Genomic DNA, 114,067 nt, shown 5'->3' with positions numbered 1-114,067 from the left:
ACGTGAATGGCGACGGCTTCATTTCGGTTACCGACAGTGTCGACGATCGCGACGGCACCGACAGGGTCCGAAATGTAGAGGCCCTGCAATTCCTCGACCAGACGGTCACACTTACCGCTCCCACCGACATCCGTTGGTTGGGCGTCAGGCCCGCCGATGGAGCCTTGCCGGGATCGAACGTCGTAATCGCCAATCTGGCGACGGTGGACGTCGACAACTCACCTGTCACATGGTCGAAGGTCGGCGGCGACGCGAACATCCAGGTCTCCGCGGCCGGCGCAGTGTCGCGCACCGGCGGGTTTGGAACAAATGCGACCTATCTGGTCGATATCCGAGCGCTGGAAACCGGACCTGGCGGCGGGTCTTTCACCGAGACGTTCACCATTCGCACCGGCACGAACGGAGGTAATACGATCAACGGCGGCAACGCCACCGACATTATCTATGGCGCGGGCGGAAACGACACGCTCAACGGCGGCGTCGGAGACGATACGCTGTACGGCCAGGCCGGCAACGACACGCTCAACGGCGGTGCAGGAAATGATGATCTGGTTGGCGGCGGGAGCGGCGACGCCATAAACGGCGGCGCCGGCGATGACACCATCCGGTATGCGATCGGCGATGGTATCGATACCGTCAATGGCGGGGCCGATACGGACACGCTGGTGGTCACCGCCGCCGCTGGCAACACCACACATGTCCTGGACGTGGTGTTCAATGGCACGTCGATCACCCAGCTCGAAGGCGGCGCCGTCAGCAATGTCGAGGCGGTCACCGTCGATCTGCTGGGCGGCGTCGATGCGATCAGCTACACCGGAACAACCGCGGCGGTGACGGTCGATCTTACCGCCGGCACCGGCTCGGGCTTCGCCTCGATCGCCAATGTCGAAAATGTCATGGGCGGCAGCGGCAACGATGTGCTGATCGGTGTTGCAGGTGTGGCCAATGTACTCAACGGCGCCGGGGGCAGTGACACTTTCACCGTCCACGATGCCAGCGACACCGTCACGGAAGCGGGCGGCGTCGGTGGTGGCGTCGATATCGTACGATCGTTGGCGGCTGCATACACCATCAGTGACAACGACGTTGAGAACCTGACTTTGCTCGGCGCGGCCAATATAAACGGCACCGGTAACGCGTCCGCCAATGTCCTTACCGGCAATTCGGGCAACAACGTGCTGAACGGCATGGCCGGGGCCGACACCGTGCTCGCCGGCGACGGTAACGATACGATCAACCAGACCAGTACCCAGGGACGCGACTTCATCGATGGCGGCGGCGGCAGCGACACCTATCAGCTGACCGGCGTCGCGGGTGCGGAGACGTTCACCATCTTCACCCGTGCGGCGTGGGATGCCCTGGCCGGGAACAACGGCGCTTCGCTTCAGGCCGGCACCGAGATCGTCGTCACCCGCAACGGGACGAATTTCGCCTCGGTGATCGCTGAACTCGACAATATCGAGGAGATCAGCGTCAACGCGCTCAACGTCAGCGCCAATGACGGCAATGGCGTGCCGAACGGCGGCGTGAACGGCGGCGACACGATCAATGTCGTCGGCAACTTCAACGCGCCCGAGACGAGCCTGAGCTTCAGCACCATCACGGTGAACGGCGGCCGGGGCAACGACACGGTCAACATATCGGGGCTGACGTCGGATCACCGCATCGTGTTCAACGCCGGCGGCGGCAACGACAAGATGATCGGCGCGGTGCGTCCGCAAGACGTGCTGAACGGGTCGATCAGCCATGACGGAGCTCCGGCCGCCCAAGCCGGTCGGCTGCCCGATTGGGCCGATTTCGCCCGGGATGTCGTCGGCAGGTTCGGTGGTGAGAATGCGGCGCTGCCGGCGGTGGTGTCGCTTCGCGACACGAGGCAGGCGGAGCACGTCTTCGCGCGGTCGCCGGCCTTCGACTATCAGGACTTCGATAGCCTTGTCGATGCCCGGATGTCGGCGCTGTCGCTCCACCACTACGACTATCTGATCTAGCAAGATCAGATCGAGCGCCGGACGCCGTACCCCAGCGGCGTCCGGCGAGCGTTACCATCAACAGCTCGATCGGATCGTTTATGCGTCTGTTCTGGATGCCGGTGCCGAAGCCGCTCGAACAAGCGATGGTCGCGTGCCGCGCCCATTTCATCCTGGCCGCGGGTCTCAGCGCCGGGGTCAACATCCTCTATCTCGCGCCGACGATCTACATGATGCAGGTCTATGACCGCGTCGTCCCGACCGGCAGCACCATGACCTTGTTCTGGATCACGGTGGTCGTCGCGGTCGCGATCGCCACGCTGACGGCGCTCGACGCGGTCCGTTCGCGCGTCATGGTCCGCGCGTCGCTCAGGCTCAACCGGCTGCTCTCCGACGAGATCCTCAACCGGCTGATGGCGCGGTCGCGGGCGGAGGCGGGCGCGCCTTCGACCGGCCAGGCGATGCGCGAGTTCGACGGCCTGCGCCAGGTGCTGGGCGGTCCGGCGACGATCGCGCTGTTCGATGTGCCGTGGACGCCGCTCTACCTGATCGTCGCCTTCCTGATCCATCCGGTGCTGGGCCTGCTGGTCCTTGCCGGCGGCGCCGTGCTGATCGGGCTTGCGCTGACCAACGAACGGCGGGGCAAGGCGCGCGCCGGCGCCATCCACCAGGCCAATGCGGCCGCCTATGCCTCGCAGGAGGCGACCTTCCGCAATGCCGAGCTGGTCCGCGTATTGGGCATGCGCCGCGCGCTGGTCGCGAAGCATATCGATGAGCGCGCCGAAGGGCTGAGCGCCAATGCGACGTCGCAATTCTCCGGCGCGCGATACAATGCGCTGGTCAAGTTCGTCCGGATGTTCATGCAGTCGCTCGCGCTCGGCGCCGGCGCCTGGCTCGCGGTCAAGGGTGAGATTTCGGTGGGGGCCATCATCGCCGCCTCGGTGCTGCTCAGCCGCGCGCTGCAGCCGGTCGAGCAGCTCGTCGGCCACTGGCCGGCGATCATGCAATCGCGCCAGGCGCTGGCGACCGTGGGCGAGCTGTTCGACAGCACCTCGGGCAAGGACGCGCACCGGACCATGCTGCCCGAGCCCAAGGGCAATCTCGAGCTGGAGCGGGTCGTCGTGCGCGATCCGCAGGGCGCGGCGATCCTGAAGGGCGTGTCGCTGAAGCTCGTCCCGGGGCAGCTGCTCGGCGTGATCGGGCCCTCGGGCTCGGGCAAGAGCACGCTGGCGCGCGTCGCGGCGGGCGCGCTTCCCCCCGATCTCGGCGAGATCCGCATCGACGACGCCCGGTTCGAGGATTGGGATCCCGAGCTCCTGGCGCGATATGTCGGCTATCTGCCGCAGGATTGCGCGCTGCTGCCGGGAACGATCCGCGACAACATCTCGCGCTTCGCCTGCGCGCGCGGCGTGCCGGCGCCGATCGTCGACCTGGAGGTGGTCGAGGCGGCGAAGGCGGCGGGCGTGCACGAGCTGATCCTGCGCCTGCCCGGCGGGTACGACACCGGCATCGAAGGCGGCGGCCACCGCCTGTCGGCCGGCCAGGCGCAGCGCATCGCGCTGGCGCGCGCGCTCTACGCCAATCCGCTGATCGTCGTCCTCGACGAGCCCAATTCCGCGCTCGACGGCGAGGGCGAGGCGGCGCTGGTCCGCGCCGTCGCCGCCGCCAGGATGCGCGGCGCCGCGATCATGATCGTCGCCCACCGCGCCGCGATCCTGTCCAACGCCGATACGCTGCTGGTGCTGAACGAGGGCGCGGCCGCGCATCTCGGCCCGCGCGAGGAGGTGGTCGCCGCGCTGCGCAACGGCGAGGCGCGGCCCAACGTCGTGCCGATCAATGGGGGAGCGCGCCGATGACCGACATGGCCTGGAAACCGCCCGTCCATCCCGAGGGACGGCGCGACGAGGCCGAGGCGCGCGATTCGTCGCGCCGCGAATTGTGGATCGGCGGCGGGATCGCGGCGGCCTTCTTCGTGGGGCTGCTCGGCTGGGCCGCGCTCACGCCGATGGACGCCGGCGCCTATGCCCAGGGCGTCGTCGCCGTGTCCGGCAACCGCCAGGCGGTGCAGCACCGCGACGGCGGCATCGTCACCGCGCTCGACGTGGTCGAGGGGCAGCAGGTGACGAAGGGGCAGGCGCTCCTCACGATCTCGGCCTCGGACCTGATCGGCGTGGAGCGCGGGCTGACCGGGCAGGTGATCGCGCTGCTCGCCCAGCGCGCGCGCCTCGATGCGGAGCGCAGCGGCGCGGCGAGCGTCGCGACCCCCGCCGAATTCGACGCGCTCGACCCGAACGACCGCAGCTTTGCGGACGATGCGATGCGCGGGCAGCGGATGCTGTTCCAGGCGCGCCGCAACGCCGTGCGCACCGAGCGCGACGTGCTCGGCCAGCGCGTGCGCCAGCATTCGCAGCAGATCAGCGGCGTCAACCACCAGATGCGCGCCAACCAGGAGCAGCAGCGGCTGATCGGCGAGGAGCTCACGGGCTTGCGGCCGCTGGTCGCCAAGGGGTTCGTGTCGATCAACCGGGTGCGCAGCATCGAGCGCGCCGCGGCCGAGCTGAGCGGCAATTACGGCGCCTACCAGGCCGATGTCGCGCGCTCGTCGGAGGCGATCGGCGAGGCGCGCATGCAGATGATCTCGCTCGACAAGCAGATGATAGAGCAGGTCGCGACGCAGCTGCGCGACGTCCAGGTCCGCCTCGACGAGCTGCAGCCGAAGCTGGTCGCGGTGCGCGAGCAGCTCAACCGCTCGGTCGTCCGCGCGCCGGCGGGCGGGCGGGTCGTCGGGCTGAAGATCTTCACCGTCGGCGGGGTGGTGAGCCCCGGCGAGACGCTGATGGAGATCGTGCCGCAGGACCGCAGGCTGGTGATCGACGGCCGCGTGTCGCCCAACGACGCGGACGATCTCAGGATCGGCATGGAAACGCAGATCCGCTTCACCGCGCTGCAGGAACGCAACATGCCCATCCTGCACGGGCGCATCTCGAAGATCTCGGCGGACAGCGTCGAGGACGAGCGCACCGGAACCCAGTTCTTCCGCGTCGAGATCGCGGTTCCCGCGGGCGAGCTGGCCAAGCTCCGCAACATCCGCAGCGACGGCGGCCTGCGCGCCGGCCTGCCGGTCGAGATCATCATCCCCCTGCGCGAACGGAGCGCGCTGTCCTATCTGGTCAGCCCGATCGTCCAGAGCCTCTGGGTGGCGGGACGCGAGAATTAGAATCCGTCCTGTTCAGGCGGAGTCCTGTCGCCCCTGCGCAGGCAGGGGCCCATCCACCCGTCGGCGGGCGCCGTCCGGGGCACGTCGGGATAGGCCCCTGCCTGCGCAGGGGCGACGGAAGAGGAGAGAATCCAGGCTGAACAGGATGACCTAAAGGGGCTTGCGCTCGATTTCACATGGGCGCGACCACCTCACCCCGTTCGTGCTGAGCTTGTCGAAGCACCGTCCTTTCTTCCGGCGCGCAGAAGAAGGACGGCACTTCGGCCGGGGTGAGTTTGGACCCTAGGATGGAGTCGGAAGATTGGTTCACGCGAAGGCGCGAAGCCGCGAAGACGGTTTTTCACGCGGAGGCGCGGAGAACGCAGAGATGCCGGCGCCCTGCGCGAAGCGCATTCACCTCTCTACGCTGCGCCAAGCGAAAACCTCAGGAAGATGAGAGCCGCCAGCGCGGCAGGACCACATCTCTGCGTCTCCGCGCCTCCGCGTGAACCAATCTTTCCTTCTTCTTCTTCTTCTTCTTCTTCGCGCCTTAGCGCCTTCGCGTGAACCAATCTTCCGAATGTCGATTCGTCCTACAGCTCCAGCGCAAGCAGGGCGCCCTCCTCCGCGCCCGACAGCTGAAGATAGGCGGCGGAGAAGGCCGCGGCGGCGCTGAGCGCCTCGCGATCGGGGACTTCCAGGACATTGTCGCGCCAGCTGATCAGCTTCTCGTCGCGCAGCTGGCGCAGGGTGCGGTTGGTGTGCGCGGTGGTCATGGCGCAGGCGTCGCCCAGATCGGCCTGGGTGATCGGCAGCGCGCAACGGCCGTGCTTCATCAGGCCGACCGCGTCCAGGCGGGTGACGATCTCGCAGATCAGATGCGCGATGCGCGCGCGGGCGCCGCGCTGGCCGATGTTGATCATCCATTCGCGCTGGATCGCGGCGGCCGCCTGCGATTCCCACCACAGCCCGCGCGTGATGCGCGGCTGGCTGCGGTTGAGCATGCCGAGCGCGTCGCGCGATATGCCCGCCACCCGCGCGCCGGGCAGCAGCTCGATCGTGCTGTCGATCGCCGGCGCCATCAGCACGCTGAAATCGCAGACGTCTCCGGGCAGGTAGAAGGCGACGATCTGGCGGCGGCCGTCGGGCAGGGTCTTCTGCCGGCACGCCCAGCCGTCGAGCATCACCGCCAGCTTGGTCGCGGCGGCGCCCTGTTCCAGCAGAATGGTGCGCTGCTGGACGGTGCGCACGTCGAGCGACAGCGCCTTGGCGAGAACGTCGCGCTCCAGCCGGGACAGCGGCTGGTGATAATCGAGCTTGCGGGCCAGAAGCGGATCGGGCGCATGGGCATGGCCGGAATGCGGCGCGACCGGCCGCCTTTCGTGGAGCATGGCTTCGGAAGGCATGGGGCAGATACGATCCGCCCGGCCACAGGTTGCGCAAGGTGCGAAATTTCTGCCCGCCGCCTTCTGAACGCTTCGCCGCAAACGGGCCACGTCCCACGGCGCGCGCGATGTGAGCGCGATCAACCGCATTCGCGCCCACGGCCCTTGGCGCTCGTCCGCCGCGGGGCGAATTCGGCGTGATCCCGCATTAGGGTCCAAACCCAATTAGGACAGGGATCGTGATCGCCCGGAGAGGCCCGCTGGCAAGGAGCGCGGCGCAGACGCGTAGCTGGTGCTACGCGCAAGCAAGCGACGTAGCCAGCGGGCCTCTCCGGGCGACCGCTTCGCGGCGGGCGGCTTTTGGCGCACAGCGGCGTCGCGCGTCGGTCACGATGCTTGGCATCGCTCCCTCCTTGCTCCTAGCCGTGCGCCAAAATCCGCTCCGTCACGACCCTGTCCTAATTGGGTTTGGACCCTAGAGCGGCCGCCCCGGCGCCGCTTCGTCCGCACTGTGATCTCGATCACCACAGCGCGCGGATTTCCGCCGTGGCGGCTCCGTTCCGCCGCGCAACGCCATCGGTGCTCACCCGTTGATACCCCGTGACTTCCGCATGTCACGATCAAGACAGGAGAAGATCAAATGGCACTGCTTTCCAATCTGTTCGGCAGCGACAGCGAATCGGACTCGAGTTCCGATTTCCTGAGTGACCTGACCGCGGTCGCCTCGATCGATTTCGAGAATCAGAGCTATCGCCAGGAAACCGATGAAGACGGCAGCAGCGAGACGAGCTATGACAGCACGTCATTCGGCACCGATCTCGACGTCGGCAGCCTGATCGCCAGCATGACCGACAACATGTCCGAATCCGACTCGGATGGTCTGTTCGGATGACGCCAGACATGTCCCGGCCCGCCCCCATCGTTGCAGCGACGGGGGCGGGCCGGGAACGGTCCGCACATTCACGATCAAGGCCGCGTTCCTCGGGAGCGCGGTCTCGACGTGCATATGAACGCACGAAGACGCCGCTGGTTCACGTCGGGAAGGTCGGCTGATGGCGCGCACGCCTCGCACCGAGCGGCCGGTCGCGGCGCAGAGCGGCGCGACCGATATCGGAACCTACGGGATCACGCCCGCGGCGGCGATGGTGCCCGCCGCCCTGGCGCTGGGGGTGACGCCCGCGCTTGCCGCCGATGACGCCCCCGTTGCGGCGGGTGCGCCGGCTGGCGGAACGGCGCACGCCGCGCCCTTGGCCCCTGCCGTCGACGCGCAGGGCGGCTCGCCGTTCGCCGCGGCGTTGGGGCCGCCCGCCTTCCTGTTCGATGCGGCCGGCGCGATCACGTCGACGATGCGCGCGGCGGCAGCCGATTCCGGCCAGGCCGCAAGGCAGGCTGCCGAGCCGGCGGAGCAGCAGGACGCGCCCCCGGCCGCCGGCGGATCGGGAACGCCGCCGGGCCTCCTTCAGGTCGACCGGGCCGGCCCGCCGGCCGTGTCCGAGATCGAGGAAACGGCAGGCGCCGCGGGCGTGACCGCGCCCGGCGGCGTCGGCCTGCAATCCGGCCTGGATGCGGTGGACGCCCGCATCGAAGGCATGCGCGTGTCGATCGGCGAGCAGCTTGAACAGGTCGCCGTCCGCATCGACGCGATCGAGGCCGGGACCGGCGCGATCGTCGCGGAGGTCGAAGACGCCGTGTCCGACGCCGTCGATGGCGCGCTGGGCCGCGTTTCCGACGTGGAAGACGCCGTCGCCGATACGCTGGACGCCGCATCGGCGCGGATCGCCGATGTCGGCCAGGTCGCGAGTGGGCTCGCCGATTCGCTCCCCCAGATCGATCTGGGCCCGGTGGGCGGGGCCGATCCGGCCGGCGGCATCTCCACCCTGGTCGGCATGGTCAGCGCCGCCGACATGTTCGGCCTGCACGATATCGGCGCCGGCGGGGCGGGCGACGTCTTGTCGCCGATCGTCGGCGGCGCGAACGATTCCGGCCTGACCGATTTCGTCCCCGCGGACGTCCTGCTGGCGGTGCCGGACCACGACAACGCCTTCGGCCTGCTCGACGGGCTGATCGACGGCCATCACGGCTAGGGAGAGACAGGTGAGCGAACCCGCCAAGCCGCAGACCGCCGAACCCAAGCCCGGAGACCCGCCGGCCGACAAGGTCGCGCGCGCGCTCGATCCCGACAGCCCCGATTACAATCCGCGCGACGAATTCGCCGCGGCGATCCGCAGCACCAAGGGATTGCTGTGGGTCGCGGCCGGATTTTCGGGCGTGGTCAACCTGCTGTTCCTCGCCTCGCCGATCTACCTGATCCAGATCTACAACCGCGTCATTCCCAGCGGCAGCATGACGACGCTGATCGGCTTGAGCTTCGCGCTGCTGATCGCGCTGCTGACGATGGCGGTGCTCGACGCGGCGCGCGTGCGCATCCTGGTGCGCGCGGCGGCGCGGATCGACCGGCTGCTGTCGGGCCGCGTGTTCCAGGCGACGATCGATCTGTCGCTGCGCGTCGGGCGGCGGATGCGCAACGCGCAGACCTTGCGCGACCTCGATCAGTTCAGGAGCGCGCTCGCCGGGCAGGGCGCGCAGTTCTTCTTCGACGTGCCGTGGATGCCCTTGTTCCTGATCGCGCTGTTCCTGATCCATCCGGTGCTCGGCCTGGCCGGCGTGGTCGGCGCGCTCGCGCTGGTCGGGCTCGCCTTCCTGAACGACCGGGCGACGCGCGAAAGCACCAGGATCGCGGGCGAGGCGGCGACGCGCAGCTATCACTTCACCGACGCCATCGCGCGGCACGCCGATCCGGTGCATGCGATGGGCATGGATCTGGCGCTGGCGCGGCGCTGGCGGGTCGATCGCGACGCGATGATGGAAAAGCAGGCGATCGGCAGCGATCGCAACGCCGATTTCACCTCGGGCATCCGTTTCCTGCGCCTCGCCATGCAGGGCGCGATGCTCGGGCTTGGCGCGTGGCTGGCGGTGCGCGGGTCGATCCACCCCGCCGCGATCTTCGCCGCGAACATGATGCTCGGCCGCGCGCTCGCCCCGCTCGAGGTCGCGGTCGGCGGCTGGCGGCAGATCGCCACCGCGCTCACCGCCGGCCGCCGCGTCCAGCGCGCGCTGATCGAGGCGCCGGTGCGGCGCAAGCGCGTCGAGCCGCCCTTCGAAGGCGTCAACGTCACGGTGAAGGACGTGACTTTCGTTCCGGCGGGGGCGAAGCGCCCGGCGCTCAGGCATATCGACCTGACGATCGGCGCGGGCGAGGCGGTCGGCATCGTCGGGCCGAGCGGCGCGGGCAAGAGCTGCCTCGCCCGGCTGATGGTCGGCGCGGCGCTGCCGACCGAGGGCCGCGTGTCGATCGGCGGGCTGGGCGGGCGCCATTGGTCGCGGCCGATGCTCGCGCGCAACATCGGCTATCTGCCGCAGACCGTCGGCCTGTTCCCCGGCACGCTGCGCGACAATATCGCGCGCTTCTCCAAGTGCGACGACGCCGATGTGATCGACGCCGCGGTGCGGGCCAACGTCCATGAGATGATCCTCGACCTGCCCGAAGGCTATGAGACGCGGGTGGACGAGGGCGGATCGGGCCTGTCGGGCGGCCAGCGCCAGCGCATCGGGCTGGCGCGCGCGATGTTCGGCAAGCCCAAGCTCCTGGTCCTCGACGAGCCCAACGCGCATCTCGACGCCGATGGCGAGGAGGCGCTGGCCGAGGCGCTGAGGCAGCTGAAGCGCGAGGGATCGACCATCGTGCTGATCGCCCACCGCTTGAACCCGGTCGCGCATGTCGATCGGGTGGTGGTGCTGTCCAGGGGCGAGCTCCAGCTCGACGGACCGCGCGCCCGCATCTTCCGCAAGGTCCGGACCGAGCTGATCCAGTCGGTCGCGCCCGAACCGGTCGAGGGGTGATCGCATGAAGCTCGACTTCCTCTCATTGGGCGGCAGCGGCGACGGCAGGCCCGGCCTGCCCGCCTTCGACCTGTTCAAGTCCCCCAGAAGGGGCCCGCGCGCGCTCGACGACGCCAGCCGGATCATCCGCGTCGCGCTGATCGTCGCGGGGAGCTTCTTCGGGCTGTTCCTCCTGTTCGCGCTGCTCGCGCCGATCTCGGGCGCGGCGGTGGCGCAGGGCGAGGTCACCGCCGGCGGCACGCGCATCGTCATCCAGCCGCCTGTGGGCGGCGTGGTGTCCGAGCTGCTCGTCGGCGAGGGCGAGCATGTCGAGGCGGGGCAGCCGCTGGTGCGCATGAACGGCGTCCGCTCGACCGCCGCCGCCGAGCAGGCGCAGGCGCGGCGCGATGCGCTGCGCGCGCTGCAGGCGCGGCTGATCGCCGAGCGCGACGGGCTGGACCGCGTGGCTTTCCCGCCCGATCTCACCCGCCGCTCGGGCGATCCCGCGGCCGCCTCGGCGATGGCCAGCCAGTCGGCGATCTTCGCGCGCCGGCGGGAGACGGCCGGCGCCGACCGCGCGATCCAGTCGACCGAGCGCGCGACCGCCGAGGCGCAGCGCGTCGCCGCCGGGCGCCAGCTCGCGCTGATCCGCGACGAGCTTGCCGGCATCCGCTCGCTCTACCGGCGCGGCTATGCGCGGGTCACCCAGGTGCGCGCGCTCGAACGCGCCGCCGCCGAGCTCGAGGGCCAGCGCGCGACCGCCGCCGCCGCGGTCGCCCGCGCCGACCTCGCCTCCGCCCGCCTCGCCGACCAACAGGTCCTCGACATCGTCACCCAGCTCGGCAAGGTCGATGAGCAGCTCGCCCAGGCCGATCCGGCGCTGCGCGTCACCCGCTACGACGCCGAGCGCGACACGATGCGCGCGCCGATCGCCGGCCGCGTCTCTGGCGTGGCGCGGGTCGGACCGGGCAGCGTGATCGGCGCGGGCGAGACGATGATGGAGGTGGTGCCCGACGGGCGCGCGATGATCGTCGAGGCGCGCGTCGCGCCCGGCGACGCCGATGACGTGCGCGTCGGCATGCCCGCCACCCTGCGCTTCACTACGGTCAATCCGCGCGGCGATTCGACGATCGAGGGACGCGTCGCCGCCTTCTCGCCCGCGCGCGTGGCGGAGCAGAACGGGCCGGGCTATTTCCGCGCGCAGATCATCGTCGACCCCAACGCACTGGCCGGAAGCGGCCTGACGTTGAGGCCCGGCTTGCCGGTGATGGTCAATATCAAGACGCAGAGCCGGACGCTGTTCGACTATCTGTTCGCCCCATTGGAGGACGCGATGAGCACGGGCTTCCGCGAAGAATGAGGGCGGCACGGACATCATTGCGGTCGGGGCCAGGGAAGGGCATGTCCATTCGCATGAGCGACGAACAGGGCACCGCGCCGACGCATCAGCGCATTGCGCTTTCCACCGGAGTCGAGCTGGACGTGTGGACCGGCGGCGATCCGGCCGCGCCTGCGATGATCTTCCTCCACGGCTTTCCCGAATCGCACCGCACCTGGCGGCACCAGCTGGCCGATCTGGCGCGCGACCACTTCGTCGTCGCGCCCGATCAGCGTGGTTTCGCGCGATCGTCCAGGCCGGAGGGGGTGGAGAATTACACGCCCGACAAACCCGTCGGCGATCTGATCGCGCTGGCCGATCATCTCGGCATCGGGCGCTTCGTGCTGATCGGACATGACTGGGGCGGGGCGATAGCGTGGATGGCGGCGCTGCAGCATCCCGATCGGATTGAGAAGCTGATCATCGTCAACGCGCCGCATCCCTTCCTCTTCCAGAAGAGCCTGTTCGACGATCGGGAACAGCGCGCCGCAAGCCAGTATATCCGCGCCTTCCGTAATTCCGAGCTGGAGAAGCATATCGAGGCGATCGGGGTGGAGGCGTTCTTCGATACCACCTTCGTCAAGCACGCCGATCCGGCGCTGCTCGCGCCCGAAAAGGCGGCGTATCTCGACGAATGGTCGCAGCCGGGTGCGATGACGTCGATGTTCAACTGGTATCGAGCGAGCGCGGTGCAGGTGCCGGCGATGGATGAGGAGCCCGAGCGCCCCGCCTTTCTCTCCGCGCCCTTCCCGCCGACACGAATGCCGGTGCTGGTGATCTGGGGTATGAAGGACAGCGCGCTCTTGCCGGTGCAGCTCGAGGGGTTGGACGAAGTGGTGCCCGACCTGGCCGAGGTGCGCATCGAGGATGCCGGCCATTTCGTGCCGTGGGAAAAGCCAGAGGCGGTGACTCGCGCGATCCGGGAATGGCTGGGGCGGCCTATCCCGCGTTGACCTTCGCCGACTCGGGCAGGTCATAGCTTCTGTAGTCGCTGTCCTTGAGGCCGGGCCTGACCCAGGCCGCGTGCGCATGGGCGGTGGCGAGGATCTCCCAATCGCCATGCCCCGGCCAACTTTTGATGCGGACCACCTGATGGGCGATCGCCCGGTCGGGCTCCATCATCACCCAGGCGAGCGCGCGGTCGCTGGTCGCAGCGGCCGCCGCCTTCGCCATCGCGCTGCGGATGCGGTTCGCAGTCGCCTCGGGCAGATACTGCCAGACCACCGAATGCATCAGCACGCGGGTGACGCCTTCGGCTTGCGGCTCGGCCAGGCGCGCCTCGATCCACTCGGCTGCGTCCGCCTGGACCAGATCGACCGATTGCGCGCGCTGCATCGCGATGGCCGCACGCAGCCGGTCTGCCCGCGCCGGCGTCTCGGCCCAGACATAGGCGGCCAGGCGCGCCTCCACCGCCGGGTCCGTCGCGTCGAGCGACCGGACATCGCAGCCGCGCACCGAGGCGAATTCGAGCCGCGCCGGCTCGGGCGGCTCGCCGCGCCATTCGGGCGCGATGGTGATCGGCGAGTCGGCCGGACCGATCCGCACGCCGCCCAGATCGAAGGCGTAGCGGCCGATCAACAGGTTGAGCCCCGCGCTCGAACCGATCTCGAGCAGCTCGATTCGCGGCCCGTGCCGCCGCGCCGCTTCGAGCAAACCCAGGATCAGCGCGCCCGATCTGCCCGGCTCGTTGGTCTGGGGTGGCCCGTCCAGCCAGGGCATCAGCGCATCGTCATGCGCGACAAGGACATCCTGCAAGCCTGCCTCGATTGCATCTGGGTCATCGATATCGCCGCGAAAGATCGCCGCCAGCGTCTCGTCCCGGCCGGCCTGCACCAGGGCGTGGAGGCCGCCCATCAGACGCAGCGGCACCGCGTCGAGCGTCGGCTCGCCCGGCCAATCGAGCACGCGCGCGCCGGTGCGGCTGTCGCGGTTCAAACCCTTCGCCAGCGCGCCGCACATCGCCGCATAGATCGGCGCGGCCATGCGCCCGCAATAGAATTGCTGGATGGAAAATGCTTCGCGGTTCTCCGCTTCGGTCGCCATCGGCTGCTCCTTCGCGCGACCCCGCATTGCGCCCATGCGGCCGCGCAAGTAAAGCCCGCCAGCCATGTCGCGCCCGATCATCATCGCCGTGCCCAAGGGGCGCATCCTCGCCGAGGCGCTGCCGCTGCTCGCCGCGGTCGGGATCGAGCCCGAACCGGCCTTCGCCGATGAGGATTCGCGCGCGCTGCGCTTCGCGACGACCGATCCCGGCATCGAGCTGATCCGCGTGCGCGCGTTCGACGTCGCCACCTATGTCGCGCACGGCGCGGCGCAGCTGGGCATCGTCGGATCGGACGTGCTGCTGGAGTTCGATTATTCGGAGATCTACGCGCCGGTCGATCTCGGCATCGGCCATTGCCGCATCTCAATCGCCGAGCCCGCCGCGCTCGCCGCCGCCGACGATCCGCGCGGGTGGAGCCATGTCCGCGTCGCGACCAAATACCCCGAGCTCACTCGCCGCCATTTCGAGGCGCGGGGGGTGCAGGCCGAATGCGTCAAGCTGAATGGCGCGATGGAGCTGGCGCCGACCTTGGGCCTCGCTACGCGGATCGTCGATCTGGTGTCGTCGGGCCGGACGCTGAAGGACAATGGCCTGGTCGAGGTCGAGGTGATCGCCGAGGTGACCAGCCGCCTGATCGTCAATCGCGCCGCGTTCAAGACGCGCGCCGACCGCGTGGTGCCGCTGGTCGACGCGTTCCGGCGGGTTGTGGCCGGGCGTACGGCGGCATGAACGGTCCTGTGCGTCTCGACGCGGGCGATCCCGGCTTCGACGCCGCCTTCACCCAGCTGGTCAACGCGCGGCGCGAGGCGGACAGCGATGTCGCCCGCGACGTGCGGGCGATCGTCGCCTCGGTGCGTGACGAAGGCGATGCGGCGGTCGCTGCCTTCACGAAGAAGTTCGACGGCCACGATCTGAACGAGAGCGGCTGGAGAATCGAGCCGGGTGAATGCCAGGCGGCGCTTGACGGCCTCGCCTCCGACCTGCGCGCGGCGCTGGAGCTCGCGGCGGCGCGGATCGCCGCCTATCACGAGAAGCAGAAGCCCGCCGACAGCGACTTCACCGACGATGCCGGCATCCGCCTCGGCGCGCGCTGGCGCGGCGTGGATGCGGCCGGCGTCTATGTGCCGGGCGGCCGCGCCGCCTATCCCAGCTCGGTGTTGATGAACGCGATTCCGGCCAAAGTTGCGGGCGTCGAGCGACTGGTGATGGTGACGCCGACGCCGAAGGGCGAGGCAAACCCGCTAGTGCTCGCCGCCGCCGCGCTGGCGGGCGTGGATGAGGTGTGGCGCATCGGCGGCGCGCAGGCGATCGCTGCGCTTGCCTACGGCACCGGGAGGATCGCCGCCGTCGACGTCGTCACCGGCCCCGGCAACGCCTGGGTCGCCGAGGCGAAGCGGCAGCTCTACGGCGTGGTCGGCATCGACATGGTCGCCGGACCGTCCGAGATCGTCGTCATTGCGGACGGCAGGAACGATCCGCGCTGGATCGCGGCCGATCTCTTGAGCCAGGCCGAACATGATCCGACCAGCCAGTCGATCCTGTTCACCGACGATCTCGCTTTCGCCGATGCGGTCGCGGCGGCGGTGGAGGACGAGTTGGCGAGCCTCGCCACCGCCGATACGGCGCGCGCCAGCTGGCAGGCGAACGGCGCGATCTTCACGGTGCCGGTGCTGGAAGACGCGATCGCGCTGTGCGACCGGCTGGCGCCCGAGCATCTCGAACTCGCGGTGGATGATCCGCAGACGCTGTTCGATGGGGTGCGCCACGCCGGATCGGTGTTCCTGGGGCGGCACACGCCAGAGGCGGTCGGCGATTATGTCGCCGGCCCCAACCATGTCCTCCCCACCGGCCGCCGTGCGCGCTTCGCCTCCGGCCTGTCGGTGCTCGATTTCATGAAGCGCACCAGCTTCCTCGCGCTCGATAAGGCTGGGCTGGCGGCGGTCGGCCCGGCGGCGGTCACGCTTGCCGACGCGGAAGGGTTGCCCGCACATGCCCGATCGGTTGCGGTGCGGCTTGGCCAAGGCTAAGCGCCGTCGATGCCCAAGCCCAATGATCGTTCCAAGGCGCGTTCCGCCGCGCGGCTCGCCGCGGTTCAGGCGCTCTATCAGATGGAGATGGAGAAGACGCCGCTGCGCCAGTTGCTCGTCGAGTTCCACCAGCACCGGTTGGGCGGTGAGGTGGAGGGTGCTCAGCTTGCCGAGGCGGAAGCCGATTTCTTCGATGCGGTGGTCGCAGGGGTTGATGCGCGCGGCGCCGAGATCGATGCGCTGATCGGCGCCAAGCTCGCGCAGGGCTGGAGCCTCGACCGGCTCGACAAGCCGATGAAGGCGATCCTGCGCGCCGGAACCTGGGAGCTGATCGCACGCGCCGATGTGCCCAAAGCGGCGGCGATCAGTGAATATGTCGATGTGGCGAAGGCCTTCTACGAAGCGCGCGAGGCGGGATTCGTCAATGGCCTGCTCGACGCCATCGCCAGGGACGTGCGGGCTTGATCCTCCCCGCTCGCGGGGAGGGGGACCGTCCGTAGGACGGTGGAGGGGGGTCTCCACGGACGAAGCGCTAGCGGCCGGCCCCCTCCACCATGCTGCGCATGGTCCCCCTCCCCGCGAGCGGGGAGGAACGTGTTGACTCCGCCCGCGACGCCGCTAGGGCCGTCGGCGGGCCACGCCGTCCCAACGCGGCGCGTGCTCTCTGTAAGGAGAGACTATATGACTGACCTGCCCGCGCGGAAACCCGCGCGCCCGTTCTTTTCTTCCGGTCCCTGCGCCAAGCCGCCGGGCTGGGCCCCCGAAAAGTTCGCCACCGACAGCCTCGGCCGTTCGCACCGGTCGAAGATCGGCAAGGCGCGCCTCGCCTACTGCATCGATCTGATGCGCGTGCTGCTCAAGCTGCCCGACACGCACCGCATCGGCATCGTGCCGGGTTCGGACACCGGCGCGTTCGAGATGGCGATGTGGACTATGCTGGGCGCCCGCCCCGTCACCGCGCTCGCCTGGGAAAGCTTCGGCGAAGGCTGGGTGACCGATGCGGTCAAGCAGCTGAAGATCGATCCCACTGTCATCCGCGCCGATTACGGCCGGCTGCCCGATTTGGGCGCGGTCGACTGGTCGAACGATGTGTTGTTCACCTGGAACGGCACCACCTCGGGCGTGCGCGTGCCGAACGGTGACTGGATCGCCGACGACCGCGAAGGGCTGAGCTTCGCCGACGCGACCTCGGGCGTGTTCGCCTATGATCTGCCCTGGGACAAGATCGACGTCGCCACCTTCAGCTGGCAGAAGGTGCTGGGCGGGGAGGGCGGCCACGGCGTGCTGATCCTCGGCCCCCGCGCCGTCGAGCGGCTGGAGAGCTACACCCCCGCTTGGCCGCTGCCAAAGGTGTTCCGCCTGGTGTCGAAGGGCAAGCTCGCCGAGGGCGTGTTCAAGGGCGAGACGATCAACACCCCGTCGATGCTGGCGGTGGAGGATGCGATCTGGAGCCTCGAATGGGCGAAGTCGCTGGGTCCGGACGGGCTGATCGCGCGTAGCGACGCCAACGCCGCGGCGCTCGACCGTATCGTCGAGGCGCGCGACTGGCTGGGCCATCTCGCCGCCGATCCGGCGAGCCGGTCGAAGACCAGCGTCTGCCTGACGGTCGCGGGCGCGGACGAGGCGCTGATCAAGAAGATGGCCTCGCTGCTCGAAGCCGAGGGCGCGGCCTACGACATCGCCGGCTATCGCGACGCGCCGCCAAGCCTGCGCATCTGGTGCGGCGCCACGGTGGACACCGCCGATATCGAGGCGCTCGGCCCGTGGCTCGATTGGGCTCACGCGAGCGCGAAGGCTTAAGCCCTCTCCCCTTCAGGGGAGAGGGTTGGGAGAAGGGCAGTGTCCCAATCTCTCGATTATGCTCTTCCCGTTGCTTCCCCTCTCCCCGACCCTCTCCCCCGCAGGGGAGAGGGAGAAGAAGGACCAAGACATGCCCAAAGTCCTCATTTCCGACAAGATGGACCCCAAGGCCGCCGAGATCTTCCGCGCGCGCGGCATCGAGGTGGACGAGATCACCGGCAAGACGCCCGATGAGCTGAAGGCGATCATCGGCCAATATGACGGCCTCGCCATCCGTTCGGCGACCAAGGTGACCAAGGACATCCTGTCCGCCGCGACCAACCTCAAGGTGGTCGGACGCGCGGGGATCGGCGTCGACAACGTCGATATCCCGGCCGCGTCGGCGCAGGGCGTCGTCGTGATGAACACGCCGTTCGGCAACTCGATCACCACTGCCGAGCACGCCATCGCGCTGATGTTCGCGCTCGCCCGTCAGCTGCCCGAGGCCGACGCCTCCACCCAGGCGGGCAAGTGGGAGAAGAATCGCTTCATGGGGGTCGAGCTGACCTCGAAGACATTGGGGCTGATCGGCGCGGGCAATATCGGCTCGATCGTCGCCGATCGCGCGCGGGGCCTCCGGATGAAGGTGATCGCGTACGATCCCTTCCTCACGCCCGAGCGCGCGGTCGAGCTCGGGATCGAGAAGGTGACGCTGGACGATCTGCTCGCCCGCGCCGACTTCATCACGCTGCACACCCCACTGACCGACCAGACGCGCAACATCCTCAGCCGCGAGAATCTGGCCAAGACCAGGAAGGGCGTGCGTATCATCAATTGCGCGCGCGGCGGGCTGATCGATGAGGCGGCGCTGAAGGATGGGCTCGATTCGGGCCATATCGGGGGCGCCGCGCTCGACGTGTTCGTCACCGAGCCGGCGAAGGAATCGCCGCTGTTCGGCACGCCGGGCTTCGTTTCCACCCCGCATCTGGGCGCGTCGACGACGGAGGCGCAGGTCAACGTCGCGATCCAGGTCGCCGAGCAGATGGCCGACTTCCTCGTCTCGGGCGGCGTCACCAACGCGCTCAACATGCCGAGCCTCTCGGCCGAGGAAGCGCCCAAGCTCAAGCCGTACATGGCGCTCGCCGAGAAGCTCGGCAGCCTGGTCGGCCAGCTCGCGCACGACGCGCTGGGCGGAATCGCCATCGAGGTGGAGGGCGCCGCCGCGCAGCTCAACCTCAAGCCGATCTCGGGCGCGGTGCTCGCCGGGCTGATGCGGGTCCATTCGGACACGGTCAACATGGTCAACGCGCCATTCCTCGCCAAGGAACGGGGCCTCGACGTGCGCGAGGTGCGCCACGACCGAGAGGGCGACTATCACACGCTGGTGCGGGTGACGGTCGACACGCAGGAGGGGCCGAAGTCGGTCGCTGGCACGCTGTTCGGCAACGCCGCGCCGCGTCTGGTCGAGCTGTTCGGCATCAAGGTCGAAGCCGATCTGCAGGGCGATATGCTCTATGTCGTCAACGAAGATGCGCCGGGCTTCATCGGCCGGCTCGGCCAGACTTTGGGCGAAGCGGGCGTGAATATCGGCACCTTCCACCTCGGCCGCCGCAATGCCGGGGGAGAGGCGGTGCTGCTGCTCTCGGTCGACCAGCCGGTGCCCGAGCCGCTGCTCTGGCAGCTCTGCAACCTGCCCGGCGTCAAGAAAGTGAAGGCGCTGCGCTTTTAGGGGGAAGCGATCCCACCTAACCCCGTTTGCCCTGAGCTTGTCGAAGGGCCGTCCTGCCTCCTTCGCCGCCGGGCGAAGAAGGGCGGTGCTTCGACAGGCTCGGCACGAACGGGGAGAGGTTATTTCCATCCCGGCCGACTTTGCTTTAGCGGGACGACGATGATTCCCTCCGGCCTTCTCCCCACCGGCTTTCGCGACCGGCTTCCGCCCCATGCGGACGCCGCAGCGGCGGCCGTTGGGCGGATGCTCGAGGCCGCCTTCGCGCACGGGTATGAGCGCGTTTCTCCGGCACTCGCCGAATTCGCCGATGGGCTGGCCGGTCGGTTGAAGGCGGCGCGCGCGCAGGACCTGATGCGGATGACCGATCCGGCCTCGCAGCGCACGCTGGCGCTCAGGCCCGATCTCACCGCGCAGGTCGGCCGCATCGCCGCGACCCGCATGGCGCACCATCCGCGCCCATTGCGCCTGTCCTATGCCGGCCAGGTGGTGAAGCTCCGCGCCTCGCAGCTCCGCCCCGAACGCGAGTTGCTGCAGGTCGGCTGTGAACTGGTCGGGCTCGACAGCGTCGCGGCGGCGCGCGAGGTGGTCGCGGTGGCGATCGAGGCGCTCGAAGCCGCCGGCGTGCGCGGGCTGACAATCGATTTCACCCTGCCCGATCTGGTCGACACGCTCGCCGCCGGGCCGCTCCCGCTGGCGGAGGACGAGGTCGAGGCGGTGCGCGCGCGGCTCGACGCCAAGGATGCCGGCGGGCTGGACGGCGCCGGCGCGGCCTATCTGCCGCTGATCGAAGCGGCCGGTCCGTTCGCGGCGGCGGTGGAGCGGCTGCGCGCGTTCGACAGCGCGGCCGTGCTCGCCTCCAGGCTCGACGGATTGGAGGCGATCGCCGCGTCGATCGGCGGCCGTGCGACGCTGACGCTCGATCCGACCGAACGGCACGGCTTCGAATATCAGAGCTGGCTCGGCTTCTCGATCTTCGCCGATGGCGTCGCCGGTGAGATCGGCCGCGGCGGCAGCTATATGATCGTGCGTGACAGCGGCGAGGAGCCGGCGGTCGGCTTCTCGCTCTATATCGACCCGCTGGTCGATGCAGGGCTGGCGGCGGCGCCGAGACGGCGGCTGTTCGTCCCGCTCGGCGCCGACGCGCGCGTGGCCGAGCGGCTGCGCGCCGAAGGCTGGGTCACCGTATGCGGCCTGACGCCGGAAGACAGCGCCGAAAGGCAGATCTGCACCCATGTGCTGGTGGGTGACCGGCCCCAACCCTTGTAAGGACCGAATATGGCGAATGTGGCAGTGATCGGCGCCCAATGGGGTGACGAGGGGAAGGGCAAGATCGTCGATTGGCTCGCCGAGCGCGCCGATGTCGTCGTGCGCTTCCAGGGCGGCCACAATGCCGGGCACACGCTGGTGGTCGGCGAGAAGGTGTACAAGCTCTCGCTGCTGCCCTCGGGCATCGTCCGCGGCACGCCATCGGTGATCGGCAACGGTGTGGTGCTCGATCCATGGGCGCTGAAGGCGGAGGTCGAGAAGCTCGCCGGACAAGGCGTATCGGTCACCCCCGAGACCCTCCACATCGCCGACAATTGCGCGCTGATCCTGCCCTTCCACCGCGATCTCGACGCGCTGCGCGAGGACGCATCGGGCGCAGGCAAGATCGGCACCACGCGGCGCGGCATCGGCCCGGCCTATGAGGACAAGGTCGGCCGCCGCGCGATCCGGGTGTGCGATCTCGCGCATCTCGACCAGCTCGACGCGCAGCTCGATCGGCTGTGCGCGCACCATGATGCGCTCCGCGCCGGCTTCGGCGAACCGCCGATCGACCGCGCGCGGCTGCTCGGCGAGCTCGGGGAGATCGCCGATTTCGTGCTGCAGTTCGCCGCACCCGTGTGGAAGACGCTGAACGAGCAGCGCGCGCGGGGCCGTCGGATCCTGTTCGAAGGCGCGCAGGGCGTGCTGCTCGATATCGATCACGGCACCTATCCCTTCGTCACCTCGTCCAACACCATCGCCGGCACCGCGGCGGGCGGATCGGGGCTGGGGCCCGGCGCGGTCGGCTTCGTGCTGGGGATCGCCAAGGCCTACACCACCCGCGTCGGCTCCGGCCCTTTTCCGACCGAGCAGGACAATGAAACCGGCGAGCGGCTGGGCACGCGCGGCCACGAATTCGGCACGGTGACCGGACGCAAGCGGCGCTGCGGCTGGTTCGATTCGGTGCTGGTGCGCCAATCGGCGGCGGTCGGCGGGATCACCGGCATCGCGCTGACCAAGATCGACGTGCTCGACGGGTTCGAGGAGGTGAGGATCTGCACCGGCTACCGCCTGCGCGGCGATGAGCTGGACTATTATCCCGCCCATGCCGCCGATCAGGCCGAGGTCGAGCCGATCTACGAGACCATGCCCGGCTGGCGTGAATCGACCGCCGGCGCGCGCAGCTGGGCCGATCTGCCGGCGCAGGCGATCAAATATATCCGCCGGATCGAGGAACTGATCCAGTGCCCGGTCGCGCTGGTCTCGACCAGCCCGGAGCGCGAGGACACGATCCTGGTTCGGGATCCCTTCGCGGACTGATCCGATGACCGGCAAGGCCGCCACCAAGCTCTTGCCGCGCACCGAGGATGAAGGCGGCGCCCCGCCGCCCTCGCTCAGCGAATGGATGGCGATCATCGGGTTCGGCCTGGTGCAGTGGCCATGGCTGCTGCGCAGCCTGTCGGGCGGCAGCGGTGCCGAACGCAAGCGGCTGCTCGAACGGCTGGACCTGCCCGAACGCGCCCTGCCGGCCCTGGGCAGCTGGAAGGCCGATGCCGCGCTGCTCCACCATATCGTCGACGTGGTCGAGCGCGACCGGCCGCGGATAGCGGTCGAGCTGGGCGCGGGCGCCACCACCCTGGTCACCGCGCGCGCCTTGCAGATGCATGGCGGCGGGCAGCTGGTCAGCTTCGATCAGCATGGCGATTTCGTCGGCAAGACGCGCGCCTGGCTCGCCGAATATGGGCTGGATGCGGACATGCGCGGCGTCGCTATCGCGCGTGGGCGGACGGAGTGGCCGGGCTATTGGTATGTGTTGGACGACGTGCCCGATCGCATCGATCTGCTGACGATCGACGGGCCGCCCTGGACGATCCATCCGCTGGTGCGCGGCGGCGCGGACAGCCTGTTCGATCGGATCGGCCCGGGCGGGACCGTGCTGCTCGACGATGCGGCGCGTCCGGGCGAGCGCGTGATCGCGGCGCGCTGGGCAAAAAAATGGCCGGCGTTCGACTTCCGGCTGGACAAAGGCGGAACCAAGGGAACGCTGATCGGGACGCGGCGCCGTTGAACGCCGCGCCCCGCCAGCCGTCAACGCTCGGGGGGAGGGGCGCTTTCGGGGGTGGTCGTCGTCGTATCCGGAGTAGCCGGATCGGTCGCGCTGTCGGTTTCAGGCACGGTCGGCGTCGGCGCCTGCGGCACGTTGTCGGTGGTGTCCGGCGTGGGCGCCGGCGTCGTCGTGGTTTCGTCCTCGGTGTTGTTCTGAGGGGTGGTCTGCGGCGTCACCTGCGCGATGGCCACGGTGGACAGGCCGATAGCCGCAAGCAGTCCGATGGTTGCCGTTTTCATAGGGGTCGCTCCTCGTTAATGGCTTGAAACCAAGGCTTATGTGAGGGCGAAGGTTGCGAAAGGCGAATCCGTTCATCTTGCCGAAAGGGTCCTCCCGCCGTCAATTGTGGCGGAAACGGGGCAATCAGAGAAAGGATATCGCCAAGCAGGTGGCGATGCCGGTCACGATGTTCAGCGGAACGCCGATCTTGACGAAATCGGAGAAGCGATAGTCCCCGGCCGCATAGACGATGGTGTTGGTCTGATAGCCGACCGGCGTCGCGAAACAGGCCGACGCGCCGATCATCAGCGCGATGATCAGCGGTCGCGGGTCGACGCCCAGCTGCTCCGCCATGGCGATGGTGACGGGCGTCAGCAGCGCCGCCACGGCGTTGTTGCTGAGCAGCTCGGACAGGATCAGCGCGAAGAAATAGACGATGAACACCAGCGCCCAGGGTGGTGCGGAGGTCAGCACCGGCCCGGCCCAATAGACCATCAGCGAGACCGCGCCCGAACGCTCGAGCGCCAGCCCGACCGCCAGCATGGCGAAGATCAGCAGCAGCACGCTGCCGTCGATCGTCGCCCACGCCTCCTCGCCGTCGATGCAGCGCGTGACCAGGATGACGCCGATCGCGAGCACTGCGGCGACGCCGATGCTGACGATGTTGAGTGCGGCGAGGGTGACGACGCCGACCAGCGACAGGATGGCGATCCACGCCTTGTTGCGTCGGAAGGCGCGTGTGCGGGAGACATCGACGCCCAGGATGTGCGGATTGTCGCGCAGCCCGTCGATCTGCGCCGGACCGCCGACGACGAGCAACCTGTCCGCCCCGCGGATGCGGACATTGGCGAGATCCGGCCCCGCCTGGTGCCCCGGCCGGTCGATGCCGATGATGCGCGCGCGCAGCTTCTGCAGGAACGGAATGTCCGCCAGCCGCTGGCCGATCGAGGGATGGATGGGAGAGACCATCGCCTCCACCACGACATCGTCTTCGTCCGGCACGCCCGAACCGATGCCGATGCCGAAGCGGCCGGATTCGTGCAGCGTCATCAGCGTGGCGCCGTCGGTGCGCACCACCATCCGATCGCCGGCGGCCAGCGTCCAGCTTTCCAGCTCGGGGCCGCGCACGACGGTATTGCCGCGCCGAATGCCGACAAGCCGGGTCGAACGGTTGAACAGCTTGAATGCGGTGGGCGGCTCGCCGATCCGTTCTTCGTCGGGAAGGATGACGAGCTCGGTCAGGTAGTCGACCGCGTCGCTGCCGGCCGGGCCGCCCACCGGTTTGTCGGAGGGGAGAAGCCACCACAAGAGCGCCATGGTGACCATGCCCGATGCGGCCGTGACGAGGCCATAGGGCGTGATCTCGAAGATACCGAAGCGCTGCAGGCCCTGTTCGCGCGCGATGCCGTCGACGACAAGGTTGGTCGATGTGCCGATCAGCGTCAGCGTGCCGCCCAGCACCGCGGCGATCGAGAGGGGCATCAGCAGCTTCTTGGGGCTGATGCCGGTGGTTTCGGCCAGCTTGAACATGATCGGCATGAGGATCACGACGACCGGCGTGTTGTTGAGGAAGGCGGAAGCGACCAGCGCGCCCAGCAGCACCTCGGCGATGGCGAGGCGCGGATGCTTGTCGGCGCGGGCCATGATGAGCTCGCCCACCCGGTTCATCACGCCGGTGCGGATCAGCGCGCCCGACAGCACGAACATGGCGCCGATGACGATCGGCGCGGAATTGGAGAAGACCGAATACATCCCCTCCGCATCGAGGATACCGAGCGCGAGATAGGCGCAGGCGCCGAGGATCGCGACCACTGTCGCCGGATAGCGCTCCAGCGCGAAACCGATGAAGATGATGCCCAGGATGACCAGGCTGATGATCGCCTGGTTGGTTTCGACAAAGGCGCGCAGGATGTCGATCATGTCCGTCGTCCCGACGCTGGCCTCGATCGGCAAGCGCGACCTGGCATGTGCCGCAAACACAGCAGCCCCTGCCTGCGCAGGGGCGAAGGAAGTGAGATCATTCGCCGCACTGGGCGCGGTGGAGCAGCTTCTGATCGGCCAGCACGAGCGCCATCATCGCCTCGACCACGGGCACGCCGCGAATGCCGACGCAGGGGTCGTGGCGGCCCTTGGTCGCGATCTCGGTCGCCTCGCCTTCGCGCGTGATCGTCTCGACCGGGGTCAGGATCGAGCTGGTCGGTTTGAACGCGACGCGCAGGCGCACCGGCTGCCCGGTCGAGATGCCGCCCGCGATGCCGCCGGCATGGTTGGCAAGGAAACGGGGGCCGTCCTCGCCCGGCCGCATCGCGTCGGCATTCTGCTCGCCGGTCAGCCGCGCCGCCGCGAAGCCGTCGCCGATCTCGACGCCCTTGACCGCGTTGATCGACATCGCCGCGGCGGCAAGCTCGCTGTCCAGCTTGGCGTAGATCGGCGCGCCCCAGCCGGCGGGCACGCCGGCCGCCTCGCACGCGACCACCGCGCCCAATGACGATCCCGATTTGCGCGCGCCGTCCACCAAGGCCTCCCACCGTCCTGCAGCAGAAACATCCGGGCAGAAGAAGGGGTTCCTGCCGATCTCGTCGACGTCGAACGAAGCCGGGTCGATCGCATCGCCGCCGATCTCCTCGACCCAGCCGCGAATGGTCACCTCGGAAACAATCAGCCGGGCGATCGCGCCGGCGGCGACGCGCGCGGCGGTCTCCCGCGCCGAGCTGCGCCCGCCGCCGCGCGGATCGCGAAAGCCGTATTTGGCGTCATAGGCGTAATCGGCATGCCCCGGCCGGTAGGCGCGCGCGACTTCGGAATAATCCTTGGAACGCTGGTCCACATTCTTGATCATCAGCGAAATCGGCGTGCCGGTGGTGCGCCCTTCATAGACGCCGGAGAGGATCCGCACCTGATCGGGCTCGCGCCGCTGCGTGGTGAAGCGCGACGTTCCCGGCCGGCGCTTGTCGAGCCACGGCTGGATGTCGTCTTCCGACAGCGCGATCCCCGGCGGACAGCCGTCCACCACCACCCCCAGCGCCGGTCCGTGGCTCTCTCCCCAGGTGGTGAAGCGAAGAACGCGGCCGAAGCTGTTCCAGCTCACGCCAGCGCGATGTCCGGCGCGTCCTCGGCCTTCATGCCGATGACGTGATATCCCGCGTCGACATGGTGCGTCTCGCCGGTCACCCCGCTTGCCAGATCGCTCAGCAGATAGAGGCCCGCGCCGCCGACGTCCTCGATCGTCACGTTGCGCTTCAAGGGACTGTTGAGCTCGTTCCATTTGAGGATCAGGCGGAAATCGCCGATGCCCGACGCCGCCAGCGTCTTGATCGGCCCGGCGGAGATCGCGTTCACCCGGATATTGTCGCGGCCCAGATCGACCGCGAGATACTGCACGCTGGTCTCCAGCGCCGCCTTGGCCACGCCCATCACGTTGTAGTGCGGGATGACCTTCTCCGCGCCGTAATAGCTCAAGGTCAGCAGGCTGCCGCCCTCCGGCATCATCTTCGCCGCGCGCTGGCAGACCGCGACGAAGGAATAGACGCTGATGTTCATCGTCATCAGGAAATTGTCGAGGCTGGTGTCGACATAGCCGCCGCGCAGCTCGTTCTTGTCGGAAAAGCCGATCGCGTGGACGACGAAGTCGATCGTCGGCCAGCGTTCCGCCAGCGTGGCGAAGGTCTTGTCGAGCTCGGCCATGTCGCTGACATCGCAATCGATCAGGAAATCGGCGCCGACCTGTTCCGCCAGCGGCCGCACGCGCTTCTCCATCGCCTCGCCCTGATAGCTGAACGCGAGCTCCGCGCCATGCTCGGCGAGCTTCTTCGCGATGCCCCATGCGAGCGAGCGATCATTGGCCAGGCCCATGATCAACCCGCGCTTGCCTGCCATCAACCCGCTCACTTGGTCACTCCCTGATCGTCCGGCGGTTCCGGGTCGCCATCTAGCTCCGCTTCGGGCGTCTCCGCCAGCGCCGCGTTGAGCTCGGCCCCCATAACCACGCCGAGGCCGACGAGAAAGAAGAAGATCAGCGCGATCATCACCCCCGCCAGGCTGCCATAGGTCAGGTCGTAGCTGCCGAGATAGGAGAGCGCGACGGGCAGCAGCGCGGTCACGCCCAGCCACCAGACCGTCGTCGCCAGCGCGCCCGGCCATTTCGGGCAGCTGCTGCTGCGATAGCGGCGCGGGGTGAGCGAATAGAACATGAAGTACATCGCGGCGAACAAGGCGACGCCGGGCGCCGCGCGCATCGCTGAGATCAGGCTCGCCGTGTCCGAGGCGAAGGGAAGCACGCGCACGATGAACTGCTCGATGCCGACGAGCACCACCTGGAAGCTGAACGCGATCAGCACCAGGATCACCGATCCGATGATCAGCCCGATCGAGCCCAGGCGATATTCCCAAAAGGGCCGGGTGAACTTCACGCCATAGGCGCGGCGCAATATGTCTCGGATCGTCTCGATGAAGCTCGCCGTGGTCCACAGGCCGACCAGCGCGCCGAACCACAGGAGCGAGCCCGATCGGGCGGACAGCACGTCGACGATCGGCTTCTGCAGCACCTGGGCGACATCGGGCGGCACGGTGCGCAGGAACGCCTCCACCGTGTGCAGGCTCTCCTCGCTCTGGCCGAACAGCCGGGCGATCGCCGCGGCGACGATGAAGAAGGGAAACAGCGTCAAGAGCGCCAGATAGGCGAGGTTTCCGGCATGGACGAAGCCGTCGTTATAGACGCCGACGAACACCCGCTTGGCCACCTCGAAGGGATAGCTGCCCGGGCGGATGCGATCGATCTGCTTGCCGAAGTGACGGCGGGCCTCGGCCAGCCGCTTGCGGCGTTCCTCGGGCGATTGCGGGGAGATATCCTGCATCAGGAGGTCAAACGCCGAGATTCCCTCGGGGGTTGCCGCCGTTCTTGCCCGGCCAGCCCTGGACGAACTCGACCAGCGCATCGTCGTCGACCGGCAGATCGACCATCAGCGTCACGAACTGGTCGCCGCGCTGGCCGTCCTTGCGGGTGAAGCCCTTGCCCTTCAGCCTGAGCGTCTTGCCGGAGCTGGAGCCTTTGGGAATGGTCAGCATCACCGCGCCGTCCACCGTCGGCACGCGCACGCTTGCGCCCAGCACCGCCTCGGCCAGGCTGATCGGCAGGTCGAGCCGGATGTCGTCGCCGGTGCGGGTGAAGAAGCGGTGCGGCTCGACCGCGATGGTGACGATGCCGTCGCCCGGGCCGCCCGGACCCTGCTGGCCCTTGCCGGTCAGGCGCATCTGGGTGCCGTCCTCCAGCCCGGGGGGCAGCTTCAGGTCGATCGTCTTGCCGTCGGCAAGCGTGATCCGCTGGGTCTTGAGGGTCGCGGCATCGGCGAAGGGCACGCTCAGGCGATAGGCGATATTGGCGCCCTTGGGCTGCTGGCGGCGGCCGAAGCCGCCGAACCCGCCGCGCGCGCCGTTCTCCTGCCTGCCGCCGCCGAACAGATCGGCGAACAGGTCGCTCACGTCGACGCGCTCGCCGCCGAAGTCGAACGATCCGCCACCCGGCCCGCGTCCGGCGAAGCCGCCGCCCGGGCCGCGCTGTCCATAGCCGAAGGGCGCGGTCGGGTTGCCGTCGGCGTCGATCTCGCCGCGGTCGAACCGCGCGCGCTTGTCCTTGTCGGTCAGCAGGTCATAGGCCGCCGTCACCTGGCTGAAGCGCTCGGCCGCCTTGGGATTGTCCTTGTTGCGGTCGGGATGGAGCTGCTTGGCGAGGCTGCGATACGCCTTCTTGATCTCGGCCTCGCTCGCGCCGCGCGCCACGCCCAGTGTTGCGTATGGATCAGCCATGGATGGTCCTCATCGGTCCCATGTCGGCGAGGAACGCGCGGCGATCAAGTGCCACCGGCGGCTTCCCGCGGCGCGACGTCGACCGACACCGTGATCGACTGGGCGTTGGCGCCCAGGAAGATGCCGTCGATCGGGGCGACATCACCGTAATCCTTGCCGATCGCCATGACGATGTGATCGCCCGCCATGAAGATGCCGTTGGTCGGATCGAAGCCGATCCAGCCCCGCCGCTCGCCGCACCACACGAGCGCCCAGGCATGCGTCGCATCGGCGCCGACCAGCCGCGCCTGGCCGGGCGGCGGATAGGTGCGGATATAGCCGGAGACATAGGCGGCGCTCAGGCCGGCGGCGCGCAGGCCGGAAATCATGATCTGCGCGAAATCCTGGCACACGCCGCGTCTGAGCGCGAACGCCTCGGCGGGCGTCGTCGAAACCGTGGTCGAACCCGACTGATAGGTGAAATCGCCCTGGATGCGGCGGGCGAGCGCGAGGCAGGCCTCCACCACCGGCCGGTCTGGCGCCAGTTCCTCCGCGCACCAGGCGCCGATACCGGCATCGAGCGGGATCAGCGGCGAAGGATAGAGGAACTCGGCGGGGCCGGTGGGGCAGGGATCGCGGCTGGCGCGCGCTTCGGCCGCCACCTCGCCGATCGTGGGATCGTCGGGCAGGATCAGCGGCACCGCGCGGTCGACGCGCACCTCGGCGATGCTCTCGATCTCGAGCGAGCGCACCGATTCGCCGATCACGACGCGCGTCACATGCGCCAGCCGCCCCGAATTGCGCGCGGTCGCGGTGCGGCCGCCGGGACGCACCTCCAGGCTGTGGCATTCGAGCACCTGCCCGGCCCAGGCGATCGGCTCCAGCCGCAGGTTGCACCGGGCGAAGCGCACCGGTCCGGCATAGTCGAAGCGGGTGGTGTGGCGGATGTCGTAGATCACGCCAGCGTCAGCCCCGCCGCGCGCAGCGGCTCGGCCCCTTGCAGGAAATAGCGCCCGGCGACCAGGTCGGAGATCGCCATCAGCCGGCGCTCGATGTCGCGCAGCTGGCGGCTCTCGACCCCGCCCGCCTCCATCGCGCGCACCTGCCCGGCGAGCGCGACCGCCGCGGCCTGTTGCGGTTCGGCCATGCCGTCGTCGCCCAGCACCGGCAGGTCGCACAGGTGCCGCTCCACCCGTTCGACGCAGCTGGCGATGGCGCGCGGATTATTGGGATCGAGCGCGACCAGGTCGACCACCGGCAGCCGCGCCAGGCCCATCGGATAGCGCTGGCGGTAGGTGATCTGCGCGTCGGCCAGGTCGAGCAGCACGGTCAGGTCGTCGGCGCTCGCATCGACGCGCCCGAATATCTGGAGGTGGCGGGCCGCCGCCAGCGGACGCTCGATATGCCGGCCGAGATCGTGGAACCGCCACGCATCGGTTCGCCCCATATGCGCGGCGAAGATGCCGGCGAGCGCCATCAGCCTGCGCTGCAGCGTTCCGCTGCGGTCGGCGAGCGTGCCGCGCATCGGGAAGGGCGCGTCGAGCAGGCGGATGGTGTCGGCGGACAGGCGTTCGCGCGATCCGCCGCCGATCGCGCGGGCGGAGGCCATCAGCGCTTTCAGCCCGCCGCCATGCTCGCCCCCCTCGAACGCGGCGCGGGCGAGGGACGTCAACTCGCCGCGCCTGAGCGGCGCCTTGGGCAACAGTTCGCCGGGCGGGGTCAGCAGGCCGGCGAGGCGCGCCAATGTCTGCGGCCCCAGCGCCGCGCTGGCGTCGGCGTCGACCGAGGCGCCGACGACGACGCGGATCGCCGCGAGCAACGCTTCGGCGCGTTCCAGATAACGCCCCAGCCAATAGAGATTGTCGGCGACGCGGCTGGGCAGCGTGCCCGGGTTGCGGCGGATGCGCACGGTGTCGCTGTCGGGCAGCAGCGAGATCGCGGGCACGCGGTCAGGGCCGTGCACGCCGACATCGGCCGACCAGGCGCCGTCCCCCATCACCGCCGCGCGCGGGTCGGCGGTGTCGCCGATGCGGGCGAAGCCGCCGGGCAGCACGGTCCATTCGCCATGCGCATCGCGCGCGGCGAACACGCGCAGCGAAAACGGCCGCGGCGCCAGCGCGCCGTCGATGACGACGGGCATGGTCGAAAGCCGCACCACCTCCTGCCCGACATAGTCCTGCGGACGCCGCGACATGTCGGTAAGCAGCGCCTCGCGCGGCCCGCCGGTGATTTCCGCGCCCAGCCGCGCGCGTCCTTCGGGCAGGCCGAGCGGGCTCGCGGCGAAGGCCGGGCCGATCAGCATCGAATCGAAATTCTCGATCACCTGCGCCGCCTCGCGCGGCTGGCCGCACCACCAGGTGGCGATGTTGGGAATGGCCAGATCGGCGCCGGTCAGCCGCCGCGCCAGCTTGGGCAGGAAGGCGGCGATCGCCGGGCTTTCGAGCGCGCCCGCGCCGGGCGCGTTGGCGATCACTGTGTTGCCCGCGGCATAGGCGTCGAACAGCCCGGCGACGCCGATCTGCGAATGGCTGTCGAAGGCGAGCGGATCGAGCCAGCGCGGATCGATCTGCCGCCACACCGCGTCGATCCGTTTCAGCCCGGCGATGGTGCGGACATAGAGCTGCTCGTCATGCACCGCCAGATCGGCGCCCTCGACCAGCAGCAGCCCGAGATAGCGGGCGAGATGCGCCTGCTCGGCATAGCTCTGGTTGAAGCGGCCGGGGGTCAGCAGCGCGATGCGCGGATCGCTTCGCCGGCACGCCGCGCCGATGCCCGCGCGCAGCGCCTCGAAAAAGGGCGCGTGGCGGCGCAGGTTGAGCCGGCCCTGCAATCCGCCGAGCACGCGCGACACGGCGAGGCGGTTCTCCAGCGCATAGCCGGCGCCGATCGGCGCGCGCAGATGATCGGCGAGCACGCGCCACTCGCCGGTCGGCCCGCGGCCGAGATCGGCGGCGAAGACATGGAGGTGGTGCCCGCCGGGCGGCGCGATGCCGACCAGCTGGCGCAGGAAATGCGGGCTTCCGGCGATCAGCGCGGCGGGTATGACGCCCGCGGAGACCAGCTTCGCCTCGCCGTAAATATCCCGGAGCAGCGTCTCCATCAGCCCGGCGCGCTGGGCGATTCCCTGGGCGATGCCGTTCCATTCGTCGCGCTCGATCAGCAGCGGGACGGGGGATAGCGGCCAGGGACGCTCCTCCTCTTCGCCCAGGATGCGATAGCCGGTGCCGATATCCTCGGTCTGACGCAGAACCCGCTCGCGCGCGGCGGACAGGTCGTCGCCCACCAGCCCGGCAAGCTCCTCGAACATCGCGACCCAGGGCGCGAGATCGCGCCGCATCGCCTCGCTGAGCACGTCGCTGCCGGGCGCTCGCCCGACATAGCCGTCGATCCAGCGCCTGGCGTGGGTGCCGGCGTCGAACAGGCTGGGTTCGGGGGCGTCAGCCATGGGTGGATCCCGGATTGCGCGCGCGGATGATGGCGCCTCTCCCCGAATTGGTCGCGCTCCTCGACTCAACACGCAAAGCCGCTGCGGTGCAATGGGGAATGCGAATCCCGTCGCCCCTGCGAAGGCAGGGGCCTCAGGCGGCATGGGCGAGGCCGGATGTGCCACAGACTGCGCGGCCCCCGCCTTCGCGGGGGCGACGGGCGTCAGAGATCCGGCAAAATCTGGTCGCTCACCCCCCAGCCGCGCAAGCCTCGCCCGCGCGCGCGTTCCAGAAGCGTGTCCGTGTCGCGGATCGAATAGATGTTCGCGCCCTCCACATCCTTCAGCTCGGCCCAGGTGATCGGCGCGGCGACCGGCGCGCCGGCGCGCGCGCGGGCCGAATAGGGCATGATCGCGGTCGATCCGCGCTGGTTCCTCAGCCAATCGAGGAAGATGCGCCCCTTGCGCTTGGCCTTGGACATGGTCGCGGTGAAGCGGTCCGGGTCGTCCGCTGCCATCGCCCGCGAAAAGCGTTCGGCGAAGCCGGTGAAGCGCTCCCAGTCAGCCTCGGGCGCGAGCGGAACGACGACGTGCACCCCCTTGCCGCCCGACAGCATCGGAAAGCTGGTGAGGCCGAGATCGCCCAGCACCGTCTTCAGCTTCTCCGCCGCCTTCACCACCTTGTCGAAGTCCAGCCCCTCGTCGGGATCGAGGTCGAACACCATCCGGTCGGGGCGGTCGAGCGTCGCGACCGACGACGCCCAGCCATGGAACTCGATCGTCCCCATCTGCACGCACTGGAGGATGCCGGTGGCGTCATCGACGTACAGATAGTCCTCGGTCCCGCCCTTCTTCTCCCTGATCGGCACATGCTTGACCGCCTCGCCGAAGCTGCCCGAATCATGCTTCTGGAAAAAGCAATGCTTGGCCCGCCCCTGCGGGCAGCGCACCAGGCTGATCGGACGACTGCCGACCCAGGGCAGCATCAGCGGCGCGACGGCGGCCGCGTAGGCGGCGAGATCGCCCTTGGTGAGCTTTTCGCCCGGGAAGATCACCCGGTCGGGATTGGTGATCTTGACCGGCAGCGTTGCCAGCTCGGGCGTCGCCGCGGGCGCCTCCGCCCTCACCTCGGCGGCGGGCTTGTCGCCGCGCAGGCCGATGAAGCTCGCATGGCGGATGACGCCGTCGGCGGTGAACTCGCCGAAGGCCACCTCGGCGACCAGCTTGGGGCTGACCCAATGCGCCTTGCGCGCGATCGCGCGCGGCACCTCGACCGGCGCGGACTTGCGCGCCAGCTTGTCGAAGCGGTCGCGCAGATCGGCGATGGTGTCCGTGTTGAAACCGGTGCCGACCTTGCCCGCATAGCGCAGCCCGCCCTCCTCGTTGAGCGCGAGCAGCAGCGAGGAGAAGCCGCGCCCCTTGGCCGAGCTTTCGTTCCAGCCGATGATGACGAACTCCTGCCGCCGCGTGCATTTGACCTTGAGCCACGATTTGGTGCGGACCGAACGATAGGGCGCGTCGGCGCGCTTGCAGACGATGCCCTCATAGCCTTCATCGCACATCGCATCGAACAGCTTCTCGCCCGCGCCGACGATATGCTCGGCGAACTGGATCGTGCCCGACGCCGGGATCAGCGGCCGCAGCCGCTCCTTGCGCTGGATGTTGGGCAGCTTGCGCAGGTCGGTCCCGTCGAGGCTCAAAAGGTCGAAGGCGAACATCACCATCTCGCCGCCTTCCGAGATCGCCTGCTGCAATGTCGAGAAATCGGGCCGGCCATCCTTCAATGCGGTGATCTCGCCGTCGATCAGCGCCGATCCGACGTCGAGCGCGGCGGCCGCCTCGGCGACGCCGGGAAACTTGTCGGTCCAGTCGAGCCCGGTGCGCGTGAAGATCTTGGCCTTGCCGCCGCCCACCGCAACGATCGCGCGGTAGCCGTCATATTTGACCTCGTGCAGCCAGGCCGATCCGGTCGGCACCGAGTCCACGAGGGTGGCGAGCTGGGGCGCGACGAATTTGGGAAATCCTCCCCGGGACGGGGAGGGGGACCGTCCGGAGGACGGTGGAGGGGGCCTTCCGCGCGAACCGCTCTTGCGGCGAGCCCCCTCCACCACGCCGCTGCGCGTCGCGGTCCCCCTCCCCGTGCCGGGGAGGATTTTGCCGTCCGCGATCTCGCGCATCGTGCGGCCGGTCTTGACGCTGGTGAGGCCGGTCTGGACCAGCGTGTCGCTGCCGCCGGCCTCTTCGTCCTCGATCTTCCTCAAGAGCCAGTTCTCGCGCTTCTCGCCCGGCCGTCCCTTGATCCGCACCAGCAGCCACTCGCCCTTCATCCGCTCGCCGTCGAGGATGAAGTGGAGGTGCCCCTTGGCCAGGTCCTTGGCGGACTTGCCGGCGACCGGCGCCCAGGTGCCGACGTCCCACAGCATTACGGAGCCGCCGCCATATTCGCCCTTGGGGATCGTTCCTTCAAAATCGGCATAGGACATCGGATGGTCCTCTGTCCTGACCGCCAGCCTTTTGTCGGCGGGATCCAGGCTCGGGCCGCGCGTCACCGCCCAGCTCTTGAGCACCCCGTCCAGCTCCAGCCGGAAATCCCAGTGCAGCCGGGTCGCATCGTGCTTCTGGACGATGAAGCGGTTATCTTTGCCCTTGGCGACCTTGCCGGCGGGCTCGGCGGTCTTCGCGAAGTCCCGCTTGGCGTTGTACGTCGCCAACGGATCGGTGGCGCTTTTAGGCACGTTTCTTGGCCGGCGCGCGCTTGGCTGGCGCTTTCTTGGGCGCGGCCTTCTTCGCCGGGGCCCGCGCGCCGCTTTCGACCGACTTCTTGAGCGCCGCCATCAGATCGACGACGTTGCTGCCCGACGGGCGCGCCTCGTCCTCGTCGGTCGAGACGATCTTCTTGCCCTTGGCCTTGCGCTTTTTGGCGACCAGCGCTTTCAGCGCGTCGACATAGCGGTCCTTGAAGGCGTCGGCGTCGAACGGCTTGGTCTTCTTGTCGATCAGCGCGGTGGCGAGCTCGAGCAGCTCGGCGTCGGGCTTGGTGCTGCCGATGTCGCGGAAATAGCCCTGCGCGCGGCGCACCTCGTCGGCGTAGCGCAGCGTCTCCAACACCATGCCGCGCCCGCACGGCTTGATCGAGACGACATATTCGCGGCCCCGCATGGCGAGCTGGCCGATGCCGACCTTCTTCGACCGCCTGAGCGCCTCGCGCAGCACGACGAACGCCTCCTCGGCCAGGTCGTCGGCAGGGACGACGAAATAGGGCTTTTCGAAATAGAGCACGTCGATCTCGTCCGCGTCGACGAACTGGGTCAGCTCCAATGTCTTCTTGGATTCAAGCTTGACCGCCTCGATCTCCTCGGGCTCGAGCAGGACATATTCGCCCTTCTCGAACTCATAGCCCTTCTTGATCTCGTCGGCGTCGACCGCGCCCACGCCGGGGGCGACCTTCTCGTAGCGGATCGGCTTGCCGGTCGGCTCGTGGATCTGGCGGAACTGCACGCTCGCGCCCGATTTGGTTGCCGGATAGATCTCGACCGGGATCGACACCAGCGCCAGCCTGATCTGTCCCTGCCAAGTCGCGCGCGCCGCCGCCATCGCCGGTTCCTTCGTTGCGTAGGCGATTCAAAAGCGCGGGCGGCGGACTCGTTCCGTCGTGCGCCGAATTGGCTCTATTGCAACTGCTTCGCAACTGCAAAGAAAGTCCGGATTCCGGCGATTTGGGCGGTTGCCCCTGCGGCGATTAGCGCCTAGGGCCTTGCCCCGACTCCGCGGCCCGATGACGCGCGGCCGCGCCCGACCTGTGACTGATTGGAGAATGGGAGAGCTTATGGCCCGCAAGAAGATCGCGCTGATCGGCGCCGGCATGATCGGCGGCACGCTCGCCCATCTCGCCGCGATGAAGGAGCTGGGCGACATCGTCCTGTTCGACATCGCCGAGGGCACGCCGCAGGGCAAGGCGCTCGACATCGCCCAGTCCGGCCCGGTCGAGGGCTTCGACGCGGACCTCAAGGGCGCGAACTCCTATGAGGATATCGCAGGCGCGGACGTGTGCATCGTCACCGCCGGCGTGCCGCGCAAGCCGGGGATGAGCCGCGACGATCTGCTCGGCATCAACCTGAAGGTGATGAAGGCGGTGGGCGAGGGCATCAAGGCGCATGCGCCGAACGCCTTCGTCATCTGCATCACCAATCCCTTGGACGCGATGGTGTGGGCGCTGCGCGAATATTCCGGGCTGCCGCACAACATGGTGGTCGGCATGGCGGGCGTGCTCGATTCGGCGCGCTTCCGCCACTTCCTCGCCGACGAGTTCAAGGTCTCGGTCGAGGACGTCACCGCCTTCGTGCTGGGCGGGCACGGCGACACGATGGTGCCGGTGGTCGAATATTCGACCGTCGCCGGTATCCCGTTACCCGATCTCATCAAGATGGGATGGTCCACAAGCGAGAGGATCGAGAAGATTGTCCAGCGCACCCGCTCGGGCGGCGGCGAGATCGTCGGCCTCCTGAAGACCGGCAGCGCCTTCTACGCGCCCGCCACCAGCGGCATCGCGATGGCCGAGAGCTATTTGAAGGACAAGAAGCGCCTGCTCCCCTGCGCGGCGCATCTGACCGGCCAGTACGGTGTCGACGATCTCTATGTCGGCGTCCCCGTGGTGATCGGCGCCGGCGGCGTCGAGCGCGTGGTCGAGATCGATCTGAAGGACGAGGCCAAGGCCAACTTCCAGACCTCGGTCGATGCGGTCAAGGAGCTGCTGGTCGCCTGCAAGGGCATCGACAGCTCGCTCAATTAATCGCCGTCACCCCGGCGATCGCCGGGATCTCATGCGGCAGGAGATGCCGGCCTTCGCTGGCATGACGGTAAGGAAAATACGCGAATGAGCATTCTCGTCGACCGGAACACCAAGGTCATCACCCAGGGGATGACCGGCGAGACCGGCACCTTCCATACGCAACAGGCGCTCGCCTACGGCACGCAGATGGTCGGCGGTGTCACGCCGGGGAAGGGCCGGACGACGCATCTCGACCTGCCGGTGTTCGACACCGTCGCCGAAGCCGTCGCCAGGACCGGCGCGACGGCGTCCGTGATCTACGTTCCGCCGCCTTTCGCCGCCGACTCCATCCTGGAGGCGATCGACGCCGAAGTGCCGCTGATCGTGACGATCACCGAGGGCATTCCGGTGCTCGACATGGTCAAGGTCAAGCGCGCGCTGTCGGGTTCGAAGTCGCGGCTGATCGGCCCCAACTGCCCTGGCGTGCTGACTCCGGGCGAGTGCAAGATCGGCATCATGCCTGGCTCGATCTTCTCCAAGGGTTCGGTCGGCGTCGTCTCGCGCTCGGGCACGCTCACCTATGAGGCGGTGTTCCAGACGACCAACGAGGGGCTGGGCCAGACCACCGCGGTCGGCATCGGCGGCGATCCGGTCAACGGCACCAACTTCATCGACGTGCTCGAGCTGTTCCTGGCCGACGACGAGACCAAGTCGATCATCATGATCGGCGAGATCGGCGGATCGGCCGAGGAGGAGGCGGCGCAGTTTCTGAAGGACGAGGCGAAGCGTGGGCGCAAGAAGCCGATGGTCGGCTTCATCGCCGGCCGCACCGCGCCGCCGGGCCGCCGCATGGGCCATGCCGGAGCGATCGTCTCGGGCGGCAAGGGCGGCGCCGAAGACAAGATCGCGGCGATGGAGGAAGCGGGCATCCGCGTGGCGGATAGCCCAAGCGAACTCGGCACGACGCTGAAGGCGGTGTTGGCGGGATAACGCCGTCGCTCCCGCGAAGGCGGGAGCCTCAGGCGGCAAGGGTGAGCGTGGATGTGCCACCCACCCAGCGGCCCTTGCCTTCGCAGGGGCGACGGAGATGAGGCCATGACGTTAGAAGGCCAGGATTTCAGCGAGATCGCGGGACAGGTGAGCCCCGCCTTCATCGACACGCTCTATGCCCGTTTTCGCGAAAGCCCGGACTCGGTCGAGCCCGCCTGGCGCGCGATGTTCGAGGGGCTGGAGGGGCATGCGAGCGGCCCGAGCTGGGCCAATCCGCGCTGGCTGGTGCGCGACACCGACGCGCTGACCGCCGCGCTCGACCCCACCCAGATGGAACCCGCGCCCGCGCCCGCGAAGAAGGGCGCCGCGCCTGCTTCTGCGCCGGCTGCGCCCGCGATCGACGTCACCAAGGCGGCGGCGGATGCGATCCGCATGCAGATGCTGATCCGCACCTACCGGGTGCGCGGACATCTCGCCGCCGATCTCGATCCGCTGGGGCTCAGCCAGCATGAGTTGCCCGCTGACCTAACCCCCGAATATCACGGCTTCGCCGGCGCCGATCTCGACAAGCCGGTCTATCTCGGCGGCACGCTCGGGCTCGACTGGGCGAGCGTCACCGAGGTCGTCGCGATCCTGCGCGCCAATTACTGCGGCAAGGTCGGCCTCGACTACATGCACATCGCCGATGTCGAGGAACGCCGCTTCCTCCAGGAGCGGATGGAGGGCCGCGACAAGGCCATCGAGTTCACGCCAGAGGGCAAGAAGGCGATCCTCGCCAAGGTGATCGAGGCCGAGCAGTGGGAAGGCTTCCTCGGCAAGAAATATGTCGGGACCAAGCGCTTCGGGCTCGACGGCGGCGAGGCGATGATCCCCGCGCTCGAAAGCGTCATCAAATATGGCGGCCAGTACGGCGTGCGTGAGATCGTCTTCGGCATGGCCCATCGCGGCCGGCTGAACGTGCTGGCCAATGTGATGGCCAAGCCCTTCCGCACGATCTTCCACGAATTCGCCGGCGGCTCCGCCAATCCCGACGATATCGGCGGTTCAGGCGACGTGAAGTACCATCTCGGGACCAGCACCGATCGCGAGTTCGACGGAATCACCGTCCATATGTCGCTGGTGCCCAACCCCTCGCATCTGGAAGCGGTCAACCCCGTCGTGCTGGGCAAGACGCGCGCGATCCAGACGATCCGTGACGATCTCAAGAACCATGACGAGGTGCTGCCCGTCCTGATCCACGGCGACGCCGCCTTCGCGGGGCAGGGGATCGTGTGGGAATGCCTCGGCTTCTCCGGCATCCGTGGGTACAACACCGGCGGCTGCGTCCATTTCATCATCAACAACCAGATCGGCTTCACCACCTCGCCCCAATTCGCGCGGTCCTCGCCTTATCCGTCGGATGTGGCGAAGGGCGTCCAGGCGCCGGTGTTCCACGTCAACGGCGACGACCCCGAGGCGGTGACCTTCGCCTGCAAGATGGCGATCGAATTCCGCCAGCGGTTCGACAAGGACGTGGTGATCGACATGTGGTGCTACAGGCGCTTCGGCCACAATGAGGGCGACGAGCCGAGCTTCACCCAGCCGCTGATGTATGCGGAGATCAGGAAGCACCCGCCGGTCAGCCGCATCTATGGCGATCGCCTGGTCGCCGAAAAGGTGATCGACGCTGGATGGGTGGACGGCCACGCCCGGGAATTCACCGCGCATCTCGACGGCGAATTCGAAGGCGCCAAGGGGTACAAGCCCAACAAGGCGGACTGGTTCGCCGGGCGCTGGTCGGGCCTCCACATGCCCGCCGATCCCGAGACCGCGCGGCGCAGCGTCGATACCGGCATCGACAAGAAGCTGTTCGACAGCCTGGGCCGTACGTTGACCGAGGTGCCCGAGGGGCTGGCGATCCACAAGACGCTGGGCCGCATCCTCGAGGCCAAACGGCAGATGTTCGCGAGCGGCGAGGGCTTTGACTGGGCGACCGGCGAGGCGCTGGCGTTCGGATCGTTGCTCTCCGAAGGGTACGGCGTGCGCCTGTCGGGCCAGGATTCGGGGCGTGGCACGTTCAGCCAGCGCCACGCCATCTGGATCGACCAGACCGACGAGCGCAAATATCTGCCGCTCGGGGAAGTGCCCCATGGCCGCTGCGAGGTGCTCGACAGCCCGCTTTCCGAATATGGCGTGCTCGGCTTCGAATATGGCTACGCCATGGCCGATCCCAAGACGCTGGTGATGTGGGAGGCGCAGTTCGGCGATTTCGCCAACGGCGCACAGATCATGATCGACCAGTTCATCGCCAGCGGAGAGGCCAAGTGGCTGCGCGCCAACGGCCTCGTGCTGCTGCTGCCGCACGGCTATGAAGGGCAGGGGCCGGAGCATTCTTCGGCGCGGCTGGAGCGGTTCCTGCAGCTGTGCGCCCAGGACAACATGCAGGTGGCGAACTGCACCACGCCGGCCAATTACTACCACCTGCTGCGCCGCCAGATGCATCGCAACTTCCGCAAACCCCTGGTGGTGATGACGCCCAAATCGCTGCTGCGGCACAAGCTCGCGGTGTCGAAGGCGGAAGATTTCCAGGGCGACAGCCACTTCATGCGCATCGTCTCTGATCCGTCGGCGCCGGCGGACAAGGATGTGAAGCGGCTGGTGCTGTGTTCGGGCAAGGTCGCCTATGATCTGATCGAGGCGCGCGACGCGGCGGGCGACAAGAACACCGCGATCGTCCGCATCGAGCAGCTCTATCCCTTCCCGGCGGAGCCGTTGGCGGTGCGCCTCAAGCGCATGACCAATCTAGAGGACGTCGTCTGGGCGCAGGAGGAGCCGAAGAACAACGGTTCGTGGTTCTTCGTCGAGCCGTTCATCGAGGAATGCCTGGCGGCCGCCGGCCGCAAGGTCGCCCGCGCGCGCTATGCCGGCCGCGCGGCGGCGGCATCGCCCGCGACCGGGCTGATGAAGCGCCACCAGATCGAGCAGGGCGCGCTTGTCGCAGAGGCGCTCGGCCACAATGTCCGTGAAGAAATCCGCAAATTGCGCAAAGGTTGACCCTCCCCATGGCCACCGAAGTCACCGTGCCCACGCTGGGCGAATCGATCACCGAAGCCACTTTGGGCGAATGGCTCAAGCAGCCGGGCGACGCCGTCGCTGCGGATGAGCCCATCGCCAGCCTGGAGACCGACAAGGTCTCGGTCGAGGTGCCCGCGCCCGTCGCCGGCGTGATGGGCGAGCACGCGGTCAAGCCCGGCGACACCGTCGCGGTCGGCGCGATGATCGCGACGATCGAAGCCGGCGATGGGGCCGCTCCGGCGAAGAAGGAAGCGCCGGCGGGCGAGACCAAGGGCAATGCCGATAACTCGGACGAAGCCAGGACCGGTGAGGGCAAGGGTCCGGCCGAGCAGATTCGCGAGCGCGAGCAGGACGCCCCGGCGGGCGATACGCCCGCGGCGCTGTCGCCCTCGGTCCGCCGCGCGATCCTGGAGCACGGGGTCGATCCGGCGACGATCAAGGGCACCGGCAAGGACGGGCGCATCACCAAGGACGATGTCGTCGCTGCGGCGGCCAAGCCCGCGCCTTCGACCTCCGCACCGGTCGAGGCTGCGCCGGTTGCGGCCTCCGCGCCGTCGGGACGCAAGGAGGAGCGCGTCCGCATGACGCGCCTGCGCCAGACCATCGCCAAGCGGCTGAAGGAAGCGCAGAACACCGCCGCGATCCTCACCACCTTCAACGATTGCGACATGACCGCGGTCGTGGAGGCGCGCGCCAAATACAAGGATTTGTTCGAAAAGAAGCACGGCGTCCGCCTCGGTTTCATGGGCTTCTTCGTGAAGGCCGCGTGCATGGCGCTGAAGGACGTGCCCAGCGTCAACGCCTCGATCGAGGGCGAAGAGATCGTCTATCACGACTATGCCGATATCTCGGTCGCGGTCTCCGCGCCGGGCGGCCTCGTCGTGCCGGTGATCCGTGACGCCGATCAGATGTCGGTCGCCGAGGTCGAGAAGACCATCGGCGATTTCGGCAAGCGGGCCAAGGACGGCACGCTCAAGATGGAGGAGATGAAGGGGGGCACCTTCACCATTTCCAACGGCGGCGTGTTCGGCAGCCTGATGTCCACCCCGATCATCAATCCGCCGCAGTCTGGCGTGCTCGGCCTTCACCGCATCGAGGACCGCGCGGTGGTGGTGGACGGCCAGATCGTCATCCGCCCGATGATGTATCTGGCGCTCAGCTACGACCACCGCCTGGTCGACGGGCGCGAGGCGGTGACGTTCCTCGTTGCGCTCAAGAACGCGATCGAGGACCCGACGCGCATCCTGATCGATCTGTAAGCGCGCGAACGACACACCATATTCCGTTCGGGCTGAGCTTGTCGAAGCCCTGTTCTTCTTCTCGAACGGTGCAAGGAAGTACGGCCCTTCGACAAGCTCAGGGCAAACGGAGTTAGGTATGGCAGAGCAGTACGACTTCGACGTCCTCGTGATCGGTGCCGGCCCGGGCGGCTATGTCGCGGCGATCCGCGCGGCGCAGCTGGGCCTCAGCGTCGCCTGCGCCGAAGGGCGCGAGACGCTGGGCGGCACCTGCCTCAATGTCGGCTGCATTCCGTCGAAGGCGATGCTCCACGCGTCCGAATATTTCGACGCGGCGGCGAACGGCGCGATGGCGAAGATGGGGGTGAAGGTCACCCCCGAGCTGGACCTGGACGCGATGCACGGCCAGCGCAAGGACGCGGTCAAGCAGCTGACAGGGGGCATCGAGTTCCTGTTCAAGAAGAACAAGATCGAATGGCTGAAGGGCTATGCCGCCTTCACCGGCAAGGACTCGGTCAAGGTCGGCGACCGCGAGGTGCGCGCCAAGAACATCGTCATCGCCACCGGCTCCTCGGTCACCCCGCTGCCCGGCGTCGAGATCGATCAGAAGGTGGTCGTCGATTCCACCGGCGCGCTGGAGCTGGCCAAGGTGCCCGAGCACATGGTCGTGATCGGCGGCGGCGTGATCGGGCTGGAGCTCGGTTCGGTCTGGCGCCGGCTGGGCGCCAAGGTGACCTGCGTCGAGTTCCTCGACCAAATCCTGCCCGGCTTCGACGGCGAAGTGCGCAAGGAAGCGAACAAGATCTTCAAGAAGCAGGGGATCGAGTTCAAGCTTTCGACCAAGGTCACCGGCGTCGCGGTGAAGGGCGGCAAGGCGACGCTCACGCTGGAACCGGCCAAAGGCGGCGAGGCATCGACCATCGAGGCGGACGCGGTGCTGGTCTCGATCGGCCGCAAGCCCAATACCGACGGCCTCAACCTCGAAGCCACGGGCCTCAAGACAAACCAGCGCGGCCAGATTGAGATCGATCATGATTTCCGCACCTCCGCCCCCGGCATCTGGGCGATCGGCGACGTCGTCCCCGGCCCGATGCTCGCCCATAAGGCAGAGGACGAGGGCATCGCTGTGGCCGAGAACATCGCCGGGCAGACCGGCATCGTGAACCACGACGTCATCCCGTCGGTCGTCTACACCTGGCCTGAGATCGCCGGCGTCGGCCTGACCGAGGAAGCGGCGAAGGAAAAGGGTGAGGTCAAGGTCGGCAAGTTCCCCATGCTCGCCAACTCGCGCGCCAAGACCAACCATGAGCCGGATGGCTTCGTGAAAGTGATCGCCGACGCAAAGTCGGACCGCGTGCTGGGTGTGTGGGCGATCGCCAGCGTCGCCGGCACGATGATCGCTCAGGCCGCGCAGGCGATGGAGTTCGGCGCCACGTCCGAAGATATTGCCTATACCTGCCATGCGCATCCGACGCACAGCGAGGCGATCAAGGAAGCGGCGATGGCGGTGACGGGCAAGCCCATCCACGTCTAGCCGGCGATGCGATTAGCGCAGCTAATCGCAAGCGAACTAGGCTAGACCGGCCGGCGGCGCTGCGAGCGCCGTCCGACGACGCGGCTTTGCCGCGGCGCAGCCCGTCTTTTTCGAATATTCGGTATTGCGTGTGTTGGCGGCTCTCGCCATTGTCTTTCGGTAAATCGAAATTCGCTACCGGAGGACGACATGGCGAACACAATCCCCGAAACCGGCCTCCAGCTCTTCTCGACGGTCACCGACGACGGCCATCTCGAACTCGCGCTCAAGCAGGTGCCGGTTCCTGCGCCCGGCGAAGACGAGGTGCTGATCCGCATGGAGGCCGCGCCGATCAACCCCTCGGACCTCGCCGTCATGTTGAGCGCCGCCGACAGCGACAGCTTCACCGCGGGCGAGGCGGACGGCCAGCCGCTGGCTCGCGCCGCGATTCCGGAGGCGGCCGCTCGCTTCACCGCGCCGCGCAAGGGCATGCCGATCCCCATCGGCAACGAGGGCGCGGGGACGGTGATCGCGGCAGGGGGGTCGGACGCGGCGCAGGCACTGCTCGGCAAGACGGTCGCGCTCGCCGGCGGCGCGTCCTACGCGCAGTACAAGGTGGCGAAGGCGCGCGATTGTCTGGTCCTGCCCGATGGGACCGGCGCCGAGGCGGGCGCATCGAGCTTCGTCAACCCGCTGACGACGCTCGGCATGATCGGCACGATGCGGCTGGAGGGGTTCGAGGGGCTGGTCCACACCGCCGCCGCCTCCAATCTCGGTCAGATGCTGGTCAAGCTGTGCGCTGCAGAGGGCATTCCGCTGGTCAATATCGTCCGCAGCGAGGAACAGGTCGCGCTGCTCAAGCGCCTGGGCGCGACGCATGTCGTCAACTCTTCTACAGACGGCTTCATGCCCGCGCTGATCGATGCGACCGCCGAGACCAAGGCGTTCCTCGCCTTCGACGCGATCGGCGGCGGCAGGCTCGCCGGCCAGATCCTGACCGCGATGGAGCAGGCGGCGCTGCGCACGTTGCCCGCCAACGGCCCGTACGGCTCCACCCAGATGAAACAGATCTATATCTATGGCGGACTTTCGCCCGCACCGACCGAGCTGACCCGCGGTTTCGGCATGAAATGGGGCCTCGGCGGCTGGCTGCTGACCCCTTACCTCCAGCGTGTCGGGGCTGAGGAAGTGGCGAAGATGCGCGCGCGCGTCGCCCGCGATCTCGGCACGACCTTCGCCAGCAAATATACCAGGCGCATCACGCTGGCCGAGGCGGTCGATCCCGCCAACATCGCCGCCTACAACCGCAAATCGACCGGCGAGAAATATCTGATCCTGCCACAGGGCTAAGGACGACGTTTGTGGCCTGAGCATGCCGCGCGCGCTATGCGGCCCATATGATTCAGACCAGCTGGCAGATCGGACCCATTCTTCCGTGGCTCGACCTGCTCGGCATCGCCTTGTTCGCCGCGACGGGCGCGCTCGCTGCGGCAGCGCGCGGGCAGACTTTCGTCACGCTCGCCTTTTTCGCGCTGGTGACCGGCGTCGGCGGCGGCACAGTGCGCGATCTGCTGATCGACGCGCCGGTGTTCTGGGTGCAGGACGGGCGCGTCGCTGCAGTGTGTCTTGCGACAGCGCTCGCCGTATGGATCACGCCGCAGGGATGGTGGAAGGGTCAGGCGCTCGACTGGTTCGATGCGGTGGGGCTTGCCGGCTACGCGGTGTTCGGCGCGGCGAAGGCGCTGCATTTCGGCGTGCCGCCCGTGCCCGCCGCGCTGATGGGCGTGGTCACCGCCTGCGTCGGCGGCATCATCCGCGACGTGCTGGCTGGCGAGCCCTCGATCCTCATGCGGCCCGAGCTCTATGTCACCGCCGCGGCGCTCGCGGCGGGATCGTTCGTGTTGCTCGCGGGGCTGGGCGTCGATCGCCCTGTTGCGGCGGCCATCGCGGCCATATCAGGCTTCGCCCTGCGCGCCGCCGCGATCCACTGGCGGCTCGCGCTGCCCGCCTATCGCGGGCGCGATAACGAGGGGAACACCCCTCCGGAAATGTGAAAGGTTGCCGAGGCCCTTGGGCCCCGGCAACCTCCCGACATGGTCAGCGGCCGGAGAGCTCCAGCCCGGGAGACCATGGTGCCGCTTGATCCCGACCGCGAACGTTGACTGGGGGAGGATACCCCCCGCACGCGGCCATCCGGGATGTCAGCGGCCAGTCTCCCGAACGAACTGAACCGACCTCACTGCTGAACCATGAGACATCGGATCACCTCCTTTCGCTTGTTGAAAACGACGCGACCATGTTTGGCCGCACATCGAATGTGAGTCATCCGAGTCCGCGATACAAGTCTTGAAATTGATCGAAGTTTGCGCGAATCTCTTTCGCTCGCGGCCGGCAACTCGCCCTGAGCGCGGGCGACCTGCTTGGATCGGCCCCGGGCGAACACGCCTTCAAGGTCGAGCGCATCCGAATGTCGGTCACGTCCTGCGACCATTTCTCCTCGGCCATGTTCAGTGCCTCTTGAAATACTGGATTTCGCGTTCGTGCCTCTGCGCCGCTTCCTTGGTCTCGAAGGTGCCCAGGTTGCGGCGCTTGCCGGTGTCCCGATCCTTCTTTCGCGAATAGATGCGGTATCCGCCCGATCTTAGCTTGCGGATCATGGCTTGCACGCCGCGATTGCGCGGCCGATCGCCGGATCGGCGGGAAGCGCCAGCGGCTCGCCCGTCCCGACGCGCACGGTGATGGCATCGTCCGCCCGGGCGAGCTGATCAAGCCACGGATCGGCAGCGGAGATGCTGGCGCTTGCTTCCGGCATCGTCGCTGCGTCCGTTGCCGGTGCAATAGGGAGCTCGCGCGTAGCCGAGGGGGTCACGATCGTCATCGCATCGCCCGGCCGCGCCTCGGCGCCTCGCGTGAAGATCAACCGCCCGGCGCGTTGATCGCATGCGATCGAGAATCGCGCCTCTGCATCGGGTTCGCCGAACCAGGCGGCGCGGGCGCTTTCGGCATAGGTCCAGCTGCCGGCGGCGAGAGGGGTGGGCATCGCGGCGAGATTGTCGGCCGTGACGGTGTCCGCCTCGGCGGCGATTACGGCTTCGGTTGCGTTCCCAGTATCGGCCCGGTGCTCCTGGGCGCAGGCGGCGAGCGCTGCCAACGCCGCGATGACGATCATCCTTCGCATCGCGCTTCAACGCGCGGCGCGCCGGGAGCGTTGCCTCAGCGGCAATCCTCGGTGACGCGCGCGACCTCGGCCCAGGCGGGCACCGCGAGATAGGGCAGGCCGGCGGTCTCGACGATGAACCGCCCGCGGCTGAACGCCATCGCGTCGAGCAGCGGGTCGCGGGGGCCGAGCTCGGCGGCGATATAGGGCGTCGCGCCCTGGACAGGGCGCACCGGAAGCGCCCGGGTCGTGCTGGTGGTGCGCACCGTCATGCTGCTCGCCGGGCCGTCGCCCGCGCGGCTCAGATAGACGCGCCCGGCCTGCCGGTCGCAGCGCAAGGTCAGCCGCGCCTCGCTTCCCGGCTCGCCGAACAGCGCGACGCTGCCGCGCGGATCGGCGCGATAGCTCCACGTCCCCGGCGTGATCGGCCAGTCGCGCCAATCCGAAGACAGCGGCGCGGGCGTCGGCGGCGGGGCGGGGGTCGGCGCGGGAGCCGGCCGCACCGGCGCGGGCGCGGGCGGCGGCGCGGAGGGCCGAACGCAAGCGGCGAGGGCGATGAGCGGGGCGAGGACAAGGATACGCATGGGCGGACTATGCGCGGGGGAACGCCGCCACTCAACCCAATCCCGGCGCGACTGTGCGGCGCCTGGGCGGATCAGGCGGCGCGCGGGACGATGCGATCGAGCGTCTCGCCCTCGCGCCGGACGACTTCCTCCAGATCGTAGCTGTTCTGAAGACGAAGGAAAAAACCGTCGGACATGCCGAAGTATCGGGTCAGCCTGGCGTCGATCGAAGCGTCGATGTCGCGACGGCTTGCCACCACTTCCCGCAATACGGAAGAATCGATGCCGGTGCCTAGCGCGATCTCAGCGAGCGGTAGATCGCTGCCGATCAGGAAATCCTCGCGCAGGATGTCGTCCGGATGGACGTTGTCCAGCCGGTCCTCATCCGCGACGGTAGTCCTCGATCCGGACATCGTCCGCGCCTCCGTCACGCCAGCGGAAGGTAATCCGCCACTGGTCGTTGATTACCGCCGCCCGCCCCCCATCCGCATCTTCTGGCTCTTGCCATATCGTGTCTTCCGCGTCCCCGGCTTGCCTTCGTTGCTGCGGCCCATGATCGGCGCCTTGTGCTCCTTCGCGGGCAGGCCAAGCTCCTCCTGTTCCAGCGAACGAATTTCGTCGCGCAGGCGGCCGGCCTCCTCGAACTCCAGGTCGGCGGCGGCAGCGCGCATCTTCTTCTCGAGCTCCTCGATATACGCGCGCAGATTATGGCCCACCATGTGCGGCCGCTCGTCGTCGATCGGCACGGTGACGCCGTCCTGCGAGGCGACATGGGCGATGATGTCGCCGATGTTGCGGCGGATCGTCTGCGGGGTGATACCGTTTGCTTCGTTGAACTGGCGCTGCTTCTCGCGGCGGCGCTCGGTCTCGTTGATCGCGCGCTCCATGCTGCCGGTCATCCGGTCGGCATAGAGGATCACCCGTCCGTCCACGTTGCGCGCGGCCCGGCCGATGGTCTGGATCAGCGAGGTTTCGCTGCGCAGGAAGCCCTCCTTGTCGGCATCGAGGATGCACACCAGCCCGCATTCGGGGATGTCGAGGCCTTCGCGCAGCAAATTGATGCCGACCAGCACGTCGTACACGCCCAGCCTGAGGTCGCGGATCAGCTCGATGCGCTCCAGCGTCTCGACGTCCGAGTGCATGTAGCGGACCTTGAGCCCCGCCTCGTGCATGAACTCGGTCAGGTCCTCGGCCATGCGCTTGGTGAGGGTGGTGACGAGCGTGCGATAGCCGGCGGCGGCGGTCTTGCGGCATTCCTCGATGCAGTCCTGCACCTGCTCCTCGACGGGCTTGATCTCGACCGGCGGGTCGATCAGTCCGGTCGGGCGGATCACCTGTTCCGCGAACACGCCGCCGGTCTGCTCCATCTCCCAATCGCCCGGCGTCGCCGAGACATAGGTGGTGGGCGGACGCATCGCCTCCCATTCGTTGAAGCGAAGCGGGCGGTTGTCGATCGCCGACGGCAGGCGGAAGCCATATTCGGCCAGCGTCAGCTTGCGTCGGTGGTCGCCACGCGACATGCCGTTGATCTGGCCGATCGTCTGGTGGCTCTCGTCGACGAACAGCAGCGCGTTGTCGGGGAGGTACTCGAACAGGGTCGGCGGCGGCTCGCCGGGCAGGCGGCCGGTCAGGAAGCGGCTGTAATTCTCGATCCCCGCGCATGAGCCGGTGGCGGCGATCATCTCCAGATCGAAATTGGTCCGCTGCTCCAGCCGCTGCGCCTCCAGCAGTTTCCCTTCCGCGATCAACTCCTTCAGCCGCTCGGCGAGCTCGAAACGGATCGCCTCGCCGGCCTGCTTCAGCGTCGGGCCGGGCGTCACATAATGGCTGTTGGCATAGACGCGCACATGGTTGAGGCTCGCCGCCTTCTTCCCCGTCAGCGGGTCGAACTCGACGATCTCCTCGATCTCGTCGCCGAAGAAGCTGATCCGCCAGGCGCTGTCCTCATAATGCGACGGGAAGATCTCGAGATTGTCGCCCTTCACGCGGAAATTGCCGCGCTGGAAGGCGGCGTCGTTGCGCTTGTACTGCAGCGCGACCAGCTTCCTCACGATTTCGCGCTGGTCGACCACCTGGCCCTTCTTCAGATCGAAGATCATCGCCGAATAGGTCTCGACCGATCCAATGCCGTATAGGCAGCTGACGGATGCGACGATCAGCACATCGTCGCGCTCCAGCAGGCTCCGCGTCGCCGAATGGCGCATCCGGTCGATCGCCTCGTTCACCGAGCTTTCCTTCTCGATGTACGTATCCGATCGCGGCACATAGGCCTCGGGCTGGTAATAGTCGTAATAGCTGACGAAATATTCGACCGCGTTCTCGGGAAAGAAGCTCTTGAACTCGCCGTAGAGCTGCGCGGCGAGGATCTTGTTGGGTGCGAGCACCAGCGCGGGCCGCTGCAGCGTCTCGACCACCTTGGCCATCGTGAAGGTCTTGCCCGATCCGGTGACGCCCAGCAGCACCTGGTCGCGCTCGCCGGCCTGCGCGCCGGCCACCAGCTCGGCGATCGCCGCGGGCTGGTCGCCCGCCGGCTCGTAATCGCTGACCAGCTTGAACAGCTTCCCGCCTTCCGCCTTGGGCGGCCGCGTGGGGCGGTGAGGGATGAAGGATTGCCCCGTCTCGGGTTCGGCCAGGCTGGTGCGAATCTGGATTGCCATAGCGGAACAATATGGGAATGCTCGCGCGGAAGGCAAAGCGCCTTGTCGGGGAGATGTCGGATGACCACGCGCACCATCGCCACGCTTGCGGCATTCGCCGTGCTCGCCGCGTGCAAGCCTGCGGCGAGCGACGATGTCGCGCTGGAGAACGTCTCCATCGCCGAGGCCAGCGAAAAGGCGCGCGCCGCCAACAAGCTCCAGCCCGGCCAGTGGGAATCGCAGACGCGCATCCTTTCGGTCGAGATGCCCGGCGCTCCCAAGGAACTGGCCGACATGCTCGGCAAGTCGGTGACCGCGAAGGTCAACACCATGTCCGATTGCCTGACGCCGGAGGAGGCCGAAAAACCTGCCGCGGACATGCTCGCCGGCAACCGCGGAGGGGAATGTCGCTACGAGAAGTTCGCAATGGCGGGCGGCAAGATGGATTCGATCATGGTGTGCAAGAACCCCGGCCAACCCGGCGAGGTACGCATGACGATGGCGGGCGATTACACGCCGACCGGCTTCGCGCTCGACATGACGATGATCATGCCACCCGGATCGGTCCCGGGCAGTCAGGGCATGACGATGAAGGCGCGGACGGAGGGCAGGCGCACGGGCGAATGCACCGCGCCGCGCGCGGCGGGATGACAAGCTACTCCAGCGCCTGAACCTCCGGCCGCTCGGCGCATTGCTCCGGCGTGGAGGCAGCGCGGCGCGCCGGCGCCTGCCCGACCGGCGGCACATCGAAAGGACGGCCGATCACGCGCGGCGCGAAGCGGGCGGAATCGTTGCCGGTGCAGCGCATCAGCGCGGAGAGCATGCGCGGCGGCGTGTCGAACGCCTCGAAGGAGAGGCGGAAGGTACCCCAGTGGATCGGCAGCGACACCGGCGATCCCAGCCCTTCATGCACCTTCACCGCCTCGATCGGGCCGATATGGCTGCCCGTGCCCATCTGGCCGGGGACGAAGCGGAACGCGCCGATCGGAATGATGGCGAGGCGGACCAGCCCCAGCGCCGTGGCTTCCGCCGGCCAGCGCCCGTCGCCATAGCCGGTGTCGCCGGCGAAGAAGATGTTGCCGCCGGGCAGCCGGACGACGAAGCTTGACCACAGCGCACGGTTGCGGTCGGCGAACCAGCGGCTGCCCCAGTGATGGTTGCGCGTGACATGCACCGCGATGCCCGGCCGCACCGGCACGCTCGCGCCCCAGTCGAGCGCGGTCGCCTCGACGCCGGCCGATCGCAGGATCGCGTCATTGCCCAGGCTGGTGACGATCGCCGGCCGGTCGCGCGCCCACAGCGTCTTCAATGTCGGCAGGTCCATATGGTCGTAATGATTGTGGCTGACGACGATCAGGTCGATCCTGGGCAGGTCGGCTAGCGCGACGCCCGGCCGCGTCACCCGCGCCGGGCCGAAGCCGAACGGCCCCGCCGTTTCCGCCCAGATCGGATCGGTCAGGATGTTCAGCCCCTGCGTCTGGATCAACACCGTCGCATGGCCGATCCAGGTGACCAGCATCGCCTCGCCATCCACCCGCGCGGGCGGCTTCGCACGCGGCGTGGCCACGCGCTCGGGCCATTCGGGCCGTCCGTCCTCGCCCGTCACATAATTGCGGAAGAACCCGAAGCGGCTTCCGCCGCCGGGCAGCCGGGCGGTATCCTCGCCATCGGGATTGAAGAAGCGCGCGCCGTCGAAATGCCCGCTCTCCGGCCCGCGATAATAGATGCGGTCCAGGAAATGCGGCACGACGACAGCGGCGAGGCCGGCGACGACCAGCAGCCAGAGCAGGACGGCGAGCGGAATACGAAAGGCGCGGCGCATCAGGAACGGTGCGCGCGGCGAAGCTCAGGCGGCGCGCAAGGCGTATATCGCCGGACGATAGCGCGGTTCGGGTGTCGGATCGCCGTGCTCGGTCAGGCTTTCGAGCATCAATTCGACTGCAATCCTGACTTCCGTTACGGCCTCTTCAGGCGTTGCTCCATGAGCGCTGCAATATCGCAGATCGGGTACATCGGCGATCCAACACGCGTCTTCATCGGACCAGAACAGGTTGATGTGATAATGCGGCGTCATCGATCGTCTTCCAGCATCAGGCCGTAGGCTTCGATCATATCGGCAAATCGCCTGAGTTGATAGGTCTTCGCCATCTTTCCGTCGGGTTGCGCATTGATACGCTCTGGTAAGCCCCGCTTTAGGTAGATGTGGTGGCTACCGCGGATCCGATCCAACTCGAAGCCGAACGCGCGCAAGAGGCGCTCGAACTCCGCAAAGGTAAGCTGCCGGTTATCGGTCAATTTCTTATATAGGTTGGCGAGTTGGGTCATCAACATTCTCCCTCATCGCCCGCAATGACGATGTGGCCGACATATTGTCGCCATCGTCAGGCTGCTTGGCCTTCCGCCATCAGAAGCCCCTCGCGCGCGATCCGCTCGCGCCACACCAGCGGCGCGAGCTGGTGGACATTTGCGCCTTCGCTGTCGACCGCCACCGTCACGGGGAAGTCGCTGACTTCGAATTCGTAGATCGCCTCCATGCCCAGGTCCTCGAAGCCGACCACCTTCGATCCCTTGATCGCGCGCGCGACGAGATAGGCGGCGCCGCCGACGGCCATCAGATAGGCCGACCGGTGATCGCGGATCGCCTCCACCGCTGCCGGCCCGCGCTCGGCCTTGCCGACCATCGCGAGCAGGCCCTGGTCGAGCATCATGCGGGTGAACTTGTCCATGCGCGTGGCGGTGGTCGGGCCGGCCGGGCCGACCACCTCCTCGCCGACCGGATCGACCGGGCCGACATAATAGATCACCCGGCCGCTGAAGCTCACCGGCAGCGTCTCGCCCCTTGCCAGCATGTCGGCGATGCGCTTGTGCGCGGCGTCGCGGCCGGTGAGCATCTTGCCGTTCAGCAGCAGCCGGTCGCCCTGCTTCCAGCTTTGCACCACCTCGGGTGTCAGCGTGTCGAGATCGACACGGATCGCCGCCTGGTCCGGCGTCCAGTTCACGTCGGGCCATTCCTCCAGCCTGGGCGCATCCAGATAGGCCGGGCCGCTGCCGTCGAGCGTGAAATGCGCGTGGCGCGTCGCGGCGCAATTGGGGATCATCGCCACCGGCTTGCCCGCCGCATGGCAGGGCGCATCCATGATCTTGACGTCGAGGATGGTCGAAAGCCCGCCCAGCCCCTGCGCACCGATGCCCAGCGCATTGACCTTGTCAAAAATCTCGATCCTGAGCGCCTCGATATCGTTCGCAGGTCCGCGCGCCTTCAGCGGCCCCATATCAATCGGCTCCATCAGCGCCTGCTTGGCGAGCAGCACGCAATGCTCCGCCGTGCCGCCGATGCCGATCCCCAGCATCCCCGGCGGGCACCAGCCCGCGCCCATTTGCGGCAGCATCTCCAGCACCCAGTCGACGATCGAATCGCTGGGGTTCATCATCTTGAACTTGGACTTGTTCTCGGACCCGCCGCCCTTGGCCGCGACATCGACCGACACCGTCGCCCCGGGCACCATCTCGACATGCAGCACGCACGGCGTGTTGTCTTTGGTGTTACGCCGGGTGAAGGCTGGGTCGGCCAGCACCGAAGCGCGCAGCTTGTTCTCAGGATTCAGATAGGCGCGACGCACACCCTCATCGATCACCTCCTGCAACGATCGGCTGGTGTCGTCGAGCCGGCAATCCATGCCCCATTTGACGAACACGTTGACGATGCCGGTGTCCTGGCAGATCGGCCGATGCCCCTCGGCGCACATCCGGCTGTTGGTCAGGATCTGCGCGATCGCGTCCTTGGCGGCGGGCGACCGCTCGGCCTCATAGGCCGCGCCCAGCGCGCGGATATAGTCCATCGGATGGTAGTAGCTGATGAACTGCAGCGCGTCGGCGACGCTCTCGATCAGATCGGCGGAGCGGATGGTCGTGGTCATAGGCAAGCGCGGTAGTGCGATCCGATTGTCTCGACAATGTTCCCTGTCGAATTGTGCGTTGTGCATAAGGCCTAGAGTGGATCGACATTTAGTTCTTGGATTTGGGGTGATCCAGGTGCCGCAGCGCTAAATGCCGATCCGCCCTTAGGCTCTAGCCCGACCTTGTGCGCAGCCGGCCCTCATAGTCGCCCTTTCCGATCGGCACGCCCCGTGTGCGCAGGATGTCGTAGGCCGTAACGGCATGGAAATAGAAGTTGGGCCGCGAGTAGGAGAGGAGGAAGGTCTCGGGCGTGAAGGCCAGGGTCCGGGGGGCCCAGGCCGAAGTGGAGGCGTTTTCCTCGTCAACCGGCCGGTAGACCTCGATATCCAGGTCCTTGCCGGACCAGCTATTGATCTCGTCGGGCGTGAACGCCTGCAGTGCTGCCTCCGCCTTGCCAACCATCGCCCGCAGCTCGGCGAAGGGGATCGGCCCCCTGAGCGGAGGCGGATCGAATGTGCCGGTCGTCACCGCCTTCACCCCCCAGACCGCATGATGCGTCAGGGCTTCGATCTGGAAATGGAACGGCGCCATGTCGTCGAACAGGCGGGCATCCACGAAATCATCCGGATCGGCGCCGGTCTCGGCGCAGTGCCTGGTCGCGCGGTCTAGGAAGCCCGCGACCGCGCTCATCGTCTGCAGGAAGGTCGGCACGCTGAGGTCGTAGAGCGATATCGTCATCGATCTTCTCCTAGTCCCTGTCCGGTGCGCCGAGCGGGAAATAGGACCGGAACGGCCGCCCGCCATCGATCGCCCGCGCGAAGCTCGGCCGCGCGTTCAGCCGCTCGCGATAGGCGCGGACATGCTCGAACTGCGCGCCGATCTCGTGCGTCCAGTCGGCGTAGAACAGCGACGGCGCCGCCGCGCAATCGGCCAGGCTGAAACTGTCGCCCGCCGCCCATGTGCGGCCCCTCATCCGCGTGTCCAGCCAGGCATAGGAGGTGTCCAGCAGCGCCCGCGCCTTGTCGTCGCCGATGGGGTCGCGATCGGCCTCGGCGCGGATACAGTTGAATATGATGCTCTGCTGCGGCGTCATCACATAATTGTCGAAGAAGCGGTCCATCATCCGCACCTCCACCGCCGCATCGGCATCGTCGGGGATCAGCTTGACCGGTCCCGGATGATGGACGTGAAGATATTCGATGATGCTCGTCGTCTCGAACACCACCCGCTCGCCCTCGCGCAGCACCGGGAAGCGGTTGAGCGGCCAGATGCGCGCCAGTTCGGCGGCATTATCCTTCTCTTCCAGCATGCGCAGCTCGAACGGCGTGTCGTTCTCGTAAAGCGCGATGAACGCCTTCTGGCAGTAGGACGAAAAGGGGTGGGCGAAGATCTCGATGGTCATGGCGTTCATCCTTTCCGATCTAGAATGACGTGGATCGCCCGCTCGCCGGCGACGTGCCGCGACACCGCATAGCCGAGCGCGGGCAAATCCAGGCCGGCGAACAGCGCTTCGCCCCGCCCGAGCAGCAGCGGCGCGATCGCCAGGTGCAGCTCGTCGATCAGGCCCGCCTCCAGATATTGCCGGACCGTCGCGGCGCCGCCGCCGATCCTGATGTCCCTGTCGCCGGCCGCCTCCCGCGCGCGGTCGAGCGCCTCGTGCATGCCGCCGGTGACGAAGTGGAATACCGTTCCGCCCGCCATTTCCAGCGGCGGCCGCGCGTGGTGCGTCAGCACGAAGACCGGGCAATGATAGGGCGGCTCCTCGCCCCACCAGCCTTTCCATTCGAAGTCGGGCCACGCTCCGCGCACCGGTCCGAACATGTTGCGGCCCATGATCCACGCGCCGAGATTTTCCATCGAGGGCGCGCCGAAATCGTCATCGATGCCGGTCGACCCGCCTTCTTCGCCATATGCCCGCTTGAAGCCGCGGGTGGGCACGAACCATTCGTGCAGCGACTCGCCGCCACGCCCCAGCGGATGGTCGAGGCTCTGGTCGGGTCCGGCCGCATAGCCGTCGATCGAGATACTGAACGCGTTCACCCGGACCCTCGACATCACATCCTCCTCACTGCTTGCGCTATGCAACTGGTTTAAAATCTCCGGTTGTAAAGTGCAAGCAGTATTTCTATCTTCGGCGAATGACGTCGACGATCCGTTCCGGATGCCCGATCAACCTGACGCTGGAGACGATCGGCGACCGCTGGAGCCTGATCGTCATCCGCGATCTGATGTTCGGCAACCGCCGCCATTTCCGCGAGCTGCTCGCCGCGTCGGAAGAGGGGATCGCATCCAATATCCTCGCCGACCGGCTGAAGCGCCTCGTCGAGGCGGGCCTGCTCAGCAAGGCCGACGATCCCAGCCACAAGCAGAAGGCGATCTACAGCCTCACCGAAAAGGCGATCCAGCTGGTCCCGCTGATCGTTCAGATGGGCGCATGGGGCAGGCGGCACCTGCCGACCACCCCCGAGCTCGCCATCCGCGCGCAGCTGCTCGAGGAAGGCGGCCCCGAGATGTGGGATGCGTTCATGGATGAACTTCGTGCAGTTCACCTCGGCGCGCCGATGCCTTCAGGTCCGCGCGTCGCCGATCGTCTCGCCGCGGCCTATGCCGCGCTGTCAGGCGAGCAGGCCGGCGGCCAGCCCTAGCCCGGCCGTGACCGCCAGCGTCGTCACCACGCCGCGCTTCAGGCCGAACAGCAGCACGCCTGCGACCACCGCCAGCACGCCTGCGCGCCAGTCGAAGCTCGCCGGCACCGGCCAGTCGATCCCGCCGCCGGTCGCCCGCACCTCGCGGAACAGCACGTGCAGCGCGAACCACAGCGCCAGATTGGCGATCACCCCGACCACCGCGGCGGTCAGCGCGGCGAGCCCGCCCTTCAGCCGCGGCGCGCGGTTCAGCCGTTCCATCCACGGCGCGAAGGTCATGATCCACAGGAAACACGGCGCAAACGTCACCCAGGTCGTCAGCCCCGCGCCGATGATCCCTGCGACCAGCGGGGTGAACGGCGCGGCGTCGCGATAGGCGGCGAGGAAGCCGACGAACTGCGTCACCATGATGAGCGGGCCGGGCGTCGATTCGGCCAGCCCCAGCCCGTCGGCCATCTCGCCGGGCGCAAGCCAGCCGAAAGTCGTCACCGCTTCCTGCGCCATATAGGCGAGCACCGCATAGGCGCCGCCGAAGGTGACGATGGCGAGCTGCGAGAAGAACATGCCGATGTCCCACAGCACATGGTCCGGCCCCAGCGTCAGCCAGACGATGGCGAGCGGCAGCGCCCACACCGCGCCCCATGCTGCGATGGTGGCGATCGTGCCGCCAGGTCGGGGCCGAGAGACGCCGGGCATGGCCGGCTTGACCCCCAGCCAATCGGGCCGCGCCGCCGCCACCGCCATGCCGATCGCCCCCGCGCCGATCACCACCAGCGGGAAGGGCGCGTCGAACCCTGCGAGCGCGACGAACGCCGCCAGCGCCAGACCGCGCTTGAAGCCGGTCGTCAGCGCCCGTTTGCCGATGCGAATCAGCGCCTGCACGATGATCGCGATCACCGCCGCCTTCACCCCCAGGAACAGCGCCGCGAACCAGTCGAGCCCCACCGCCAGCGTATAGAGGATCGACAAGCCGAGCATGATGGCCGCGCCCGGTGCGACGAACAGCAGCCCGGCGATCAGCGCTCCGCTCAGCCCCTGCAGCCGCCAGCCGATCCAGGTGGCGAGCTGCTGCGCCTCCGGTCCCGGCAGCAGATGGCAGACGTTCAGCGCGGAGAGGAACGCGTCTTCCTCCACCCAGCCGCGATCGTCGATCAGCTCGCGGTGCATCAGGGCGATCTGTCCGGCCGGCCCGCCGAAGCTCAGCCAGCCGATCTTCCAGAAGGCGCGCGTCAGCTCGGCGCGGGATACGGGTGGGATGGGGGACATCGCGGCGTCGGTCATGCACAACCTCCATGCCCGGCGCGCGGCCGGGGGTGAAGGCAACGCTTGGGCGCTGGTGCGCCTGACCGGGAGGTTGCTTCGCCCCGATCGGATGACCTTACGGCCAGGCAGCCCCCAATTGCAAACGCCGCGTTCACCATCTGCATGCGCTCCACGGAAAGGCTGTCCGGTTACCAGTGCCTCCATGGGAGTGGGGCAGCAGGACAGGAACGGCGGACTGAGCCTTCGCGGCGTTGCGCAGCGGCTCGTCGGGACCGGAGAGGCGCCGCCGCCCACCGCCGGCGAACAGGCGCTCCGCTTCGTCGCCGAGTTCGAGGAGCACGGCACCGGCTGGTTCTGGCAGACCGATCGCAACGGCCGGCTGAGCTATCTGTCGGACAAGGTCGCGCGACAGCTCGTGCGCGATGGCGCGCCCGCGGTGGGCGTGGCGCTCACCGAGCTCCTCCAGGTCGACGCCGATGCGCCCAATGGCGAACGCTCGCTCGCCTTCCATCTCTCCTCGCGCACGACCTTCTCCGAATATTCGGTCCACAGCGTGGCCGCCGCCGGCAAGGTCGATCGCTGGTGGTCTATGTCGGGCCGGCCGTCTTTCGATGCGCGCGGCAACTTCACCGGCTTCATCGGCACCGGCAGCGATCTCACCGCGGCGCGTCAATCGGAAGCGGAGATCAAGCGGCTGGCGCTGTCGGACAGCCTGACCGGCCTCGCCAATCGCCAGCGCATGCGCCTTGCGCTCGATTCGGCGCTGGCGCAGGGAACGGCGGCGCGCGCGACCTCGCTGCTGCTGCTCGATCTCGATCGGTTCAAGCAGGTCAACGACACGCTCGGCCACCAGACCGGCGACGCGCTGCTCAAGCAGGTGGCGCAGCGCCTGCTGCGCGCGGTGGGCGAGGGGGGGCTGGTCGGCCGCCTGGGCGGCGACGAGTTCCAGGTGATCGTGCCCGGCGAGGGCCGCCGCGACACGCTGGCCGAGGCCGCGCGCGAGATCATCGCGGCGCTGTCGCATCCCTATTTCATTGACGGATCGTCGATCAGCATCGGCTGCTCGATCGGCATCGCCGTCGCGCCCGACGACGGTATCGATTCGGAGACGCTGGTGCGCAACGCCGATCTCGCGCTCTACGCCGCCAAGGCAGACGGGCGCGGCGTCCATCGCTTCTTCCGCGAGGAGATGCTGCTCGGCGCGCAGGGCCGCCGCCAGCTCGAGGACGATCTCCGCCAGGCGCTCGCCAAGGGCGAGCTCCACCTCGCCTATCAGCCGGTGGTCAGCACGCGCGACGAGAAGATCAAGGGGTTCGAGGCGCTGGTGCGCTGGACCCATCCGGTGCGCGGCGCGGTGTCGCCGGCCGAGTTCGTGCCGGTGGCGGAGGAATGCGGGCTGATCGAATCGATCGGCGAATGGGTGCTGCGCACCGCCTGCATGGAGGCGGCGAGCTGGCCGGGCGAGGTGCGCGTCGCGGTCAACGTCTCGCCCATCCAGTTCGCCAATCCCGCGCTCCCCGCGCTGGTCACGAGCGCGCTGGCCAAGGCCGGGCTGCCGCCCGCGCGGCTGGAGCTGGAGATCACCGAAAGCGTGTTCCTGCACGAAACCGCGTCGTCCGAACGCATGTTCCGCAACCTGAAGGGCATCGGCGTGCGCCTGGCGCTCGACGATTTCGGTACCGGCTACTCCTCGCTCGGCTATCTGAAGACCGCGCCGTTCGACAAGATCAAGATCGACCAGTCCTTCGTCCGCGGCGCCGCGATCGCGGGGAACCGCAACGCCGCGATCATCAAGGCGATCGTCACGCTCGCCGACACGCTCGGCATGGAAACCACCGCGGAGGGCGTCGAGATCCAGGATGAGATCGCGCTGGTGCGCGAACTGGGCTGCAGCCACATCCAGGGCTATGTCTATGGCCGCCCCATGCCCGCCGATGCCGCCGCGGCGCTGCTCGGCCAGGGCGGCGGGCAGGCGGAGGCGTCGGGTTTCAAGACCAGCCGCAGCCCGCGCTCGACGATGCTGCGCTGGGCGTCGATCCTGATCGGCGGCCGCCGTGCGCAGGTGCGCATCCGCAATCTGTCCGCGACCGGCGCGATGATCGACGGCTTCGATGCGGCGGCGGGCCGCGACGTCGATGTGCAGATCGAGCTGCTCGAGGATCAGCTGGTCCCCGCGAAGATTCGCTGGGCGAAGGACGGCAAGGCCGGTCTGCAATTTGTCGAACAGTTCGACATGGAGCGCCTGAACGCCGCCAAACCGTCCAGGATCCTGCGCAAGACGGGCTAAGACGGATCGACATTCAAGCACTAAGCTCCCCTCCCTGCTTGCAGGGAGGGGTTGGGGGTGGGTGCGCGCGTCTGCGCGCCAAAAAGACTCTGGATAGCTAGCCCGAAAAGCGTCGAACGAGGCATTGAGCCTCGCTCGACGCTAAACCCACCCCTCACCCCTCCCTTTCAGGGAGGGGAAAATTGAACGTCGATCCGTCCTAGCGACGCTCCACCGTCACATGCGCGAGGCCGGGCACCCCGGCCAGCCGCACGCGCACCGCTTCGGCGCTCGCCGGCCCGCTCACGGTGACGATCGCCGCGCGTGCTGCGGGGCCGATCTTCCACACGTGTAGATCAACCAGCTCGGCATCGCCCGCACCTTCGATCGCGCTCCGCATCGCCTGCGCCACATCCGGATCGGCGGTGTCGAGCAGCACGCTCGCGCTGTCCCGCATCAACCCCCAGGCCCAGCGCGCGATGACGATCGCGCCGAGGATGCCGACCACCGCATCGGCCCATCCCCAGCCGAGATAGGCACCGGCGAGCAGGGCGACGATCGCAAGCACCGATGTCAGCGCGTCGGCGAGCACATGGAAATAGGCGGCGCGCAGGTTGTTGTCGGCGCCGTGATGATGGGCATGGCCGTGACCATGGTCATGCCCGTGATGATGGTGATGCCCGCCGCCGCCCAGCAGCCAGGCGCTGGCCAGGTTCACCACCAGCCCGATCACCGCCACCAGGGTCGCCTCGCCGAACGCCACGCCGCGCGGTTCGATCAGCCGCTCGACCGATTCCCAGCCGATGCCGAGCGCGAACACCGCCAGCACCAGCGCAGATGCGAAGCCGGCGAGGTCGCCGACCTTGCCCGTGCCGAAGGTGTAGCGCGGATCGTTGGCGTGGGCGCGCGCATAGCGATAGGCGAGCGCCGCGACGCCCAGCGCGCCGGCATGGGTCGCCATGTGGAACCCGTCGGCGAGCAGCGCCATCGATCCGGTCCACCATCCCGCGACGATCTCGACCACCATCATCACGGCGGTCAGCGCGACCACCCATAGCGTCCGCCGCGCGTTTGCGTCATGCGCGGCGCCCAGATAGGCATGCCGCTCGTCGTGGCAGCCGGGGATGTCGTTCACTTCCCGTATCTCCGGATCACCACCGCCAGCTCGTCGGCGCCTTTCAGCCGCTCCTCGGGCGACAGCGAAGGTTCGGCGACATGCGCACGTAGATGCTCCTCGACGATCTCGTCCATCAGCCCGGCGATGGCCCCCTTGACCGCCGCGACCAGATGCAGCGTCTCGGCGCAGGGCGCGTCCGCCACCACCGCGCGCTCGACCGCGGCGACCTGGCCGGCGATGCGCCGCACGCGGGCGACGAGCTGCTCCTTGTTGGCGCGGACGTGACTCATAGGATAGGGGGGTAGCCTATCTCTTTGAACATGGAAAGGGCTAGGCGACGAAGCGGACCGCCCAGACGACCGCCGCCACGATCATGAGCGCCACGGCGGTTGCGCGCATGGGGCGGCTCACCGCCAGCTTCAGCACCGCGAGTTGCGCACCGAGCGCCGCTATCAGCGCGACAAGCGCGATCATCGGCCAGCGATTGTCGCCTTCCTCGATCGATCCCGGCGCGACCATCGGGTCCATCTGCGTCATCCAGTCGTAGCTGCTCGCCGGCATCGCGATCAGCGCCAGCATCGCGACGGCGAAGATCGCCCAGGCGATCGCCAGGCCTGCGTTCCGTCCCATCTCAGCGCACCAGCCGTTCGAAGCGTCCCCAGTGGCGCACGATGAAATCGCCATAGCTGGTATTCTGCTCGATTTGCGCCAGCGACAGCCCCGCGCCGCGATTATAGCGTGCGCCGATCACCCTGATCTGGTCCTGCGACAGATCGGGCAGGTCGTCGTCGAATCCGTCGCGCTCGGCCAGGTCGCGCAGGTGCCGCGCGACGATCGCGATGTTGCGCTCGTCCTGCGCCAGCAGGGCGGCGAGCCGGTTATACTGGTCGCTGGTCGTCGTGGCGGGGTTCATGCCCAGCGTTTGGGCCGCGGTGCGCAGCTGCATGCTGACCGCCCCGAACGAGGTCCGTTCAGGGCGCCGCGTGATCGTCATCCGGTCGGTCCAGGCGGGTCCCGACCAGTCGAACGCCCGGATGGCGTAGGCGATCGTGTCGATGAAGGTCGGATCGCCGCCCACCTCGATCCAGCACACGCCGGCGAGCAGGGGCGGAGGCAGTCGCTGCGCCGTCGCGCTGGCGGTGATGCGCAGCTTGTGATGGCGCACCCAGGCGTCCTTGTACCGCTGGATATAGGGGATGCCCCCGCCCAGCCGCTGCGGCACCAGCTTCCATATCGCCAGATCGACGAAGGTCCAGTCGTCGAAATCCGTGGACTCTTCGGTTTGCGCGGGACGTGAGGCCATGAAACTCCCCGTCGACAATATGGGCTTCAGTTTGACGCGGCGAGGCGAGCCGGTCCAGCGGCGAGTTGCCCCGTTGCATCGTCGGGCGGAATATTTTTGAGGTTCGCGCCCTGTTCCCTTGCGCAAGTCCGCACCCCCGGCAAGTCCACGCGTCGCTGCCCTGCAGCATGACCGCCCCGTCGCCGAACCGAGTCAAAATGGCGGTGAATCGTGCGATGAATGGAGCATTAAGACTCTTGCGTGACTCCGAGAATAGGCACAATCTGTTGTGGTTGAGCCGGGGGCGGCCCCAAGTGCTGGTAGATCGGCGTCCGCGACACCATATTGCGGACAATGATTTTCCACGCGCTGTCAAGCCTGGCGGGTGCGAATAAAATCCCCCGCCGCCCGCCCGCCGGTGATAGCATGGGGGTTCGCCCCTGAGTCGAACGAATGTGGAACAAGAGGGGCGCTATGGATTTCCGGGATACGCGAGAGGCGACGAGCGACGACATGGCAACCGCGACGATTGAGACGACCGCCGAGGCCGCAAAAGCGGCGCCCGATTCGAAGTCGGTGAACCCGCTGCTCTACGCGGTGGAGGTCGATCACGGCCGCGATTCGCTCCTCACCGATTTCGGCAAGGAGACGCTGAAGGACCGCTATCTGCTGCCCGGCGAATCCTATCAGGACCTCTTCGTCCGCGTCGCCAGCGCCTATGCCGACGACGCCGCGCACGCCCAGCGCCTCTACGACTATATCTCGAAGCTGTGGTTCATGCCCTCGACGCCGGTGCTTTCGAACGGCGGCACCGGGCGCGGGCTTCCCATCAGCTGCTATCTCAATTCGGTGCCCGACAGCCTGGAGGGCATCGTCGAGACCTGGAACGAGAATGTCTGGCTCGCCAGCCGCGGCGGCGGCATCGGCACCTATTGGGGCAGCGTGCGCGGCATCGGCGAGCCGGTGGGCCTCAACGGCAAGACCAGCGGCATCATCCCCTTCGTCCGGGTGATGGATTCGCTGACGCTGGCGATCAGCCAGGGCAGCCTCAGGCGCGGCTCGGCCGCCTGCTATCTCGACATCAGCCACCCGGAAATCGAGGAGTTCCTCGAGATCCGCAAGCCATCGGGCGATTTCAACCGCAAGGCCTTGAACCTGCACCACGGCGTGCTCGTCCCCGATGCCTTCATGGAGGCCGTCCGCGCGGGCGCCGAATGGGAGCTCAAATCGCCCAAGGACGGCAGCGAGCGCGGCAAGGTCGACGCCCGCGCGCTGTTCCAGAAGCTGGTCGAGACCCGCCTCGCCACCGGCGAGCCGTACATCGTGTTCAGCGATCATGTGAACTCGACCATGCCCAAGCATCACCGCGATCTGGGCCTCAAAGTCTCGACCTCGAACCTGTGCAGCGAGATCACGCTCCCCACCGGCCGCGACCATCTCGGCCAGGATCGCACCGCGGTCTGCTGCCTCTCCTCCCTGAACCTCGAAACCTGGGACGAATGGAACGGCGACAAGCAGTTCATCGAGGACGTCATGCGCTTCCTCGACAATGTGCTGACCGACTATATCGAGCGCGCGCCCGAAGAGATGGCCCGCGCCAAATATTCGGCCGGCCGCGAGCGCTCGGTCGGCCTCGGCGTGATGGGCTTCCACAGCTTCCTCCAGGCGCGCGGCCTGCCGTTCGAGGGCGCGATGGCGAAATCGTGGAACCTGCGCATCTTCAAGCATGTCGCGGCGCAGGCCAACGAAGCCTCGATGCAGCTGGCGGTGGAGCGCGGGCCGTGCCCCGACGCGGCCGACATGGGCGTGATGGAGCGGTTCAGCTGCAAGATGGCGATCGCCCCCACCGCGTCGATCAGCATCATCTGCGGCGGCACAAGTGCTTGTATTGAGCCGATTCCCGCCAATGTGTACACACACAAGACGCTGTCGGGCAGCTTCTCGATCCGCAATCCCTATCTGGAGAAGCTGCTGATCGAAAAGTCGAAGAATTCGGACAGCGTGTGGAACTCGATCCTCGAACAGGGCGGCTCGGTCCAGCATCTCGACTTCCTCACGAGCGAGGAGAAGGACTGCTTCAAGACCAGCTTCGAGATCGATCAGCGCTGGCTCCTGGAGCTCGCCGCCGATCGCACGCCCTATATCGACCAGTCGCAGTCGCTGAACCTGTTCATCCCGGCGGACGTCGAGAAATGGGATCTCCTCATGCTCCACTTCCGCGCGTGGGAGCTGGGGGTGAAGTCGCTCTATTACCTCCGCTCGAAGAGCGTCCAGCGCGCGGGCTTCGCCGGCGGCGTGGAGGCGGACAACACCTCCGAACTCGCCAAGTTCGAGCTCGGCGGCTCGACCGATTACGACGAATGCCTGGCTTGCCAATAGTGTCGATCAAAGTGGTACTTTGATCGAGTGGAAAGAACTCGATGCTCAAATTTGCGATCATGGCGGTGGTAGGAGCGTTGATGCTGGGGCTCGGCATCTGGTCGCTTCGCACTCGCGCATATACCGATCGCATATCTCCTATTGAGGCTGCCATTCTGAAAACCACGGGCGCTGATCCGCTCCCGATTTCGGCCGGAGATCAAGCATGGGGCCGCGCACAGGCGTGGCTCATGGTGGGCTTCGGTTCCGCTATTCTCGCCCTTGGCGGCTTCATTGTCGCCCTATCTCTATTCGAAGCGGAGTAACCCCATGTCCCTCCTCGAAGCCCGCAAGACCTACAAGCCGTTCGAGTACCCCTGGGCGTACGAGTTCTGGAAGCGCCAGCAGCAGATCCACTGGATGCCGGAGGAGGTGCCGCTGGGCGAGGATTGCCGTGACTGGGCGCAGAAGCTGACCCCGCATGAGCGCAACCTGCTGACGCAGATCTTCCGCTTCTTCACCCAGGCCGATGTCGAGGTGCAGGATTGCTACCACGAGAAATACGGCCGCGTGTTCAAGCCGACCGAGATCAAGATGATGCTCGCCGCCTTCTCCAACATGGAGACGGTGCACATCGCGGCATATTCGCACCTGCTCGACACCATCGGCATGCCGGAGAGCGAATACGGCATGTTCCTCGAATATGCCGAGATGAAGGACAAGCACGATTACCTTCAGCAGTTTGGCGTCGATACCGATGAGGACATCGCCAAGACGCTCGCCATGTTCGGCGGCTTCACCGAAGGGCTGCAGCTGTTCGCCAGCTTCGCCATGCTGATGAACTTCCCGCGCTTCAACAAGATGAAGGGCATGGGCCAGATCGTCAGCTGGAGCGTGCGCGACGAGAGCCTGCACTGCGAAGGCATCATCCGCCTGTTCCACGCCTTCGTGAAGGAACGCGACTGCCTGACCAAGCAGGTCAAGCAGGACATCATGGACGTCTGCCAGACGACCGTCAGGTTGGAGGACGCCTTCATCGATCTCGCCTTCGAACAGGGTCCCGTCCCCGGCATGAGCCCGAAGGAGATCAAGAAGTATATCCGCTACATCGCCGATTGGCGCCTCGGCCAGCTCGGCCTCAAGCCGATCTACATGATCGACGAGCACCCGCTGCCCTGGCTCGCCCCCCTGCTGAACGGCGTGGAGCACGCCAACTTCTTCGAAACCCGCGCGACGGAGTACTCGAAGGCGGCGACGCGGGGGCAGTGGAACGAGGTGTGGGACTCGTTCGACAAGCGGCAGAAGGTGAAGGTTGGCGCTGCGGCTAATGAGGATGGTGGCGGCGAGGATATGTTCCAGCGGGCTGGTGTCGCCGCTGAGTAGATCTAGAGCCCGTGAACGATCTACCTATCCCTCAAGCCCACCCACTTGACGGATGCGATCCTGAGGACTGCTATCGAACAATGATGGCTGAGCGCACAGCGCTCATAACCGCAGGGCGAGAGTCTGAAGACAATCTCATTAAGACCATCATCCAGTTAGCATCAGCACTAGTTGCGCTTATGGCGGGCTTCATTACGCAAAAACAACTAGATTTTTCAATACAAGGTTTTCTCATTTTTAGTGTCTCGATCAGCTTCTTTGTTATCTCAATCATAGCAGCATTGACCGAACAATTTTTCTCTGCCCAAGCATATCGGCAACAGCTAAAATTATTAGAAGATTATTATGGAAAGGTAACGGATTCTTTTTCAGAGCCTGCTGCTAATAAATGGGTCCGAAAAGCCAAAGTAACGGCATTTGCATGTTTTCTGATTGCAATTCTAACGTTGGCTATTTTGGCCGTTCTACAAGCGAGAGGAGTTAACGATGGCAAACGACCGCCCGCCACCCCCACCACCACCACCACCCCCACCGCCGCCACCGCCGCCACCGCCCCCGCCCCCACCCCCACCTCCTCCCCCGCCAGATAGAGGGATTGGACTTGGAGAGGGTAGACAGCAGGCTTCTGTCCCAACAAAATCGGCGGCACCACCGATGCCGCCACCTCCGCCAAAAAAAGGAGGATAGGTTACCAAGAAAGTTGCTTTCGGTTCGCGGGAGAGGATAAGATCTTATTATGTTCTCTCCCGTCGATCCCCTAGCCGCGCACCTCGATCTAGTCCGCACTGCGCGTGGCCAGCGATTCGGCACCATCCTCGCTGATCCGCCGTGGCAGTTCCAGAACCGCACCGGCAAGGTCGCGCCGGAGCATAAGCGGCTCAACCGCTATGGCACGATGACGCTCGACGAGATTTGCGCGCTGCCGGTGGCGGATATCGCCGCCGATCCGGCGCATCTCTATCTCTGGGTCCCCAATGCGCTGCTGCCCGAAGGGCTGCGCGTGATGGAGGCGTGGGGCTTTCGCTACATCTCCAACATCGTCTGGCACAAGGTGCGCAAGGACGGCGGATCGGACGGGCGCGGCGTCGGCTTCTATTTCCGCAACGTCACCGAAATCCTGCTATTCGGCGTGCGCGGCAAGAACGCCCGCACTCTCGCCCCCGGCCGCAGCCAGGTCAACATGATGCAGACCCGCAAGCGCGAACACAGCCGTAAGCCCGACGAGCAATACAAGATCATCGAGGATTGCAGCTGGGGCCCCCGCCTCGAAATGTTCAGCCGCGGCAAGCGCAAGGGCTGGACCGTCTGGGGCAACCAGGCCGATGACGACTACAAGCCGACCTGGGACACCTATAGCTACAATAGCGGCGTGGCCGTCGCGGCCGAGTGATGTTCGAACGGTTGCGCGATGCCGGGTTCGAGCTGGAATTCACCAGCCACGCCGAAGCCATCATCCTCCACGACTTCCACGATCTGATCGACGAGCTGGAGGAAGCGCTGCTCAACATCCGCCTGCCGATGACTGAGATCATCGGCGGCGGGGGCGGGGAGGCGAAGATGACCCAGCGCCTGCGTCGCGGCCTCGCCGCCAAGGCGTGGACCAAGCACAACTTCGAGCTGAAGAAGACGGTCGACGGTGTCGCCAAGGAATCGATCAGCCACGAGATCGATCACGTCCGCCGCACGAAGAACGGCGTGTTCGCGCTTGAAATCGAATGGAACAACAAGGATCCGTTCTTCGACCGCGACCTGGAAAACTTCAAACGCCTCCATGCCGAAGGGGCGATCAGCATCGGCGGCATCGTGACGCGAGGGTCAGCGATGCAGGCTGAGATGCGCGAGCGGGTCGAGAGGTTCGCGACCGATCGCGGCATCACAGATTATGAAGGGCTGGAAGAATTCGGCGCCGGATCGCCAACCAGGCCGCAACGCGCGCAGATACAGAAGGATCTCGATCGACAGGTGTCATTCGCCAAGGCATGGTCGCGCAAGTTCACCAGCGACAAGTTCGGCCAAGCTACAACCCACTGGTCGAAACTGCAGGACCGCATTCATCGCGGCGTGGGCAATCCATGCCCGCTCCTGCTCGTCGGCCTGCCGCCCTCGATCATCGACATGGCCGAGTAGCTCCGCCGACCCCGGATGCCTCAGCACCACAGGGTCGGCGTCGCCTCCTCCGGCTTGGCGACGATCTGCCAGGCGTCGCGGTACAGGATCTGGCCGGGGCGGCGGGTGGCGCGCTTGGTGATGGGCACGCCGCAGGCGTCGATCAGCGCCGCCAGCCCGTAGGCCCGCGCGATCATGATCCGCGCATCGTCCCTGAACCAGCAGATGCCATGCGCCAGCCAGCGCTTGCGCGACTTCACGCAGAACGAACGCCCGCGCGGCACGGGCAGCTCGGCCTCGAACCAGTCGAGCTCATGGCCGATCGCGCGGCGCAGGCTCTCCGGCGTCGCGTCGTCCCACAACAGGCGATAGGCCGGGCCGAACAGGCCACGGTCAACATTACGGCGCGCGGTCGGCACCGGCGCGATAAAACGGACATACATGATTGCGCTCCGCCCGCTGGGGCGGCGAAGCGCGTGACCGGCGGATCAGATGGACAAGGGGCGCCCGCCGGTCATCCGGCGCGGCGCGGCAAACGGGGCAAGCCCGCCTTCCCATGGAGGGAGCATCAGCAGCGCAAACATGACCGTCTCCCCTTCATCCCACGGTCCATCCGTGCGGGACGGCGCCGATAGGCGGACGGGGCGGGGATGTAAAGACGGCGGTGGCTATTCAGCGCCGTCACCCTGTGCGCCGTGCCGGGTGCGCAGGCCAGCACCCTCATCCGTCACCCCGGACTTGTTCCGGGGTCCATCGTGCCGCGAGAGTGGCGCTCACGTCTCCTGTCATTGCCCCAGCCGCTTGGTGGACCCCGGAACAAGCCTGTCCTGAGCCTGTCGAAGGATCCGGGCTGACGGGGCATTATGGTTTCAGGTGACGATCGCCTCGAGATTGCTGACCGCTTCCTCGGACGATCCGCCGCATCAATCGCCGGCGCGTGGCCTCCAGCAGGTGTGTCGCTTCCAGGATACGATCCGGCGTCGCACGGCATCACGCCCGATCACGCGACCGGCTCGCACGTCAGCTTCCGCGCGCGCCCCGTCGCCCTCCTCCCACGCCCGAAAGGAAGATAAGGATATCATCCATTATAGGCTTTCCTACATGATCCATATAGGTTATCATGTGCGCATGACCATGACCAGATATATTTGCCGGCACATGTCCTCGCCGGCCGCGCGCCGAAACGAGGATGGTATGAACTTCAGTCCGGCAAAACACGCGCCAGACACTGAACATACTGAAGTTCGCCCACGCCGGATCACCCGGAATCGGCGGAAAACCGCGAATCGTCATTCATCCGATCGGTTGAACGTGAAATCCGGTCGATCCGCCCGGCCACCGTTCCTCCAAGCCGCTGCGATTGCGGCAAACACCCGTCACCGCCGTCACCGCTGCGCCGCGAATCCGGAACAGCGCCGCCGCGTCGCCCGTTCTTCCCGCCGGTCGCTCACTGGAAGGAGTTGCGTACCATGTCCAAGACCATGACCGCCGCCGCGGCGCTTGCCGCCGCCATCGCCTGTTCCGCGGGCCCCGCATTGGCGCATGACGCGCCGCCGCCGCGCAGCTGGGTCTATTCGGAGGAGAATTCGCATTATCGCGACCTGATGACCGATCTGTCCGAGGCCCGGCGCGAGCTGCGCAACGATCTGCGCGGCGCAGACGACGCGGCCGATGCGGAGAACGCCCGCCGCGAATATCGCCGCGAGGTCGCCGACGCGCATGACGATTTCGCACAGGAGATGGCGGAGAAGGGCTTCATCGTCCGGCGCGGCCGAGCCTACCTGGATGGCGAATGATCCTGATGCGGGACGGCGCGGCGCGTCGTCCCGTTGGCATTTGCCGGCGCTCTCTGGTAGAACATAAGGGGTACAATCAGGGAGCCCGTCATGCCGCCGCTCGGGCCGATTATCGTCACCATGCCAAGCAGGCCGTGCCGCAGCCGCCGCTCGCCGCGGGCGGGGCGCTGCTCAAATTCTACCATCTCGAAAGGCCGGGCGAGCCGGTGCCGGAGGATCTCGCGGCGGAAGCGCGGGGCATGCTGGCCTGGGCCGGCGGGGAGGGGACGCTGGGCGCGGGCGATCACGGCTTCGTGCTGCTCCACCGCTGCGGCGCGGATTTCCACTTCCTGCTGGTGTCGGTGTGGCGCGGCGCCAACGAGGTGTGGGAGGCGGTGTGGCATCATCAGGGCGCGATGGCCGGTTTCGCGCCCTTCGCCCCGGCCTATCCCGAGTCGCCGAACGGTCTGGACGCCGCGCCGCTCAGGCCGACCTTCTGCGTATGGGAACTGGCGATCGTGGCGCACGAGGCGCTGGCCTGGGGCCGGCTGCTCGCCTCGGATCGCGGCGAGGCCGATCTCGCCCGCTGGCGCGCCGACATGCTCGCCGGGGCGGTATGAGCTCAGTCGAGCATCGCCCGGTGGCCGACAAAGCCAAGCCGGGTGATGCCCGCCCGCCTGATCGCCGCCATGGTCTGCGCGAAGCGGTCGTACCGCGCGGCTTCGTCGGTCCGCACGGTCAGCTCGGCATTGGGATCGTCGCGGATCGCGGCGAGGCGCGCGGGCAGCGCGGCGTCGGCCACGGGCCTGCCGTCCAGCGACACCGCGCCGTTCGCCGCGATCTCCAGCCGGTGGGTGACGCGCAGCTCGATCGGGCCGGGGGCGGGCTGGGGCAGCTCGACCGGAACCTCGTGGTTCATGATCGGGATGGTGATGATCACCATCACCAGCAGCACCAGCATCACGTCGATCAGCGGGGTGGTGTTCATCTCGGCGAACATCTGCGGCTCGCGCGCGGCGGGAACGAAACGACGCATGGCCTGTCTCCCTGCAATAGTCATGTTATGACATCACATTCAACGGCGATGGTCAACCTCGGGGTCATGCGGACGGACTAGGCCGTCAGGCCGATGGCGGATTTACCTTTCGTTAACTATTTCCGGAGACAATCGCGTTAACGTTTCGGCAAATCGGGAGACACCCCATGCGCGCCGTGCTGTTGCTCGCCGCCGCCGCCCTGTCGCTCGCCGGCTGCGCCGGGAAGGAGCGCCTCGCCACGGTCGGCGATGTCGCGGCGGCGGAGCAGGCGACCGGCTGGCGCGCGCTGATCGCGCATGACGACAGCGAACGGCTGCAGAACCTGGACGGCATCTGGCAGGAGGCGCGCGCCGTCGCCATGCGCCGCTCGAAGAGCGCGCTCGCCGGAGAGGCCGATCTGCTCGCCGCAGACGCCGCGCTCGATCATCCCGCCCTGCCGCCGGGCTCGTACAATTGCCGGCTGGTCAGCATCGGGCAGAAGACGCGCCGCGGCCCCGCCGTCCGCGCCTATCGTCCCTTCTTCTGCTATGTCCGCAGCGAAGGGGCGGACGCGCTGTCCTTCACCAAGCAGACAGGGACCGATCTGCCCGGCGGCTGGCTGCATCCCGACGGCGACCGGCGCTACGTCTTTCTGGGCGCCAAGCAGCTGAAGCCGGGCGACAACTCGCTCGGCTATGGCAGCGATTCCGATCGCGATCTCGCCGGCGTGGTCGAACGCGTCGCGCCGTTCCGCTGGCGCCTGGTCGTCCCCTGGCGCAACGGCAAGCCGGGTCTCGACGTCTATGAACTGACCCCGGTTCCGGCCGAACAGCAGGCCCCGCAGGCGACCGAGACCACCGCGACCGATACGACGCCGGGCGGCTAATTCGCGATCGGCAGGCGCAGGCGGACGAGCAACCCGCCCAGGTCCTCGCTTTCCTCCAGCGATACGGTGCCCTCGTAGATTTCGGCCACGTCGCGGACGATGGCGAGGCCCAGGCCCGTGCCGGGCTTGGAGGTGTCGAGTCGCGCGCCGCGGTCGAAGATGCGGCTGCGCTCGTCCTCGGGGATGCCCAGCCCGTCGTCCTCGACCATGAACTCGACATAGCCGGCCTCGGCGCAGACCGTGACGAACACGCTGCCGCCGCCGTATTTCGCGGCGTTCTCGATCAGATTGCCCAGCATCTCGTCCAGATCCTGCCGCTCGACATGCACCGACAGGTTGTGCGGGCCGTCGATGTCGATGCGGACGTCGGGGTAGAGCCGCCCGACCGCGCGCTCGACCGCCTCCAGGCTCGGCCATGCCTCGGCGCGGCTGTGCGCGCTGCCGCACCGCCCGACGGCGCGCGCGCGGGCGAGGTGATGGTCCACCTGCCGCCGCATCGTCCGCGCCTCGCGCACCACGGTCTCGGGCAGGTCGGCCGCCGCGGCGGTCGCCGCGTTCATGATGACGGTGAGGGGGGTCTTGAGCGCATGGGCGAGATTGCCGGCATGGCGGCGCGCTTCCTCCGCCTGCTTTTCGTTGTGCGCGATCAGGTCGTTCAATTCCTCGACCATCGGCGCGACCTCGTCGGGCATCGCATCCTCGACGCGGCTGATCTGTCCCAATCGCATCTGCTGGATCGCCTCGCGCACGCGCCTGAGCGGCCACAGACCGTAGAATGTCTGCAGCGCGGCAAGCGCGATCAGGCCGAGGCCGAGCAGCGCGAAGCTGCGCACCAGCGTCCGCCTGAGCGTCGCGATCTGCGCGTCGAGCCCGGCGCGGTCCTGCGCCACCTGGAAGCGCCACAGTACGGGCGATCCGGGCAGTCGCGCGTCGCGCTCGACGATACGCAGCGTCTGATCGGGCATCTGGTCGCTGTCGTAGACGTGCAGCTCGGTGTCGTTGTGGTCGCGGTCGGTGCGCAGGCGCCGGTCCCACAGCGAGCGCGACGGAAACGGCTCGAAGCCGCCGCCCGATATCTGCCAGTAGAGGCCCGAATAGGGTTCGAGGAAGCGCTGGTCGCCGAGCGGGCGGTTGAACATGACCGCCCCTTGCGGATCGATCTCCGCCGCGACGATCATCGCGGTCAGGACATAATCGAGCTGATCGTCGAAATTGCGGGTGATGGCGGAGGTCAGCACGCGGTCGAGCGCGACCCCGCCGCCGAGCAGCAGCAGCAGGATCCACGCCGCCGCGATGCCGATCATCCGGCGCGACAGCGAGCCGGTCGATCGGGCGACCTGGTGCCGCGGCGGCGGTACGTCCTCGACGGCTTGTGCCGTATCGGTCACGTGGGCGGTCAGTCGGCGTCGGCGGGCCGGGGCGCGTCGGGATCGTCCAGGCTATAGCCGAGCCCGCGGATGGTGGTGATCACGTCGGCGCCCAGCTTCTTGCGGATGCGCGTGACGAACACCTCGATCGTGTTCGAATCGCGATCGAAATCCTGATCGTAGATGTGCTCGATCAGCTCGGTCCGGCTGACGACCTTGCCCTTGTGGTGGAGGAGATAGCTCAGCAGCTTGTACTCCTGCGCAGTCAGCTTGACCGGCTCGCCCGCCTTGGTGACCTTGCCCGAACGCGTGTCGAGCCGGACATCGCCCGCGTTCAGCTCCGAACTCGCATTGCCGCTGGCGCGGCGGATCAGCGCGCGCAGGCGGGCGATCAGTTCCTCGGATTGGAACGGCTTGGCGAGATAGTCGTCGGCGCCCGCGTCAAGCCCGGCGACCTTGTCCGACCAGCTGTCGCGCGCGGTCAGCACCAGCACGGGCATCGCCTTGCCCTCCTTGCGCCAGCGGTCGAGCACGGTCAGCCCGTCGATCTCGGGCAGGCCGAGATCGAGCACCACGGCGTCATAGCTTTCGGTGGAGCCGAGAAAATGCCCCTCCTCGCCATCGGTGGCGAGGTCGATGGCGTAGCCCGCGCCCTCCAGCGTATTGCGAAGCTGCTGCCCCAGGCTGGGCTCGTCCTCGACGATCAGCACGCGCATAGATTCGATCCCCTTACTTATGTCTTGGCGCGACAACGCGCGTCAGCGGCCGATGATCCGGCCCGAACGGCCATCGACATCGATCCAGATCACCGATGCTTCGCGCATGAACTTGAGCGTGTAAACCGCAGAATCCCTGTCGAAGGTCGATCCGATATAGCGCGCCCCGCGCATTCGCGGGATAACCCGCGCCTCGATCTCCGACAGCGACATGATCTCGCCAGCGCGCAGCGCGCGGAAGGCGAAATCCTGATCGCCGCGGTGGCGCTGCTCGCGCCGCTCCCGCTTGTCGGGCTTGCTCTGATCGGCCATGGCGGCAGGCGCCGCGAGCACAAGCGCGGCAAGTGCCGCTAAAGCGGCGGAAAGACGTGGCGTCTGCGGCATCGTCCTTCCGGCTTAGGGGTGAAGCATTGAATAGCCAATGAATATGGCGTGCAGCCCTGTGCAAGCTCGCCGCCACTGTTACCGGGAAGCAACTATCCGATGGCCGCTCCAATCCTGTCTTACGAAGATCTGGGTATCGTCCAGGGATCAGGCTGGCTGTTTCGCGGTCTCGACCTCCATATCGGTGCGCGCGACCGGCTCGCGCTGATCGGCCGCAACGGCGCGGGCAAGACCACGCTGCTCAAGCTGATCGCCGGCGCGATCGAGCCCGACGAGGGCAAGCGCACGATCGTGCCCGGAACGCATGTTGTGCTGCTTGAGCAGGAGCCGCGCATGGAAGGATGCGCGACGCTGATGGATTTCGCGCTGGGCGGCGGCGACGCGCCGGCGCGGCATATGGTCGAGGCGATCGCCGATCAGCTCGGCATCGACATGGCGCGCGACGCGGCGACCGCAAGCGGGGGCGAGCGCCGCCGCGCCGGGCTGGCGCGCGCGCTGGCGCAGGAGCCCGACATGTTGCTGCTCGACGAGCCGACGAATCATCTCGATCTCGCCGCGATCGAATGGCTGGAGGCGTGGTTGCAGCGTTATGCCGGCGCATTTGTGGCGATCAGCCATGATCGCACCTTCCTGACGCGCCTCACACGCTCAACCCTGTGGCTCGACCGCGGCGGCCTGCGCCGCGCCGAGATCGGCTTCGGCGGGTTCGAGGCATGGACCGAGAAGGTCTATGTGGACGAGGCGCGCAATGCCCAGCGGATCGACGCGCGGCTGAAGATCGAGGAGCATTGGCTGCAGCGCGGCGTCACCGGGCGGCGGCGGCGCAACCAGGGGCGGTTGGCCAAGCTGATCGAGATGCGCGCCGAACGCGCCGCGATGATCGGACCGGCGGGCGCGGCCAATCTCGGCATCCAGAGCGACGATGTGCGCACCAAGGCGGTGATCACCGCCGAGCATGTGACCAAGCGCTTTCCCGGATCGGGGTCCGGGACGGGCGGCGATCGCACCATCATCAAGGATTTCACCCTGCGCATCCAGCGCGGTGATCGAATCGGCGTGGTCGGCGCGAACGGGGTCGGCAAGACCACGCTGCTCAAGCTGCTGACTGGCGAGATCGCACCCGACGAAGGGCAGGTGCGGCTGGCCAAAACGCTCCACAGCATCATCATCGATCAGCGGCGCAGCCTGATGGCGCCGGACAAGCGCGTGCGCGACGTGCTGGCCGATGGCGGCGACTGGATCGAAGTGCGCGGCGCCAAGAAGCACATCCAGGGCTATTTGAAGGAGTTCCTGTTCGATCCCGGCATGGCGGACGCGCGGATCGGCGCCTTGTCCGGCGGCGAGCAATCCCGCCTGCTGCTTGCCCGCGAATTCGCCCGGCCCTCGAACCTCTTGGTGCTCGACGAGCCGACCAATGATCTCGACCTCGAAACGCTCGATCTCTTGCAGGAAGTGATCGCCGACTATGACGGCACGGTGCTGATCGTCAGCCACGATCGGGACTTCCTCGACCGCACCGTCACGCTGACGCTGGGACTCGACGGCAGCGGCCATGTCGACGTTGTTGCCGGCGGCTATGCCGATTGGGAGGCGAAGCGCCGCCCCACGCGGACGAAGGTCAAATCTACGGCTAGGACCGTGCCGGTGACGACCATGGCGCCGCCGCCGAAACCGGCGAAGCTCAGCTACAAGGACCAGCGCGATTACGACCTGTTGCCGGACCGGATTGAGCAAATTGAGGCGACCATTGCGCGCGACGAAGCGGCGCTAGCCGATCCCGAACTCTACACACGCAATCCGGATAAGTTCGCGGCGCTTTCCAGCGCGATCGAAAAGGCGCGCGCCGAACGCGATGCCGCGGAGGAACGGTGGCTGACGCTGGCGGAGCAGGTGGAACGGCTGGCGTCCGGCGGCGACTGAACGCCAACGCGAGGCCCGCCGGATCAAACTATAGGCCCATCACACGTCACCGCGGCGTGCACCAACACAGAAAAGCCGGGCAGCCCCCACGCTCCCGGCCTGACTGTCAAAGCGTAAGGGTATTAGCCCTTGACGCCGGTCCAGTGGTAGTCGGTCGTCGGCGGGGGGCCCGAGCCGAAGACGCTTTCGAACCATTCGACAATGCCTCTCCGGCCACCGGCGACTTCCGTCACCTCCTCGGCATCGAGTTCAACGATCTTGGACATTTCGTCATCCCTGTTCACGTAGCCGAATCGCTCGGCCAAATTTGGATAACGAAAAATTAATCAATAATCAATTGTTAACCATTTTCATGCCGTTGCCGACAGCCGGCCGTTCTCGAGCCGGTAGACCCGATCGGCGGCGGCGAGCGTGTCGGGGCGATGGGCGATCACGATGCGGGTGATGCCGATCGAGGCGATCGCGGCGCTGATCCGCGCCTCATGATCGAGATCGAGGTGCGAGGTGCCCTCGTCGATGACGAGGAGCCGCGGCCGCCGGTACAGCGCGCGGGCGAGCAGGATGCGCTGGCGCTGCCCGCCCGAAAGCGCCGACCCCATATCGCCGACCAGCGTTTCGTAGCGCATCGGCATCGCCATGATGTCGGCGTCGATCGCAGCGGCGTGCGCGGCGGCGCGAATCCGCTCGGGATCGGGCGCGGAATCGTAGAGCGCGATATTCTCGGCGATCGAGCCGGCGAACAGCGTGTCATCCTGCAGCACCGCGCCCGCCTGATCGCGCAGGTTACGATGGCCGAATTCGGCGACGGGCATGCCGTCGATCAGGATCGACCCGCTGGCGGGCGCGATCAGCCCCAGGATGACGCGCGCCAGCGTCGTCTTGCCGCCTCCAGAGGGACCGGTGATCGCGATATGCGCGCCCGCCGGAATGCTGAGCGATACGCCGTCCAGCACCTGCGGCAGGCCGGGGCCGTAGCTGAAGCGCACATCCTTGAGCTCGATCGCGCCTGTCAGCGCGCGGGGCGGTGCGTCCTCCGAAAAGCCCGAATCCTCAGCCGTCAGCGCGATGTCCGACAGGCGGTCGAGATGCAGTCCGAGCATGCGGAACTCGAATCCCCGATCGACCAGCTTGGCGACGCCCAGGGTGAACTGCGCCTTCCACACCATATAGGCGAAGGCCATGCCGATGCTGAAGCCGCCTTCGATCACCAGCAGGATCGCGAGCACGCTTACCGCGATCAGCTCGAAGCCGAAGATCAGCGCATTCGCGGTCTGCTGCGCGATGCCGATCCGCATGAACCGAATGCGTGCATTGGTCGCCGCCATCAACCGGGAGGACCAGGCGGCGTGGCGCAGCGTCTCGCGGTTGAACAGGCGAAGCGTAGCGACGCCTCGCAGCGTCTCGACCATCATGCCCTGCTCGCTGCCCGCCGCGGCAATTGCGGCGTCCTGCGCGGCACGCTCGCGCGGGAACAGCAGCAGGCGGACGGCGAGATAGACCAGCGCCGCGACAAGCGGGATCAGGGTCAGCCGCACGCTGTAGCCGAGCATCACCGCCAGCGTGACGAGCGCCAGCATCCCGTCGATCAGCGCGGTGGCGGCGCCCTCGGTCAACGCGCGCTGGATCGGCGCGACCGACTGGAAGCGCGACAACACATCGCCGATCTGCCGGCGCTCGAACCAGTCGACCGGCAGCCGCATCAGCCGTCGCGCGACGTTCGACGAGATGCCGAAGCTGAGCGCGCTGCCCGCGTGCAGCAGCACCAGCCCGCGCAGTCCCGTGGCGGCGGCGTTGATCAGCGCGAAGCCGGCGAAGCCGAGCGCGAGCGTGGCGAGCAGGCCGATATCGTCCGCCGGCAGCACGCGGTCGATCGCGACCTGCATCAAGAGCGGGGTGGCGAGGATGAACGCCTGCAGCACCAGGCTGAGCAGCACGACCTGGAGAAGCGCACGCTTCAGCCCCGACACGCCGCTCCATAGCTGACCGATGCCGATGCGTCGACGCTCGCGGCCGGGGGCGAAGCCGGCGGCGGGGCGAAGCTCCAGCGCGACGCCGGTGAAATGGCGCGACAGTTCATCCTCGCCGAGCCACTGGCTGGCGACGGCAGGGTCGTGGATCAGCGCGCGGCCGCCCGAGACGCGCTCGACCACGACGAAATGGTTCATGTCCCAGTGCAGGATCGCGGGCAGATGGAGATCGCCGAGCGCGTCGAGCGGCAGCTTCACCGCGCGGGGGGTAAGGCCTAGCGCGTCCGCCGCCGCCATGATCTCGGCGAGGCCCGTGCCGCGCGCCGAGACGCCGAAGCGGTGGCGCAGCGCCGCGAGGTCGATGTCGAGCCCGTTCGCGCCTGCGACCATCGCCAGCGCGGCGAGGCCGCATTCGGCTATCTCGGTCTGGCGGACGTGGCGGACCCTCATCGCGCGAGCGAGGCCCACAGGCTCTCGCGGCCGACGGCGAAGCGGGCGACGCCGCGCGCGCTGGCGGGAACTGGGCGATCGAGGCGGAGCGTTACCGCATGGCCCGTCACGACATTGCCCGACGTCAGGACATATGGGGCGGGGCCGATCCGTCCGCCGGCGCAGGCGGGCACCGCCACCTCGCCTCCGGCAAGCGCCAGAACTCCGCAAGCGCCCGGCCGCAGCGACGCCGCGTCGGCCTCGGGAAGGATGGCGACGGCGCGGCCATCGTCGCCGGCCAGCGTTTCGAGCGCGAGCACGCGATCAGTCTGCGCCAGCAGCAGGAACAGCATCGCGCCCGCGACCGCCAGGAACAGCAGCCCGCCGACGAGCTGCCAGGACAAGGGGACGGCGAGCGACACCGCGCCCTCCAGCGCTTGTCCGCGCTCCGCCATCGCCTCCCGCCGGAACAGCGCCATGGTTACCCCCGTGTTGACCACGGCGTATCGGTGGGCGGGCGGGGACGCAACATGCGAAAGGGCCGGGGATTTGCTTCCCCGGCCCTTCGTCTTGATCTGGGCCAGCGACGGCGAAGCCGCCGCTTCGTCGGACGGTCCTGAAGGACCGCCGGCCGGACCTGCGCCTGGGAGCGAGCCGGGCGTAGCCGGCTCGCGCGCAGGTCAGAAATCCATGCCGCCCATTCCGCCCATGCCGCCGCCGCCCATGGGCATCGCCGGCTTGTCCTCGGGCACCTCGCTCACCGCCGCTTCGGTGGTGATGAGGAGACCCGCGACGGAGGCGGCGTCCTGCAGCGCGGTGCGGACGACCTTGGTCGGGTCGATCACGCCGGCCGACACCAGATTCTCATAGGTGTCGGTCTGCGCGTTGAAGCCCTGGGTCGGATCGTTGCCCTCGAGCAGCTTGCCCGAGATCACCGCGCCGTCATGGCCGGCATTCTGCGCGATCTGGCGCAGCGGCGCGTAGAGCGCCTTGCGGACGATATCGACGCCGCGCGTCTGATCGTCATTGCCGCCGGTCAGGCCCTCGATCGCCTTGGTGGCGTAGAGCAGCGCGGTGCCGCCGCCGGGGACGATGCCCTCTTCGACCGCAGCGCGGGTCGCGTGCAGCGCATCGTCGACGCGGTCCTTGCGCTCCTTCACCTCGACCTCGGTTGAGCCGCCGACCTTGATCACCGCGACGCCGCCGGCGAGCTTCGCCAGACGCTCCTGGAGCTTCTCGCGGTCGTAATCGCTGGTGGTGTTCTCGATCTGCTGGCGGATCGCCTCGACGCGGCCCTTGATCGCATCGGCTTCACCGGCGCCATCGACGATGGTGGTGTTGTCCTTGTCGATCGACACGCGCTTGGCCTGGCCGAGCATGTTCAGGGTCACGCTCTCGAGCTTGATGCCGAGATCCTCGGAGATCATCTCGCCCTTGGTGAGGATCGCGATGTCCTCCAGCATCGCCTTGCGGCGATCGCCGAAGCCGGGCGCCTTGACCGCCGCGACCTTCAGGCCGCCGCGCAGCTTGTTGACGACCAGGGTCGCCAGCGCCTCGCCCTCGATGTCCTCGGCGATGATGAGGAGCGGACGGCCCGACTGGACGACCGCTTCCAGGATCGGCAGCATCGCCTGCAGGTTCGACAGCTTCTTCTCGTGGATCAGGATGTACGGGTCGTTCAGCTCGACCTGCATCTTTTCCGGGTTGGTGATGAAGTAGGGCGAAAGATAGCCGCGGTCGAACTGCATGCCTTCGACGACGTCCAATTCGAATTCGAGGCCCTTGGCTTCCTCGACGGTGATCACGCCTTCCTTGCCGACCTTGTCCATCGCCTCGGCGATCTTCTCGCCGACGACGGTGTCGCCATTGGCGGAGATGATGCCGACCTGGGCGATCTCGTTCGAGCCGGCGACCGGCTTGGAGCGGCCCTTCAAATCCTCGACGACCTTCGAGACGGCGAGATCAATGCCGCGCTTCAGGTCCATCGGGTTCATGCCGGCGGCGACCGACTTCATGCCCTCGCGCACGATCGCCTGGGCGAGCACGGTCGCGGTGGTGGTGCCGTCACCCGCGACGTCGTTGGTCTTCGACGCCACCTCGCGCAGCATCTGCGCGCCCATGTTCTCGAACTTGTCCTTGAGCTCGATCTCCTTGGCGACGGTGACGCCGTCCTTGGTGATGCGCGGCGCGCCGAAGCTCTTGTCGATCACGACGTTGCGGCCCTTCGGGCCCAGCGTGACCTTCACCGCATCGGCGAGGATATCGACGCCGCGCAGGATGCGCTCACGCGCGTCGCGGCTGAATTTTACGTCCTTGGCTGCCATGTCATTTTTCCTGTCGGAGTGGCGCGAACTTATCGAAGCTCGCGCGTGTGAGGGATGAGAAGAAGCGGGCTCAGCCGATGATGCCGAGGATGTCCGATTCCTTCATGATGATCAGGTCCTCGCCGTCGACCTTGACCTCGGTGCCCGACCATTTGCCGAACAGCACGCGATCGCCGGCCTTGACGTCGAGCGGGGTGATCTTGCCGTCCTCGGCCTTGGCGCCCGAGCCGGCGGCGACGACTTCGCCTTCCTGCGGCTTTTCCTTGGCGGTGTCGGGGATGATGATCCCGCCCGCGGTCTTCTCGTCGGCCTCGATGCGGCGAACGAGAACGCGGTCGTGCAACGGACGAAAGTTCATGCGCGTCATCCTTCTTGTCTAACGTCGTAATGGGTCTTGGCACTCACCCCGGGCGAGTGCCAGCAGCGCGCATATGCGGTTGCGCCTTCGCGGCGTCAACGGGTCGGTTCGGGAAAATTCGTAAGGCCCAACCGTTCGCGCCAGGCCCAGCGCCAGCCGAGCAGGACCGAGACCACCAGCAGGCCGACCGCGAGCCCGGTCCAGACGCCGACGCCCTCCCAGCCGAAGCCGAAGCCGAGCAGGATCGAGGCGCCGAACCCCGCCACCCAATAGCCGAGGCCGGCGATGATCATCGGCACGCGCGTGTCCTGCAGCCCGCGCAGCACCCCGGCGGCGACCGCCTGCGCGCCGTCGACCAGCTGGAACATCGCCGCGACCGCGAGATACTGGACCGCGAGCGCGACCACCAGCCGGTTGGCGGGCGCGTCGACATCGACATAGGCCGAGACGAACAGCCGCGGCGCGAGCCAGATCAGCGAGGCGGTGACCACCATGAAGCCGATCCCGAGCGACAGGGCGACCGCGCCCGCGCGCGCGATCCATTGCCGGTCCATCGCGCCATAGGCCATGCCCACGCGGATCGTCGCGGCCTGGGCGACGCCGAAGGGTATCTGGAAGGCGATCGCGGCGATGTTGAGCGCGATCGCGTGCGCCGCGACCTCCGCCACGCCGATCAGCCCCATCAGGATCGCGGCGCCGCCGAACAGCGCGCCTTCGAACACCCAGGTCAGCATGATCGGCACGCCCAGGCGGACGATCTCGAAGAAGCGCGGCCATTCGGTGTTCCACCAGCGGCCGAACAGGCGGTAGCGGCGCAGGCGCCGATCGAAGCGCAGGATCATGATGTAGGCGAGCATCATCACCGTCAGGCTGACGACGCTGGCGAGCGCCGACCCCTTCAACCCGAGCGCGGGAAAGCCGGCGTTGCCGAACACCAGGCACCAGTTGGCGAGGATCGCCACGCCCAGCGCAAGGCCGGTGACGACGAACGCCCAGCCCGGCCGGCCGAGCGCCGCCGCCGCGGTGCGCATCACGCCCGCCGCCACCCCCGGCACGATCGCGAACAGGACGATGTTGAGAAAGCCGCCGGCGCGCCGCGCAACCTCCGCGTCCTGCCCGGCGAGCAGCAGCAGCGTTTCGCCGTGCGCCAGGATCAGGATCACCGGCACCGCCGCCGCGCCCGCGACCCACAACGCCATGCGGAACGAGCGGCGCACCTCGCGCACCGCATGCGCGCGGCGGCCGAGCTCGGCGGCGATCAGCGGCGCGGCGGCGCTGGTCAGCCCGATCAGCGCGAACATGAGCAGGTTGAACATGAACACGCCGAGCGTGGCGGCGGCGAGATCGACCGTGCCCAGCCGCGCGACGAAGATCACGTCGACCGCCCCCACCGCCATCTGCAGCAGGTTCGCCCCGACCAGCGGCCCGGCGAGCCTGGCGAGCGCGCGCAATTCCTGCCGCCAGCTTTGCGGCGCGGGGGCTGTCAGGGCAGGAATCGAGACCGCGGCGTCCATCGGGTGCGTGCCCTAGGGACAATCGCAGCGGTTTGAAACCTGCGCGTAACGATTCGTCGCCCCTGCGGAGGCAGGGGCCTCAGGCGGTAGGGACGACGTTCGGATGTGCCACAAACCCAGCGGCCCCTGCCTTCGCAGGGGCGACGGGAGAGCGTGTTGGCCTGCTAACACGCGGCGTTTACCTCCAGGTCGCCATGCTTTAGACGGGTTCGGGGCAATCGGAGAGCATCGACGTGAAACTGGTTCGTGGCGCCTGGAAGATCCTGGTCGGCATCAAGGACGCGCTCGTCCTCCTGGCGATGCTCTTGTTCTTCGGCCTGTTGTTCGCGCTGCTCTCCGCAACGCCCAATCGCGCGGCGGTGTCGCCGGGCGCGCTGGTGCTGGAGCTCGACGGATCGATCGTCGAGCAGCCGGCCGAGATCAGCCCCTTCGCCGCGCTGAGCGGCGGGGCGCCGATCAAGGAATATCGCTTGCGCGACGTGGTGCGCGCGCTCGATGCGGCGCGGACCGATGATCGCGTCAAGGCGGTGGTGCTCGATCTCGACCGCTTCACCGGCGGCTATCCCGCCGCGCTGATCGAGGTAGGCGAGGCGATCCGCCGCGTGCGCGAGGCGAAGAAGCCGGTGCTCGCCTTCGCCACCGCCTATACCGATCCGGGCTATCTGCTCGCCGCCAACGCCTCGGAGATCTGGAGCGACCCGCTGGGCGGGGTGATGCTGCGCGGCATCGGCGGATCGCAGCTCTACTACAAGGGGCTGATCGACCGGCTGGGGGTCAACGCGCATGTCTACCGCGTCGGCGAGTACAAGGCGGCGATTGAGCCGTTCACCCGCGCCGACCAGTCGCCCGAGGCGCGCGAGGCCAATGAGGCGCTGTACGGCGCGATCTTCGAGACCTGGAAGAACGCGCTGAAGACGGCGCGCCCGCAGGCGCAGATCGACATGGCGCTCAACAATCCGGTCGAGCTGCTCGCCGGCCAGCAGGGCGACATGGCGCGCGCCGCGCTTGCCGCGAAGATGGTCGACACGCTGGGCGACCGCATTGCGTTCGGCAAGCGAGTCGCCGAGATCGCGGGCGAGGGCGCGAAGAAGCGCGCCGGGCAGTTCGCCGAGATCAAGCTCGACAACTGGCTCGCCGCCAATCCGGTGAAGAAGCCGGGATCGCCGATCGGCGTGGTCACCATCGCCGGCGAGATCATCGACGGCGAGGCGCCCGCCGGCACCGCGGGCGGCGACACCATCGCCCGCGCGCTGCTGAAGGGCATCGCCGAGCATGACATCAAGGCGCTGGTGGTGCGGGTCGATTCGCCCGGCGGATCGGTCACCGCGTCCGAGCGAATCCGCCAGGCGATCCTGCAGGCCAAGGCGAAGAGGATCCCGGTGATCGTGTCGATGGGCTCGCTCGCGGCGAGCGGCGGCTACTGGGTGGCGACGCCGGGCGACCATATCTTCGCCGAGCCGGCGACGATCACCGGGTCGATCGGCGTGTTCGGCCTGATCCCGACCTTCGAGAACACATTGGCCAAGATCGGCGTCACCACCGACGGCGTGCAGACCACGCCGCTTTCGGGCCAGCCCGACATCTTCGCCGGCACCAATGCGGAGACCGATGCGGTGCTGCAGGCGAGCGTCGAGGACATCTACCGCGACTTCATCGCGCGCGTTTCGGAGGCGCGCGACATGCCGCCGGCGCGCGTGAACGAGATCGCGCAGGGCCGGGTATGGGACGGCGGCACCGCGCGCCAGCTGGGCCTGGTCGACCAGTTCGGCGGGCTGCAGGAGGCGATCCGCTATGCCGCGACCGCCGCCAAGCTGAAGCCGGACGAGGTTCATGCGGTCTATTTCGAGAAGGAGCCGGGCTGGGAGGCGCAGCTCGCCGAGATGTTCGCGAGCGAGGAGGAGGACGACGCCGAGGCGGCGCCTTCGGGCCTGTTCGGCAGGATCGCCGCCGAGCAGCGCGGCGTCCTCGCCCGCGCGATCGGCGACGTGCGGATGCTGCTGCGGGCCGAGGGCGTGCAGGCGCGCTGCCTGGAATGCGGCGGCTACGGCCCCCGCGCGGTGTCGCGGCAGGCGGACTTGTCGCTGATCGACATGCTGATCGCGAAGCTCGGCGCGTGATCACGATCCGCGCGGCGCGGCCCGACGACGCCGCCGCCATCGCCGCGATCTACGCGCCCTATGTCGCGGGCGGGACCGTCTCGTTCGAGACCGACCCGCCCGACACGCGGACGATGCGCGGGCGGATGGCGGCGTCCGACGGGCTTTATCCCTGGCTGGTCGCGGCCGGCGACGAGGACATCGTGCTGGGCTACGCCTATGCGACCAAGTGGCGCGACCGGCCGGCCTATCGCTACATCGTCGAGACCTCGATCTACATGGCGGGCGACCGCCAGCAGCAGGGCGCCGGGCGGCTGCTCTACGACGCGCTGGTCGACACGCTGACCGAGCAGGACTTCACCCAGGCGATCGCGATGATCGCGCTGCCCAACGACGCCTCGATCTCCCTGCACGAATCGATCGGCTTCCGCCGCGGCGGCGTGTTCCGCGAGGTCGGCTGGAAGCAGGGCCGCTGGATCGACGTCGGCCTGTGGCAACGCGACCTGGCCGAAGCGGAGAACCCGCCCAGGGAACCGAAGCGCTTCGCCGATGTGGGGGTGAGGCGGTTTTGAGGGGATAGCCCGTCGCCCCTGTCCTTCGACTGCCTGCAAGGCAGGCGCTCAGGATAAACTTCAGCCTGCGGCTGAAGGCAGGGGCCTCTGGGTTTGTGGCACATGCAAGCCCGCGCTTGCCGCCTGAGGCCCCTGCCTGCGCAGGGGCGACGGAGGATCACCCCTTCACATATCTTGCCGAGCAGGCTTCGAGCACCGCGGTGGGCTCGCCCAGCCTGGCGATCGTCGCGAAGGCCTTGCGCGCTTCGGCCTCGCTGGCTTCGACCCCGTTCACGCCGCGCGCGGCGAGGAGCGGGCCGAGGCGGCTGTCGAGCTCCAGGTTGAGCGCGTAATAGGCGTCGAGCTGGTCCTTATAGGCCGAGCCCTGCGCGCCGAGCGCCTGGCGCATGAAGTCGCTGAGCTCGTCGCAGCCCTGCGCCGCGACCAGCGGGTCGTCGGGCAGCTCGACCGGGCCCTGGGGCATCGGATAGGCGGCGGCGCATTGCGGGGCGAGCGCGGCGATGCTCTCCTCGCTGATATCCTCGCCCAGCGCGGGCATGGCGGAGACCACCTGCGCCGTGCGGTCGCGCGAGAACTCCTCGCCCTCGGCGCCCGCCAGCAGCGCGTAGCGCAGGATGCCGCCCTGTTGCGCGGCTGAAAGCGGCGCCTTGATGTCCGGCACCGTCGCGCGCGCCTGGTTGGCGGCGACCACGCCGCAGGTCGCCGCGCGCTCGATCGCGGCTTCGGGCAGCTTGGCGGGCGCGCCGCCGCAACCGGCGAGCACGGCCGAGAGCGGCAGCAGGGCGGTGAGGGCGGTCTTCATGGGCGATCCTTCGTTGCGACCCGGAAACAAATTTCGCTGGTTCAACGGCCGAACCGCCCGGGTGGTTGCGCTACCGCGCGCTTCGCGGCATTGTCCCTTTGTGGGGCAGTAAAAGTGGGGGCGATATCATGCGGTTGATCTGGAGCGTGGCGGGAGCCGCGATGCTGGGCGCATGCGCCGTGGTGCCCGACGGCGGCGTCACGACGGCGCGCGACCATGTCGAGGAACGCTCGATCGCCGAGCTTTCGCGCGCGCTCGCCGCCGGGGACACCAGCAGCGAGGACCTGGTCGAGGCCTATATCGAGCGCATCGACGCGATCGACCGCGCCGGCCCGCGGCTCAACAGCGTCATCGCGGTCAACCCCGACGCGCTGGCGCAGGCGCGCGCCTCCGATCTCGACGGGCACCGCGCGCGCGGGCCGCTGCACGGCGTGCCGATCCTCATCAAGGACAATATCGAGACGCGCGACCGGATGCCGACGACCGCGGGCAGCCTCGCGCTCAGGGACAATTTCACCTATCGCGACGCGCCGGTGGTGGCGCGGCTTCGGGCGGCGGGCGCGATCATCCTCGGCAAGACCAATCTGAGCGAATGGGCCAATATCCGCTCGACCAGATCGATGAGCGGGTGGAGTGCGGTGGGCGGCCAGGTGCGCAATCCCTATGCGCTCGATCGGAGCCCGTGCGGATCGTCGAGCGGATCGGGCGCGGCGGTGGCGGCGAGCCTGGCGCCGGCCGCGCTCGGCACCGAGACCGACGGATCGGTGGTGTGCCCCGCCGCGATGAACGGGCTGGTCGGGTTCAAGCCCAGCGTCGGGCTGGTCAGCCGCACGCACATCGTGCCGATCAGCCATAGCCAGGACACCGCGGGGCCGATGGCGCGGACGGTGGAGGACGCGGCGATCCTGCTCGATGCGATGGCGGGCTCCGATCCGACCGACGACGTGACGATGAACATCCCCAACCGCCCGCAGGGCTTCGCCCGCTCGCTGCGCGCGGACGCGCTGAAGGGCGTGCGCGTTGGGGTGATCCGCGAGGGCGACGATCCGGCGCTGCTCGCCCGGTTCGATGCCGCGATGACCGCGTTGAAGAAGGCGGGCGCCATATTGGTAGCGGTCGACAAGCCCGAATTCGAGGACATCGACGAAACCGAGTTCGAGGTGCTGATCACCGAGCTCAAGACCGGTCTGAACGCCTATCTGGCGACCACGCCGCCCGCCGTGACCACACGTACACTGGATGACGTGATCGCCTTCAACCGCGCCAACGCGGCCGCCGAGATGCCGTTCTTCGCGCAGGAGACGTTCGAGATGGCGGCGAAGACCAAGGGACTAGCCGATCGCGGCTACAAGGCCGCGCGCGCCAAATCGCTGCGGCAAGCGGGACGCGAGGGCATCGACGCGATGCTCAAGAAGCACAAGGTGGCGCTGTTGGTGGCGCCGAGCTATGGCCAGCCGTGGCTGATCGATCCGATCCATGGCGACAATTTCAAGGGACCGAGCGCGAGCGGGTTTCCCGCGATCGCGGGCTATCCGCACCTGACCGTGCCGATGGGGCTGGCCGACGGGCTGCCGGTGGGGCTGTCGTTCATCGGCCCTGCGTGGAGCGACGCCATGGTGCTGAGCGCCGGCTATGCCTTCGAGCAGGCCAGCCGGATGCGCGTGCCGCCGCGCTATCTGCCCAGCGCCGATGTCGGGCCGGGGCTCGATCCGATGCGCTGAGCGGCGGCCCATCGCTTCGCGAAGCTCGCCTGCCAGGCGATCAGGCAGGGCGTGACGCCAAGCTCCATCGCCAGGCCGAAGACGTGCCCGCCCGAGGGCTGGCCGACGGTGAGGAGCGAGATGAGCCGCGCGAGGCCGCCCAGCACGACCAGCGCGCCGAGCAGCCGGAAGCGGTCCCCGCGCGTCTCGATCCGGCGCAGGCAGGTGACGAAGCCGATGCCGACGCCGAGGAAGACGCCCGAGACGTAACGGAAATGGCTGTCGAGATCGATCGGCACGGCCTCCACGCCGCGCAGCCAGCCGGGGCCCGACAGCACGCCCCACAGGCCCGCGCTCAATGGCACCAGGCAGGCGAGGCCGACGATCGCCTGGAGCAGCCGCTTCTCGCCTTCGAGCGTCACTTGCGCCCGCGCTCGAGCAGCTCCTCGCGGACGTGAATGGTGCGCACCGAGATGCGCGTTTCGAGGAGGAACGCGCCGAGCCCCGCGGTCAGGAGCAGCATGGCGAGGACGAACGACACCGCGACGATGGTGCCGATGGCGAGGTGCGCGAGCTCGGCGACGAACAGCAGGGCGACGACGAGGCAGACCATGATCGCGCTCGACACGCACAGCACCAGCGCGGTCGAGACGATGGTGATGCGCCGGTCGATCATGCGCAGCTCGAAGACATGGCGGTCATGCTCGGGCCCGGTCGATTGCGGGTGGAGCCGTTCGAGCGCGCGGCTGCGATCGACCACCCGCGCCAGCCGCCCGGCGAGCATGTTGAGGATCGCGCCGATCCCGGCGAGCAGGAACACCGGCGCGACCGAAAGCTGGATGGTCTGGGCGATGGTGGTCACTTCGGGGGAGAGATCGAGCATCGCGCGGTGATGCTGCGGCGCGACGGTCCGCGTCAAGCTGCACCGATTGGTAAGGTCCGCGCCGATAGGATCGCGCGCATGACGATGCTCCTGACCCGCCGCCATTTCGCGACGCCCGCGCCGCTGCGCGCGGCGCGCGTGGTCGAAGGGCTGGCGGGCGAGATCGACGAAGCGGCGGAGGCCGCGGCGCCGGACCGTCGTTTCCTTCGCCAGGCATGGTTCGCCGCCGCGCTTGCCGCTTATGGCGGCGAGGCGCGGACGGTGGTGGTCGAGAACGGGCGCGGCGTCGCCGCCGCGCTGCCGCTGACCGGGTTCGGGCCGAAGCTCGCCGGGCTGGCCGCGCTTCCGGGCTGCTATTGGCCGATGCGCAGCGCGCCGATCGCGATGCACGCCGACGACGGCGATCTCGACCGGCTGCTGGGCGGCATCGCGCGCGCGGCGCGGGGAGTGCGGATCGGGCCCGTCATGGATGACGACCCGCTGGTCGCGCGCCTGATCCCGCGCGCGCGAGCGGCCAGCTGGACGGTGATCGAGCGTATGTCAGGCGACAGCTGGCGGCTGCCGGTGCCGGTGGACGGCGACTGGCCGCGACCGTCGACCGCCAAGAGGAACCGCTGGTTCGAAGCCCGGCTGAGCGAGCACGGCCCGCTCGCGATCGACATGGTCGATGGCTGGGCGCAGGACAGCTTCGACAGGCTGGCGCGGATCGAGGCGGCGAGCTGGGTGGGAACCGACACCGACCGCGCCGACGCGAAGTTCGTCGCGCCCGATCACGCGGCCTTCTGGCGCGCGGCGACCGCCGATCCGGTGCTGGCGACGATGCTCCACGCCGCGATGCTGACGCTCGGCGGCCGCGATGCCGCCTTCACCTTCGGCATCGATTGCGGCGCGCGGCGGCACATCATCGCCAACGGGTTCGATCCCGCCTTTGCCGCGCACTCGCCGGGCCGCGTCCTCGCCTGGCGGGATCTGGCGCAGGCGCGTGGCGCCGGCATCGCCGAGGTCGATTGGGGCGCGGGGGACAGCGGGTACAAGCGGCAGTTCGGCGCCGAACGGGGGCCGGCGATCCGCAACTGGCTGCTGGTCCGGCCGGGCGTCGGCGCGGGCGTAGCGAAATTGCTAAGCGGCATCGGGCGCAAGCTGGCCTGAACCCGCCGCTTTGCAGCCCTTTGACATCGGCTTATCCTTCACTAATCTCGACCGAAAAACAGCAGGCGAGGGAGAGGATGATGGACCATATCGAGGCCAAGACGCAGCATCAGGCGCTGGCGCTGCTCGGCGTGCGTGACACCGGGACGACGATCGGCCTGCTGCAGCTGTGCAGCGAGCTCCAGCACGCAGGCATACTGGGCGCGGACGCGGTCGAGCGGATCAAGGATGCGATCGTCAGCGATATCTCGCTGTCATGCCCGAGGTCGCGGGCGCGGGCCGAATATGCCTTGGACATCCGCCACCGCATCGACGGGTTGATGCAGCACTGATAGCCGGCAATCAGGCCGCAACAGCCGGCGGCTCGATGTCCGACTTCCAGAAATGAACCTTGCCACGGCCGGCTCGTTTGGCGGCGTAGAGCGCCTGGTCGGCGCGTTCGACGAGCAAGTCGGCAGTCCGTGCATCGACCGGTCCGAGGGCAATTCCACAGCTCGCCCCGATAAAGATCGCGTGTTCCTGCGCCGGATACGCCTCCCCGAGCGCCCTGACGATCCGGTGCCCGAGCATCTCCGCCTCACGATAGCTGCGCAGGCCCACCTGAATAACCGCGAACTCGTCGCCGCCCAGGCGCGCGGCGATATCGCCCGCTCTCAATATCTTCCCCAGGCGATCGCCGACCAGCTTCAGCACGGCGTCGCCCGTGGGATGCCCGTAGCGGTCGTTGACTCCCTTGAAGCCGTCAAGATCGATGAGATGAAGCGCGACCAGCTCTTCGGAAGTCTTCGAGGCGTGCAGCAGGGCCTCGAGCTGCTCGAACATCAGGATGCGGTTCGGCAGGGCGGTCAGGGGATCGAGACGCGCAAGGCCGGCGAGTTGCTGCTTGGCGGTGAGCTGGGCGAGAATCGTACGATAGAGATAGGAGACCGATTCGAGGCTGGAAACGCTGTATGTCGCGATCAGCGACGCGACCGCCAGATAGGCAAAGCCCGAGCGGCCGTCCGCCGCATTCGCGGCCACGGTCAGGAATCCCGCCGAGGTCGGGATGGCGGCGAGCATCAGCGCCCCGGCGCAGAATTTCGGCCGCACCGAGGTGCGGGTCACCAGGCCCGCGCAGAAGCCGAATATCTCCGCGATCACCAGCATGTGCGCCAACAGGTCGCCCGTCGTGGTGATGCGGAAGTTAAGCAACCCGAGAAGCGCGGCATATGGCCAGACGACCGCCCGATATCGCCGCTCCCACGTTCGCGCGGGCGCGATCGACAGGCCGCCGGCGCTCATCTCCCGCCTGAACTTTCCGATCATGGCGAAGCGCATGGACAGCAGGGCAAGGATCGTGGCGGTCAGCCCGACGATCACCCAATCGAGCCGTGCCGAAAGCGAGAAGCCCGCCAGCATGATGATGGTCAGAGCCACGATCACGATCGGCAGCTTGCCCGCCATCAGGATCGAGACCATCTCGATATAGCTCGCATTGGGAATGTCGCGGCTTGGACGGAAAAACATGCGGTGGGGAAGCATGGCACGCCTCTTGGACAACGTCTTTCAAACATGGCTGACGAGTGCCGAGGCTGCCACGAGGAGGTTAATATCTGTTCCGAGCGAGGGGCTTGGCCCGGTTTCAGGATGATCCGGCGATCGCCCTAGATGCGGCGGTAGCGGAAATACCAGACCTCGTGCCCCTGGCGGCGCGCCTTGCGTTCGTAGCGGGTTTCCGGCCAATCGTCGGGGCGATCGAGGAAGTCGGCGGCCGTCCGCGCGGTCCACGCGAAATCGCGCCGTTCGCCCATCACCATCATCGCCCAGCGGCAATAGGTCGGATCGTCGGTGCCCAGGCGGAACTCGCATCCGGGCTGGAGCTTCGCCGCGATCAGATCGAGCGGGCCGTGATTGACCATGCGGCGCTTGGCGTGGCGCGCCTTGGGCCAGGGATCAGGGTGAAGCAGATAGACGCGCGACAATGACCGGTCCGGCAGGCGTTCGAGTATGTCGAGCGCGTCGCCCATATGCAGGCGGACATTGGCCAGGCCGCCCTCGCGGATATGCCCCAGCGCGCCGACCACGCCGTTGAGGAAAGGCTCGCAGCCGATGAAGCCGCGATCGGGACGCGCCGCGGCCTGCGCGGCGAGATGCTCGCCCGCGCCGAAGCCGATTTCCAGCTCCAGCGGGCGATCGTCGCCGAACAGGCGCACCGCGTCGAGCGCGCCCGAATCCGGTACGGCGACCCGCGGCAGCAGGTCCTCCACCAGCTGCGCCTGACCGACTCGCAGCTTGTGGCCCTGCCGACGGCCGTAGAGCCGGCGAATCGTCATCGGATCGGTCATGCCAAACGCCTTATAATAGTCCGCTCTGCCATGAAGCTGTCTCGGAACGGTGCGAGTTATGCACGCAGCACCGCAAACCCGTTGCACCGCAGCAAAATGTCGTATTCTTACAATCCAGCCGCAACATTCTGGCCGATAAGGCGAATCTCGTCTCAGCGTCGGAAAGTGGGGGTTCCGCACCTATGACTGCGCATGTTTATATCATTCTCTCGATCATATTGCTGGCCGGCGTCGGCTTCGCGCTGGCGTTGCAGCGCTACCGCAAGGACCGGAAGGACAAGCGCCGGCAACAGATCATCGTCTTCGCCCCGTCCCACCGCGACGACCGCTGACGAATTGCGGCGATCGATCAGACCGCCGCCTTCAGCGCCTCCACGAGATCGGTCTTCTCCCAGGGGAACAGGTCGCCTTCGGGCTTGCGGCCGAAATGGCCATAGGCCGCGGTATGCGCGTAGATCGGCTTGTTGAGGCCGAGATGGGTGCGGATGCCCTTGGGCGTCAGGCGCACCAAGGTCGGCAGCACCTCCTCCAGCTTCGCCTCGGTGACGGCGCCGGTGCCGTGGGTGTCGACATAGAGCGACAGCGGCTCGGCGACGCCGATCGCGTATGACAGCTGGATCGTGCAGCGGCGGGCGAGCCCGGCGGCGACGATGTTCTTGGCGAGATAGCGGCTGACATAGGCGGCCGAGCGATCGACCTTGGTCGGGTCCTTGCCGCTGAACGCGCCGCCGCCGTGCGGCGCCGCGCCGCCATAGGTGTCGACGATGATCTTGCGGCCGGTCAGGCCGGCGTCGCCGTCCGGCCCGCCGATCTCGAAGCATCCCGTCGGGTTGACGTAGATATGCTCGTCCTCGGGCATCCAGCCCTTGGGCAGGACGTCGGCGATCACGCCCTTGACGTAATCGCGCAGCTTTTCGCGGCCCTCGTCATTGTCCATGCCCTCGGCGTGCTGGGTCGAGACGACCACCGCGGTGGCGCGCACCGGCATCTCGTTCTCGTAGGCGAGCGTCACCTGGCTCTTGGCGTCGGGCTCGAGGAAATCGACCTTCTTCGCGTGGCGATCGGCGGCCAGGCGCTCGAGGATCTTGTGCGAATAATAGAGCGTCGCGGGCATCAAGTCGGGCGTCTCGTCGGTCGCGTAGCCGAACATGATGCCCTGGTCGCCCGCGCCCTCGTCCTTGTTGCCCTTTTCGTCCACGCCCTGGGCGATGTGCGCCGACTGGCCGTGCAGCTTGTTGTGGAAGGTGAGGGTGTCCCAGTGGAAGCCCGACTGTTCGTAGCCGATGCGCTTGACCGTCTGGCGGACGGTCTGCTCGATCTCGGCGAGCGCGCCGTTCGCCCATTCGCCATTCTCATAGACGCCCTTGCAGCGGATCTCGCCCGCCAGCACGACCAGCTGGGTGGTGGTCAGCGTCTCGCAGGCGACTCGCGCCTCTGGGTCCTTGGAGAGGAACAGGTCGACGATCGCGTCCGAGATCTGATCGGACACCTTGTCGGGATGGCCTTCGGACACGCTTTCGGACGTGAAGAGGAAGCTGCTGCGCATCGGTACACCTTGGCTGGAAATGCGGCCGCGCATCCGCGCGGGCCTGATATAAAGCTTTCCTTATGTCCCCTAGCGGCGCTTGGGAGCCAGCGCAACGGCCAACAGGATCAGCGCCAGCGCGAAGCCCCAGGCGAGCCAGTTGCCCATCCGCGCGAACAGCGTGGGCCGGGCGGCGGGCGGCAGCGGCGCTTCGATCACGCCCTGCCGCTTGTGCGGCACGCTTGCGAGCAGCCGGCCGTCCGAATCGATCAGCGCGGAGATGCCGGTGGGGGTGGAGCGCAGCACCGGCAACCCCTCCTCGATCGCCCGCAGCCGCGCCTGGGCGAGATGCTGGGGCGGGCCCCAGCTGCCGAACCAGCTGTCGTTCGAGGGGTTGAAGATGAAGGCGGGGCGCCGCGTCGGATCGACCACCTCGCCCGAAAAGACGATCTCGTAGCAGATCTGCATCGCCCCCGCGCCGAAGGGCGGCAGCGCCATGTTGCGCGGGCCCGGTCCGGGGATGAAGTCGAACGATCCGGGCAGCAGGCGCGAAAGGCCGATCGGCTCGAGGATCGCGCGCATCGGCAGGTACTCGCCGTAAGGGACGAGATGCGCCTTGTCGTAGCGATGCTTGAGCTGCCCGTCAGGCCCGAGCGCGAAGATCGCGTTGCGCGCGGCGACCATGTTCTGGTTCTCATCGAAGATCAGCGCATCCGCGCCGGTGATGAGGATGTCGCCTTCGCCCAGCAGCTGCGCCAGCCGGCCGCGCACCTGGCGCGAGGGGGCGAGATCATAGGCGTAGCGCGGATAGCCGTCCTCCAGCAGGTAGCGGATCGCGCCTTCGGGCCAGAGGATCAGCGTCGGGCCGGGGGAGGGGGTGCGCGACAGCCGCTCATAGGTTTCGAGATAGCGGAGCTGCTGGGTGGGCGTGGGATATTGCTTCTGGTCGATATTGGGCTGGACGATCAGGACGCGCGGCGCGTCCGCCGGCGGCGGGGTGGGGCGGACGATGCCGGTCAGGCCGATCGCCGCCAACGCTGCGGCGAGAATCGCGGCGCGCTTGCGGCATTCGGGCGCCGGCAGCAGGAACAGCGCCGTCGCCGCCAGCACCGCGACGCCCGACAGGCCATAGGTGCCGATGAAGCGGCTGGCGCGCGCCAGCTCCAGCACGGGCACGAAGATCGCGCCCAGCGGGTTCCACGGAAAGCCGGTGAAGAGCGTCGCGCGGAGCAGCTCGACGACGATCCACGCCGCGGCGAGGACGATGCCGAAGCGGAGCCGGTCGGACCGGCCGTACCTCCAGGCGAGGCCCGCGGCGATAGCGGGATAGACCGCGAGATAGACCGAGAGCAGGACGGGGGCGATATAGCCCAGCCAGTGCGGCATCGCGTCCTGATAGGTGAACGCCTTCTGGATCCAGTTGAGCCCGAGCGAGAAATGCGCGAGGCCGAACAGCCAGCCGGCGAACAGGGCCTCCTTCAGCGAAGGCGCGCGCCAGATCACGCCCATGAACAGCGCGAAGGCGGCGAGCGTCACCGGCCACAGCGCCAAGGGCTCGAATCCGCAGGCGGAGATCAGGCCAAGGACGAGCGCGGCGATGCGGGGGTGGCGGGTCAGCACGCTGCGCTACTTGGACGGTTGGGAAGCAGCGGACAAGTCCCGTCGCCCCTGCGCAGGCAGGGGCCGCTGGGTTTGTGGCGCACTTGACGCCGTGTATGCCGGCTGCGGCCCCCGCCTTCGCGGGGGCGACGTCATCTGGCGCTCACCCGCCAGATGACGTTGCCGACATCGTCCGCCACCAGCATCGCGCCGGTCCTGTCGCCGATCACGCCGACCGGGCGGCCCATCGCCTCGCCTTCGTCGTTGAGGAAGCCGGTCAGCACGTCGACCGGCTTGGCCCCTTCCGGCGGGAAGCCGTTGGCGGCGAAGGGGACGTAGACCACCTTGTAGCCAGACACCGGCACCCGGTTCCACGATCCGTGCTGGCCGATGAACGCGCCGCTGGCGAAGCGCCCGCCCAGTCGGATGTCGTCGGCGAAGGCGAGGCCCAATGAGGCGGTGTGCGGCCCCAGCGCATAGTCCGGCCGCTTCGAATATTCCTGCAGCGCGGGGTTCGCCGGCTCGACCCGGGCGTCGGGATAGCCGCCCCAATAATACCAGGGCCAGCCGTAATGCGCGCCGAAATCGACCGCCGTCAGATAATCGGGCGGCGTGTCGGAGCCGATCATGTCGCGCTCGTTGACCGTGGTCCAGAGGCGCCCCGATCGCGGCTCCCAGGCCAGGCCGTTGGGATTGCGCAGGCCAGCGGCGAAGATGCGGAAGGTCTTGGCGACGGGATCGACCTCGAGGATCGCGGCGCGGTTGGTCTCCGCCTCCAGCCCGTTCTCGGCGATGTTGGAGGCGGAGCCGACCGTCACATAGAGCCGGCTGCCGTCGGCATTGGCGATGACGTTGCGCGTCCAGTGATTGCCGCCGCCCGGCAGGTCGATGACCTTTTCGGGGGTCGCGGTGATCCTGGTCTGGCCGGGCGTGAAGGGCACCCGAACGAGCGCATTGTGGTTGCCGATGTAGAGATAGCCGCCGGTCACCGCCATGCCGAAGGGCGAGGCGAGATTGTCGATCAGCACGCTGCGCGCCTCGGCCGTGCCGTCGCCGTCGGCGTCGCGCAGCAAGGTGATGCGGTTCGCCGAGGGAACGCCCGCGCCGGCCTTCCCCATCAGCTTGCCCATCACCCAATCGGCGATGCCCTTCACCTCGCGCGGCGGCGAATTGGTTTCCGCCACCAGCACGTCGCCATTGTCGAGCAACGTCATCCAGCGCGGATGGTCGAGCCCGCGGGCGAAGGCATTGACCTTCAGCCCCTCGGCCGCCCTGGGCGTCGCGCCGTCAGGCCAGCCGACCGCATCGGCGACCGAGACGGTAGGGATGATCTCCTTGCGCGGCGCGGTGATCTCCGGCCGGACGCCGCTGACCGCGGCGACCGACAGCTCCGCCCGGTCCGGCCTGGACAGGAAGAACAGCGCGACGGCCGCGATGACGACGAAGATCAGGACGAGGCGGAGAATATGTTTGCGCATATCTTCAATCTAGGGGGCGATGCCGCGGAGCGCAAAAGACAAACGACACTCGTCGCCCCTGCCCTTCGACTGCCTGCAGGCAGGCGCTCAGGATAAACTTCAGCCTGCGGCTGAAGGCAGGGGCCGCCGGGCTTGTGGCACATCCCGTGTTGCGTTTGCCGACTGCGGCCCCCGCCTGCGCAGGGGCGACGGTTATTCATCCTGCGGGATCGCCTTCTTGGGCGGATGCAGGCGGACGCGTTCGACGCGGCGGTCGTCTGCGGCGACGATCTCGATCGTCCAGCCGCTGTCATGGGCGATGCACTCGCCGACCTCTGGCACGCGCTCGGCGAGCACCACGGCGAGCCCGCCGATCGTGTCGATATCCTCCTCCGCCTCGGCCAGGCGGGGGTCGATCAGCTCGGCGACATCCTCCAGCTCGGCGCGCGCGTCGGCTTCCCAGGCGCCGCCGCCGTCCAATGGGACGATCAGGTCCTCGGGCGCCTCGTCATGCTCGTCCTCGATATCGCCGACGATCTCCTCGACCAGGTCCTCGATGGTGATGACCCCTTCGGTCCCCGAATATTCGTCGAGCACGATGGCGAGGTGGGTGCGCTTGGTGCGCATCTCGGCGAGCAGATCGAGCACGCCCATCGACTGGGGCACATAGAGCGGCTCACGCACGAAGCTGTCGATGCTGTCGGGCGCCGGCTCGCCCGAGGCCATATGGGCGAACACGTCCTTCACGTGGATCATGCCGATGACGGTGTCGAGGCTGTCCTGATAGACGGGCAGACGGCTGTGGCCGCATTCGGCGAACAGCGCGACCAGCTCGGCGAAGCTCGCCGTCTCGGGGATCGCGATGATGTCCGCGCGCGGCACGCCGACATCGCCCGCGTCGCGCTCGCCGAAATGCAGCAGGTTCTTGAGCATCTGCCGCTCGAGCGGGGTAAGGTCGCCATTGCCCGGGCGGGCGAGGTCGTCCTCATGCTCGTCCAGCGCCTCCTCTATCTCCTCGCGGAGGGTCGGCTCATGCTCCTCGCCGAACAGCAGGTTGCGCAGGCCGGTCCACAATCGGCCTCCTTCGGTATTGTCCTGGGAGCTTCTACTGGAACCCTCTGGCATGGCGGCGGTCAGTCCTCGCGAATTTCGTAGGGGTCGTCGATGTCGAGCGAGGCGAGAATCGCGCGTTCGAGCGCTTCCATCGCCTCGGCCTCGGAATCCCCCATATGATCGAACCCTAGCAAATGCAGCGTCCCGTGGACAATCAGGTGCGTGGCGTGATCGGCGAAGGCGACGCCCTTCTCCTCCGCTTCGCGCGCGCAGGTCTCGCGGGCGAGGACGATATCGCCCAACAGCACCTCGCCATCGTCCGAATTGCTCATCGCCTCCAGCAGGTCGGGCTGCACCATCGGGAAGCTAAGGACATTGGTCGGCTTGTCCTTGTGCCGGTACTGCCGATTGAGCGCCTGCACCTCGGCATCGCCCGTCAGCCGCACCGACACCTCGATGATGAGCGACCGCGTGAGCCAGCCGTCACTCTGCGGCGCCTGCCGAATGGCTTCGGCGACGGCGGTCTGGGCGATCTCCTCCCAGTCGGCTTCGGGCCAGCCGGCTTCCCGCTGGACGGCGACTTCAAGCATTGTCGGACCAGGCGAGATCGGTGAGATCGAAATCCTTGCCTTTGTAGAGTAGGCGGGCGTGATTCGCCTTGGCGCAGGCGTAGGCGAAGCAATCGCCCATGTTCAAACCAGCCCGGTCCACACCCTTGCCATAGCGGGCGAAAGCATCGATCGCGATCAAGGTCTCACGCTCCTGAATGGCAACCATGCCGAAACTGCTTCCCGCAACATAGCCGCGCACCGCCTCCGCGGCATCCTCAATGGATGTCCTGCCGCGTCGAGCGACCGCAATCGTTGCCTCCCAGATCGCGATGGCTGACGTTAAGCGTTGATCGTCCTCGGCAATCCGACCGGCATAGATTGCCGCGTCCTCTTCTTCGGCGATCACGGCGACGATGGCCGATGCGTCAATGAAAAGAGTCACAGATCGGCATCGCCGCTGAGCCAATCATAAAACGCCTTATCGGCTGGCGGGCCCTTCATGCCAGGGAGCGGAGTGCGCTTGCGCCAATCCTCCAGCCAATCAAGATATGCCTGTCCCGTCAGAGGCTTGGAGAGCTCCGCCTTGCGCTTTTCAAGTGCCTCCCGGACAACCTCGGTCTTGGACCGGTTCAACAGCGCCGCCAGCTCATTGGCCAATGCCGCCGTTCGAGGATCCTTTATATAGAGCGATGCCATTACGCGCCTCCACCCTGGATATACTAGCGGATATCCCAACCTTCAAGCATTGTCCCCCTCATAGGCCTCGACGATGCGCCCCACCACCGGGTGGCGGACGACGTCGGAGGTCATGAAGCGGACGGTCGCGATGCCTTCGATCCCTTCCAGCCGGCGGACGGCGTCGGCCAGGCCGGAGGACTCGACCCCGCCGGGCAGATCGACCTGCTTCGGATCGCCGCACACCACCATGCGGCTGTTCTGGCCGAAGCGGGTGAGGAACATCTTCATCTGCGCGGGCGAAGTATTCTGCGCCTCGTCGAGGATGATGAAGGCGTCGGACAAGGTGCGGCCGCGCATGAAGGCGATCGGCGCGATCTCGATCTCGCCCGACAGGATGCGGCGTTCGACCTGCTCGGTCGGCAGCATGTCATAGAGCGCGTCGTACAAGGGACGGAGATAGGGATCGACCTTCTCCTTCATGTCGCCGGGCAGGAAGCCCAGCCGCTCGCCCGCCTCGACCGCGGGGCGCGACAGGATCAGGCGCTGGACGGTGCCCTGGATCAGCTGCTGCACCGCCTGCGCCACGGCGAGATAGGTCTTGCCGGTGCCCGCCGGGCCCAGCGCGAAGATCACGTCGTTGCTGCCCAGCGCATGCATATATTCGATCTGCGTGCGCGTGCGGGGGACGATCGTCTTCTTGCGCGTGCGGATCATCACCGGCGGCGGCGCGGAGACGTCGGTGCGGATGATGCCGTCGAGCGTGGGCTCCGCCGACATGGCGATGACGCCTTCGACCACGCCGGCATCCACCTCCTCGCCGCGGACGATGCGGTTGTAGAGACCGGTCAGCACGTCGCGCGCGCGGCCCGCCGCCTCCGCCTCGCCCTCGATCACGATCTTGTTGCCGCGCGCGCCGACATAGACGCCCAGGCGATTCTCGATCGCGATCAGGTTGCGGTCATATTCGCCGAACAGCTGGCCGAGCAGCTGGGGCCGGTCGAAGATGACCTCCAGCCGGGCGCGGTCGCCGGCCTGGGCGGGAACGGGTTTGCGGCTCATGCGGCTCCTTGCTGATGGTCAAAAGTCACGAAAGTCACGCCACGTCGGCGTGGGCTCGCGACGAAGTTCAGTGTCTTCAGTGTCCGGCGCATGTCGCGCGATCCCGGTGAACGGCCGCTGAGGCGCGCGGTTCCGGAAACGGTGAGGCAAGACTGCATCGCGCGCGAGTTTGGCAGAGCGCGCGCATGTAGGACAGGGGGGAATTGCGGGATGCGCGATTGGTGGAGGGGTGTGGCGTTTTTGCCGAGGGGTATCATGATGCGGAGAGGTCAACCCACCCCCGGCCCCTCCCTGTCCAGGGAGGGGAGAAGGTAAGGTCGCGCCACTGTTACTCCCCTCCCTGGAAGGGAGGGGCTGGGGGTGGGTGGCGCGCGATAGCGCGCTGCGATAGGCTTGCGACATGAAGCGGGTTCCTGCCCACATGACCGCCAATGCCCGCGCGCTTCGCAACGCTCCGACCGAAGCGGAACGCCTGATCTGGCGGCGGTTGTCGCGATTCCGACCCAAGTTCACGCGCCAGCTGTCGGTCGGGCCGTATATTGTCGACCTCGCCAATCGCGAGGCGAGGCTGGCGGTTGAGTTCGACGGCAGTCAGCATCTGGAGGCGGGGGATTACGATGCGCAGAGGACGGCGTTTCTGGAAGGACAGGGGTGGACCGTGATCCGGTTCTGGAACGGCGATGTGTATGAGAATCCAGATGGTGTTGGTGAGGCGATCCTTCAGAAGGCCGCCGAGTGCCTCGGCGGGACCCACCCCCATCCCCTCCCTTTCAGGGAGGGGAGGAAGAGAGTGCCGAGGTCTCGTTCAGCCACTCCCCTCCCTGGCAAGGGAGGGGCTGGGGGTGGGTCGGCCACGGGCGGTTAGCTAGCGGCTCCCGCCAGCGAATTCGGCCCCCCGCTCACCACCTCCACCTCGACCACATCGCCGATCGCGGCTTCGGTCATCAGGTGGACCGATTGCAGCCAAGGCGACTTGCCGAGCATCTGGCCGGGGAGCTTGCCCTTGCGCTCGATCAGGACGCTGCACCGCTTGCCGACCGTCGCCAGGTTGAACGCCTCCTGATCGCGGTTGAGCGCGGCCTGCAGGCGCTGGAGGCGCTCGTCCATCACCTCCGGGGCGATCTGATCGGGCATGGTCGCGGCGGGGGTGCCGGGGCGGGGGCTGTATTTGAAGCTGTACGCCTGGGCGTAGCCGATTTCGTCCACCAGGCTGAGGGTCTCGGCGAAATCGGCCTCGGTCTCACCGGGGAAGCCGACGATGAAATCGCCGGACAGCGCAATGTCCGGGCGGGCCTCGCGCACCTTGTCCAGCACGCGAAGGTAGCTGTCGCGGGTGTGGCTGCGGTTCATCGCCTTCAGGATGCGGCTGCTGCCCGACTGCACGGGGAGGTGGAGATAGGGCATCAATTTCCCGACGTCGCGATGCGCGTCGATCAGGCCCTCGGTCATGTCGTTGGGATGGCTGGTGGTGTAGCGGATGCGCTGCAGGCCGGGGATGCGATCGAGCGCGCGGATCAGCGAGTCGAGGCCGCGACCATCGCCATCTTCCCACGCATTGACGTTCTGGCCGAGCAGCGTGAGCTCCTTCGCCCCGGCATCGACCAGCGCCTCCGCTTCGTCGACGATCGCGGCGAAGGCGCGGCTGACCTCCGCGCCGCGGGTATAGGGGACGACGCAATAGGTGCAGAATTTGTCGCAGCCCTCCTGCACCGTGAGGAAGGCCGAGGGCGGCACGCGGCGGCGCGCTGGGAGGTGGCCGAACTTGGAGAGCACCGGCATGTCGGTGTCGAGCGCCGCCTCGCCGCGGGCGGCCTTCGCCAGCAGATCGGGCAGGTTGTGATAGGCCTGCGGGCCGACCACGACATCGACCTTGGCGCGGCGGACGATCTCCTCGCCTTCGGCCTGCGCGACGCAGCCGGCCACCGCGATCATCGGCTTGCGCCCGTCCTTTCTCAGGCGGCCGATGTCCGAATAGACCTTCTCGGTCGCCTTTTCGCGGATGTGGCAGGTGTTGAGGACGACGACGTCGGCCTCGTTCGCATCGGCCGCGGTCATGCCCTGCGCGGCGAGCAGCTCGGCCATGCGATCGCCGTCATAGACGTTCATCTGGCAGCCGAAGGACTTGACCGCGTAGGTCTTGGGATTGGGGGACATGGCCGCGCCTATAATGCGGTCGCGCGGCTGCGTCATCACTCTCCGGGAGGCACCATCCCCATCGCCCTCTCGATCCGGCGTCTCGCCTCGGCGGCGATCGCCTTGCGGCCGGGGAAGGCGGCGGGGTCGAAGGGCTCGAGGAAGTGGAGCCGCACGGGAAAGCCGCCCGGGCGGGCGAGGATGCGCAGCGCGTTGTCCTTGCCATGCTCGTCGCCGACCCAGGCGATCTCCGTCGCGTTCGGGCCATAGTCGATCCACACCGGCTGGACCATCACGCCCGGCGGCGGCGGATCGAGCACCGCGAGCAGGGGGGCCTTGAACGGCAGCAACGTCCGTCCGTCGGTGGTCGTCCCTTCGGGAAAGATGGCGAGGCTCCAGCCCTCGGCGAGCGCGGCGCGGACCTTGGCGATCTGATCGGCGATGCCCATCCGGTCGGTGCGCGAGACGAACACCGTGTTGTTGAGCCCGCACAGCCAGCCGATCAGCGGCACGCCCTCGAGATTGTCCTTGGCGATGAAGGCGGTGCCGCTCGCGCCGGCGAGCAGCGGGATGTCGAGCCAGCTTTGATGGTTGGCGACGAAGAATACGTCGCGGCGAAGCGGACGGCCGATGCTGATACGGCGCGCGCCGGCGATCCGGCCGATCGCCCCGAGGAACAGGCGTGGCCAGGGAGAGGGGAGGCGGAACAGCCGCCACAGACCGTGCAGCGGCACCGCGACCAGGACGGCGAGGATGAAGCCGGCGATGCGGGCGGCGGCCCGAAGCGTGCCTGACGGGGCAGACATTCAGTGTCGTGCGTTCGATAGTCCCAGCCACCGCGTCACCCCGGACTTGTTCCGGGGTCCATCGTGCGGCGGGGGATCGGTTTGAAGATGTGAGCACTGCGCCTGCGGCACGATGGACCCCGGAACAAGTCCGGGGTGACGGTATTGGGAGACCATTGGTCCCCAAAAGACGTGCGCGCCTATGCGGCTATTCCTTGCGGCTGAGCGAGACGCCGTAGAGCTCCATGCGGTGATCGACCAGGCGATAGCCCAGCTTTTCCGCGATCTGCTTCTGCAGCTGTTCGAGCTCGGGATCGACGAACTCGACGACCTTGCCGGTCTCGACGTCGATCAGGTGATCGTGATGCGCCTCGGGCGCGGGTTCGTAGCGCGCGCGGCCGTCGCCGAAATCGTGGCGGTCGAGGATGCCGGCCTCCTCGAACAGGCGCACCGTGCGATAGACGGTGGCGATCGAGATGCCCGGATCGATGGCGGAGGCGCGGGCATAGACCTTTTCCACATCGGGATGGTCGTCCGCATCCGACAGCACGCGCGCGATGACCTTGCGCTGTTCGGTGATGCGCAGGCCCTTTTCGTGGCAGAGTGCTTCGAGATCGATCTTGCGGCCCATATTGTCAGACGGTCCCTTCCTTTGGGACGATGTAGCGTCTCGGGCGCGCGGGGAGAAGCCCCTCCCGCGAGGGGAGGGGCCTCAGCGGTCTCAGCGCGACTTGCGACGCTTGGTTCCGAGGCCGATCTTCTTGGCGAGCGAGCGCCGCTGTTCGGCATAGTTGGGCGCGACCATCGGATAGTCGGCGGGCAGGTTCCATTTGGCGCGGTATTGCTCGGGCGTCATCTGATAGTGCGTCATCAGGTGGCGCTTCAGCATCTTGAGCTTCTTGCCGTCTTCAAGGCACACGATGTAATCGGGCTTGATCGACGCGCGGATCGATACCGCCGGCTCCTGCTTCACCTCCGGTTCGGGCGCGCGGCCGCCCAGCCCGGAAAGCGCGCCGTGAACATTGGCGATGATCAGCGGCAGATCGGAGACCGCCACGCTGTTGTTGCTGACATGAGCCGCAACGATGTCGGCGGTAAGCGTGACAAGAGTCTCACGCAGATCGTTATCTTCATTCATGTAATTATAGTCCTGACCCGTTTCAGCCGCGATCCTTTTCGCGCGGCCCGGGCGCTTATAAGCATATTTTCACTGATCGGCGCAAGGCGACAATAATGAAAAAGCGACTGTATCAGATCAACGCGCGACGAAATGTCCGCGCATCGAACACTTGCCCCTTATTTCCGCGATAGTATTCGCGGCGTTCACCGACGTTCGCGAAACCGTTGCGCGTGTATAGCCGTTCGGCGCTGTTGCCGCGGCGAACCTCGAGGAACATCGTCTCCGCGCCATCGGCGCGCGCATCGTCCATCGCCGCGCGCAACAAGGCGTTGGCGACGCCCTGATCGCGAAAATCCGGATGGGTGGCGAGCAGCATCAGCTCGGTCTCGTCGGCGACGGTGCGGGTGAGCGCGAAGCCGGCGGGCGCCCGCGCGACATAGGCGACGGAGAGCCGCGCCGCGCCGCCCATCAGCATGCCGGCGAGCTGCGATTCGCTCCACGCCTCGCCATATTGCGGATCGAATGCGGCCGTCATGACCGACATGACCTGCGGCAGATCGTCGCGCGTCGCGCGGCGGATGTCGATCACGGCGCGAGCGGTCGCCATCAGGCGGGCGCCTTCGCGTCTGGCGCGCGGCCATAGATCGGGCTGGGCGGCAGGGCGGAGAAGGGGGCGGGCAGCCGCAACGCGGCGCGCGCATCGGGCAACGCCGGCAGCGCTTCCTCGACCGTGCCGAACAGCGCGCGCGCGCCGATCGCCGCGCGGGCGGCGTCGGGGGTGAGCGAGGCGAGTTCGGTCGCGATGGCGAAGGGCTCCGCGGTGAAGCACTGAACGAACCACTCGCCATGCCCCCCGGTCAAGGCCACGGCAAGCTCGGCGAGCGACGGATCGGCGGCAAGGGCCTGCGCGGCGATCAGCGCGGTGCTGCTGTAGCCGGCGACCTGCCCGCCCCAGCCGAAGCCGAGCGCGCGCGCCGCGGCGAGGCCGACGCGCACCCCGGTGAAGCTGCCGGGCCCGCAATCGACCAGCACGCGGTCCGCCCGGCCGGACGCGGGCAGATCGGCGATCATCGGCAGCAGGCGCTCGGCATGGCCGCGCCCGACCACCTCATGCGCATGGGCGACCAGTTCGCCGCCGTCGAACAGCGCGACCGAGCAGGCGGCGGTGGCGGTATCGATGGCGAGCGTGCGCAACGGTGCGGATGATCCGATCAGATCGCGCGGACTTCGGTGACTTCAGGCACGTAATATTTGAGCAGCGATTCGATGCCCTGCTTCAGGGTCGCGGTGGACGACGGGCAGCCCGAGCAGGCGCCCTGCATCTTCAGGAACACCTTGCCCTTGTCGAAGCCGCGATAGACGATGTCGCCGCCGTCATTGGCGACCGCGGGGCGCACGCGCGTCTCGATCAGTTCCCTGATCTGCGCGACGATGTCCGCGTCGGCCGGATCGTCGGTGAAGCTTTCCTCCTCGGGCGGCACGCTGATGCCGCCGGCGCTGCCGGGGCGGAACAGCGGCATCGCGGCCGAGAAGTGATCGAGCAGGATGGCGAGCACGTCGGGCTTCAATTGCGCCCATTCGACGCCCGGCGCGGCCGTGACCGAAACGAAATCGCGGCCGAAGAACACGCCCTCGACATCGCCCAGGCCGAACAGCGCATCGGCCAAGGGCGAGATTTCCGCCTCTTCAGGGGTGGCGAAATCGCGCGTGCCGCCGTCCATCACGATCCTGCCGGGCAGGAACTTGATGGTGGCCGGATTGGGCGTCGCTTCGGTCTCGATGAGCATGCCCGCGATGTGGGCCGTGCGGCGGCTCGGATCAAGGCCAAACAGACCCCCAGGCGGATCGACATCGGCCCTGCGGCACTTGGATCGGGCAAATCCCGTCACCCCGGACTTGTTCCGGGGTCCATTGTGCCGCGGGGGTAGCGCTCACGCCTCCTGTTCCGCCCCAGCCGCCTGATGGACCCCGGAACAAGTCCGGGGTGACGAAGGGGGGACAGGGGGGGCCGATAGCCAACTACATGTCCATTGGTCTCAGCCGTCCATCGCCTTCATCGCGTGGTTCCAGCTGTCGATATTGTCGCGCGCCTCCTGGACGAAGGCGGAGCGGCGGACGAAGCCCAGGAAGAAGTCGGAAAACCACTTGCCGGGTTGCTTCAGCGGCCGTTCGAACTGGATCAGCAGCACGACGCGGGTGCCCTCGGTGTCGTTCCACACCTCGTGCTGATAGGTATCGTCGAACACCAGGGTCTCGCCCTCCGCCCAGCGGACGATGCGATCATGGACGCGCATCCGCACATCGCCGTCCCTGGGCACGACCAGGCCGAGATGGCAGGTGATCAGCCCCTTGATCACGCCGCGATGGTCCGGGATGTGGGTGCCCGGCGCGAGAATCGAGAAGAAGGCGCTGTTGAGCCCCGGAATCTGCGCGATCACCGCCGACGTCTTCGGGCAGCGCGCCATATTGTCGGTGATCGGGAAGCCGTAGCCGTAGAGGAAGAAGGAACGCCACTTGTCGACCTCCGCGATCGAGCGGTGATCGGGCGAGATGGTGGCGAGGCTGGGCGCGTCGCGCAGCGCGACCGCGCACGCCTCGTCACGGATCTGCTCCCAATTGTCGCGCAGGATCTGCGTCCAGGCGAAATCGCGGAAATCGAGCACCGGATCGTTGGAGACGAGGCTGGAACGCGCGATGATCCTGTCGAACACGCCGCGCAGCGCCTTGCCGATGGTGATGATCAGCGGGCGGTTCTTCTCCGCCTGCATCGGCGCGCCGGGCCGCGGGGCGCCGGAAATGACGTTGAGATCGGGCACGCGAAGCACCGCCTCGCCCGAATCTTGCCGCATTGTCGCGTCGTCCAACCAGTTTTCGGTCCGTGTCGTCATCATCACCTCAGGCGGGCCCACTTGCCTTCGTACCCGCAACAGTCCATATGCTGCGCCGCAGCGTCGTAACGCCCGAAGCATCGGGCGGGGTTCGGGTAGCGCGAAGTTTCGTCGAAATGATGGCGAAACCGCCCGGACAGACTGATCGGCGCTTTGGCCAATGGCTTCCCTTTTCGCGCGGGTCGTCTCAACGAACCCGCTTGCTCGCGTGCGCACCATTCCGGTTCGCAGCGCGCCGGCACCATATGAAAGTATCAACTTGACCCAGTTCAAGGATCTCGGCCTCGCCGAGCCGCTCATCAAGGCGCTCGCCGCCAAGGGCTATGACAATCCGACGCCGATCCAGGTGCAGGCGATCCCCGCGCTGCTCGACGGCCGCGACCTGTGCGGCATCGCGCAGACCGGCACCGGCAAGACCGCGGCGTTCGCGCTGCCCAGCCTCGATTACTTCGCCGAGCACCCCAAGCCGCGGCCGATCCGCGGCTGCCGCATGCTCGTGCTGTCGCCGACGCGCGAGCTCGCGGCGCAGATCGCGCAGTCGTTCCGCGACTATGGCCGCTTCCTGCAACTGGAGGTGCAGACGGTGTTCGGCGGCGTGCCCGCCGGCAAGCAGATCCGCGCGCTCGAAAAGGGCTGCGACGTGCTCGTCGCCACGCCGGGCCGGCTGCTCGACCTGATCGACCAGCGCGCGCTGACGCTGCGCCATGTCGAGATCTTCGTGCTCGACGAGGCCGACCAGATGATGGATCTGGGCTTCATCCATGCGCTGAAGCGGATCGACACCTTGCTGCCCAAGGACCGGCAGAGCCTGTTCTTCTCGGCGACGATGCCGGCCGACATCGCCAAGCTGGCCGAGCGCTTCCTCGACGATCCGGTGCATGTCTCGGTGACGCCGGCGGCGACCACCGCCGAGCGCGTGGCGCAGCATGCGATGTTCGTGAACCCGCACGAAAAGGCGGCGCTGCTCGCGATGCTCCTGAAGCGCGAACCGATCGATCGCGCGCTGGTGTTCACCCGCACCAAGCACGGCGCCGACAAGGTGGTGCGCCAGCTCGCCGCGTGCGGGATCGAGGCCTTCGCCATCCACGGCAACAAGAGCCAGGCGCAGCGCACCACTGCGCTGCAGGCGTTCCGCGACGGGCGGACGCAGATCCTGATCGCGACCGACATCGCCGCGCGCGGGATCGACGTGCAGGGCGTCAGCCATGTGTTCAACTACGAGCTGCCCAATGTCGCCGAGCAGTATGTCCACCGCATCGGCCGCACCGCGCGCGCGGGGCGCGAGGGTGTGGCGATGAGCCTGGTGAGCGACGACGAGCGGCCCTACCTGCGCGGGATCGAGAAGCTGACGCGGGTCAAGCTGGAGCCGATGGCGCTGCCCGAGGGACTGGCCGAAACGGCGGCGAAGATGCCCAAGCCCGCGCCGCGCAAGTCGGGCGGCGGCGGGCAGGGCCGTGGCGGCCGCGGTCCGCAGGGCAACCCGGCCGGACAGCGCCGGCATGACGATCGCGCCGCGCCGGGCGCGCCCAAGCGGCGCTTCGGCGGCCGCCGGGGCGGCGTCGGCGCGCACAAGGGCGCGGTGAAGAAGGCGCGCTAGGCTTCCAAATTCCTCCCCATGCGAAGCAGGGAGTGCCGGGTCGGTCGTGCTCCCAGCACGACCTTGGATTGCCGGGGGCAATCCAACCCGGCACTGGGGACCGTTCGCCGAAGGCGAATGGTGGAGGGGGAACGCCGCGAGCGGTACGTTGTGCGGCGTTCCCCCTCCACCAGCCTGCGGCTGGTCCCCCTCCCCCAGACAAGCTGGGGGAGGATTTGAAACTCTTCTGGTCCCGTTCATCTTGGGCGGTTAATCCTGCCGCCATGCGACTGACCTCCGCGCGTTTCGCGCTCGCCTCCGCGCTTGCTCTTTCGCTGGCGTTTCCCCTCTCTGCGCAGACCGCGCCCGCTCCGGCTCCCGCCGCGCAGGTTCAGGTCGATCGCTCGCCCTGGCTCTACAAGGGCAGCGATCTTCCGCAGGACAAGGCGTGGATCTTCGGAGCGCTGCCCAACGGCCTGCGCTACGCGGTGCGCCGCAACGGCGTGCCGCCGGGGCAGGTTTCGGTGCGCGTGCGCGTCGATGCCGGATCGCTGATGGAGACCGACGCCGAGCGCGGCTTCGCCCATCTGATCGAGCATCTCTCCTTCCGCGGCTCCGAATTCGTGCCGGACGGGGAGGCGAAGCGCATCTGGCAGCGCCTGGGCGTCACCTTCGGCGCCGATTCGAACGCGCAGACCAGCCCGACCCAGACCGTCTACAAGCTCGACCTGCCCGCCGCGACGCCGGCCGGCTTCGACGAGAGCATGAAGATCCTGTCGGGCATGGTCGATTCGCCCGGCCTGAGCGCCGCCGCCCTCGATGCCGAGCGTCCGGTGGTGCTGGCCGAGCAGCGCGAGCAGCCGGGGCCGCAGCGCCGCGTCGGCGACGCGACGCGCGGGCTGTTCTTCGCCGGGCAGCCGCTCGCCGAGCGCTCGCCGATCGGCACCGCCGAGACGCTGACCGCGGCGACGCCCGCTGCGGTGAAGGCGTTCCACGACCGCTGGTATCGGCCCGACCGCACCGTGGTGATCATCGCCGGAGACATCGATCCGGCGCTGATGGAAGCGGCGATCGTGCGTCACTTCGCCGACTGGAGGCCCGCCGGCCCGGCGCCGGCCGAGCCCGATTTCGGCAAGCCCGATCCCGAAGCGCGCACGAGCGCGGCGCTGGTCGAGCCGGCGATGCCGCCGACGATCACGCTCGCGACGCTCAGGCCCTGGCAGTACAATGACGACACCGCGATCTTCAACCAGAAGCGGATCGTCGACCTGCTCGCGATCCGGCTGATCAACCGGCGGCTCGAGCGGCGCGCGCGGGCGGGCGGCAGCTATCTGGCGGCGGGCGCAGAGCTCGACGACGTGTCGCGCTCGGTCAACGCCACCTTCGTCAACATCCAGCCGCTGGGCGAGGACTGGGAGCCGGCGCTGCGCGACGTGCGCGTGGTGATCGCCGATGCGATGACCAACCCGCCCACCCAGGCCGAGATCGACCGCGAGGTGGCGGAGATCGACGCGGCGATGAAGGCCAGCGTCGACACCGCCCCCGTCGAGGCCGGCGCCAAGCAGGCCGACGACATGGTCCAGGCGCTCGACATCCGCGAGACGGTGACGACCCCGCAGGCGGCCTACGAGATCCTGCAGGACATGAAGCGCAAGAAGATGTTCACGCCCGAGGCGGTGCTGGCGTCTTCGAAGAAGGTGTTCGCCGGCGCCGCGACCCGCGCGATGATCGTGACGCCGACGCCTTCGGCCAATGCCGAGCAGCGGCTGAACGCGGTGCTCGCCGAGGATGTCACGGGCCTGATCCAGGGGCGCAAGGCGGCCGCCGACGTGTCGTTCGACCAGCTGCCCAGGTTCGGCAAGCCGGGCAAGGTGACCTCGCGGAGCAAGGTGACCGAGCTCGGCATCGACCGGATCAGCTTCGCCAACGGGGTCAACCTGCTGCTGTGGCCGACCAGCGCGGAGACCGGCCGCGTCTATGTCCGCGTGCGCTTCGGCCGCGGCTATCAGGCGCTGCCCAAGGGCCGCGAGAGCGCCGCCTGGGCGGCCGATTATGCGCTGGTGCAGAGCGGCATCGGCAAGATCGACCAGAACGGCCTGGAGGCGCTGACCACCGCGCGGCGGATCGGGATGGATTTCGCGATCGACGACGACGCGTTCGAGCTTTCGGCGATGACCTCCGCCGAGGACCTCGCCGATCAGCTCAAGCTGCTCGCCGCCAAGCTGGTCGATCCGGGCTGGGACCCCAATCCGGTGATCCGCGCGCGCGCGGCGGCGATCGCCGGGGCGGACAGCTTCGACAGCGCGCCCGCCGGCGTGCTGGCGCGCGACCTCGAACGGCTGATCAGGGGCGGCGATCCGCGCTGGGGCACGCCCGGCCGCGAGACGATCGCCAGGCTGACGCCCGAGGCCTTCCGCGCGCTGTGGGAGCCGCTGCTCAAGACCGGCCCGATCGAGGTGATGGTGTTCGGCGACGTCAAGGCCGAGCCCGCGCTCGCCGCGGTCGCCGCGACCTTCGGCGCGATGAAGCCGCGCCAGCCCGCGCCGGTGCCGCCGGGCGGGGCGAGCGTCGCCTTCCCGGCGCCCAACACCACGCCCGAAATCCGCTATCACAAGGGCCCCGAGACGCAGGCGGCGGCTGTCATCGCCTGGCCGACCGGGGGCGGTTCGGCGGGAATCGCCGAGGGGCGCAAGCTGCAGGCGCTCTCCGCCCTGTTCTCCGACCGGCTGCTCGACCGGCTGCGCTCGCAGGAAGGCGCGAGCTACAGCCCGCAGGTGATCAGCGACTGGCCGGTGGGGCTGGACAATGGCGGGCGGATCATGGCCGTCGGCCTGGTCGCGCCCGACAAGACCGACCTGTTCTTCCGCCTGGCGCGCGAGATCGCCGCCGACCTCGCCGCCAACCCGATCACCCGCGACGAGCTGCGCCGGGTGATGGCGCCGCTGATGCAGCAGGTCGCGCGCTCCTCGACCGGCAACAGCTTCTGGCTGCGCGAGCTGGAAGGCGGCACGTTCGATCCGGCCCGCATCGCCGCGGCCGACACTATCGCGCGGGATTACGGCACCGTCACCCCCGCCGATCTGCAGGCGCTGGCGGTCAAGTATCTCCAGCCGGGCAAGGACTGGAGCTTCGTCGTGCTGCCGACCCCGGCGAAGGAGGGGGAGTAGGAAATACCTCCCCGGTACGGGGAGGGGGACCGCGCGACATAGTCGCGTGGTGGAGGGGGCTCGCCGCAAGCGCGGCGCCTGTGGCGCTCCCCCTCCACCAGCCTGCGGCTGGTCCCCCTCCCCGTTCCGGGGAGGTATTGATCCTCACCCCTTGTACAATGCCGCCATCCGGTCGCCGTACATCTCGCGGACCTTGTGGCGGCGGACCTTGAGGCTGGGGGTGAGCTGCTCGTTCTCCACGGTGAAGGGCGCGTCGGCGATGATGAAGCGGCGGACGCGCTCGATCTGGCTCAAGTCCTTGTTGACCGCGTCGACCGCGCGGTTGAGGGCAGCGCGGTATTCGGGATTCTCGGCGAGCGCCCTGAAGTCGCACGGCGCGCCGTTCTTCGCGCACCATTCGGCCGACCATTCGGGATCGGGGACGATGCAGCCGACCAGATAGGGCCGCTTGTCGCCCGAGACCATCGCCTGGACGATCTCTGGGCGCAGCGTCAGCATCCCCTCGATCTTTTGCGGCGCGACATTGTCGCCCTTGTCGTTGACGATGATGTCCTTCTTGCGATCGGTGATGACGATGCGGCCGCCGTCGTCGATATGGCCGATATCGCCGGTGTGCAGCCAGCCGTCCTTAAGGACGCGCGCGGTCTCGGCCTCGTTGCGCCAATAGCCGTGCATGACGAGCTCGCCCCTCACCAGGATCTCGCCGTCCTCGGCGATCCTGACCTCGGTGTCGGGCAGCGGCGGGCCGACCGAATCCATCTTGAGGCCGGCGCTGGGGCGGTTGCACGAGATGACCGGCGCCGCCTCGGTCTGGCCATAGCCTTGCAGGAAGGTGATGCCCAGCGACTGGAAGAAGATGCCGACTTCCGGATTGAGCGGCGCGCCGCCCGAGACCATCGCCTTCATCCGCCCGCCGAAGCGCCTGCCCACCTTCTTCTTGAAGGTCGCCTTGAGGATCAGGTCCAGGGGCGCGTCGAGCAGCGCGCGCTTGCCGTGATAGGCCCGCTCGCCGACCGCCAGCGTCTTCTCCAGCATCCAGTTGGGCACGGCGCCCTGCTTCTCCACCGCCTTGGAGATGCGCGTCCTGAGCACCTCGAACAGGCGGGGGACGACGACCATGATGGTGGGCCGCGTCTCCTCGATATTGGCGGCGAGCTTTTCGAGGCCTTCGGAATAATAGATCTGCGCGCCAAGCCCGATCGGGAAATGCTGGCCGCCGGTATGCTCATAGGCGTGGCTCAAGGGCAGGAAGGAAAGGAACACCTCGTCCTCCCAGCCGAAATCCTCGGAGATCACCGTGCAGCAGCCGTTGACGTTGTGCAGGATCGCGCCGTGATGCTGCATCACCCCGCGCGGGGCGCCGCCGGTGCCCGAGGTGTAGATGATGCAGGCCAGATCGTCGCGGGTGAAGGTCGCGTTGGCGGCGGTGGTGGCGACATCGGGCGCGTTGGCGGCGATCAGGCTGTGCCAGTTGTGGCAGTCGACCGCGCCCGACTGGCCGAAGCGCACGGGATCGATGCCGATGACGTGCCGCGCGCTGCTCCTGAGGATCGCCGGCATCAAGGTGCGCGCGAGCTTGTCGGTCGAGACGATCACCGCCGCCGCGCCCGAATTCTCAAGGATATGCGCGTGATCGCGCTCGGTATTGGTCGTGTAGGTCGGAACGGTGACGCAGCCCGCCGCCATGATGGCGAGATCGGAGATGCACCATTCGGGCCGGTTCTCGCTGACCAGCATCACCCGATCGCCCCGATTGAGGCCCAGCTCCTTGAGCGCGGTGGCGAGGCTCGCGACCTGGCGCGCCGCTTCCGCCCAGCTGGTCGAGACCCACGCGCCGTCCTTCTTCGCCCAGAGGAACGGCGCTTCGCCCTTCTCCTCCGCGCGGGTGAAGAACATCG

General features: G+C 67.8%; 107 protein-coding genes (2 of these 107 running past the window's edge). 45 read left to right on the top strand and 62 right to left on the bottom strand.

Annotated features, from left to right (window positions below; translation table 11 throughout):
* The 3 genes from D1610_RS07835 to D1610_RS07825 all read left to right on the top strand — a co-directional run.
* A protein-coding gene (locus tag D1610_RS07835) for a peroxidase family protein (protein ID WP_118863551.1) crosses the window boundary here: on the top strand, positions 1–1,988 show its 3' end. 4,144 nt of this gene lie to the left of the window's left edge; 1,988 of the gene's 6,132 nt are visible here — the last part of the coding sequence; its start codon lies beyond the left edge, outside the window; the stop codon is at positions 1,986–1,988.
* Between the two features lie 80 nt (positions 1,989–2,068).
* Positions 2,069–3,823, top strand: coding sequence for a type I secretion system permease/ATPase (locus D1610_RS07830; RefSeq protein ID WP_118863550.1), 1,755 nt, complete (start codon positions 2,069–2,071; stop codon positions 3,821–3,823).
* Positions 3,820–5,184, top strand: a complete 1,365-nt coding sequence (locus D1610_RS07825; RefSeq protein ID WP_222926961.1) for an HlyD family type I secretion periplasmic adaptor subunit — start codon at positions 3,820–3,822, stop codon at positions 5,182–5,184. Before D1610_RS07830 ends, D1610_RS07825 begins: the two co-directional genes overlap by 4 nt.
* A gap of 572 nt (positions 5,185–5,756) precedes the next feature.
* Here the strand turns inward: D1610_RS07825 and D1610_RS07820 are convergent.
* Positions 5,757–6,569, bottom strand: coding sequence for a Crp/Fnr family transcriptional regulator (locus D1610_RS07820; RefSeq protein WP_182466739.1), 813 nt, complete (start codon positions 6,567–6,569; stop codon positions 5,757–5,759).
* A 619-nt stretch (positions 6,570–7,188) separates the two neighbouring features.
* Between D1610_RS07820 and D1610_RS07815 the strand changes: the two genes are divergently transcribed.
* From D1610_RS07815 to D1610_RS07795, 5 genes are all read left to right on the top strand, one after another.
* Entirely contained in the window at positions 7,189–7,440 is a 252-nt protein-coding gene (locus D1610_RS07815; protein ID WP_118863548.1) for a hypothetical protein, read from the top strand.
* 160 nt (positions 7,441–7,600) lie between these two features.
* Positions 7,601–8,632, top strand: a complete 1,032-nt coding sequence (locus tag D1610_RS07810) for a hypothetical protein (RefSeq protein ID WP_118863547.1) — start codon at positions 7,601–7,603, stop codon at positions 8,630–8,632.
* A gap of 10 nt (positions 8,633–8,642) precedes the next feature.
* Positions 8,643–10,448 carry a type I secretion system permease/ATPase gene (locus D1610_RS07805; RefSeq protein WP_182466738.1) on the top strand — a complete coding sequence of 602 codons (1,806 nt, stop codon included), beginning with the start codon at positions 8,643–8,645 and terminating at the stop codon, positions 10,446–10,448.
* Positions 10,449–10,452: 4 nt separating this feature from the next.
* Positions 10,453–11,787 (top strand): HlyD family type I secretion periplasmic adaptor subunit, encoded by a 1,335-nt coding sequence (locus tag D1610_RS07800; RefSeq protein ID WP_118863545.1) that lies wholly within the window; start codon positions 10,453–10,455, stop codon positions 11,785–11,787.
* A 53-nt stretch (positions 11,788–11,840) separates the two neighbouring features.
* Positions 11,841–12,758: an alpha/beta fold hydrolase gene (locus D1610_RS07795; protein ID WP_118863544.1), complete on the top strand. Its 918-nt coding sequence runs from the start codon at positions 11,841–11,843 to the stop codon at positions 12,756–12,758.
* Here the strand turns inward: D1610_RS07795 and D1610_RS07790 are convergent.
* Positions 12,745–13,848, bottom strand: coding sequence for a DUF2332 domain-containing protein (locus tag D1610_RS07790; RefSeq protein ID WP_118863766.1), 1,104 nt, complete (start codon positions 13,846–13,848; stop codon positions 12,745–12,747). The genes D1610_RS07795 and D1610_RS07790 overlap by 14 nt on opposite strands.
* Before the next feature lie 64 nt (positions 13,849–13,912).
* Between D1610_RS07790 and hisG the strand changes: the two genes are divergently transcribed.
* The 8 genes from hisG to D1610_RS07750 all read left to right on the top strand — a co-directional run bounded on the left by hisG (position 13,913) and on the right by D1610_RS07750 (position 22,697).
* Positions 13,913–14,578: an ATP phosphoribosyltransferase gene (hisG, locus tag D1610_RS07785; RefSeq protein ID WP_118863543.1), complete on the top strand. Its 666-nt coding sequence runs from the start codon at positions 13,913–13,915 to the stop codon at positions 14,576–14,578.
* On the top strand, positions 14,575–15,876 hold the full coding sequence (hisD, locus tag D1610_RS07780; RefSeq protein WP_118863542.1) for a histidinol dehydrogenase: 1,302 nt from the start codon (positions 14,575–14,577) through the stop codon (positions 15,874–15,876). The genes hisG and hisD overlap by 4 nt, the downstream gene beginning before the upstream one ends.
* A 9-nt stretch (positions 15,877–15,885) precedes the next feature.
* A complete protein-coding gene (nusB, locus tag D1610_RS07775; protein ID WP_118863541.1) occupies positions 15,886–16,341 on the top strand; it encodes a transcription antitermination factor NusB in 456 nt (151 codons plus the stop codon).
* A 216-nt stretch (positions 16,342–16,557) separates the two neighbouring features.
* Positions 16,558–17,676 (top strand): phosphoserine transaminase, encoded by a 1,119-nt coding sequence (locus D1610_RS07770; RefSeq protein WP_118863540.1) that lies wholly within the window; start codon positions 16,558–16,560, stop codon positions 17,674–17,676.
* Positions 17,677–17,806: 130 nt separating this feature from the next.
* Positions 17,807–19,384 (top strand): phosphoglycerate dehydrogenase, encoded by a 1,578-nt coding sequence (gene serA, locus D1610_RS07765; protein ID WP_118863539.1) that lies wholly within the window; start codon positions 17,807–17,809, stop codon positions 19,382–19,384.
* Between the two features lie 159 nt (positions 19,385–19,543).
* Positions 19,544–20,650, top strand: a complete 1,107-nt coding sequence (locus tag D1610_RS07760; protein WP_118863538.1) for an ATP phosphoribosyltransferase regulatory subunit — start codon at positions 19,544–19,546, stop codon at positions 20,648–20,650.
* A 9-nt stretch (positions 20,651–20,659) separates the two neighbouring features.
* On the top strand, positions 20,660–21,949 hold the full coding sequence (locus tag D1610_RS07755; protein ID WP_118863537.1) for an adenylosuccinate synthase: 1,290 nt from the start codon (positions 20,660–20,662) through the stop codon (positions 21,947–21,949).
* 4 nt (positions 21,950–21,953) lie between these two features.
* Positions 21,954–22,697 carry a class I SAM-dependent methyltransferase gene (locus tag D1610_RS07750; protein WP_245942033.1) on the top strand — a complete coding sequence of 248 codons (744 nt, stop codon included), beginning with the start codon at positions 21,954–21,956 and terminating at the stop codon, positions 22,695–22,697.
* Positions 22,698–22,717: 20 nt separating this feature from the next.
* On the opposite strand, the gene D1610_RS07745 is transcribed toward D1610_RS07750, so the two are convergent.
* The 10 genes from D1610_RS07745 to ku all read right to left on the bottom strand — a co-directional run bounded on the left by D1610_RS07745 (position 22,718) and on the right by ku (position 35,754).
* Positions 22,718–22,975, bottom strand: a complete 258-nt coding sequence (locus D1610_RS07745; RefSeq protein WP_118863536.1) for a hypothetical protein — start codon at positions 22,973–22,975, stop codon at positions 22,718–22,720.
* A 124-nt stretch (positions 22,976–23,099) separates the two neighbouring features.
* Positions 23,100–24,875 (bottom strand): SLC13 family permease, encoded by a 1,776-nt coding sequence (locus tag D1610_RS07740; RefSeq protein ID WP_118863764.1) that lies wholly within the window; start codon positions 24,873–24,875, stop codon positions 23,100–23,102.
* Between the two features lie 97 nt (positions 24,876–24,972).
* Positions 24,973–26,043 (bottom strand): chorismate synthase, encoded by a 1,071-nt coding sequence (aroC, locus tag D1610_RS07735; protein WP_118863535.1) that lies wholly within the window; start codon positions 26,041–26,043, stop codon positions 24,973–24,975.
* Entirely contained in the window at positions 26,040–26,843 is an 804-nt protein-coding gene (fabI, locus tag D1610_RS07730) for an enoyl-ACP reductase FabI (protein WP_118863534.1), read from the bottom strand. Before fabI ends, aroC begins: the two co-directional genes overlap by 4 nt.
* Positions 26,840–27,808 (bottom strand): YihY/virulence factor BrkB family protein, encoded by a 969-nt coding sequence (locus D1610_RS07725; RefSeq protein ID WP_118863533.1) that lies wholly within the window; start codon positions 27,806–27,808, stop codon positions 26,840–26,842. Before D1610_RS07725 ends, fabI begins: the two co-directional genes overlap by 4 nt.
* 7 nt (positions 27,809–27,815) lie before the next feature.
* Entirely contained in the window at positions 27,816–28,757 is a 942-nt protein-coding gene (locus D1610_RS07720; protein WP_118863532.1) for a DnaJ C-terminal domain-containing protein, read from the bottom strand.
* Between the two features lie 44 nt (positions 28,758–28,801).
* A complete protein-coding gene (locus D1610_RS07715; protein ID WP_118863531.1) occupies positions 28,802–29,695 on the bottom strand; it encodes a transglutaminase family protein in 894 nt (297 codons plus the stop codon).
* Positions 29,692–32,181 (bottom strand): circularly permuted type 2 ATP-grasp protein, encoded by a 2,490-nt coding sequence (locus D1610_RS07710; RefSeq protein ID WP_118863530.1) that lies wholly within the window; start codon positions 32,179–32,181, stop codon positions 29,692–29,694. The genes D1610_RS07715 and D1610_RS07710 overlap by 4 nt, the downstream gene beginning before the upstream one ends.
* Before the next feature lie 203 nt (positions 32,182–32,384).
* Complete coding sequence (ligD, locus tag D1610_RS07705) at positions 32,385–34,895, bottom strand: DNA ligase D (RefSeq protein ID WP_118863529.1); 2,511 nt, start codon at positions 34,893–34,895, stop codon at positions 32,385–32,387.
* A complete protein-coding gene (gene ku, locus D1610_RS07700; protein WP_118863528.1) occupies positions 34,888–35,754 on the bottom strand; it encodes a non-homologous end joining protein Ku in 867 nt (288 codons plus the stop codon). Before ku ends, ligD begins: the two co-directional genes overlap by 8 nt.
* 232 nt (positions 35,755–35,986) lie before the next feature.
* Here ku and mdh point away from each other — a divergent pair, with 232 nt between their 5' ends.
* From mdh to D1610_RS07665, 7 genes are all read left to right on the top strand, one after another.
* On the top strand, positions 35,987–36,949 hold the full coding sequence (gene mdh, locus D1610_RS07695; RefSeq protein ID WP_118863527.1) for a malate dehydrogenase: 963 nt from the start codon (positions 35,987–35,989) through the stop codon (positions 36,947–36,949).
* A gap of 84 nt (positions 36,950–37,033) precedes the next feature.
* The gene (gene sucD / locus D1610_RS07690; RefSeq protein WP_118863526.1) at positions 37,034–37,918 is read left to right on the top strand and encodes a succinate--CoA ligase subunit alpha; all 885 of its coding nucleotides are present in this window, start codon (positions 37,034–37,036) and stop codon (positions 37,916–37,918) included.
* A 105-nt stretch (positions 37,919–38,023) separates the two neighbouring features.
* Complete coding sequence (locus D1610_RS07685) at positions 38,024–40,951, top strand: 2-oxoglutarate dehydrogenase E1 component (RefSeq protein WP_118863525.1); 2,928 nt, start codon at positions 38,024–38,026, stop codon at positions 40,949–40,951.
* An 8-nt stretch (positions 40,952–40,959) separates the two neighbouring features.
* Positions 40,960–42,231, top strand: coding sequence for a 2-oxoglutarate dehydrogenase complex dihydrolipoyllysine-residue succinyltransferase (gene odhB, locus D1610_RS07680; RefSeq protein WP_118863524.1), 1,272 nt, complete (start codon positions 40,960–40,962; stop codon positions 42,229–42,231).
* A 118-nt stretch (positions 42,232–42,349) separates the two neighbouring features.
* Positions 42,350–43,744 carry a dihydrolipoyl dehydrogenase gene (gene lpdA, locus D1610_RS07675; RefSeq protein ID WP_118863523.1) on the top strand — a complete coding sequence of 465 codons (1,395 nt, stop codon included), beginning with the start codon at positions 42,350–42,352 and terminating at the stop codon, positions 43,742–43,744.
* Between the two features lie 189 nt (positions 43,745–43,933).
* Entirely contained in the window at positions 43,934–45,073 is a 1,140-nt protein-coding gene (locus D1610_RS07670; RefSeq protein ID WP_118863522.1) for a zinc-binding dehydrogenase, read from the top strand.
* Positions 45,074–45,120: 47 nt separating this feature from the next.
* Positions 45,121–45,777, top strand: coding sequence for a trimeric intracellular cation channel family protein (locus tag D1610_RS07665; RefSeq protein ID WP_118863521.1), 657 nt, complete (start codon positions 45,121–45,123; stop codon positions 45,775–45,777).
* A gap of 453 nt (positions 45,778–46,230) precedes the next feature.
* Here D1610_RS07665 and D1610_RS17035 read toward each other — a convergent pair whose 3' ends face one another.
* The 5 genes from D1610_RS17035 to uvrB all read right to left on the bottom strand — a co-directional run bounded on the left by D1610_RS17035 (position 46,231) and on the right by uvrB (position 50,100).
* The gene (locus tag D1610_RS17035) at positions 46,231–46,380 is read right to left on the bottom strand and encodes a hypothetical protein (protein ID WP_182466737.1); all 150 of its coding nucleotides are present in this window, start codon (positions 46,378–46,380) and stop codon (positions 46,231–46,233) included.
* Positions 46,377–46,892: a hypothetical protein gene (locus tag D1610_RS07660; RefSeq protein WP_118863520.1), complete on the bottom strand. Its 516-nt coding sequence runs from the start codon at positions 46,890–46,892 to the stop codon at positions 46,377–46,379. The genes D1610_RS17035 and D1610_RS07660 overlap by 4 nt, the downstream gene beginning before the upstream one ends.
* A 44-nt stretch (positions 46,893–46,936) precedes the next feature.
* Positions 46,937–47,464, bottom strand: a complete 528-nt coding sequence (locus D1610_RS07655) for a hypothetical protein (RefSeq protein WP_118863519.1) — start codon at positions 47,462–47,464, stop codon at positions 46,937–46,939.
* Positions 47,465–47,535: 71 nt separating this feature from the next.
* Positions 47,536–47,856, bottom strand: coding sequence for a HigA family addiction module antitoxin (locus D1610_RS07650; protein WP_118863763.1), 321 nt, complete (start codon positions 47,854–47,856; stop codon positions 47,536–47,538).
* A 51-nt stretch (positions 47,857–47,907) separates the two neighbouring features.
* Positions 47,908–50,100: an excinuclease ABC subunit UvrB gene (gene uvrB / locus D1610_RS07645; protein ID WP_118863518.1), complete on the bottom strand. Its 2,193-nt coding sequence runs from the start codon at positions 50,098–50,100 to the stop codon at positions 47,908–47,910.
* Between the two features lie 60 nt (positions 50,101–50,160).
* Here uvrB and D1610_RS07640 point away from each other — a divergent pair, with 60 nt between their 5' ends.
* Positions 50,161–50,730, top strand: coding sequence for a DUF3617 domain-containing protein (locus D1610_RS07640; protein ID WP_118863517.1), 570 nt, complete (start codon positions 50,161–50,163; stop codon positions 50,728–50,730).
* 4 nt (positions 50,731–50,734) lie between these two features.
* Here the strand turns inward: D1610_RS07640 and D1610_RS07635 are convergent, their stop codons facing one another.
* The 7 genes from D1610_RS07635 to D1610_RS07605 all read right to left on the bottom strand — a co-directional run bounded on the left by D1610_RS07635 (position 50,735) and on the right by D1610_RS07605 (position 56,031).
* Entirely contained in the window at positions 50,735–51,901 is a 1,167-nt protein-coding gene (locus tag D1610_RS07635; protein WP_118863516.1) for an MBL fold metallo-hydrolase, read from the bottom strand.
* Between the two features lie 24 nt (positions 51,902–51,925).
* Complete coding sequence (locus tag D1610_RS07630; RefSeq protein WP_118863515.1) at positions 51,926–52,153, bottom strand: type II toxin-antitoxin system HicB family antitoxin; 228 nt, start codon at positions 52,151–52,153, stop codon at positions 51,926–51,928.
* Positions 52,150–52,404 (bottom strand): type II toxin-antitoxin system HicA family toxin, encoded by a 255-nt coding sequence (locus D1610_RS07625; protein ID WP_182466736.1) that lies wholly within the window; start codon positions 52,402–52,404, stop codon positions 52,150–52,152. The genes D1610_RS07630 and D1610_RS07625 overlap by 4 nt, the downstream gene beginning before the upstream one ends.
* Before the next feature lie 56 nt (positions 52,405–52,460).
* Complete coding sequence (locus D1610_RS07620) at positions 52,461–53,996, bottom strand: fumarate hydratase (RefSeq protein ID WP_118863513.1); 1,536 nt, start codon at positions 53,994–53,996, stop codon at positions 52,461–52,463.
* Positions 53,997–54,147: 151 nt separating this feature from the next.
* On the bottom strand, positions 54,148–54,714 hold the full coding sequence (locus D1610_RS07615) for a DUF1993 domain-containing protein (RefSeq protein ID WP_118863512.1): 567 nt from the start codon (positions 54,712–54,714) through the stop codon (positions 54,148–54,150).
* Between the two features lie 10 nt (positions 54,715–54,724).
* Entirely contained in the window at positions 54,725–55,378 is a 654-nt protein-coding gene (locus tag D1610_RS07610; protein ID WP_118863761.1) for a glutathione S-transferase family protein, read from the bottom strand.
* 5 nt (positions 55,379–55,383) lie between these two features.
* On the bottom strand, positions 55,384–56,031 hold the full coding sequence (locus D1610_RS07605) for a dihydrofolate reductase family protein (RefSeq protein WP_118863762.1): 648 nt from the start codon (positions 56,029–56,031) through the stop codon (positions 55,384–55,386).
* 83 nt (positions 56,032–56,114) lie between these two features.
* On the opposite strand from D1610_RS07605, the gene D1610_RS07600 reads away from it, so the two are divergent.
* Complete coding sequence (locus D1610_RS07600) at positions 56,115–56,621, top strand: winged helix-turn-helix transcriptional regulator (RefSeq protein WP_118863511.1); 507 nt, start codon at positions 56,115–56,117, stop codon at positions 56,619–56,621.
* On the opposite strand, the gene chrA is transcribed toward D1610_RS07600, so the two are convergent.
* On the bottom strand, positions 56,592–57,902 hold the full coding sequence (gene chrA, locus D1610_RS07595; protein WP_245942032.1) for a chromate efflux transporter: 1,311 nt from the start codon (positions 57,900–57,902) through the stop codon (positions 56,592–56,594). The two genes, D1610_RS07600 and chrA, sit on opposite strands and share 30 nt — an antisense overlap.
* Between chrA and D1610_RS07590 the strand changes: the two genes are divergently transcribed.
* A complete protein-coding gene (locus tag D1610_RS07590; RefSeq protein ID WP_118863510.1) occupies positions 57,877–60,171 on the top strand; it encodes an EAL domain-containing protein in 2,295 nt (764 codons plus the stop codon). The genes chrA and D1610_RS07590 overlap by 26 nt on opposite strands.
* 199 nt (positions 60,172–60,370) lie before the next feature.
* Here D1610_RS07590 and dmeF read toward each other — a convergent pair whose 3' ends face one another.
* The 4 genes from dmeF to D1610_RS07570 are packed head-to-tail and all read right to left on the bottom strand — an operon-like array spanning position 60,371 to position 62,570.
* Positions 60,371–61,285, bottom strand: a complete 915-nt coding sequence (gene dmeF / locus D1610_RS07585) for a CDF family Co(II)/Ni(II) efflux transporter DmeF (RefSeq protein ID WP_118863509.1) — start codon at positions 61,283–61,285, stop codon at positions 60,371–60,373.
* Positions 61,282–61,557 (bottom strand): metal/formaldehyde-sensitive transcriptional repressor, encoded by a 276-nt coding sequence (locus D1610_RS07580; RefSeq protein ID WP_118863508.1) that lies wholly within the window; start codon positions 61,555–61,557, stop codon positions 61,282–61,284. The genes dmeF and D1610_RS07580 overlap by 4 nt, the downstream gene beginning before the upstream one ends.
* A 40-nt stretch (positions 61,558–61,597) precedes the next feature.
* Positions 61,598–61,897: a hypothetical protein gene (locus tag D1610_RS07575; RefSeq protein WP_118863507.1), complete on the bottom strand. Its 300-nt coding sequence runs from the start codon at positions 61,895–61,897 to the stop codon at positions 61,598–61,600.
* A gap of 1 nt (position 61,898) precedes the next feature.
* Positions 61,899–62,570, bottom strand: coding sequence for a hypothetical protein (locus D1610_RS07570; RefSeq protein ID WP_118863506.1), 672 nt, complete (start codon positions 62,568–62,570; stop codon positions 61,899–61,901).
* Between the two features lie 453 nt (positions 62,571–63,023).
* On the opposite strand from D1610_RS07570, the gene D1610_RS07565 reads away from it, so the two are divergent.
* The 6 genes from D1610_RS07565 (at position 63,024) to D1610_RS07540 (ending at position 68,417) form a co-directional block, all read left to right on the top strand.
* Positions 63,024–64,928: a ribonucleoside-diphosphate reductase subunit alpha gene (locus D1610_RS07565; RefSeq protein WP_118863505.1), complete on the top strand. Its 1,905-nt coding sequence runs from the start codon at positions 63,024–63,026 to the stop codon at positions 64,926–64,928.
* Positions 64,929–64,969: 41 nt separating this feature from the next.
* Complete coding sequence (locus D1610_RS07560; RefSeq protein WP_118863504.1) at positions 64,970–65,233, top strand: hypothetical protein; 264 nt, start codon at positions 64,970–64,972, stop codon at positions 65,231–65,233.
* A 4-nt stretch (positions 65,234–65,237) separates the two neighbouring features.
* Positions 65,238–66,290, top strand: coding sequence for a ribonucleotide-diphosphate reductase subunit beta (locus D1610_RS07555; protein WP_118863503.1), 1,053 nt, complete (start codon positions 65,238–65,240; stop codon positions 66,288–66,290).
* A gap of 83 nt (positions 66,291–66,373) precedes the next feature.
* The gene (locus D1610_RS17250) at positions 66,374–66,880 is read left to right on the top strand and encodes a hypothetical protein (protein WP_222926977.1); all 507 of its coding nucleotides are present in this window, start codon (positions 66,374–66,376) and stop codon (positions 66,878–66,880) included.
* A gap of 146 nt (positions 66,881–67,026) precedes the next feature.
* Positions 67,027–67,680, top strand: coding sequence for an MT-A70 family methyltransferase (locus tag D1610_RS07545; protein WP_118863502.1), 654 nt, complete (start codon positions 67,027–67,029; stop codon positions 67,678–67,680).
* On the top strand, positions 67,680–68,417 hold the full coding sequence (locus tag D1610_RS07540; protein ID WP_118863501.1) for a BglII/BstYI family type II restriction endonuclease: 738 nt from the start codon (positions 67,680–67,682) through the stop codon (positions 68,415–68,417). Before D1610_RS07545 ends, D1610_RS07540 begins: the two co-directional genes overlap by 1 nt.
* Before the next feature lie 20 nt (positions 68,418–68,437).
* Here the strand turns inward: D1610_RS07540 and D1610_RS07535 are convergent, their stop codons facing one another.
* Complete coding sequence (locus tag D1610_RS07535) at positions 68,438–68,839, bottom strand: hypothetical protein (protein WP_118863500.1); 402 nt, start codon at positions 68,837–68,839, stop codon at positions 68,438–68,440.
* Between the two features lie 1,026 nt (positions 68,840–69,865).
* Here D1610_RS07535 and D1610_RS07530 point away from each other — a divergent pair.
* Both D1610_RS07530 and D1610_RS07525 read left to right on the top strand, forming a co-directional pair.
* Positions 69,866–70,192 (top strand): hypothetical protein, encoded by a 327-nt coding sequence (locus tag D1610_RS07530; protein ID WP_118863499.1) that lies wholly within the window; start codon positions 69,866–69,868, stop codon positions 70,190–70,192.
* 134 nt (positions 70,193–70,326) lie between these two features.
* Positions 70,327–70,791 (top strand): hypothetical protein, encoded by a 465-nt coding sequence (locus D1610_RS07525; RefSeq protein WP_118863498.1) that lies wholly within the window; start codon positions 70,327–70,329, stop codon positions 70,789–70,791.
* Positions 70,792–70,793: 2 nt separating this feature from the next.
* Here D1610_RS07525 and D1610_RS07520 read toward each other — a convergent pair whose 3' ends face one another.
* The gene (locus D1610_RS07520; RefSeq protein WP_118863497.1) at positions 70,794–71,207 is read right to left on the bottom strand and encodes an ExbD/TolR family protein; all 414 of its coding nucleotides are present in this window, start codon (positions 71,205–71,207) and stop codon (positions 70,794–70,796) included.
* Positions 71,208–71,374: 167 nt separating this feature from the next.
* Between D1610_RS07520 and D1610_RS07515 the strand changes: the two genes are divergently transcribed.
* A complete protein-coding gene (locus tag D1610_RS07515; protein ID WP_118863496.1) occupies positions 71,375–72,073 on the top strand; it encodes a DUF4893 domain-containing protein in 699 nt (232 codons plus the stop codon).
* Here D1610_RS07515 and D1610_RS07510 read toward each other — a convergent pair.
* From D1610_RS07510 to D1610_RS07500, 3 genes are read right to left on the bottom strand one after another with little or no spacing between them, the layout of a single operon-like run.
* Positions 72,070–73,461: a sensor histidine kinase gene (locus D1610_RS07510; RefSeq protein WP_245942030.1), complete on the bottom strand. Its 1,392-nt coding sequence runs from the start codon at positions 73,459–73,461 to the stop codon at positions 72,070–72,072. The two genes, D1610_RS07515 and D1610_RS07510, sit on opposite strands and share 4 nt — an antisense overlap.
* Before the next feature lie 8 nt (positions 73,462–73,469).
* A complete protein-coding gene (locus tag D1610_RS07505; protein WP_118863494.1) occupies positions 73,470–74,156 on the bottom strand; it encodes a response regulator transcription factor in 687 nt (228 codons plus the stop codon).
* Positions 74,157–74,198: 42 nt separating this feature from the next.
* Positions 74,199–74,468 carry a hypothetical protein gene (locus D1610_RS07500; protein WP_118863493.1) on the bottom strand — a complete coding sequence of 90 codons (270 nt, stop codon included), beginning with the start codon at positions 74,466–74,468 and terminating at the stop codon, positions 74,199–74,201.
* Between the two features lie 171 nt (positions 74,469–74,639).
* On the opposite strand from D1610_RS07500, the gene D1610_RS07495 reads away from it, so the two are divergent.
* Positions 74,640–76,460 carry an ABC-F family ATP-binding cassette domain-containing protein gene (locus D1610_RS07495; protein ID WP_118863492.1) on the top strand — a complete coding sequence of 607 codons (1,821 nt, stop codon included), beginning with the start codon at positions 74,640–74,642 and terminating at the stop codon, positions 76,458–76,460.
* 122 nt (positions 76,461–76,582) lie between these two features.
* Here D1610_RS07495 and D1610_RS17030 read toward each other — a convergent pair whose 3' ends face one another.
* The 6 genes from D1610_RS17030 to D1610_RS07465 all read right to left on the bottom strand — a co-directional run bounded on the left by D1610_RS17030 (position 76,583) and on the right by D1610_RS07465 (position 83,052).
* Positions 76,583–76,726: a hypothetical protein gene (locus D1610_RS17030; protein WP_182466735.1), complete on the bottom strand. Its 144-nt coding sequence runs from the start codon at positions 76,724–76,726 to the stop codon at positions 76,583–76,585.
* Between the two features lie 84 nt (positions 76,727–76,810).
* The gene (locus D1610_RS07485; RefSeq protein WP_118863759.1) at positions 76,811–78,877 is read right to left on the bottom strand and encodes a peptidase domain-containing ABC transporter; all 2,067 of its coding nucleotides are present in this window, start codon (positions 78,875–78,877) and stop codon (positions 76,811–76,813) included.
* Positions 78,874–79,335, bottom strand: coding sequence for a hypothetical protein (locus tag D1610_RS07480; protein ID WP_147414290.1), 462 nt, complete (start codon positions 79,333–79,335; stop codon positions 78,874–78,876). The genes D1610_RS07485 and D1610_RS07480 overlap by 4 nt, the downstream gene beginning before the upstream one ends.
* 201 nt (positions 79,336–79,536) lie before the next feature.
* Positions 79,537–81,180, bottom strand: a complete 1,644-nt coding sequence (gene groL, locus D1610_RS07475; RefSeq protein WP_118863489.1) for a chaperonin GroEL — start codon at positions 81,178–81,180, stop codon at positions 79,537–79,539.
* Positions 81,181–81,250: 70 nt separating this feature from the next.
* Positions 81,251–81,538: a co-chaperone GroES gene (gene groES / locus D1610_RS07470; protein ID WP_118863758.1), complete on the bottom strand. Its 288-nt coding sequence runs from the start codon at positions 81,536–81,538 to the stop codon at positions 81,251–81,253.
* Between the two features lie 95 nt (positions 81,539–81,633).
* Entirely contained in the window at positions 81,634–83,052 is a 1,419-nt protein-coding gene (locus tag D1610_RS07465; protein ID WP_118863488.1) for an MATE family efflux transporter, read from the bottom strand.
* 233 nt (positions 83,053–83,285) lie between these two features.
* Here D1610_RS07465 and sppA point away from each other — a divergent pair, with 233 nt between their 5' ends.
* Both sppA and D1610_RS07455 read left to right on the top strand, forming a co-directional pair.
* On the top strand, positions 83,286–85,169 hold the full coding sequence (sppA, locus tag D1610_RS07460; protein ID WP_118863487.1) for a signal peptide peptidase SppA: 1,884 nt from the start codon (positions 83,286–83,288) through the stop codon (positions 85,167–85,169).
* The gene (locus tag D1610_RS07455) at positions 85,166–85,720 is read left to right on the top strand and encodes a GNAT family N-acetyltransferase (RefSeq protein ID WP_118863486.1); all 555 of its coding nucleotides are present in this window, start codon (positions 85,166–85,168) and stop codon (positions 85,718–85,720) included. Before sppA ends, D1610_RS07455 begins: the two co-directional genes overlap by 4 nt.
* A gap of 157 nt (positions 85,721–85,877) precedes the next feature.
* On the opposite strand, the gene D1610_RS07450 is transcribed toward D1610_RS07455, so the two are convergent.
* Positions 85,878–86,522, bottom strand: coding sequence for a hypothetical protein (locus D1610_RS07450; RefSeq protein WP_118863485.1), 645 nt, complete (start codon positions 86,520–86,522; stop codon positions 85,878–85,880).
* Positions 86,523–86,683: 161 nt separating this feature from the next.
* On the opposite strand from D1610_RS07450, the gene D1610_RS07445 reads away from it, so the two are divergent.
* A complete protein-coding gene (locus tag D1610_RS07445; RefSeq protein WP_245942057.1) occupies positions 86,684–88,243 on the top strand; it encodes an amidase in 1,560 nt (519 codons plus the stop codon).
* On the opposite strand, the gene D1610_RS07440 is transcribed toward D1610_RS07445, so the two are convergent.
* Together D1610_RS07440 and D1610_RS07435 are read right to left on the bottom strand one after the other, a co-directional pair.
* On the bottom strand, positions 88,195–88,644 hold the full coding sequence (locus D1610_RS07440; RefSeq protein WP_118863483.1) for a DUF4345 domain-containing protein: 450 nt from the start codon (positions 88,642–88,644) through the stop codon (positions 88,195–88,197). The two genes, D1610_RS07445 and D1610_RS07440, sit on opposite strands and share 49 nt — an antisense overlap.
* A complete protein-coding gene (locus D1610_RS07435) occupies positions 88,641–89,105 on the bottom strand; it encodes a DUF2721 domain-containing protein (RefSeq protein ID WP_118863757.1) in 465 nt (154 codons plus the stop codon). The genes D1610_RS07440 and D1610_RS07435 overlap by 4 nt, the downstream gene beginning before the upstream one ends.
* Before the next feature lie 78 nt (positions 89,106–89,183).
* Here D1610_RS07435 and D1610_RS07430 point away from each other — a divergent pair, with 78 nt between their 5' ends.
* Positions 89,184–90,254: a GNAT family N-acetyltransferase gene (locus D1610_RS07430; RefSeq protein ID WP_118863482.1), complete on the top strand. Its 1,071-nt coding sequence runs from the start codon at positions 89,184–89,186 to the stop codon at positions 90,252–90,254.
* An 80-nt stretch (positions 90,255–90,334) separates the two neighbouring features.
* On the top strand, positions 90,335–90,586 hold the full coding sequence (locus D1610_RS07425) for a hypothetical protein (protein ID WP_118863481.1): 252 nt from the start codon (positions 90,335–90,337) through the stop codon (positions 90,584–90,586).
* 10 nt (positions 90,587–90,596) lie between these two features.
* Here the strand turns inward: D1610_RS07425 and D1610_RS07420 are convergent, their stop codons facing one another.
* Both D1610_RS07420 and trmB read right to left on the bottom strand, forming a co-directional pair.
* Positions 90,597–91,775, bottom strand: a complete 1,179-nt coding sequence (locus tag D1610_RS07420; protein ID WP_118863480.1) for a GGDEF domain-containing protein — start codon at positions 91,773–91,775, stop codon at positions 90,597–90,599.
* Between the two features lie 122 nt (positions 91,776–91,897).
* Complete coding sequence (trmB, locus tag D1610_RS07415; RefSeq protein WP_118863479.1) at positions 91,898–92,578, bottom strand: tRNA (guanosine(46)-N7)-methyltransferase TrmB; 681 nt, start codon at positions 92,576–92,578, stop codon at positions 91,898–91,900.
* 182 nt (positions 92,579–92,760) lie between these two features.
* Here trmB and D1610_RS17025 point away from each other — a divergent pair, with 182 nt between their 5' ends.
* The gene (locus D1610_RS17025; protein ID WP_182466734.1) at positions 92,761–92,910 is read left to right on the top strand and encodes a hypothetical protein; all 150 of its coding nucleotides are present in this window, start codon (positions 92,761–92,763) and stop codon (positions 92,908–92,910) included.
* Between the two features lie 17 nt (positions 92,911–92,927).
* Here the strand turns inward: D1610_RS17025 and metK are convergent, their stop codons facing one another.
* From metK to D1610_RS07375, 8 genes are all read right to left on the bottom strand, one after another.
* Positions 92,928–94,124 carry a methionine adenosyltransferase gene (gene metK, locus D1610_RS07410; RefSeq protein ID WP_118863478.1) on the bottom strand — a complete coding sequence of 399 codons (1,197 nt, stop codon included), beginning with the start codon at positions 94,122–94,124 and terminating at the stop codon, positions 92,928–92,930.
* Positions 94,125–94,193: 69 nt separating this feature from the next.
* Entirely contained in the window at positions 94,194–95,723 is a 1,530-nt protein-coding gene (gene lnt / locus D1610_RS07405; protein ID WP_342768323.1) for an apolipoprotein N-acyltransferase, read from the bottom strand.
* Between the two features lie 131 nt (positions 95,724–95,854).
* Complete coding sequence (locus D1610_RS07400) at positions 95,855–97,180, bottom strand: PQQ-dependent sugar dehydrogenase (RefSeq protein WP_118863477.1); 1,326 nt, start codon at positions 97,178–97,180, stop codon at positions 95,855–95,857.
* A 192-nt stretch (positions 97,181–97,372) separates the two neighbouring features.
* Positions 97,373–98,284, bottom strand: coding sequence for a hemolysin family protein (locus D1610_RS07395; protein ID WP_118863476.1), 912 nt, complete (start codon positions 98,282–98,284; stop codon positions 97,373–97,375).
* Positions 98,285–98,292: 8 nt separating this feature from the next.
* Positions 98,293–98,802: an rRNA maturation RNase YbeY gene (gene ybeY, locus D1610_RS07390; RefSeq protein ID WP_118863475.1), complete on the bottom strand. Its 510-nt coding sequence runs from the start codon at positions 98,800–98,802 to the stop codon at positions 98,293–98,295.
* Positions 98,795–99,205, bottom strand: a complete 411-nt coding sequence (locus D1610_RS07385; protein WP_118863474.1) for a type II toxin-antitoxin system VapC family toxin — start codon at positions 99,203–99,205, stop codon at positions 98,795–98,797. The genes ybeY and D1610_RS07385 overlap by 8 nt, the downstream gene beginning before the upstream one ends.
* Complete coding sequence (locus tag D1610_RS07380) at positions 99,202–99,459, bottom strand: type II toxin-antitoxin system VapB family antitoxin (protein ID WP_118863473.1); 258 nt, start codon at positions 99,457–99,459, stop codon at positions 99,202–99,204. Before D1610_RS07380 ends, D1610_RS07385 begins: the two co-directional genes overlap by 4 nt.
* Before the next feature lie 42 nt (positions 99,460–99,501).
* Positions 99,502–100,500 carry a PhoH family protein gene (locus D1610_RS07375; protein WP_118863472.1) on the bottom strand — a complete coding sequence of 333 codons (999 nt, stop codon included), beginning with the start codon at positions 100,498–100,500 and terminating at the stop codon, positions 99,502–99,504.
* Positions 100,501–100,900: 400 nt separating this feature from the next.
* Here D1610_RS07375 and D1610_RS07370 point away from each other — a divergent pair, with 400 nt between their 5' ends.
* The gene (locus D1610_RS07370) at positions 100,901–101,365 is read left to right on the top strand and encodes an endonuclease domain-containing protein (RefSeq protein ID WP_118863471.1); all 465 of its coding nucleotides are present in this window, start codon (positions 100,901–100,903) and stop codon (positions 101,363–101,365) included.
* On the opposite strand, the gene miaB is transcribed toward D1610_RS07370, so the two are convergent.
* The 8 genes from miaB to D1610_RS07330 all read right to left on the bottom strand — a co-directional run bounded on the left by miaB (position 101,362) and on the right by D1610_RS07330 (position 107,429).
* The gene (gene miaB, locus D1610_RS07365) at positions 101,362–102,666 is read right to left on the bottom strand and encodes a tRNA (N6-isopentenyl adenosine(37)-C2)-methylthiotransferase MiaB (RefSeq protein WP_182466762.1); all 1,305 of its coding nucleotides are present in this window, start codon (positions 102,664–102,666) and stop codon (positions 101,362–101,364) included. The two genes, D1610_RS07370 and miaB, sit on opposite strands and share 4 nt — an antisense overlap.
* 23 nt (positions 102,667–102,689) lie before the next feature.
* Complete coding sequence (locus tag D1610_RS07360; RefSeq protein ID WP_118863470.1) at positions 102,690–103,439, bottom strand: lysophospholipid acyltransferase family protein; 750 nt, start codon at positions 103,437–103,439, stop codon at positions 102,690–102,692.
* A 187-nt stretch (positions 103,440–103,626) separates the two neighbouring features.
* Complete coding sequence (locus D1610_RS07355; RefSeq protein WP_118863469.1) at positions 103,627–104,049, bottom strand: Fur family transcriptional regulator; 423 nt, start codon at positions 104,047–104,049, stop codon at positions 103,627–103,629.
* A 90-nt stretch (positions 104,050–104,139) separates the two neighbouring features.
* Positions 104,140–104,556, bottom strand: a complete 417-nt coding sequence (locus D1610_RS07350) for a Ros/MucR family transcriptional regulator (protein ID WP_118863468.1) — start codon at positions 104,554–104,556, stop codon at positions 104,140–104,142.
* Positions 104,557–104,668: 112 nt separating this feature from the next.
* Positions 104,669–105,145 carry a GNAT family N-acetyltransferase gene (locus D1610_RS07345; protein ID WP_118863467.1) on the bottom strand — a complete coding sequence of 159 codons (477 nt, stop codon included), beginning with the start codon at positions 105,143–105,145 and terminating at the stop codon, positions 104,669–104,671.
* On the bottom strand, positions 105,145–105,732 hold the full coding sequence (gene tsaB, locus D1610_RS07340) for a tRNA (adenosine(37)-N6)-threonylcarbamoyltransferase complex dimerization subunit type 1 TsaB (protein WP_118863466.1): 588 nt from the start codon (positions 105,730–105,732) through the stop codon (positions 105,145–105,147). The genes D1610_RS07345 and tsaB overlap by 1 nt, the downstream gene beginning before the upstream one ends.
* A 17-nt stretch (positions 105,733–105,749) precedes the next feature.
* The gene (locus tag D1610_RS07335; RefSeq protein ID WP_118863465.1) at positions 105,750–106,325 is read right to left on the bottom strand and encodes a NifU family protein; all 576 of its coding nucleotides are present in this window, start codon (positions 106,323–106,325) and stop codon (positions 105,750–105,752) included.
* Positions 106,326–106,574: 249 nt separating this feature from the next.
* Entirely contained in the window at positions 106,575–107,429 is an 855-nt protein-coding gene (locus D1610_RS07330; RefSeq protein ID WP_245942029.1) for an aspartyl/asparaginyl beta-hydroxylase domain-containing protein, read from the bottom strand.
* Between the two features lie 256 nt (positions 107,430–107,685).
* On the opposite strand from D1610_RS07330, the gene D1610_RS07325 reads away from it, so the two are divergent.
* Positions 107,686–109,023 carry a DEAD/DEAH box helicase gene (locus D1610_RS07325; protein ID WP_245942028.1) on the top strand — a complete coding sequence of 446 codons (1,338 nt, stop codon included), beginning with the start codon at positions 107,686–107,688 and terminating at the stop codon, positions 109,021–109,023.
* A 263-nt stretch (positions 109,024–109,286) separates the two neighbouring features.
* Positions 109,287–112,169, top strand: a complete 2,883-nt coding sequence (locus tag D1610_RS07320; RefSeq protein WP_118863463.1) for a M16 family metallopeptidase — start codon at positions 109,287–109,289, stop codon at positions 112,167–112,169.
* 144 nt (positions 112,170–112,313) lie between these two features.
* Here the strand turns inward: D1610_RS07320 and D1610_RS07315 are convergent, their stop codons facing one another.
* A protein-coding gene (locus tag D1610_RS07315) for an AMP-dependent synthetase/ligase (RefSeq protein WP_118863462.1) crosses the window boundary here: on the bottom strand, positions 112,314–114,067 show its 3' portion. Its footprint extends 37 nt past the window's final position; the window shows 1,754 of its 1,791 coding nt (coding positions 38–1,791); the start codon falls outside the window, past its right edge; the stop codon is at positions 112,314–112,316.

This window comes from Sphingomonas gilva, assembly GCF_003515075.1.
GTDB lineage: Bacteria > Pseudomonadota > Alphaproteobacteria > Sphingomonadales > Sphingomonadaceae > Sphingomonas > Sphingomonas gilva.
The sequence above is the reverse complement of the archived record's forward strand: the minus strand, read 5'-3'. Positions and strand labels throughout refer to the sequence as shown.

Coding starts and splice junctions, on each gene's coding strand:
- D1610_RS07830 (WP_118863550.1), top strand. CDS start 2,069: ATGCGTCTGTTCTGGATGCCGGTGCCGAAGCCGCTCGAACAAGCGATG.
- D1610_RS07825 (WP_222926961.1), top strand. CDS start 3,820: ATGACCGACATGGCCTGGAAACCGCCCGTCCATCCCGAGGGACGGCGC.
- D1610_RS07820 (WP_182466739.1), bottom strand. CDS start 6,569: ATGCCTTCCGAAGCCATGCTCCACGAAAGGCGGCCGGTCGCGCCGCAT.
- D1610_RS07815 (WP_118863548.1), top strand. CDS start 7,189: ATGGCACTGCTTTCCAATCTGTTCGGCAGCGACAGCGAATCGGACTCG.
- D1610_RS07810 (WP_118863547.1), top strand. CDS start 7,601: ATGGCGCGCACGCCTCGCACCGAGCGGCCGGTCGCGGCGCAGAGCGGC.
- D1610_RS07800 (WP_118863545.1), top strand. CDS start 10,453: ATGAAGCTCGACTTCCTCTCATTGGGCGGCAGCGGCGACGGCAGGCCC.
- D1610_RS07795 (WP_118863544.1), top strand. CDS start 11,841: ATGAGCGACGAACAGGGCACCGCGCCGACGCATCAGCGCATTGCGCTT.
- D1610_RS07790 (WP_118863766.1), bottom strand. CDS start 13,848: ATGGCGACCGAAGCGGAGAACCGCGAAGCATTTTCCATCCAGCAATTC.
- hisG (WP_118863543.1), top strand. CDS start 13,913: ATGTCGCGCCCGATCATCATCGCCGTGCCCAAGGGGCGCATCCTCGCC.
- hisD (WP_118863542.1), top strand. CDS start 14,575: ATGAACGGTCCTGTGCGTCTCGACGCGGGCGATCCCGGCTTCGACGCC.
- nusB (WP_118863541.1), top strand. CDS start 15,886: ATGCCCAAGCCCAATGATCGTTCCAAGGCGCGTTCCGCCGCGCGGCTC.
- D1610_RS07770 (WP_118863540.1), top strand. CDS start 16,558: ATGACTGACCTGCCCGCGCGGAAACCCGCGCGCCCGTTCTTTTCTTCC.
- serA (WP_118863539.1), top strand. CDS start 17,807: ATGCCCAAAGTCCTCATTTCCGACAAGATGGACCCCAAGGCCGCCGAG.
- D1610_RS07760 (WP_118863538.1), top strand. CDS start 19,544: ATGATTCCCTCCGGCCTTCTCCCCACCGGCTTTCGCGACCGGCTTCCG.
- D1610_RS07755 (WP_118863537.1), top strand. CDS start 20,660: ATGGCGAATGTGGCAGTGATCGGCGCCCAATGGGGTGACGAGGGGAAG.
- D1610_RS07750 (WP_245942033.1), top strand. CDS start 21,954: ATGACCGGCAAGGCCGCCACCAAGCTCTTGCCGCGCACCGAGGATGAA.
- D1610_RS07745 (WP_118863536.1), bottom strand. CDS start 22,975: ATGAAAACGGCAACCATCGGACTGCTTGCGGCTATCGGCCTGTCCACC.
- D1610_RS07740 (WP_118863764.1), bottom strand. CDS start 24,875: ATGATCGACATCCTGCGCGCCTTTGTCGAAACCAACCAGGCGATCATC.
- D1610_RS07725 (WP_118863533.1), bottom strand. CDS start 27,808: ATGCAGGATATCTCCCCGCAATCGCCCGAGGAACGCCGCAAGCGGCTG.
- D1610_RS07720 (WP_118863532.1), bottom strand. CDS start 28,757: ATGGCTGATCCATACGCAACACTGGGCGTGGCGCGCGGCGCGAGCGAG.
- D1610_RS07710 (WP_118863530.1), bottom strand. CDS start 32,181: ATGGCTGACGCCCCCGAACCCAGCCTGTTCGACGCCGGCACCCACGCC.
- ku (WP_118863528.1), bottom strand. CDS start 35,754: ATGGCGGCGGCGCGCGCGACTTGGCAGGGACAGATCAGGCTGGCGCTG.
- mdh (WP_118863527.1), top strand. CDS start 35,987: ATGGCCCGCAAGAAGATCGCGCTGATCGGCGCCGGCATGATCGGCGGC.
- sucD (WP_118863526.1), top strand. CDS start 37,034: ATGAGCATTCTCGTCGACCGGAACACCAAGGTCATCACCCAGGGGATG.
- D1610_RS07685 (WP_118863525.1), top strand. CDS start 38,024: ATGACGTTAGAAGGCCAGGATTTCAGCGAGATCGCGGGACAGGTGAGC.
- odhB (WP_118863524.1), top strand. CDS start 40,960: ATGGCCACCGAAGTCACCGTGCCCACGCTGGGCGAATCGATCACCGAA.
- lpdA (WP_118863523.1), top strand. CDS start 42,350: ATGGCAGAGCAGTACGACTTCGACGTCCTCGTGATCGGTGCCGGCCCG.
- D1610_RS07670 (WP_118863522.1), top strand. CDS start 43,934: ATGGCGAACACAATCCCCGAAACCGGCCTCCAGCTCTTCTCGACGGTC.
- D1610_RS07665 (WP_118863521.1), top strand. CDS start 45,121: ATGATTCAGACCAGCTGGCAGATCGGACCCATTCTTCCGTGGCTCGAC.
- D1610_RS17035 (WP_182466737.1), bottom strand. CDS start 46,380: ATGATCCGCAAGCTAAGATCGGGCGGATACCGCATCTATTCGCGAAAG.
- D1610_RS07660 (WP_118863520.1), bottom strand. CDS start 46,892: ATGATCGTCATCGCGGCGTTGGCAGCGCTCGCCGCCTGCGCCCAGGAG.
- D1610_RS07655 (WP_118863519.1), bottom strand. CDS start 47,464: ATGCGTATCCTTGTCCTCGCCCCGCTCATCGCCCTCGCCGCTTGCGTT.
- D1610_RS07650 (WP_118863763.1), bottom strand. CDS start 47,856: ATGTCCGGATCGAGGACTACCGTCGCGGATGAGGACCGGCTGGACAAC.
- uvrB (WP_118863518.1), bottom strand. CDS start 50,100: ATGGCAATCCAGATTCGCACCAGCCTGGCCGAACCCGAGACGGGGCAA.
- D1610_RS07640 (WP_118863517.1), top strand. CDS start 50,161: ATGACCACGCGCACCATCGCCACGCTTGCGGCATTCGCCGTGCTCGCC.
- D1610_RS07635 (WP_118863516.1), bottom strand. CDS start 51,901: ATGCGCCGCGCCTTTCGTATTCCGCTCGCCGTCCTGCTCTGGCTGCTG.
- D1610_RS07630 (WP_118863515.1), bottom strand. CDS start 52,153: ATGACGCCGCATTATCACATCAACCTGTTCTGGTCCGATGAAGACGCG.
- D1610_RS07625 (WP_182466736.1), bottom strand. CDS start 52,404: ATGACCCAACTCGCCAACCTATATAAGAAATTGACCGATAACCGGCAG.
- D1610_RS07620 (WP_118863513.1), bottom strand. CDS start 53,996: ATGACCACGACCATCCGCTCCGCCGATCTGATCGAGAGCGTCGCCGAC.
- D1610_RS07615 (WP_118863512.1), bottom strand. CDS start 54,714: ATGACGATATCGCTCTACGACCTCAGCGTGCCGACCTTCCTGCAGACG.
- D1610_RS07610 (WP_118863761.1), bottom strand. CDS start 55,378: ATGACCATCGAGATCTTCGCCCACCCCTTTTCGTCCTACTGCCAGAAG.
- D1610_RS07605 (WP_118863762.1), bottom strand. CDS start 56,031: ATGTCGAGGGTCCGGGTGAACGCGTTCAGTATCTCGATCGACGGCTAT.
- D1610_RS07600 (WP_118863511.1), top strand. CDS start 56,115: ATGACGTCGACGATCCGTTCCGGATGCCCGATCAACCTGACGCTGGAG.
- D1610_RS07590 (WP_118863510.1), top strand. CDS start 57,877: ATGGGGGACATCGCGGCGTCGGTCATGCACAACCTCCATGCCCGGCGC.
- chrA (WP_245942032.1), bottom strand. CDS start 57,902: ATGACCGACGCCGCGATGTCCCCCATCCCACCCGTATCCCGCGCCGAG.
- D1610_RS07580 (WP_118863508.1), bottom strand. CDS start 61,557: ATGAGTCACGTCCGCGCCAACAAGGAGCAGCTCGTCGCCCGCGTGCGG.
- D1610_RS07575 (WP_118863507.1), bottom strand. CDS start 61,897: ATGGGACGGAACGCAGGCCTGGCGATCGCCTGGGCGATCTTCGCCGTC.
- D1610_RS07570 (WP_118863506.1), bottom strand. CDS start 62,570: ATGGCCTCACGTCCCGCGCAAACCGAAGAGTCCACGGATTTCGACGAC.
- D1610_RS07565 (WP_118863505.1), top strand. CDS start 63,024: ATGGATTTCCGGGATACGCGAGAGGCGACGAGCGACGACATGGCAACC.
- D1610_RS07560 (WP_118863504.1), top strand. CDS start 64,970: ATGCTCAAATTTGCGATCATGGCGGTGGTAGGAGCGTTGATGCTGGGG.
- D1610_RS07555 (WP_118863503.1), top strand. CDS start 65,238: ATGTCCCTCCTCGAAGCCCGCAAGACCTACAAGCCGTTCGAGTACCCC.
- D1610_RS17250 (WP_222926977.1), top strand. CDS start 66,374: ATGGCTGAGCGCACAGCGCTCATAACCGCAGGGCGAGAGTCTGAAGAC.
- D1610_RS07545 (WP_118863502.1), top strand. CDS start 67,027: ATGTTCTCTCCCGTCGATCCCCTAGCCGCGCACCTCGATCTAGTCCGC.
- D1610_RS07540 (WP_118863501.1), top strand. CDS start 67,680: ATGTTCGAACGGTTGCGCGATGCCGGGTTCGAGCTGGAATTCACCAGC.
- D1610_RS07535 (WP_118863500.1), bottom strand. CDS start 68,839: ATGTATGTCCGTTTTATCGCGCCGGTGCCGACCGCGCGCCGTAATGTT.
- D1610_RS07530 (WP_118863499.1), top strand. CDS start 69,866: ATGTCCAAGACCATGACCGCCGCCGCGGCGCTTGCCGCCGCCATCGCC.
- D1610_RS07520 (WP_118863497.1), bottom strand. CDS start 71,207: ATGCGTCGTTTCGTTCCCGCCGCGCGCGAGCCGCAGATGTTCGCCGAG.
- D1610_RS07515 (WP_118863496.1), top strand. CDS start 71,375: ATGCGCGCCGTGCTGTTGCTCGCCGCCGCCGCCCTGTCGCTCGCCGGC.
- D1610_RS07505 (WP_118863494.1), bottom strand. CDS start 74,156: ATGCGCGTGCTGATCGTCGAGGACGAGCCCAGCCTGGGGCAGCAGCTT.
- D1610_RS07500 (WP_118863493.1), bottom strand. CDS start 74,468: ATGGCCGATCAGAGCAAGCCCGACAAGCGGGAGCGGCGCGAGCAGCGC.
- D1610_RS07495 (WP_118863492.1), top strand. CDS start 74,640: ATGGCCGCTCCAATCCTGTCTTACGAAGATCTGGGTATCGTCCAGGGA.
- D1610_RS17030 (WP_182466735.1), bottom strand. CDS start 76,726: ATGTCCAAGATCGTTGAACTCGATGCCGAGGAGGTGACGGAAGTCGCC.
- D1610_RS07485 (WP_118863759.1), bottom strand. CDS start 78,877: ATGAGGGTCCGCCACGTCCGCCAGACCGAGATAGCCGAATGCGGCCTC.
- D1610_RS07480 (WP_147414290.1), bottom strand. CDS start 79,335: ATGGCGCTGTTCCGGCGGGAGGCGATGGCGGAGCGCGGACAAGCGCTG.
- groL (WP_118863489.1), bottom strand. CDS start 81,180: ATGGCAGCCAAGGACGTAAAATTCAGCCGCGACGCGCGTGAGCGCATC.
- groES (WP_118863758.1), bottom strand. CDS start 81,538: ATGAACTTTCGTCCGTTGCACGACCGCGTTCTCGTTCGCCGCATCGAG.
- D1610_RS07465 (WP_118863488.1), bottom strand. CDS start 83,052: ATGGACGCCGCGGTCTCGATTCCTGCCCTGACAGCCCCCGCGCCGCAA.
- D1610_RS07450 (WP_118863485.1), bottom strand. CDS start 86,522: ATGAAGACCGCCCTCACCGCCCTGCTGCCGCTCTCGGCCGTGCTCGCC.
- D1610_RS07445 (WP_245942057.1), top strand. CDS start 86,684: ATGCTGGGCGCATGCGCCGTGGTGCCCGACGGCGGCGTCACGACGGCG.
- D1610_RS07435 (WP_118863757.1), bottom strand. CDS start 89,105: ATGCTCGATCTCTCCCCCGAAGTGACCACCATCGCCCAGACCATCCAG.
- D1610_RS07430 (WP_118863482.1), top strand. CDS start 89,184: ATGACGATGCTCCTGACCCGCCGCCATTTCGCGACGCCCGCGCCGCTG.
- D1610_RS07425 (WP_118863481.1), top strand. CDS start 90,335: ATGGACCATATCGAGGCCAAGACGCAGCATCAGGCGCTGGCGCTGCTC.
- D1610_RS07420 (WP_118863480.1), bottom strand. CDS start 91,775: ATGCTTCCCCACCGCATGTTTTTCCGTCCAAGCCGCGACATTCCCAAT.
- trmB (WP_118863479.1), bottom strand. CDS start 92,578: ATGACCGATCCGATGACGATTCGCCGGCTCTACGGCCGTCGGCAGGGC.
- D1610_RS17025 (WP_182466734.1), top strand. CDS start 92,761: ATGACTGCGCATGTTTATATCATTCTCTCGATCATATTGCTGGCCGGC.
- metK (WP_118863478.1), bottom strand. CDS start 94,124: ATGCGCAGCAGCTTCCTCTTCACGTCCGAAAGCGTGTCCGAAGGCCAT.
- D1610_RS07400 (WP_118863477.1), bottom strand. CDS start 97,180: ATGCGCAAACATATTCTCCGCCTCGTCCTGATCTTCGTCGTCATCGCG.
- D1610_RS07395 (WP_118863476.1), bottom strand. CDS start 98,284: ATGCCAGAGGGTTCCAGTAGAAGCTCCCAGGACAATACCGAAGGAGGC.
- ybeY (WP_118863475.1), bottom strand. CDS start 98,802: ATGCTTGAAGTCGCCGTCCAGCGGGAAGCCGGCTGGCCCGAAGCCGAC.
- D1610_RS07380 (WP_118863473.1), bottom strand. CDS start 99,459: ATGGCATCGCTCTATATAAAGGATCCTCGAACGGCGGCATTGGCCAAT.
- D1610_RS07375 (WP_118863472.1), bottom strand. CDS start 100,500: ATGAGCCGCAAACCCGTTCCCGCCCAGGCCGGCGACCGCGCCCGGCTG.
- D1610_RS07370 (WP_118863471.1), top strand. CDS start 100,901: ATGAAGCGGGTTCCTGCCCACATGACCGCCAATGCCCGCGCGCTTCGC.
- D1610_RS07360 (WP_118863470.1), bottom strand. CDS start 103,439: ATGTCTGCCCCGTCAGGCACGCTTCGGGCCGCCGCCCGCATCGCCGGC.
- D1610_RS07355 (WP_118863469.1), bottom strand. CDS start 104,049: ATGGGCCGCAAGATCGATCTCGAAGCACTCTGCCACGAAAAGGGCCTG.
- D1610_RS07350 (WP_118863468.1), bottom strand. CDS start 104,556: ATGAATGAAGATAACGATCTGCGTGAGACTCTTGTCACGCTTACCGCC.
- D1610_RS07345 (WP_118863467.1), bottom strand. CDS start 105,145: ATGGCGACCGCTCGCGCCGTGATCGACATCCGCCGCGCGACGCGCGAC.
- D1610_RS07335 (WP_118863465.1), bottom strand. CDS start 106,325: ATGCTCATCGAGACCGAAGCGACGCCCAATCCGGCCACCATCAAGTTC.
- D1610_RS07330 (WP_245942029.1), bottom strand. CDS start 107,429: ATGATGACGACACGGACCGAAAACTGGTTGGACGACGCGACAATGCGG.
- D1610_RS07320 (WP_118863463.1), top strand. CDS start 109,287: ATGCGACTGACCTCCGCGCGTTTCGCGCTCGCCTCCGCGCTTGCTCTT.